Genomic DNA, 113,598 nt, shown 5'->3' with positions numbered 1-113,598 from the left:
TTTTCGGTGGAGAGCTGACCCCCGACCGCCTTGGCGCGTTCTCGCATACCGATGAGCCCGTAGCCCGATGGCCGGTCCGACCTCGTGAAGCTCGGCCTTTTCGCTGCTCGCGAATCGGGTCCGTCGTCGGCGACGGTGATGCCGAGCAGGTCGTGGCTCCAGGACAGGCGGATTCGAGCGTGGCCGGTTCCGGCGTGTTTGCCTACGTTGGTCAGGGCCTCCTGGATGATCCGGAAGGCAGTGAGATCCACGCCTGGCGGTAGCGGTTTGGGCATGCCGTCGTTGTCCGTCGTCACTCGCAGCCCCGCACGGTCGAACGATTCGAGCAGCCGGGGGAGTTGGGCCAGGCCGGGTGACGGTTCGGCGGGAGTGTTCGCGTCCCCGGCCTGGCGCAGCAGTCCGACCGTGGCGCGCAGGTCGTCGAGGGCGTTTCTCGTGGTCTCGATGATGTTGTTCAGGTTGGAGCGGGTCTGTTCCGGCTGGGAGTCGAACACGTGCGCGGCAACAACAGCCTGGGCATTGGCGAGGGTGATCTGGTGTGCGACGACATCGTGGAGCTCGCGGGCGATGCGCACCCGTTCCTCGGCGACGCTGCGCCGCGCCTCGCTCTCCCGGCTCTCCTCGGCGCGCAGTGCCCGCTCTTCCATGGCGGCCAGGTAGGCGCGCCTGCTCTGCGTCGCAGTGCCGAGCGCCCCGGCGATCAGCGGGAGCGCCGCCACCGACAGCAGCCTGCCGGCGTCCTGCCAGGACAGCCCGTCGAGAAGCGGGGTAGCCGCGACCAGCAATGCCACGGCGGGAAGCAGGACCGCGATCGTCACCCTCAGCTCGGTGTGCAGCCCCAGCGCGTAGGCGGCGATCGCGACGGGCACCACGATCAGCGGGGTCGACAGCAGGCCCAACGGGGCGACCAGCATCCCGCACGCGGTGGTTACCGCGACCACGGCTACCGGCGCCCGATGCCGCACGACCAGCGCCGCGCACGACACAACCGCGACGACATAGGTGGCGATCGGCGGCCATCCGAAGGTGTTGTCGGGGTGAAAGATCCCGCCGGACAGGCACAGCAGGAACGCCGTCGCGAGGACGAGCGCCTCGCGCCACCACACCGGTCGTCGTGCCACCTGCTGGGTGGCCATCACCGGATCGGGGGACGCTGCTGGTTCGGCAACACCTCGCCCAAGATACGCGTGGCGAGCGTCCAACGACCGCAAGGCGCTCGACCCGGTTCCTACGCACCAGGGAGTGCGCGGTCGTCTGGTGCGACAGCACCAGCGGCAATCGGTGACGAGGGACGATGCCCGCCGACGGCTCCGCTGGAACGGTTGTAACCAGAAGGCCCCTGGCCGGCACGAATCCCGCCGAGTCGGGGAATCACAGTCTGGTGAGGAGCCGAAGTCGATGCAGCAGAACACAACCGACGGTGCGAACGTCGGTCTACACACGAGGTGGAGTCGGCGACTACTCGGCCTCGTGGCAATCCTGGCCCTGGTGAACTTCGTGGTGGATTCGGCGATCGGCGCACCGCTGATCGTCCTGCCCGAGATGCTCGATCATTTCGGCACCGACCAGGCGGCGTGGCTCAATGCCACCGCGATGCTGGCGGGCGTGATGTGGGCTCCACTGCTCGGTAAGAGCGCGGACATATACGGAAAACGCCGAGTCCTCGTGCTGACTTTGCTCATCAGTTGTGTCGGTGCGCTGATCTGCGCGGTTGCCCCGACGATGTGGCTATTCGTGACCGGTCGCATGCTGCAGGGAGCCGCGTTGGCCGCCATGTTCCTTTCGGTCGCGATCGTGCGAACCGTCTGCACGCCACGCCTGGCCATGATCATCGTCGGCATCGTGACCACCGGCACCGCGATCCTCAATGTCGCCTCCCGTTTTCTCGTCGAGAAGCTGGCGACGGAGTTCGGCTTTCAGATCCTGTTTCTCATCTCGGCCGCTGTCGCGGTGGCGATGGCTGTCTGCGTGCGTTTCCTGGTTCCCGAATCGCTCGTGAAGACCCCGGGCAGGCTCGACATCTCGGGTGCGTTGCTGCTCGGCGGCGGTCTGCTCGGAGTGCTCGGTTACATCAGCATGGGTCCCGATCTCGGGTGGTCCGCTGTCGGACCGCTTGCCCTACTCCTCGGCGGGGTAGTGGCGTTGGTCAGATGGTCCACGGTCTCCAGTCGAAAGGCTGATCCGCTGATCGACGTCGGAAACCTCGGCAAGCCACTGCTTCTCACACTTCTGGTGGTCTTCCTCGGTGCGGGTTCCTACCAGAGCATGCTGCAACTCATCCCGCTCATCAGTGATATCTCGGCGGACCAGAACTTGGGCTACGGACTCGGCGGTCGCGGGTCGGTGGCGTTGCTTCTCGCGGCACCCGCTGTCGGCGTCATGCTCGGCGGGCCGGTGGCCGGCTGGTTGGGTACGCGAATCGGGCCTGCCCGAACTCTGGCCGGGGCGGTCATGCTCGGAACCGTTGCCACCATCGGAATGTTCCTCGGTGCGTCCCAGTTGGTGGCGGCGCTGTGCTTCGCATTCCTGCTCGGGGTCACGGTCGCGGCGTTGGGTGCGTCGGGCTTCAACATGGCGGGCGACTTGGCATCGGCGCAACGGCAGGGCGTCGTGTCCAGCCTGGTCATGGTGATGGTCTCGACCGGGGCCGTGGTGTTCGACTTCGTCGGCGCGGCCGTTCTCGCATCGACCACTGTCGTCGCGGACGGTGAGACGGTGAACTCGGCGACCGGCGTATTCAGCTATATCGCGATTGCCACCGCGGCCTTCGCGATCGCCGCCGTCGTGGTCGTCCTTCTTGTTCGAACCACGCGCCCGCAGCGTCGGATGCCCGCGCCGAAACCCGAGCGCCAGGCTGTCGAAACGCACGCGTGAGCCTTCCATCGGAAACAGAGGAGTCGACATGAAATCCAGAGGAACTGTGCTGATTTCCGGCGCGAGTATCGCGGGTCCCGCGTTGGCGTTCTGGTTGAACAGGTATGGATTCGAGGTGACGGTGGTCGAGAAGTCCGCCGGTGTGCGCGGCGGCGGTTACCCGATCGACCTGCGTGGCACCGCCGTCGAGGTCGCGCACCGGATGGGCATTCTGCCGCAGCTCCAGCGAGCCCATATCGACACACAGCGGGTCACTTTCCTCGAAGCCGACGGCAGTCGGGCCGCTGTCGTTCATCCGCAGGCGGTGGTCGGGGGAGTCGACGGACATGACCTCGAAGTCCCCAGGGAGACGCTGACGAACGTCCTGTACACGGCAGTCCGTGACGACGTGGAGTTCGTCTTCGACGATTCCGTCGACGCGCTCGCCGAACACGAGCACGGTGTGGACATCACCTTCCACAGCGGCGCCCAACGCGGTTTCGGTCTTGTCGTCGGCGCCGACGGATTGCACTCACGCACCAGGACTCTCGCCTTCGGCCCCGAACAGAACTACCTGCGCTACCTCGGCTATTGCTTCTCGATCTGCACCATGCCCAATACATTCGGGCTCTCACACGAAGCGTTCATCTGGAACACCCCCGGACGAGCCGCCGCTCTCTACGCCGTGGGAAACAGCAACGACGTACACGCCCTCCTGACCTTCGCGCACCCCGAACCATCCCACGAAACCCTCCGCGACAGCGAGACTCGACGTGCACTGATATCCACACTCTTCGGCGACGACGGATGGAAGGTGCCGGAAATCGTCGAGGCCATGTGCGATTCCCCAGATCCCTTCTTCGACACGGTAAGTCAGGTCCACATGCCGCAATGGTCCACCGGGCGCGTGGCACTCGTCGGCGACGCCGCCTACGCACCGTCGTTCCTGACCGGGCAGGGGTCGAGCCTCGCGCTCGTCGGCGCCTACATGCTCGCCGAATCCCTGGCCGCGCACGACGACCACACCACCGCCTTCACCGCCTACGAACGCGCCAGCCGCCCATTCATCGAACTCAACCAATCGCAGATCTCCACCGGCGAAGCGTCACTCTTTCCCACCACGGCCGAAGCGCTGCAAGCCCGCAACCATCGACTCCGCGACCTCACCATGACACCCCCGACCACCGGTCGACCGGCCCACACCGCCCTCACACTGCCTGAGCCCGGACGGATTGCCTCGTGATGCCTGCGGCATGCTCGGCACTACGAGTGTGCTCTGAGAACTAATCGGACCGCCCGCTCGTTGGTGATTTCGCTGGTGCGTTTCCAGCGGGTCGCCGTGCGGCCGTGGTCAACTGGAGGTCGCTGTGCACACAAGGTCGATCGCACCTACGGATCACGAATCCGGGCGAGCGGGCCGCATCTTGCGGTCGCCGATCGTGTGGATGTCGGTCGGGACAGTCGGTGTCGGTGGGGTGTCTGCGCTGTCCTCGGGTGGGTCGCCGGTGCCTGCGGTCGTGGGCGCGGTTGCCGCGGTTGCCGTCTACTGGGCGGTCATGCGCTACGTCGCGCGGCGAAGCACGCCGGAGATGGCGAGGGCACGGGCCGGGATCCGGGTGTTGCTCGGCGCCGGGCTCGGCTTCACGTTCATCGCCGTGTCGATGCTCATGGTGATCACCGAGTTCTCGTTCACTCGAGTGTCCGGTAGCGCCGTCGCGACGGTCGTGAGCATCGTTGCCGTGCAACTCGGTGCGGCGGTGACCGAAGAACTACTCTTCCGCGGCTTGTTGTTGCAAGGACTGGAACGGCTGTGTGGCAGTTGGGCGGCGCTGGCGATCACCGCCGCGCTGTTCGGTGCCATCCACATGGCCAACCCTGGAGCCACGCTGTGGACCGGGTTCGCGATCGCCGTCGAGGCCGGCGTCCTGTTGGGCGCCGCTTTCCTGTGGCTGCGCAGTATCTGGGTGGCGGTTGGCCTGCACTTCGCCTGGAACACCACCGTCGGGCTGCTCGGCATCCCGGTATCGGGGCATGCGTCCCCGGGTTTGCTGATTGCCGAACCGACCGGCCCGGAGTTGCTGACCGGCGGCCAGTTCGGCATCGAGGGATCGATCGTTCCCGTCGTCGTGAGCCTGCTACTCGCCGTGCCCATGCTCATCGCTGCTCACAAGCGCGGCAACCTCGTGCGCCTGCAGCGGCGCTGAGCCCGTAACAGCGCCGCCCCACCGACGCCTCCCGTCCGGCACGAGACACCGTCGTGCGGCACTGTCCATCGTCATGCTCCAGAGACGTCTGTGATCGGGGCGGGTGACGGCGACGCGGAGGTGAAGGGGAAGCGCGTGCCGGTGAGGTGTTCGGAGACACGCCAGAGCCGCGCGGCGGTGTCCGGATCCTTGGCCACGGGGGATATTTCGCCCACTGTTGCCGGACCGCGAACACCGCCGAAGCGGCTCGGGCCGACGAAACTGCCGCCTGGGATGTCACCGACAGCCGCCAGCAGGGTGGGAAGCGCACCGGCGTCGGGACCCTGGGCGAGCATGGGCGTGAAGATGGCCGACAGAGCGTCGATGAGCCGGTTGCCACTGGTGATCCGGAAGCCGGTGGAAGCCCAGCCGGGGTGCGCGGTGGTCGCGACGACCGGCGATCCGGCCGCACTCAGGCGGCGTTGTAGTTCGGCGGTGAACAGCAGGACCGACAACTTCGACGCACCGTAGGCGCCGAACGGCTTGTAGGGGCGTTGTGCCCACTGCAAATCGTCGAAATCGAGCTGTGCGGAGCGGTAGGCGGTCGACGAGGTGGACACGACGCGGTCGGTGATCCGGTCGAGCAACAGGTTCGTCAACGCGAAGGGCGCCAGGTGGTTGACCCCGAACTGGAGTTCGAAACCGTCGGCGGTGTGCTGTAGCGAGTCGGTCATCGTTCCGGCGTTGTTGATGAGCACGTCCACTGTGTCGATGCCGTCCGCGAACTGCCGGACTGAAGTCAGCGAGGTGAAGTCGAGCGGACGAACTTCGACCGTGCCACTCATCTCGGCGGCGACGGCACGGCCCTTTTCCTGGTCGCGGACAGCGAGTACGAGCCGTGCGCCCTTGGCGGCAAGGACAGCCGCCGCGGCACGGCCGATCCCGCTGGTGGCGCCGGTGACTACGACAGTGCGGCCGGTCTGATCCGCAATCTGGGAAGGAGAGGAAAGTGTGATCATGAAGTGAATGTATCCACTGGAAACAATCTAGTCAACGGAAACATTCTTGGTAGGCTGCCCGAATGACGCCCGACCGCCCCTACCACCACGGCAACCTGCGCCAGGCCGTACTGGAACAAGCCACGCCGGTGGTGCGTGATCGGGGAGCCTCGGAGCTGTCGCTGCGCGAGCTCGCCACCGCCGTCGGCGTTTCGCACGCCGCTGTGCGCCGGCACTTCCCCGACCGCCGGCAGCTTCACGACGCCCTGGCCGTCGAAGGGTTCGCACTGCTCGGCACACGACTGCGGGACGCGGTCGATGCCGCGCCCGACTACCGCGCGCAGATCCACTCGCTCGCCCGGGCCTACCTCGACTTCGTGACGTCCGAGGCGAACCTGGCCGAGCTGATGTTCGCCCACAAACACGGCGAAGGTGGCGAGGCCGTAAGTGCGGCTGCGGAGGCGGCCTTCGCGCCGATGTTGCTGGTTTTCGAACGCGGCCTGGCCGACGAACTGGAGGACACGAGCCCGCAGCGGACCGCACTGATCTTCTTCGCCACCCTGCAAGGGCTGGCGGGGCTGGTCAACTGCGGCATGATCACGGCCGACCAGCTCGGCGGGTTGATCGAAGATGCTGTCGCACAATTCCCGCAGGGGCGCGACGAACGGTAACGCGCGCAATGCCTTTGCGCCGCCGGAGTCGTTGAAGATTCCGCTCAGCGGTCGGTGGTATTGCCGGGGTCGGGTCGCGCTGGAAACGTCGCGGCGACCGCGATGTCGAACGATGATCTCGCGGCCGAACCGAAGGAGCCGCGGTGACCACGCTGCCACCCGAGAAGGCGAATCCGTCTGCGCCACAGGCGTTCGCCCCGACCGACGCGAGGGCTCGCCGCCGTGCGGCGTTGTCGAGCCTGCTCGGTACGACGATCGAGTACTACGACTTCTTGCTGTACGGGACGATGGCCGCGGTGGTGTTCGGACCGCTGTTCTTTCCCGGCTCGAATCCGGCGTTGAGCACGATCGCCTCGTTCGGCACCCTCGCCGCCGGGTATGTCGCACGTCCGCTCGGTGGCGTGATCTTCGGCCATTTCGGTGACCGTGTCGGCCGCAAGTCGATGTTGCTGATCACCATGCTGATGATGGGTATCGCCAGCGCGGCGATCGGCCTGCTGCCGACCTATCACACCATCGGCGTCGCGGCACCGATCCTGCTGGTGCTGCTGCGCGTGGTGCAAGGGGTGGCCGTCGGCGGGGAATGGGGTGGCGCCGCGCTGATGGTCGTCGAGCATGCCGACGCGGGCAATCGCGGTCGCTGGGCCGGAATCATGCAGCTGGGAACACCTCTCGGTTTCCTCCTGTCCACCGGGGCGGTCGCTGCGGTGACCCAGCTCCCCGAACCACAGTTCTCGACCTGGGGATGGCGGGTGCCGTTCCTGCTGAGCGCGGCCCTGCTCGTGCTCGGGATGTATGTGCGGCTGCGGGTCGCCGAGAGTCCGGTTTTCGCCGCCGCCGCGCCACTGCGGGACTCGATTCCCGCGGCGCAGGTGCTGCGCCGCCCACGCCTGCTCGTCCCCGCCGTGTTCGCCGGTCTCGCGCCGTTCGCGCTGACCGCCCTGACGAGTTCGCACATCATCGCCTACGCGACCGGCATCGGTTACGCGGTCGGCGAGGTGATGCGATCGCTGCTGCTCGTAGTCGTCGTCTCGATCGTCGCCATTCCCGCGAGTGCGGCCCTGTCGGATCGGTTGGGCAGGCGGCGAACGATGATGACGGGCGCGATCGGCGCCATCATCTACGCCTTCCCCCTGTACAGCCTGATCAACAGCGATTCGTGGTGGATCATGACGGGCGCACTGATGTTCGCGCAGCTGCTGCAGAACCTGATGTACGCGCCGCTGACCCCGATGCTGTCGGAAATGTTCCCCACCGGTGTGCGATACACCGGTGTGTCCATCGCCTATCAGACCGCGGCGCTGGTCGGCGCGGGCTTCACCCCGCTGATCGCGAGCAGCCTGCTGGTCGCCTTCGACGGGTCGAGCGTCGCGCTGAGCGGGATTATCGTGGTCACCGCCGCCCTCAGTCTGGCCGCCCTGGTCGCTACGGTGGAGGTCACGGGCCGGGATCTGCGTGTCGACGCCGATGACCGCCCACAGCCGTAGGACAGGAGGTCATCGCCATGCGGGGAATCAACCACATCGTCTTGTTCGTCGCGCAGCTGGAACGCAGCATCGCCTTCTACGAAGACGTCCTCGGCTTCGAGCGACTCGCCGAGGGATTTCCGGGCGGCGCCTTCCTGCGTCACCCCGGCTCGGCCAACGATCACGACCTCGGGCTGTTCCAGGCCCGGCGGCCCGCGGCGGGACCGCCGGGATCGGTCGGGCTCTACCACGTCGCCTGGGAAGTCGACACGTTGCGCGAGCTCGCCGATATCCGCGGTCGCCTGCTCGCGGCGAACGCACTGACCGGCGCGAGCGACCACGGGTCGACCAAAGCGCTCTACGCGCGCGACCCCGACGGCATCGAGTTCGAGGTGTGCTGGCTGGTCCCCGACGAACACGTCGAGGACGCCCTCGCCCCCGGAACCTCGCTGACCGCACCCTTGGACCTCGACGCCCAAATCGCGCGGTACGGCGCCGACACACCGGGCGGTCGCCGCACCGACCCGCAGGTATGGGCCCGCATCGCGGCACGGCGATGAATATCTCTGGTGAACGCGCCCCGGCGGTCGAAGCGATCAGTTCGCGGCGGTTCGTCGAATCGCTTGCAGCCGTTGCCTGATCGGCGGATGCGTGTCGAGCCATCGGGCGCGGGCCGCGAGCAGTGCGGATGTGTGAGCTGTCTCGTGCGGAAGCCACCTGCGTAGCGCGCCGTGGAGATCGCGGCCGTACCCGAGGTGAACAGCCATTCGGTCCGCGGCGAACTCTCCGCGCCGTGCGCGCGCCGCTACGGTCAGGGGTTCCAGGACGAGTAGTGCGATCAAGACCGCGACAGCGGGCTCGCCGATTCGTGGTGTCAGGAAGAACGCCACGGCCACCAGGAGTGCGGCCGCGATCGCCGCTCGCACGAGACATCGGAGAATGCCGGGACCACGTGCCAGGCGGGCCGGGACCTTGCCGATACCCCGGACCATGCGGGCCGGGATCGAGAACCAGGCGTCGAGCAATCGCACACGCGGATCGAGCATGAGGTGGTGGCCGAGTTCGTGGGCGAGCACCGCGGCCAGCTGCCGTGGGCGCAGCGATTCGATCGCCCAGCTCGTCACCGCGACCATACGGGCGGGCGCCGCGAACGCGTTGAGCGCGGCCGACTGCTGCACCCACAGCGAGTAGGGCCAACCATCCACCCCCGCCGTCCGGGTGACGTCGGCCCAGGCGGTCGCGAGCAGATCGGGTTCCGCTCCGACGGGCTTGCGGAATCCATAGGCCGCCGCCGCTTGGCCCCGATTCGGATGGAACCACAACGCACTGGCCAGGCCGCACCCGATCCCGGCCCACAACACGAGCACGATGATCGCCGCCCAAAGGTCGAAGCCGACGATCACGACGTAGACCAGGGCAACGTTGAGCCCCACGCTCGGCAGCGTCAGCGCAAGCCCACCGGCCGTTTCCCGAAACCTCCCCACCTGCCGAACTTTACGGCTACCCACCGACATCATTGCTGGTGAGGCGAACCACCATCGATTGCCGGCCGATAGCCGGCGTGCCATGGTGGAAGTGAGTCCGGCGATCGGGCTTCCGGACGAGGGGTGCCGTACCCGGAGTGCGACAAGACGGCCCGAGGAGGGCTGCGATGTCGTGGATTCTGCTTGTCGTGTCGGGATTCCTGGAAGCTGTGTGGGCGACCGCACTGGGCAAATCCGAAGGCTTCACCCGGCTCGTGCCGTCGCTACTGTTCTTCACCGCCCTGCTGGCGAGTATGGCCGGCTTGGCGATCGCGATGCGCGAACTTCCGGTAGGTACCGCCTACGCGGTGTGGGTGGGTATCGGTGCCGTTCTCACTGTCGCCTTCGCCATGGCTACCGAGGAGGAACCGGTGACGATATTCAAGCTCGTCTTCCTCACGATGATCGTCACCGGCGTCGTCGGGCTCAAACTCGCCCACTGAATCGGAAAGCCTGTCCGATGCGTCGATCCGCCTGCTGCCTACCGTCGAGAAGCGTTGCGGGCTCAGCGACGACGCGGTTCAACTGATCTTCCGTGCGTGGCTACGCTGCCCTGATGCCGGTGCGTTTGCCGAAACTTGGCCCGTCGGGCTGGGCCGACGTCGGCTGGGGCCGGTTCTGAGTGGACATGTCAGCTAGCGGAAGTACGGATAGTTCTGCACCCAGTGGAACCCGCGACTGCGCAAGGTGAAGCTGTCGAGGTCCAGGCGTTCCAAGGTGACGACGAGCGGGCGATCGTGCAGTTCCCCGCGCAATATCAGCAGGTCGGGGGTGGGTCTCTGGGTGGATACAGTCGCGAGTGGTCCTGTCGGTCGGGCGAGTTCGAGCTGGCCGCCGGGGGAGAGCTCGGCCTCCACCGGAACGAATTCACCATCCATCCGCTGAATGGTTGCCGACCCGGGACGTTCGAAAATCAGTCGTTGCCAACGGGTTCCGTCGGTGGTGAGCGGCAGCGCGACCTGGCCGTCGACGGTGAATTCCCGCACGTCCCAGATCCCGTACAGCTCGGACTTGGGGCTACCCGCCCCGTGCTGTTCCTGCCACACCACCCACCGGTCGTACCCGCCGGCCAGCGCGACCCAGAGTCCCAGGCCCGCCACCACCCACTTCGCGATGCGGTTCTTCCGTTCTTCGGCGAAGAGCGACGGTAGCGACAGCGGCGCGCAACCACCCTGCAGTACGAAGACATCGAACAGCCGCCGCAGATAGGGTGCGAGCAGCACCACGCTGATCAACAGCAAATGCGCGGCGAGCAACTTCTCCGGGATGTCGAACGTCATGTTCAGCAGCAGGATTTGAGCCGTGCTGAGCAAGCACAACAGGGCACCGAGCACCATCGTTCGGGAGAAGAACAGCAGCAGACCCGCCACCACTTCCACAGCACCGAGCGACATCTCGTATGCGGGGGAACTGCCCACCTGCAACCACAGCACCGAGGCCGGACTGAGATCGCCGTACGGCTGCAGCAGCTGTGCCAACGACGGCCCGGGCATTTGGGTCGGGATCAGCTTCGCGAACCCGAACCCCACCATCTGCGCACCCAGGCACAACCTCAGGAACAGGGAAAACCAGGCGGTGAGCCGGGGGTAGGCCGTGCGGCGATCGAATGCCGTCCACACTGCGGCGACAACCACCGCGAGGACCAGAAGACACAGCACCAGCACCCACACCGCCGCCTGATCACCGGCACCGGAATCCTTGTGCTGCACCGCATCGACGCCGAAGAACGTCCGGCCCACCCACCCGGTGACGGGGTCGGTCAACGACATATCCCACGGGCTCACATAACGGCGCACCCATCGCCCGAGTAGGCCGAGCAACGCGAACGGGATATAGGTGTTCAGTAAGCAGAACAGAACGAAATAGACCACGCAGAACCGAAACGCCACGAGCGTGGCGGCGCGGGTCACCGCTGCATCCTCGGGTCCTCGGTGGGATCGGCAAACCGTGCCGGGCACCCGTTTTCCGCGGCGTCGCGGCGCAGTTCGTAGTGCCAGGGCTCGTTGTCGTAGATCTGGCACAGCCCGTAGGCGGCGCCGTGGGCGGACAACCACGCCGTCGCCGCACTGTGTCCGATGTCGACCGCGTCACCCGATACGTGCGCGGAGGTTTCCGCGGTAGCCACCCATCGGGCGGCCTCGGCCTCGGACCCGTACTTGCCGACCGCCTCGTGCAGCAGCCGTGTCTGGTGTTCCGCGGACCGCCAGCCGCTGGTGACCACGAATTCCACCCCCGCGCTACCCGCGTCGACGGCGGCCTGACGGAGCGCATCGAGCAATTCGGGATCGAGATTGGCCACGGAGGGGGACTGGTCGTCGAAGACCCCGGCGCCGGGCGAACCAGGGTCGCCACGTGGAATATCGATCGACAACGCGACGGCGGAGAACCGCTCCGGCGATTGGTGGACAAAGAACGCCACAGCGCCTGCCGCGACAAGAGCGGCGACAGCAGTCGCTAGAATTCCCCGCATATTTCTCTGATTCATGCAGTCAGTCAAGACAATGCGGCGTTGCACGCACGTATGCGGTTTTCGATACGCCGACGATATGTTCCCGCTGGAAGAATCGAGAGCGATGCGTGTACTGATCGTCGAGGACGAACCCTATCTGGCCGAGGCCATCCGCGACGGCCTGCGCCTGGAAGCCATCGCCGCCGACATCGCGGGCGACGGCGACACGGCACTGATGCTGCTCGATCTCAACACCTACGACATCGCCGTCCTCGACCGTGACATCCCCGGCCCGTCCGGCGACGAGGTCGCCGAACACATCGTCGCCGCCGGCAGCGGGCTGCCGATCCTGATGCTCACCGCCGCCGATCGCCTCGACGACAAGGCAACCGGTTTCGAGCTCGGCGCCGACGACTACCTCACCAAACCGTTCGATCTGCGCGAACTGATCCTGCGCCTGCGCGCCCTCGACCGCCGGCGCGCCCACAGCCGGCCACCCGTCCGCGAAATCGCCGGCCTGCGTCTCGACCCGTTCCGTCGCGAGGTCTATCGCGACGGCCGCTACGTCGCGCTGACGCGCAAACAGTTCGCGGTGCTCGAGGTGCTCGTCGCGGCCGACGGCGGTGTCGTGAGCGCCGAGGAGCTCCTGGAGCGCGCCTGGGACGAGAACGCGGACCCGTTCACCAATGCCGTCCGCATCACCGTCTCGGCTCTGCGCAAACGTCTCGGCGAACCATGGATCATCGCGACCGTTCCCGGCGTCGGCTACCGCATCAGTACGGGGGGTGACGGTGGATAGGGCACCCGGGCTGAGTGTCCGCCTCAAGCTCACCCTCAGTTACGCGGGTTTCGTCATGCTCGCGGGCACTTTGTTACTCGTCGCCGTCCTGGTCTTCTATCTGTACTACCTGCCTGCCGGATGGATCGACACCTCCGGCAACTTCTGGATCAACCGGGGGCTGCTGCTCCGCTCGTTCGCGCCGTTCATGGCCGCCGTCTTGCTTTTCCTGATGGTCTTCGGCCTCGTCGGCGGCTGGTTCCTGGCCGGACGAATGCTCGCCCCACTCACCCGGATCACCGCCGCTGCCCGCCTGGCCGCCAACGGCTCCCTGTCGCACCGCATCCAGCTCGCCGGCACCGCCGACGAATTCCGTGAACTGGCCGACACTTTCGACGCCATGCTCGCCCGGCTGGAAGCCCACGTCACCGAGAACCAGCGGTTCGCCGCCAACGCATCCCACGAACTACGCACCCCCTTGGCGATCACCCGAACCATGCTCGAGGTGGCTCGTGACGATCCCCCCGACGACCCGGGTGATCTGATCGAACGCCTCCACACCGTCAACAGCCGGGCCATCGATCTCACCGAAGCCCTGCTCGTGCTCAGTCGAGCCGACCAGCGGTCGTTCACACCCGAGCCCGTCGACCTGTCCCTGCTCGCCGAAGAAGCCACCGAGACGCTGATCCCCTTCGCCGAAAAGCACGGCGTCACCCTCGAAACCGCAGGCGAGCCGACCCCCACCGTCGGCTCGCACGCCCTGCTCCTGCAGCTGACGACGAACCTCGTTCACAACGCGATAGTCCACAATCTGCCCGGCGGCACCGCGTGGACAACCACTCGGCACCAGCCTGATTCGGTGCTCCTCACCGTCGAGAACACGGGCGAAAACCTCACTCCACGAACGGTTTCCACACTCGTCGAACCGTTCCAGCGTGGGTCCGAACGCATTCGCACCCACGATTCCGGCGTCGGCCTGGGACTGGCCATCGTCGACAGCATCACCCGAGCCCACGCGGGCACTCTCACTCTCACCCCGCGCCCGGGCGGTGGGTTGCGCGTGTCGGTGCAGCTGCCTGCTCGTTAGATCGTCGGGCAGGTGCAGCGGGCGGCGGTCACGCTGCTGGAGCCCGAAATGCGCGCAGCGTGACATCGACAAGGGAATCGGCGTATTCGGCGGTGAGCGGCCCGGACCTGTGGAGCCACCGTTGGAACAACGGGGCGTAGAGCACCTCCAGGACCAGGTCGAGATCAGCGCCGGGGTCGAGTTGGCCGGCCCGCTGTGCGCTGCGCAAGCGGGCCTTCTTCGCTTCGTCCACCGGACGCGCGAGCTTCTCGCGGAACTGGGCAGCGAGCTCGGGGTCGTTGACGATCTCGACCTCGAGGGCGCGAATCGGACGCTCGAAATCCGGGTCTGCGAACTCCGCGGCGGTGGCACGCATGACCAGCTTCAGGTCGGCCTCGATGTCCCCGGTGTCGGGTAGCTCCATCTGTGGCCCGTCCCCTGTTGTGCTCAGATCCAGGAACGAGTCGAAGATGACAGCTCCCTTGGACGGCCACCACCGGTAGATCGTCTGCTTGCCCACCCCGGCGCGTGCCGCGATCGCTTCGATGGAGACCTTCGTGTAGCCGACCTCGGAGATCAATGCGCGGGTGGCCGCGAGGATGGCTTGGCGCGAACGCTCGCTGCGCCGCGAACTTCTCTGAACATCGGACATGGGGGCAGCTTATCAATCAACCGAGACGAGACGGTTCGGTTGACAAGGAAGGCGACCCGGGTCAAGATAATCGAACCGAGACGGTCCGTCTCATGTGAGGAAAGGGGTCGACATGACCACCGGCAAGGTTTGGTTCATCACTGGTGCATCCCGGGGTCTGGGCCGCGCATTCGCTGAGGCGGCACTGAGTGCGGGGGATCGTGTGGTTGCCGTCGCCCGCAACATCGACCCCCTCGACGATCTGGCTGCCGGCTATCCGCAAACGCTGGTGCGATTCCCACTCGATGTCGCCGACCGTGCGGCGGTATTCGACGGCGCGCGCCAGGCGTTCGATGCCTTCGGAAGGCTAGACGTGGTGGTCAACAACGCGGGCGGGATGCTTTACGGCATGGTCGAGGAAGCGACAGAAGAGCAGATCAGAGCTCATCTCGACGTGAATTTCTTCGGCGCCGTCTGGGTGTCCCAGGCGTTTCTTCCTTATCTGCGCGCGCAGGGTGGCGGCCGCATCTTGCAGGTCACGTCGATGGGTAGCGCCGGTGGCATGGCAACGGTCGGCTTCTACGGTGCGGGCAAGGTGGCATTGGACTCGCTGAGCGAAGCGCTGGCCATGGAGGTCGACCGGCACGGCATCAAGGTCACCATCGTCGAAATGGGTGGTTACGCAACCGATTTGTTCAGCACAGGCATGACTCTGACCGAACCTCTGCCGCACTATGGTGACCTGCGTACCGAACTCGAAGAGATGTGGGGCGAGGAATCAGGTCCGGATCCGAGCACCGCCGCCCCGGTGATCCTGGAATTGGCAGCACTGCCGGACCCGCCCCGACGTCTGATCGTCGGCAGCCGCTCCTTCGACCAGGTCCGAGAACTGGACCGAACCCGGGCCGGTTTGTACCAGGAGTGGGAACATCTGAGCCGAATGGCGCCGGGCTGATCGAGCGCACGACGCCGACCCGAACTATTGCGCTCGGGTCGGTCGGCGCATGTCTCAGGCGGTGAAGGATTCGGGGCCGAAGCGACCCCAGGCCACGAACGCGGCCGCCGCGAGGTAGACGAAATTCAGGGCGACGTATTTGTATTGCCCGTAGCGGGCGTGGGTGATCATCGCCCCGATCATCAACAGCACCCAGCATGCGGCGGTGACGGGAACCATCACCGGTGCGATATCGAGCACGGCGGGCAGAATCAGTCCGGCCGCTGCGAGGATCTCGAGGACTCCGAGGGTCCTGACGAAACTGGTGCCTGCGAGCTGCCCGAGCCGCTGCTGACCGCGCCGGACGCGGCTGCCGACGTCGAACTCGCCGAGAGTTTGTCGATGGCGACGATGCTCATCCTCGAAACGCTGTCACCGAACGCGCGGTCTTCGTGCTTCGTGGGCAAAACGCCCACCGCCGTCCGCCAGATCGCGCACCGCGCCCGCAGACACGTCGATGCCCGCCGCCCCCGAATGACGGTCTCTGCCGCCGAAACCCGGGCCGCACTCGAGTCGTTCCGCCGTGCCCTCAACTCCGGTGACCCGCAAGCCATGCTGGACGTTCTCGCCCCCGAGGTCGTCCTCGTCAGCGACGGCGGTGGGGTCGAGCGCGCGGCATTGCGGCCCGTCGCAGGCGCGGAGAACGTGGTCCGCTACATCCTCGGCGGAATCGGCAGGACCCAGGCCTCGATCGTCATCGATCCCACTCTGCTCAACGGCAGCCCGGCCCTGGTCTTCCGATTGGACGGCGAGATCGATGGAGTCATGGCGTTCCGGGTCGACAACGACCGCATCACCGGCCTCTATTTCGTCCGCAACCCACACAAACTGACCCGGATCGAATCGGAGACTGCCTTGACCCTGCGCTGACCCAGACCCACGCAGCAGCGCGATTCGCGAGTCATGTGCGCGCGGTAGCTGCCGTCGATACCGGTATTCCTCGACTCCGCCCACGGCAGACGGGATCGTGTCGCGCCCGAACGGAGACCGCAGGCTGCCCTGGCCGAGACAGGAATCAGGTTGTCGGCCAGGCCACTTCGTCGATCGCGAGCCACGGAGCCTTCGCGACCACGGCGGGGGTCATGTCGGTGATCGCCTTGGTGCGACGATGAAAATGCGATTGGTCGACATAGCCTGCCTCGACGGCGGCGTCCGCGGGCGAGCACCCTGCCACCAGGAGATGAGCGGCATGGTCGAAGCGGACCAGGTCGGATGCGTGCTTGGGTGAGACCCCGATACAGGTCCGGAAGCGGGACCAGAGTCGCTGGCGGGTCCAGCCGGTCTCCGCGGCAAGGGTCTCGACGCGGATCCGGCCTCGGCTGCGGACGGTCCGGTCCCAGGCATACGTGATCTCGGGTGCTACACCGAATCCGCGACGCACCCGGCTTCGCAGGAATGCGGCCACGATGGCGAACCGCTCGTGCCACGATGGCGTCGCACGGAGTCGCTCGGTCAAAATGGCAGTTTCGTTGCCCCACAGGTCCGGCAGCGGTGTCACAGTGCCGCCGATGATGCCGGTGTCGTGAAGAATCGCTGCGGCGACGACGGGGGACATGCGGATCTGCAGGACGTCACCGAAGCCTGTGCTGGTGATGCGTAGCGGGCCTGCGTGGAGGCCGATGATCACGTTCCCGACGACCCGGCGTTCGAGAACGTCGTACCCGACTCCGTGTTCGCTGAGGTCGAGCAGGAGCGTGATCGAGGGATGCGGGATCATGGTGATTTCCACGGCGGCATCCCCGTGGTACCGGAATCCCGCCATCTGGATTCCCGGCATCGGCACTCGGCCCGGCACAGCGACATCGACCCGACTCCAGTCCCATCGGCTCGCTGCGCTCATGCATCCCAGGCTAACCGGGGTGAAATGGTCTGACATTTGTCCAATACGGCGTAACAGGTCGACGGCAAAGCTGGTGGTATGAGCGAATCGAGTCCCACCAAGCCACGCGAGGACACGACAATCCGCGGGTTGCACGTCGTCGTCGACGGGAGCCCGGCCGCACCGCCCCTGCTGCTCGTTCACGGCTCGGGCGCAACCGGTTCGCTGTGGGCACCGGTGGTGCCGTCGCTCGCCACGAAGTATCGGGTGATCACGATCGACCTGCCGGGATGTGGCCGGTCCGAAGCGGCGTTGACGTACGCCGTTGCGCAACAAGCGGATCGGGTGGCGAAGGTCTTGGACGAGCTCGGCGTCCGAAATCTGAGGGTGGTCGGTCACTCCAGTGGCGGGTATGTCGCGACTGCCCTCGTCGAGAGTCGTCCCGATCTGGTCGGCGAGCTGGTCCTGGTCAGCACGGGGCCGAATCCGGCAGCGCTGCTCCCTGAGCCCGCGATCATCCGGGCGCTCACCTCGCCGCCGTTCGGTCCGCTCGTGTGGGCGGTGCGCACCGATTCGATGATCCGTCGCGGACTGGAAGCGACTGCGGCGACGACGATCACGGTGCCCGACGGGGCCGTGGCCGACTTGCGCGCGATGTCGTATCGAACTTTCCGTGCGATTCTCTCCGCCAACGTCGACTACCTCGCGGCGCGGCCCGTGCCCCAGCGCCTCATCGACGCCGGAAAGCCCCTCCTCGTGATCTTCGGGGATTCCGATCCTCGCTGGGACCCGGCGTCGGCGCACCACTACGAAGCAGTGCCGGGTGCCGAGCTGAAATACCTTCGCGGAGTCGGGCATCTCGCGATGCTCGAAGACCCCGACGCCCTCGCCCGCTCGATCCTCGACAGCGCGGTGTCCTAGCAGGTTTCCCAGCGCACCGACGAGATGTTGCTGCCGATGGGGAGCTCGGTCTCCGTGTCGCCGATGAATTGGTGTCCGGCTACGCCTACGGAGTCCCCGGTGAAGTCTGGGTCGGTGTAGAAGCAGACGTTCTCATCGGTGTTGTTGAACAGACTGTTGACGTTCTGGAAGTACGGCTGCTCCAGCCCGGCGATGTTCTGCCCCGCACCCAGAGTCAGCGCTCGGCCTCCGGCGTCAGGATCGACCCACAGGCAGAGCTTGCCCTCCGGACAAGGTTGAGCGGCGGCCGGTGCCGCGTAAAGAACCGTACCGGTGGTGGCGGCCGCCGCGGCGACTGTGAGGGCGGCGAGGATTCTCCGGACAGACATCATGGGCTGCTCCTGTCGATACGAGGGGTGGTGTAGGTGGGGGTCGCACTTCGACGAGAGTTATGCGATCAGTCTATGACCGGCCGCCGGGTGGGTCCTTATGCTCGCTCGGGTCCGCGAGCCGCGAGCCGGGCCACGGGCATTGATCAGCGCTGCCTGGCAGAAACCCAACGGGCATCGCGGATTCCGGGCCCGTCTCGGCGTCGCGTGTCGTGTTCTGGTTTCACGGTCACTCGGTTAGGTTCGCCCTGCTCGCGTGTCTCGAATGCGCATTGACCCTGTCGGCAGCGGGATGCGATAGCACAGCCACAGGTAGCCGACGACGTCCTGATCGCCTCGAAAAGAACCTGAAGGAGACGACCGTGCGATTCGCCCGTGTTCTCGCTGTGCCGACAGCCGGACTTGTTCTCGGTACCGCCCTCACACTCGTTGCCGCGTCGTCTGCTCTCGCGGAGGACACCGGATTCGAGATCGCCGCCTTCAGCTGCCCCGAACCCGACGGGCTCTTCCCTTATCCCGGAGACGTGACGAAGTACGTGGATTGCTCGAACAACGTTCCGACCGTGCACAGCTGTCCGAGTGGCCTGAACTGGAACCAGAAGGGGCAGTACTGCGATTGGCCTGCCGATGCCGGCGCGGTAGCCGATCACGGAGAGACTGTCATCGGCGCTCAGCGGGCGCGGGCGCTCCAGCGTCCGTCGTAGCGGACTTCGATCGGGTGGGCGAAGGCCGTCGAGACGTGGTCGGTGGTGATGACATCGGTGGCCGGGCCTGCGGCGACGGTGTGGCCGTCGGCGATGAGCAGGGCGTGGGTGGTGGTGCTCGGCAGTTCCTCTAGGTGATGGGTGACCAGGATCGAGGCGACTTCGGGGTGGGTTCGATCGAGGCTGTCCAGGGTGGTGAGCAGTTGTTCACGGGCGGCCAGGTCGAGGCCGGTGGACGGTTCGTCCAGGAGCAGGACCCGAGGGTCGCTGATCAGGGCCCGGGCGATGAGAGTGCGGCCGCGCTCACCCTGGGAAAGGGTGGGCCAGAGGTCGTCGGCCTGGCCGGACAGACCGAGAGTGTCGATGATCTGCTCGGCTCGGGCCAGGTCGCCGGAACTCGGTGACCAACGCATCGGGGTGTCGATCGTGCCCGTGATGCCGGTGAGTACAACCTCACGCACCGAGAGGGCGTGCGGCAGCCGATGCCGCGGGTTCACATGCCCGATCGAGCGCCGCAGCCGAGCCAACTCGACCCGCCCGAACTGCTCCCCGAGCACCCGCACGATCCCCGTCGTCGGAAAGGTGACAGCCCCGCAGAATCCCAGCAGCGTGCTCTTGCCCGCACCGTTGGGCCCCAGGAGCGCCCAGTGCTGTCCGGCGCGCACCGTCAGCGAGATCCCGTTGATGATCTTCTTGCCGTCCCGGCGGAAGGTCACATCGTCCAGTTCGATCACTGGGCTGGCGGTCATGTGAAGGCCTCCTTCAGGGCGGAAAGGTGCGTGCGGCTGAATTCCGCTGCGGCAGTTGGTGTTCGATCCGCGATCGCCTGCGCGAGTTGCTCGTGTGCGTGCTGGTCGTCCTGCTCGGAGCGGACCGGGCGAAGCTCGAGCATGTCGATCATGGCCAGACGCAGACGCGGAAGAAGGCTGTCGAAAAGCTGTGTGAGGACATCGTTGTGCGCGGCGACGACGACCGCACGGTGGAAGGCCATGTCGGCATCGACGTGATCGGCGACGGGCCGACCTTCGACGCGGCGTTGCGCCAGGGCTCGCCGGATTGCTCGCAGGTCGGCTGGTGTCCGTCGTTGGGCGGCGAGGGCCGCGGCCTCCGCCTCGATGGCGATGCGGGCCTCGATCACCGCGACGATGGTGGCGCTACGCAGCACCACATCCCAGTCCTCGGTGACGTCGAGCGCGGTGACGAACACACCGGCGCCCTGCCTGCTGTCGAGCACGCCTTTGCCCGCGAGTTCCCGGATCGCCTCACGCACGGTCGACCGGCCGACCCCCAATTGCGCGGCGAGCAAGGTCTCGCCCGGTAATCGATGCCCCAAGGGCCACTCGCCCGCCCGGATCCGCGCGAGCAGCAGTTCGGCCGCTTGTGCCGCCAGCGGCTGGCGCCTTACCTGCGGTATCACCCGAGGACCTCTCTACTTGTCTGAGGAGTTGTGGTAGAAGTGTACCCATCATGACCTACACCGCGCTCCTCCTCGGCCGCCACGGCGGGGCCTGACGACCGGCCGCCCCGCCGTGGGGCTCCGTCGTGGCCGGTCTCCGTCGTCTTCGGCCCGTGATGGCCGGGAAGTAGAGCAAGTCATGACCGAATTCCCCACCCTGACAACCCCTTCGGGATCTCTCGCCGATGGTGCGCCCGCCTGGAACCGGCAACGTCACTCCGCGATGCCGTCGTATCGATATCGAGATGTCCACCGTCGCGTGAAGGTGCCTGCCGGACACCGTGACTGGCCGAGCGCACGGATCACCACCGCGCCACTCTGGGTCCCGGTCGACCTGCGCGACGGCAACCAGGCACTGGCCGAACCGATGGATCCGGCGCGTAAGCGCCGGTTCTTCGAACTCCTGGTCACCATGGGCTACAAGGAGATCGAGGTCGGCTATCCGTCCGCGTCGCAAACCGACTTCGACTTCGTTCGCCTGCTGGCCGAGTGCCCCATCGCGCCGCCGGATGTGGCCTTGGTCGTGTTCACCCCGGCGCGTCGCGACCTGATCGCACGGACCGTGGAGTCGGTCCGCGGCATCACCAACGACGTGATCATCCACCTGTACACGGCCACGGCGCCGGTCTGGCGCGAGGTGGTTCTCGGCAAGGACAGGAAGCAGCTGCGCGAGCTGATCGTCACCGGCGCCCGCGATGTCCTGGAACTGGCCGGCGAGCTGCCGAATGTCCGGTTTCAGTTCTCGCCGGAAGTGTTCAACCTGACCGAACCGGATTTCGCACTCGAGATCTGCGACGCCGTCACCGAGTTGTGGGAGGCGACCCCACAGCGCCCCGTCACGCTGAATCTGCCTGCGACCGTGGAGGTGGCCACGCCGAACGTCTACGCCGACCAGATCGAATACATGCACCGCAATCTCGCCCGGCGGGACGCGGTGATCCTGTCGGTGCACCCGCACAACGATCGGGGGACCGGCGTCGCCTGCGCCGAACTGGCCGTACTGGCCGGTGCCCAACGGGTGGAGGGCTGCGTCTTCGGCAATGGTGAGCGCACCGGGAATGTCGATATCGCCACCCTGGCGCTGAACCTGCACGCCCAAGGGGTCGACCCGATGATCGACTTCTCCGATATCGACGAGATCCGCCGCACCGTCGAGTACTGCACGCGTCTGCCCGTCCACGAACGGCACCCGTACGTGGGCGATCTTGTACACACGGCGTTTTCCGGTACCCATCAGGATGCGATCGGCAAAGGCATGGCCGAGCATCGTGAGCGGGCAGCGTCCCTCGGCGTGCACGAGCGCGAAGCGGAATGGCGGGTGCCGTATCTGCCGATCGACCCCACCGACCTGGGCCGCTCCTACGATGCCGTGATCCGGGTCAACTCACAGTCGGGCAAGGGCGGTATCGCCTACCTGTTGCACACCGAATACGGTCTCGAGCTGCCGCGCCGCCTGCAGATCGACTTCGCGCAGCGGGTGCAGGAATACGCCGACGACACCGGCGCGGAGATCAGCGCCGAAGAACTCCGCGCCCTGTTCGAGCAGAGCTACACCGCCGTCGAGCGTCGAATCACGTTGGTACAGTGGGAGTTCGTCGACGGAACCACCGAAATCGTCCTGGGCGCACACGGCACCGAGCACCACTCGACCCACGAGGCGAGCCCGGTCGATGCCCTGACCACTGCCCTCGGCGAGACCGCCGACTCCATCGAGATCCTCGGCCTCACCCAGCACGCCGCGGCTGACGGCACCGCTGTGAGCTACGTCGAATATCGAGCCGGGGGCAGGACCGGATGGGCATTCGGCCTCGGCGCCTCGCCCGTCGCAGCGTCGCTCGAGGCGGTGATGAACGCCGCGAACGCGGTGCCATAGGAAGAGGCGCGGCCAGGTTCACCGACCGGCAATGCGCGCGGCGACCGCTATTCATCACCGGTTATCCGGCCTCGATAGCGTGGTGGTACTCGGAAGGAGCCGGCGTCATGGAATTCCGACATCTCGTTTCGTTTATCGCCATCGCCGAAGAGTTGCATTTCGGTCGCGCAGCGCAGCGCCTCCATCTGACCCAACCAAGTCTCAGTGCCCAGCTGCAGAAGCTGGAGAAATCCCTCGGCGTCCAGCTCGTCGCCCGGAACTCCCACGAGGTCCGGCTGACCCCCGCTGGGCGCGAGTTCGAAAGCCAGGCCCGCCTGATCGTCGCTCAGCTCGACCGCGCCGCTCAGGCGGCCAAGGCCACCGCCGAGGGCAGGGCGGGCAGCCTCAGCATCGGCTACAACCTGCCCGCCAGCAGGCATGTGCTGCCGGAGGCACTCACCAGGATGACCGAACGGCACCCCGACATCGTGGTGTCGCTGTGGGAGAAGCGGACCGGCCCCCAGCTGGCCGCCCTCGCCGACGGTTCTCTCGATGTGGCCCTGGTCTACGGGCATCCCAGTACCGCCGATTTCCGCTATCGCCGCCTGCTGCACCGGGTTCCGCTCGTCGCGGTAGTCGGCCGCCGACATAGGTGGGCCGACCGGCCCGGTGTCCCGTTCGCGGAACTACAGAGTCAGGATTGCGTGCTGTTCGCCCGCGAACAGTGTCCGGCGATGTACGACACCATCCTTCGGTCGGCGGCCGAAACCCGGATCTCGCTCAATGTCACGCATTCGGCCGACGACCCCGGCGCGACCGCGCACATGGTCTCGGTGCGACCACTCGTCGGGTTCGCCTCGCTGCCGCGCGCGATTTCGATGGGAATGGGGGTGCCGGGCAGTAGTTCGGTGGCGGTGAAATTGTTCGATCCGGTACCGACCCTGGATTTGCACGCCGTCTGGCGGGCCGACGAACCGAATCCCGCGGTCGCGTTGTTCCTGGAATGCGTCGAATCGGCACAACTCGATGATGTCCGCGCATTGTCGGCCTGAACCCGTCGATAGGACATGACTTTCGCGCGGTAGGAACAGCGAGTGCGGCAGCGACGGGAATGGTCGGCGCCGTGAAGAATTCGATTCGTGAATACAGTGTCTGCCACCGCGAACGGATTCGTTCCGGCTGATTCGTCCAGTCTGTACGCGATTGTTTCCGACGCGGCACGGCGTGATCCGGCCCGTCTTTCGCTGGGTGCCGCCGACGGCACCCAGCTGACCACCGGCGAACTCGACACCCGGGTCCGCGGGCTCGCCTCGGCCCTGCTCGACCGGGGGGTCGTGGCGGGGGACCGGGTGGCCGTGCTCGGCCGCACGAGCCTGGAATGGGCGCTGCTCGACTGCGCGGCCATGGCTGTCGGCGCGGTGATCGTGCCGGTGTATCCGACCTCTTCGCCGGCGCAGATCGCACACATCCTGAGCGACAGCGGAAGCCGGTTCCACGCGGCCGAGACCGCCGACGACGCAACCCGTCTGACCGACGCCGGCGCGGGCGGCGCGGTGTGGTCGTTCGCCGAGATCGGGTCATGGACCGAGTCCGCCGAGCACGCCGACCTCGACTCGCGGGTCGCCGCGGTGGGCGCCGCCGATCTCGCGATGATCGTTTACACCAGCGGCACTACCGGCCTGGCCAAGGGCTGCATGATCAGCCACCGCAACATGTATGTCACCGCCGCGAACACCGCGCGCCAGACCGAGGGCATCTTCGACGGCACGACGGTGCTTGCGCTGCCGCTCTCCCACGTCTTCGGCCAGACGATCCTGTTCGCCTGCCTGTACGGCGGCAGCCGGACCCATCTGCTGCCCGGCGTGCCCGACCTGGTCCCGGCGCTGGCGACGCTGCGCCCGACCTTCCTCGCCCTGATTCCGTACGCGCTGGAGAAGATTCGCAAACACGTCCGCGGGCTGCTCACCGAAGGGCAGGAGGCCGAGGCTGTCGAGCGTGGTCTGAGGCTCCTGGCCGAGGGCGCCGCGCCCACCGCCACCGACGACGCCGTCACGGCCGCGTTCGGCGGGCGGCTGCGCTATGTGATCTCCGGCGGCGCCTCCCTCGACGACACCACCGTCGGCTTCTACGCCGGGTTCGGTGTGGTGATCCTGAACTGCTACGGCCTCACCGAGGCGGCCACCGCGGTCACCGTGAGCGCACCGTCCACCAACCGGCTCGGCACCGTTGGCCGTCCCATCCCGGGCACCGAAGTCGGCATCGGTGCCGACGGCGAAGTCCTCGTCCGCGGCCCGCACGTCTCGCCCGGCTACTGGGGCGCGGCCGCCGACCAGCGGCCCGTCGACGCCGACGGCTGGCTGCACACCGGCGACATCGGCGAACTCGACGACGGGCACCTGCGGATCACCGGGCGCAAGAAGGAGATCCTGGTGACCTCCGGCGGCAAGAACGTGGCGCCGACCCCGCTCGAGGACCGGGTGCGGCTGCACCCGCTGGTGAGCAACTGCATGGTCGTCGGTGACGGGCGCCCGTTCGTGACGGCGCTGATCACCCTCGACGCCGAGCGGTACGCGAAGTGGCGTGCCGAGCATCCCGACGGCGATCCCGCCGAGACGATCCAGGCCGCCGTGGACGAGGCGAATTCCCTGGTGTCGCGACCGGAATCCATTCGCGCATTCCGCATCATCGACGGCGATTTCACCGTCGACGCCGGCCTGCTCACCTCGTCGTTGAAATTGCGCCGGGCCGCGATCGCCGAAACCTGTTCCGCCGAAATAGATCAGCTCTACGTGTCACGCGGGTAACGCGACACGAAATTCTCCCACCTGTCCCGCCGACGATAGCCGGGACCGATCGGCCGATGAATTGCGGTGCCCCCAGTGGTTTCCGTATTCCACCGGCGACAGACTCGAAATCGGAATTCGACCACCGAAAGTGATCACATCATGTATGACGTCATCGTCGTCGGAACCCGGGTCGCGGGTTCGCCCCTGGCCATGTTGCTGGCCCGTCAGGGCCACCGCGTGCTCGCCGTGGATCGCGCGAGTTTTCCCAGCGACACCCCGTCCACGCACTACATCCACCAGGCCGGTCTCGGCTTTCTGAAGTCCTGGGGTCTGCTCGACGCCGTGGTGGCCACCGGCTGCCCGCCGATCCGGCACCTGAACTTCACCTACACCGACATCGAGATCCCGGGCATGGCCGATCCGTCGGCCGACGGCATCGACGCCGTGTACTGCCCGCGCCGCACCGTGCTCGACAAGATCCTGGTCGACGCGGCGGGGGAGTCCGGCGCCGAGGTGATCGAGGGCTTCACCGTCACCGGTCTGCTGCGCGACGGTGACCGGGTCGCCGGTATCCGCGGCCGCGTCGGCGAGGGTCCCGAGCAGGAGTTCCGCGCGAAACTGGTCGTCGGCGCTGATGGTTCGAACTCCCTTGTCGCCAAAGAGGTCGGTGCGGCCACCTACGAGGGTTCGCCCGCGGCCTGCTTCGTCTACTACTCGTACTACGAGGGCGTGGACTGGGGCATGCACCATCGCACCGGGTTCGGTGAGCAGCAGTTCGCATCCTGGCCGACCAACGACGGCCTGGCCCTGGTGGCGGTCATGCGCAAGCGCGACCGGTTCCGAGACTTCCGCGCCGATCCCGATGCCGGGGTGCAGGAGATCGTCGAGCAGATCGACCCGGAGATCGGCGCGCGGTTGCGCGAGACCGGCAAGCGCGTCGAGCCGTTCCGGCCGATGCTCTACCCCGACAACTACCGTCGCCAGTCCTTCGGTCCCGGCTGGGCGCTGGTCGGCGACGCGGGCTACCACAAGGACCCGTTCACCGGCTGGGGCATCACCGACGCCTTCAAGTACGGCCAGCTGCTGGCCGACCTGGTGCACGAAAGCCTCTCGGGTGCACGGTCCTTCGAGGAGACGCTGCCGGAGTACCAGCGTGAGCGCGACGCCCAGAGCGCCAGCACCTACGAGCTCACCCAGTCGATCTCCGAGCTCACCCTCACCCCCTACTACGACTCGGTGTTCCGCGCGGCCAGCCGCAGCGAGCACTACTCCAAGAAGTTCTTCGGGCTGATCGCCGGGCTGTACCCGCCGGACAAGTTCTTCGGTGAGGCCGAGCTCACCGCACTCTACGAGGAAGTGGACTTCCCGGTCGCCGACCGGCACGTGGTGAATACCGGGGTGTCGGCGTGATCGCGGCCGGCCTGACGGCGCTCGGAGACAGCTTCGTGGAGGGCCGTGGCGACCCCGCCGCGACGGGTGGCTATCGGGGCTGGGTCGCCCGCCTCGGCGGTCAGCTCGGATTGCGGCCAACCACGATTCGCAACTTCGGCACGCACGGCGCCACCACCGGCGATGTCGTCGCGAGCCAGCTCGCACCGGCGACCTCGGCGGCGCGGGCCGGCCTCTACGGCGTGGTTGTCGGCGTGAACGACCTGGTCAGCGCATACGACGAGGCTCGTTTCGCCGACAACCTGCACACCATCTTCACCACCTTGCGGGCCGAAGATGCCACCGTGTTCACCGCGAGTTACCCCGACATCCCCGCCCGCCTGCCCGTGCCGGACGGTTTCCGCGCCCTGCTGCGCGAGCGTTTCACCGCCGCCAACGATGTCCTCGCCCGGGTCACCGACGACACCGGCACCCTGCTTCTCGACATCGCCGCCAGGCCCGAATGGGCCCGGCCCGAGGTGTGGACCGCCGACGGTCTGCACCCGAGTCCGGTGGGCCACCGCCTGTTCGCCGCCGCCGCGGCCGAACTGATCGCCTCGGCCACCGCCACCACCGTCGCCGCCTGAGAGGAACCCTTTCGTGACCGTCGAACGACGCCTGGCACGCGACCCGATCGCCATTGTCGGGATGTCGGGTCTGCTGCCCAAGGCACACACCCACCGCGAGTACTGGCAGAACATCATCGACGGCGTCGACTGCACCTCCGAGGTGCCCGCGTCGCGCTGGAGCTTGGACGACTACTACGACGCCGACCGTTCGGCGCCGGACAAGACCTATTCGCGCCGTGGCGCTTTCCTGCCCGATGTCGCGTTCGATCCGCTCGAGTTCGGGCTGCCGCCGAACCAGCTCGAGGTCACCAGCACCATGCAGACCCTGAGCCTCGGGGTGGCCCGTGACCTGCTGGCCGATGCCGGCGCGACCGGTTCGCAGTGGTACGACCCCGCGCGCACCGGCGTGGTGCTCGGCACCACCGGCCCGGTGCCGCTGATGCATCCGCTCGCCGCGCGCCTGTCGACGCCCGTGCTTGCGGAGGCGGGGCGGTCGATGGGACTGTCCGAGAGCGACGTCGGCGAGATCTCACGCCGGTTCGTCGCCGCGTTCGCGCCCTGGGAGGAGAACTCCTTCCCCGGCCTGCTCGCCAATGTGGTGGCGGGCCGGGTGGCCAACCGGCTCGGGCTCGGTGGCATGAACTGCACCGTCGACGCGGCCTGCGCGGCCTCGCTGGCCGCTATCCGGACCGCGATCGCCGAACTGCAGGACGGGCGCGCCGACATGATGATCACCGGCGGCGTCGACACCGAGAACTCGATCTTCATCTACCTGTGCTTCAGCAAGGTCGGCGCGCTCTCGCCGACCGGCCGGATCAGCCCGTTCTCCGCCGAGGCCGACGGCACCCTGCTCGGCGAGGGCATCACCATGCTCGCCCTGCGCCGCCTCGCCGACGCGCGCCGCGACGGCAACCGGATCTACGCGGTGATCCGCGGCCTCGGCTCCTCCAGCGACGGCCGCTCCAAGAGCATCTACGCACCGCGTGCGGAGGGGCAGCGGGTCGCGCTGGACCGCGCCTACGCCGACGCGGAATGCTCACCCGCCGATGTCGAGCTGATCGAGGCGCACGCGACCGGCACCGCCGTCGGCGACAAGACCGAGCTGACCGCGCTGAAAGGGCTGCTCGCCGAGGCCAGTTCGGAGACCGGTTTCGCGGCGCTCGGCAGCGTGAAGTCCCAGATCGGGCACACCAAGGGCGCCGCGGGCACGGCCGGGGTGATGAAGCTGGCACTGGCCCTGCACCAGAAGGTGCTGCCCTCGACGATCAATGTCGACGCGCCCAACAGCGAGATCGACGCCACCCGGACGCCCTTCTACGTCAACACCAGGACCCGCCCCTGGGTGCGTGACCCGCAGCGCCCGGTGCGCCGGGCGGCCGCCTCCGCGATGGGCTTCGGCGGCACCAACTTCCACATCGTCCTCGAGGAAGCCGACCAGACGCGCGGGCAGGTCTTGCACCAGGTGCCGCGTGCGCACCTGTGGCACGCCCCCGATGTCGCCGCGCTGATCGACGTCGTGCGCAGTACCCCCGGCTCCGACGGTGGTGACATTCCGGCCGGGCACGCCAGGATCGGCTTCGTCTCGGTCGACGAGGACACCGCCGCCGATCTTCGGACGCTGGCGGTCGATGAAATGGTGCGCAATCCCGATGCCGCGCAGTGGGATCACCCCGAAGGCGTGTACTTCCGTGCAGCCGCCGTACCGGACCCGAAGGTCGGCGTGCTGTTCGCGGGGCAGGGCAGCCAGTACGTGGACATGGGCCTGGACACCGTGCTGAACAATCCGCCCGTCGGGGCGGCGTTCGACGAGGCCAACGCCGCGTTCGTCGGTGCCGAGCAGCGGCTCGGCGCGGTGGTGTTCCCGCCGCCCGCGTTCACCGAGCAGACCCGGACCGAGCAGGAATCCGCTCTGCGCCGTACCGAATTCGCGCAGCCCGCCATCGGCGCGCTCGCGGCCGGGCAGTTCCGGGTGCTCACCGAATTCGGGCTCAGGGCTCACGGTTATCTCGGCCACAGCTTCGGTGAGCTGACCGCGCTGTGGGCCTCCGGCGCGCTGAGTACCGAGGACTTCTTCGGTCTGGCCAGGGCGCGTGGCGCGGCGATGACGGTCGCCGACGACGCGGAGGCAGGCACGATGGTGGCCGTCAACGCCGCCCGTGACGAGGTCGCCGAGGTGATCGCCGATCTCGACGACGTGTGGATCTGCAATCACAACGCACCCGACCAGATCGTGGTCGGAGGTGGACCCGACGGCATCGCCGCCTTCACCGCGCGCAGCGCCGAGAAGGGCTGGGCTACCCGGGATCTGCCGGTGGCGGCTGCCTTCCATACCCCGTATGTGGCGCACGCGGTCACCGAATTCGGTGCCGCCGTCGAGGAAGTCGACATCGTCGAGCCCGACGCGCGGGTCTACGCCGACACCGCGGGCGCGTCCTACGGCGCCGATGTCGCCGCCAACCGGGCGACACTGACCGCGCAGCTGAGCCGGCCGGTCGAGTTCGTCGATGCGCTGCGGGCCATGCACGCCGACGGCTGCACGATCTTCGTCGAGTGCGGTCCGAAACAGGTGCTGACCTCGCTGGTCCGGCGCACCCTCGGCGAGGACGTGATCGCCTTCGCCACCGATTCCGGACCCATCGGCAACGGAGACGTGGCGCTCAAGCGGGCGGCCGTCCGGCTGGCCGTCCTCGGTGTAGAGATGTCGGGCATCAACCGCTACGCCGCCCCCGCCACCGAGCCGACCACCCCGGCGGCCGACCGGATGACGGTGACCCTTTCAGCCCCCGAATACGTTCCCGCCGCCCGCCGCGCCGCCTACGCCGAAGCGTTGTCGGGCGACTACCGCGTCCAGCTCGCGGCCGATACGGCAGCACACTCCCACGCCGACCCTGAACCGGTGTCCGCACTCGTTGATTCACCCACCGCGTCCCCGCGTCGCGGCCCGACCCTGTCCGATCTGCCGGCGACTGTTCCGGCTTCGGTCGCGGCGGATTCGCACGCCGTGGTCGGCGCCCGGACCGGCGCGCCGTCGTACCCGATCTCCGAATCACCTGCCGTATCCGAACTTTCGCGCCGTCCCTCGGTGCCCCCGCTTGTGGAGGAACAGCTCGTGACCATCCCCGTCGATCCGCTCGATACCGCACTCGTCCAGCATCTGGACACGCACCGGCAGTACCTCGACGGCCAGCTCGACCTGGCCCGCGGGCTGGCGGGCGTGCTGAGCACCGGTGCCATCGACGACCGCCTGCTGCGCGCCATCGAGGCCGTGAAGGATCACGGCGTCGCCATCAGCGAAAGTCACTCGCGGGCAAGCGAAGTGCTCGCCCAGCTGGCCGAGATCGAAAGGGGAGCCGTCGGCTCGCACTCGGTGACCAGTTACCGGACCACCCCGCACGCGGTGAACGCCCCCGCGCCTACTCAGGCCTTGACCGCTGCGTCCACTCAGCCCCCGGCGAACGGCCACCTGCCCGAGCCGGCCCCGCTGTCCAGCGGTACCGCCACCACGGACACCGTGCCTGGGGCGGTGACTCCCGCCGAAAGCGGCACCGCCTACCCGACGGGTCCTCGGGCCGGTCAGGGCGTCACCGGTGCGAGCAACACCGCACCGCAGGCAGCCGGAACAGCACCGGTGGCCCCGGAGGAGCACGCGGCGACGCCATCGGTAACCGCGCAGACAGCCGCTCGCACAGCGGGTTCCGACGCTCAGCACTCCACCGTCGATCCTGAGCAGGGTGCGGGGGCGGAGGCGCTCAATGGCGAAGCGATCCGCGCGGCACTGCGGGAAGTCGTCGCGGACAAGACCGGCTATCCGGTCGAGATGGTCGATCCGGCAATGGATCTGGAAGCCGATCTCGGTGTCGATTCGATCAAGCGGGTGCAGGTGATCGGCGCGCTCCAAGAGCGGTTCCCGTCGCTGCCGAGCCTCGGCCCCGAGCAGCTCGGTACGTTACGCACCCTCGACCAGATCGCCGATCTGCTCGCCACCGACTCGGCGACCACGGCGACCGACACTTCCGCCGCGACGGGTGACCCGGCCGCGCCGACCGGTGGTTCGGCTGTGGCCACCGACGAGGTCGCCTCGTCCGACGCGGATCCCACGCACTCCGCCGAGACCCTGCGGCAGGCGCTGCGGGAAGTGGTCGCCGACAAAACCGGATACCCGGTGGAGATGGTCGATCCGGCAATGGATTTGGAGGCGGATCTCGGGGTCGATTCGATCAAGCGGGTGCAGGTGATCGGCGCCCTGCAGGAACGATTCCCGTCGCTGCCGAGCCTGGGCCCCGAGCAGTTGGGCACCTTGCGCACCCTCGACCAGATCGCCGATCTGCTCGCCGACGACGGCCCGACCGCGGCGGGCGCTGCGAGCGGTTCCGCCGCCCCGGCCGCCGCCTCGGACGCCGACGAGGTCGCCTCGGTGGACGCGGATCTCGCGCCCACAGCCGATACCCTGCGGCAGGTGCTGCGGGAAGTGGTTGCCGACAAAACCGGATACCCGGTCGAGATGGTCGATCCGGCAATGGATCTGGAGGCGGATCTCGGTGTCGATTCGATCAAGCGGGTGCAGGTGATCGGCGCATTGCAGGAACGGTTCCCGACCCTGCCCAGTCTCGGGCCCGAGCAACTCGGCACGTTGCGCTCGCTGGATCAGATCGTGGCCGAGCTGGCCGGGGGTGATGTCCACCCAAAAGGTGAGGCCGCGGCCGAAACGCCGCGGCATGTCGTCGAACTCGTCGAGCTCGCCCCGGTCGACCTCGCGGTCGAGCCGTATCGGCCCGCAGGCCGGGCGCTGGTGGTGTGCCTGGACGAGTCCGCCGAAACCGACGGTGAGGCGATCGAGGAAGCGCTGCGCGCGCTCAGTTGGACGGTGCGGCGGGTCGAGCCCGGCGCCGACACCGGCGCCGCCGACCTGTGCGTGGTCGTCGCGGGTGTCGCCACGGAGTGGGCGCAGGCGGAGCGGATCCTGACCGACACGATCCTGGTCACCGGCCGCGTGGTGCCCGCCCTGCGCGGCGCGACCGGACGCGCCGGGTTCGTCACGGTCACCCGGCTCGACGGCCATCTAGGTATGCGCGGGGACGCCGACCCGGTCCACGCCCTGCTCGGCGGGCTCGGCGGCGTCGTGAAAACCCTTGCCGCCGAGGAACCCACACTGTTCTGCCGCGCGCTCGACATCGCACCGGCGGCGACTCCGGCGCGGGTGGCGCAGATCGTGCTCGAGGAGCTGTGCGACGCCGCGATCGACACCATCGAGGTCGGGGTCGACGCCTCGGGCCTGCGCCGCACGCCGGTGCCGAGCAGACACAAGCCCGCCGTCGTCACCGAGACCGTCAGCACCGCAACGGGATTCGGGCCGACGCTGCTCACCGAGGACGATCTGCTGCTGGTGACCGGCGGAGCCAGGGGAGTGACGGCCACCTGCGTCCTCGCGCTCGCCCGGCACAGCGCGGCGCGCTTCCTGTTGCTCGGCCGCACCACGCTCGGTGAGGAGCCCGCCTGGGCGACCGGTGTCCCCGACACCGACCTCAAGCCCGCCGCGGTGCGCGCGCTGGCGGGAACCGGTTTGCGGCCCAAAGACATCGAGCGGGCCTGCGGCGACATTCGCGCCGTCCGCGAGATCCGCTCGACCCTGGCGACGCTCGGCGACCGCGCCGACTACCTCGCCGTCGACGCCACCGACGCGACGGCACTCGCCGAGGCCGTCGCGCCGTGGCGTGACCGGATCACCGGTGTCGTCCACGGCGCCGGGGTCCTGGCCGACTCGATGATTCCCGACAAGACCGCCGACTCGCTCGCTCGCGTGTTGCGTCCGAAGCTCGGTGCTCTGGCCGCCGTCCTTGCCGCGGTGGGGGAACCGAAGGACCTGGTCCTGTTCACCTCGGTGGCCGGTCTGTTCGGCAATGCAGGCCAAGCGGATTACGCCGCTGCCAACGAGGCACTGTGCCGGTTCGCGGTGAGCTGGCAGCGCAGGCACCCCGGGCACCGCGTCACCGCGATCGACTGGGGCGCCTGGGACGGCGGCATGGTTACCGCCGACCTGCGCGAGCACTTCCGGGCGCGCGGCATCCCGCTGCTGGCCCCGGCCGCGGGCGCGGCCGCCTTCACCACCCAGTTCACCGCGGACCGCCGGTCCGAGCCGATCCTGCTGGTCGGCGCCGCCACCGCCTTGTCGACCGGCGAACACGTGGCCGCCACGGTGCGGGCCCGTCGCGACATCGCGGGCCTGATCGACGAACCCGTGATCGAGGCACACCGCATCGGTGACCACCTCGTGCTGCCCGCCACCTTCGGCCTCGGCGCGATGATCCACCTCGCCGAACGAACCAGGCCGGGCCGCACCGTGATCGGCGTCCGTGACTACCAGGTGCTCAAGGGACTCGTCTTCGATCATCCGGTCACGGCGCTGGAGATCGAGCTCGTCCCGATCGACGACCTCGACGGCCGTACGGCGGTGCGCGCCACCGTCTTCGACGGCAAGCTCGCCCACTTCCGGGCGACCCTACTGCTGGCCGCGAACCCGGACGGCGGTGCCAGGCAAACGATTCCCGCCGGACCGGGCATCCCTGCAGACCGGATCTACCGGGACGCCATCCAGTTCCACGGTCCGGCGCTCCAGGGCCTGCGCGCGATCCGGGCCGAGAGTGACAGCGCGATCGTCCTGGACTGCCACCTGCCCACCGATCCCGTCGCCGTCGGCGCCTACGCGGGCCACCTGCACGACCCGGTCGCCGCCGACCTGATCCTGCAGGGCCCGCCCGTCCTCGGCCACCGGCTGCTCGGTACGGCCTGCCTGCCCCTGGGCGTCGGTCGCATCGACTACCACCACCCGCTCCCGACCGCCGAACCTTTCGTCCTGGTGGTCGACAACCCACGCGCGGGCAGCCTCGAAGCCCGCATCGACGCCACCGCACTGTCCACCGATGGCACGGTGCTGCAACGCTTCTCGGACGTCACCGTCCTCACGACGCCCGACCTGACGGACAAGTTCCAGACCTCGGTGAGGAAGTGGACCCGATGACAGCCCTCGACTTCGACGGCATCGCCTTCGACCCGATCGGCGCGCCCCCCGCCCAACCCGCCCTGACGGCGCCGCAGCACACCGCACCACCCGCCCGACCAGCGCCCGACTCCGCACCCGCGCGGTCGGTGCCTGAGGTGCCTGACTCCGTACCCGCGCGGTCGGTGCCTGACTCCGTACCCGCGCGGTCGGTGCCTGACTCCGTACCCGCGCGGTGGGTGCCCGACTCCGCACCTGCCCGGCCGGCGCCCTACTCCGCACCCCACCGGCCCGCCCCCGAATCCGCGAGCCGGACGACTGACCCCGCCTCGGCAGTGGAGCCCGCCGGGCACGCGATTGTGCCCGATGGGCGCGCAGTGGAATTCACTCGGCAGACGCCGGATGACGCCCAGTCCGCAGGGGACCGTGCCACACATGTGGGAGCGCCCGCGATCGCCGAGACGAGTGAGGCGAGCGCCGCCGCACCTGGAGCCGCCATCGCCGAGCTCCGCACCGGCGTCGTCACCGCCCACCGCGCCGCCCTCGCCGCGCAAGTCGCCCTACAGCGTGCGCTGTGGACGCGGGCTGTGGGAACACCCCTGCCCAGCAACAGCGTTGGCGTCCGTGCGACGGACTCCATCGCCGTTCGGGGTCAACAGCGTGCGGCGGATTCCGCTGTGTTTCCCGCCGGTGAGGGGACATCGTTCGCGCTCCACGGTGTACCCGGTGGCGCAGCCGACGACGCAAGAATCGCCACCGCCGTTCTCGGCGGGCATCAGGCTCGGGCATTCGGTGCCGCTGTCGAGTCACCCGCGAACCGCGAGGTGTCCGCAGGCGAAACCAGCGCCGAACTACCCGACACCGGGATCGCGGCCCCGCGCGCGGGCGCACAACGGGCCGTGGCAGGTCCCGGCGCGGCAGTGCCCGGCCACCGTGGCACGGCACCGGTCGGCGTCACAGCACCGGTCGGCGATCGAGCATCCCGTGCGTCCGTTGCCGCCAGGGAGGGCGCGTTCAAGCCACTGGCTCGCACCACGCGCACCGAGTTGGACCGCGCGGCCCTCGAGGCGCTGGCCGCGGGCGCGATCGCGGAGGTGTTCGGGCCGGGCTACCGGCGCGACGGAGTCGAGGTCGCGGCGCGCCTGGCCGCTGGAGAACCGTTGGTACTCGACGCGATCGAGGCGATCGAGCTGTACGGCGGTACCGGTGACGGCCGGGTCGTCGCCCGGTACGACGGCGCGCCCGACGTCGCCGCCCGCCAGGCCGCCGAGGTGTTCGCGCTGTTCACCGGCATGCACCTGTGCCTGTCGGGGAGCACATCGACCACGGCGACCGTGCCACTTCGACCGCCGAGCTTCCCTGCGCCTCCCGTGGGCCAGGGTTATTCGACCGGTTCTGCTGTCGCCGGACGCGTCACGGCCCACCGCACCTTGGAGCTCATCGTGAGCGCCTTGGATCTCGTACCCCGTCCGCACGTCACGGGCACGGCGAGCTTCTCCGCAGGGGAGCCCGGTCTGTCCGTCGAGGTCACCGTCACCGAGGCGCCGGGCGCGGGCGTCGGACCCGGCCAGGCCGTACCGAGCCTGCTGCTCAACGAATTCCACATGACCCACCTCGCTCGCGGCGACCAGGCGATCGCCATGGGCCACGAGTTCGCGGAGTACACCGGCGTCCGCGCGACCCGACTGCCCACCGGCGGCCTGCTCCTGGTCGACCGGGTACGCGAATTCGACGGTGCGCGAGGCACTCTCGACCACGCCGCGTACACCACCGAATACGACTCGCCCGCCGACTCCTGGTACTACGCCGACACCGCCAACGAATCCATGCCGCATTTCGTGTACATGGAGACCTCGCTGCAGGCGGCCCTGCTCATGGGCTACTACGCGGGACCTACGCTGACCCAGCCAGGTACAACTCTCAGCCTGCGCAATCTCGGCGGCACGGCGACGGTCCTGCGCCAGGTCGACCTGCGCGACCGCACCATAGAACAGTCCTCGCGGCTGCTGTCGACGACGATCCTGCCCGGCTCCTCCCTGCAGACCTTCGACTACACGCTCAGCGTCGACGGCGCGCCCTTCTACACCGGCGAGACCATGTTCGGCTACTTCAGCGACGAGGCCCTCGCCAACCAGACCGGGCTCGACGCCGGGCGCCCCGCACCGTCCTGGCTGGCCGAGAACCCGACGGCCGAAGTCCGGACGATCGACGTGGCCGCCCGCCGCGCCGACCCGCACGCACCCCTGTGCGCGCGCCGCACACTGGCCCTCATCGACCAGGTCGACGTGGTCGACGGCGGCGGCAAACACGGTGCGGGATACCTGCATTCGCTGCGGCCCATCGACCCCGCCGACTGGTTCTTCGACCGCCACTTCCACCTCGACCCGGTCATCCCCGGCTCACTCGGCGTCGAATCGGTGATCCACGCCGTCCAGGAATGGCTGCTGGACGCCGGTCACGCCGCGAGCATGGCCGACCCGGTGTTCCGCATCCCGGCCGATATTCCCTTCAGCTGGCGCTACCGCGGTCAGTTCCTGCCCACCGACGGCACCGTGGAACTCGAAGCCCACGTCAAGGCGCTGCATCGCGGACCACACGGGGTGACAGCGGTGGTGGACGGCTCGCTGTGGAAGCCGGGCCTGCGCATCTACGAAGTGACCGACCTGGCCGTCGAACTCGTCGATCGGAGAGCGTGATGACCACGATGCGCACCGTGGCGGTCGCCACCACCACCGAGGCCATCACGGCCCTGCTGCTCGATCTGGACTCGCCGGTCTGGATCGTCCGCGCCGACGGACAGGTCGGTGCCACCGCGGACCAGACCGCCGCCGCGCGTGCCGAGGTGCTCGCCGCGGTCGGGCCGCTTCCGCCGGAACGGCTCGGCGACAGTGCGTTCCGCACAGCCCACGGCGTCCGCGCGGCCTACGCCGCGGGCGCGATGGCCAACGGCATCGCCTCACCCGCTCTGGTGAAAGCCATGGCGCGGCACGGCTACCTGGCCGCCTACGGCGCCGCGGGCGTCGCGCCGGCCACGGTCGACGCGGCACTGGGCGAGCTCGCCGCCGACCTGAGCGCAAAGCCGTTCGCCTGCAACCTCATCCACAGTCCGAGCGAACCCGCCTTGGAACGTGCGATCGTCGACTCGTGCCTGCGGCACGGTGTCCGCTGCGTGGAGGCGTCCGCGTTCATGGACCTGACCGCCGAGGTCGTGCGCTATCGAGCCCTCGGCCTTCGCGTCGACCAGCGGGGCGATATCGAGATCGGGCACCGGGTGGTCGCCAAGGTCTCCCGGGTCGAGGTGGCCGAACTGTTCCTGCGTCCGGCACCGGCCCGGCTGCTGCGCGAGCTCGTGGCGGCGGGCCGGATCACCGCCGCGCAGGCCCGCCTCGCCGAACAGGTGCCGATGGCCGACGACATCACCGCCGAAGCCGACTCCGGCGGCCACACCGACCGCAGGCCGCTGACGGTGCTGCTGCCGGAACTGGTCGCGGCCCGGGATCGCCTGGCCGCCACGGTGCCCGGCGCCGACCGCGTCCGGATCGGCGCCGCCGGTGGGCTCGGCACACCCGACGCCGTCGCGGCCGCCTTCGGACTCGGCGCGGCCTACGTGGTGACCGGGTCGGTCAACCAGTCGACCGTCGAGGCGGCGCAGTGCGGTGCCACCAAGACTCTGCTGGCGCGCGCCGAGTTCGCCGACTGTGCCATGTCGCCCTCCTCGGACATGTTCGAACTCGGAGTGCAGGTGCAGGTGCTGCGCCGGGGCACGATGTTCGCGGCCCGCGCGCAGAAGCTCTACGACACCTACCGCGCCTACCCGGGGCTCGACGCGCTGCCGACCGCGCTGCGCGCCGAACTGGAAGCCACCCTGTTCCGCAGGCCGCTCGACGAGGTGTGGCAGGAGTGCGTCCGGTACTTCACCGAGCGCGACCCCGCCCAGCTGACCGGCGCGGAGCGGGACCCGAAAGCCAGGATGGCGTTGGTGTTCCGCTGGTACCTCGGCCTGTCCTCGGGCTGGAGCATCCGCGGCGACGCCGACCGGGTCACCGACTACCAGATCTGGTGCGGCCCCGCGATGGGCGCCTTCAACACCTGGACGGCCGGGACCCATCTCGCCGCCCCGGAGAACCGCGCCGTCGCCGAGATCGCCGCCCAGCTCCTGTTCGGCGCTGCCTATCTCACCCGGGTCGCCCAGCTGCGCACCGCGGGTGTGCGGCTGCCCGCCGCCTGCGCCCGTTACGTCCCACGTCCGCTGGAGGACCGATGACCGTCGTCGACACCACCGCGACCACCGGAACGGCCTGGATGCTGTGCCCGGCCTGCGACACGATGATCTACCGTAAACGCTACGAGCGGGCGAGCCGGGTGTGCCCCGAATGCGACGGCCACGGCATGCTCACCGCCGACCAGCGCGTCGACCAGCTTCTCGACGCGGACTCGGCCGAGCCGATCGCCACCGCGGCCACCGTCACCGACCCGCTCGGCTTCACCGACACCCGCGCCTACCCCGAACGGATCAGCCAGGCGCGCGAGAGCACCGAGCTGCCCGACGCGATCCGCTGCGTGCGCGGCACCGTCGACGGCACACCGATCGTGCTGGCGGTCATGGACTTCCGCTTCCTCGGCGGGAGTCTCGGCAGTGCCGTCGGCGAGGCGGTGACCGCGGCGGCGGAAGCGGCGCTGGCGGACCGGGCGCCGCTGGTGCTCGTGACCGCATCCGGTGGGGCGCGGATGCAGGAGGGCATCGTCGCGCTCATGCAGATGGCCAAGACCAGCCGGGCGCTGCGCCGCCTCGACGACGCGGGCGTGCTGACCCTCTCGATCATCACCGACCCCACCTACGGCGGTGTCGCGGCGTCGTTCGCCACCGCCACCGACATCATCGTCGCCGAACCCGGTGCGCGACTGGGCTTCGCGGGCCCGCGGGTGATCCAGCAGACCATCGGCCAGACCCTGCCCGAGGGCTTCCAGACCGCGGAATTCCTGCTCGAGCACGGCATCGTCGACATGATCTGCCATCGCTGGGCGCTGAGTACCCGGCTCGCCCGCCTGGTCGCGATGACCACCCCACCACCGCACCGCACCGAGCCCGGCGAGGCCGACGCCGTGATCACCGACCCCGCCGCCCTCACCGTTGGCGAATCCTGGGATCGCGTGCGCGCGGCCCGCAGGCTCGGCAGGCCCACCACCCTGGACTATCTCGCCGGTGCCTTCGACGATTTCGTCGAACTGCACGGCGACCGCATGTCGGCCGACTGCCCCGCCATGATCGCGGGCCTGGCCCGCCTCGACGGCCTGCCGGTCGTGGTGCTCGGCACCCAGAAGGGCCACACCGGACCCGAACTCACCGAACGCAACTACGGGATGCCCACCCCCGCGGGTTATCGCAAGGCTGCCCGGGTGCTGCGCCTGGCCGCCAAGCTCGGCAGGCCCGTCGTCACGCTGGTGGACACGGCGGGCGCCTATCCCGGCATCGAGGCCGAGGAACAGGGCCAGGCGGTGGCCATCGCCGAATCGCTGAAGCTGCTGGCCGGACTGCCCGTGCCGGTGGTCACCGTGATCACCGGGGAAGGCGGCAGCGGCGGCGCGCTCGCGCTGGCACTGGCCGATCGGGTCCTGGTGTGCGAGAACGCGATCTACTCGGTGATCAGCCCCGAGGGCTGTGCGGCCATCCTGTGGAAGGACCCGGCCGCCGCGCCCCGTGCTGCCGCCGCCCTGCGGGTGGACGCGGCCGCGCTGCTCGAGCTCGGCATCGCCGACGCCGTCGTCCCCGAACCGGCCGGTGGCGCCGACCGCGATCCCGTCGGCGCGGCGGCCCTGCTGCGGCGGGCGGTGCGCCGAGCCGTCAATGAGCTGGCGGCGTGCCCGAGTGCCGATTTGATCGCCCAGCGGCACAACCGTTTCCGCGGCTACGGCCTGGCCCGCGACCTCCCGGAGACCTCGTGGTCGGCTTCCTGATCCGCCATCCGTTGACCGCTTTGCGACAGAGCTTGTGTAGTACCGACCAATCCGCACACCAAGATTCAGGAGCAGAACCGATGACCGAGTCCGTGACCAACGACCCTCCCGTGCGGGCCGTGAGCCCGACCGAAGCGGACCACAGCCTCGCGGTGCTCAGCCGCCACGCCATGACGGTGGGCGCCACCGGGTCCGCCCCGACCTCGGTGACGGTCGCCAACGGCCCGGTGTCGCTGCGCATCACCTGGGGCGAGCGCCCCGCGGCGGCCGCCGGCGAGGGTGAGCCGGCGGGACATCTGGTTCTCGTCCCGACCGAACCCACCGAGGGGGGCGCAGCCAGGGCGGGCAGGCCCGCCGACAACGGCGCCGCATCGACCTTCCCGCTCACCGCCGAGACCGTCGGCGTGTTCTATCGAGCGCCCGAACCCGGTGCCGCACCGTTCGTCGCGGTTGGTGACCCCGTGCGCGCCGGCCAACAGGTGGGCATCATCGAGGCGATGAAGCTGATGATCCCGGTCACCGCGGCGCGAGAGGGCGTGGTGGCGGAGATCCTCGTCGACAACGGTGACGCCGTGGAGCACGGCCAGGCCCTGATCGTGTTCGAGGCGCTGCGATGACGCGCCCCTTCGGCAAGGTCCTGATCGCCAACCGCGGGGAGATCGCGGTACGGGTCATCCGTACGTGCCGCGAACTGGGCATCGCCACCGTGGCGGTGCACTCCGCCGCGGACCGTGACTCCGCGGCGGTGCGCCTGGCCGACGAACACGTCCAGATCGGTCCGGCCCCGGCCAAACGCAGCTACCTGTCGATCCCCGCGATCATCGAGGCGGCCCGCGCCACCGGCGCCGACGCGATCCACCCCGGCTACGGATTCCTTTCGGAGGATCCGGATTTCGCCGAGGTGTGCCAGGCGGAGGGCTTCGTGTTCGTCGGCGCACCGTCGGCGGTCATGGCCCGGCTCGGTGACAAGTCGACCGCCCGTGCGCTGATGGCCGACGCGGGCCTGCCCCTGCTGCCGGGCAGCCGCGACGCCGTCGACGACCCCGACGCCGCGCGCGCCCTGGCCGACGAGATCGGCTACCCGGTGATCATCAAAGCCGTCGCCGGCGGTGGTGGCCGCGGGATGCGGGTCGTGCGCGACGGCGACGAGTTCGCCACGGCCTGGCAGCACACCAGGGCCGCGGCCGCCGCCGTTTTCGGTGACGGCAGGCTCTATGTCGAGCGCTACCTGGAATCGGCCAGGCACGTGGAAGTGCAGATCCTCGCCGACACCCATGGCACCGTCCGGCACCTGGGTCTGCGTGACTGTTCGCTGCAGCGCAGGCATCAGAAGCTGGTCGAGGAATCGCCCGCCCCCGGCCTGGCGCCGGACCTCGCCGACCGCATCGGCGCCGCGGCCGTCCGCGGCTGTGCGGCAGCGGGTTACGTCGGGGCGGGCACCGTGGAGTTCCTGCTGGCCCCGGACGGCCGGTTCTACTTCATGGAGGTCAACTGCCGCCTGCAGGTCGAGCATCCGGTTACCGAGATGGTCACCGGGGTCGACCTGGTCGCCGAACAACTGCGCATCGCCGCGGGCGAACCACTGACCCTCGGCGCCGATCGCAGGCCCGAGGGTGTCGCCATCGAATGCCGCCTCAATGCCGAAGACCCCGAACGCGGGTTCGCCCCCGCCCCGGGCACCCTCACCCGGTGTGAGCTCCCTGCCGGCCCTTTCGTTCGTGTGGACACCCATGTCGCACCGGGCTATGCGGTTCCGCCACACTACGATTCGCTGCTGGCCAAGGTCATCGTGTGGGGACCGGATCGGCCGACAGCGATTGCCCGGATGCGTCGCGCCCTCGCCGAAACCACCATCGCCGGACCGGGCGTGGCTACCACCACCGATTTCCTGCACGACATCCTCGATCACCCGCGCTTCCGGGCCGCCACCCATGACACCGCCCTCATCGGCGAACTGAACACCCCGGCCGCAGTGACGTCGTAGACGGCGAGGAACATCCGGGTGCTCACTTGAGACCCGAGCGGACGAAGGCGTTCACGATGTGGCGCTGTAACACCAGGTAGAGCAACAGGACCGGTAGGCAGGCGAGGCTGGCCAGGGCCATCATGGGACCCCACTGGTCGCCTTCGGTGCCCATGAAGCTGCGCAGGCCCAGCTGAAGGACGTCGTTGGACTGGCGCAGCACCACGGCGGGCCAGAAGTATTCGTTCCAGGCGTTGATGAACAGCAGGATGCCGAGGGCGGCCAGCGCGGGGCGCAGGTTGGGGACGACCACGGTCCACAGGATGGCCCAGGAGGAGCGGCCGTCCATTTTCGCGGCCGCGATGAGCTCCTTCGGGAATGCCGACATGTGCTGGCGCAACAGCAGCACGCCCAGCGCCGAGCACAGGGTCGGCAGCACGCAGCCGATGAGCGTGTTGATCAGGCCCAGCTCGTTGAGCAGGATGTAGTTGGGCAGCATGGTCACCTGGAACGGCACCAGCCAGACGCCGACGAACGCCAGGTACATCAGCCGCTGGAGCGGAAAGGTGTACATGGCGAACGCGTACGAGGCGAGCAGCGCGATGAGCAGCTGCCCGGCCGCGGACAGGATCGCCACGAAGAACGTGTTGGCGATCAGGCCCGCGACATCCACCTTCTGCGCCGCGTCGAGGTAGTTGTCGATCGACAGCGGCCACGGCAACGGCGCGAGCGAGGTGACGTCCTCGGGCCGGCGCAGTGCCGTGGCGAACAGCCAGTAGATGGGGAATACACAAAGCAGCGCCGTGCCGGCGAGCAGCAGGTGGCTGCCCGCCGCGCGCAGACGGTCAATCATCATGGACGGCAACCTTTTCCGATATCCAGACCAGCACCGCGGCCAGCGCGCCGAAGCCGACGAACAACAGCACACCCGCCGCGGCGCTGAGCCCGGCGTCGAAGCTGTGGAACGCGTAGTCCCAGAGCAGGTAGTAGATGTTGGTCGTGGCCTGCGACGGACCGCCCTGGGTCATCGAGTCGATCAGCGGGAAGGACAGGGTGGGGCTGAGCAGCACGGTGGTGAGCACCAGGAACAACAGGGTGGGGGAGAGCAGGGGCAGCGTGATCCAGCGCCGGATCTGCCCCGGTGTCGCCCCGTCGACCCGCGCGGCTTCGCTGTAGTCGCCGCTGATCCCGGCCAGTCCGGCCCAGACCACCAGCGTCGCGAAACCGAGCAGCTGCCAACCGGTGATCGCGATGATCACCGCCTGTGCGGTCGAGGCGTCGTAGACCCAGTTGTGGCCGGTGCCGAGCAGCTGGTCGACGAATCCGGTGCCCGGATGCAGCAGCCACCGCCACACCGCCGCGGCGGCGACCGGCGCGACGAGGAACGGCGCGAACACCAGCGCCTGATAGACGGTCCGGGCCCGGCCGTGCACGCGCCGGCTCGCCAGGGCGATGAGCACCGGCAACAGCACCGTGAACGGCAGCAACCCGAGGATCAGGGTCGCGGTGCGGCCGAGGGATCCCCAGAATGCCGGAAGGTCCAGCAGCCGTTCGTAATTGGCGGTGCCGACCGGTTTCATCGGGGCCGTAGGCAGCAGGTTCCACGAATACGTGGATAGCTCGACCGCCTGGGCCAGCGGCTGATAGGTCCACACGACCAACAGGACGAGCGCGGGCGCCAGATACAGGTAGGGCGCGACGAGACGGGTCAGCGCGCGGCGGGTGAACCGGCGCGGACCCGCCGCGGCGGTGCTCGGCACCGCCTGCGCCGGGTCCTGCCGATCGTCGATGACGAACATCACCGCGTCCGCGTGGCGATCGCCGCGAGTTGCTCGAGCACCTCGGCCTCGGGCCGGTCGTAGACCGAGACCGCCGGAGTCGCCTCGACAGCCGTCGCGAGCATCGTCTCGCCGATGAGATCGATGCGGCTGTAGCCGAATCCGGCCAGCCCACGGTGCCTGCCCACCGGAGCCATCGGATCGATCCGATACGACAGCGCCGGACCGATCCACACCGGGATCCCCGCCACCGCCGCCGCGGCGGTCAGATGATTGTGCCCGCACAGGATCATCCGCACATCGGAGCCCGCGAGCACGTCGGCCAGCCGTTCGGCGTCCTCGAGCTTGAGGAAGTCGGCGGTGGCCACCGGCGAGGGAATCGGCGGATGGTGCAGCACGAGCAGGGTGCCGCGCGGCGCGGGCACGCGCAGCCGTTCGGTCAGCCAGGCCAGCTGCTCGAGTTCGAGCCTGCCCTCGTGCCGCAGTGGTGTCGTGCTGTCGAGCACGATGACTCGCAGGCCCGCGATCTCGACGCACGAATCGTGCGGCAGGGCCGCATCAACCGAACCGGGGGCGCGATCGAGCAGCTCCTCGCCGAAGGCCACTCGCTCGTCGTGATTGCCCATCACGTAGACGATCTCGGCGCCGAGCTCGGCCGCGACCGGCTCCACGGCCGCCCGCAGCCGCCGGTACGCCTCGGGTGACCCGTTGTCGGACAGGTCACCCGAGAGCACCAGGGCATCCACGTGCTGCCCGGCCGCGCGCAGCTGGGTGAGCACCCGCGCGAGGTTGGCGTCGGTGTCGACGACACCGTGGACGAGCTCACCGGCCGGACGCAGGTGGGTGTCGGTGAGCTGGACGATGGTCAGATCACTCATCATGCCGCCGGGATGAGCTTGGCGCCCTCGGCCTGCGCCGCGGTCAGGGTCGCTTGCGGATCCTTGCCCTGGAAGACGATCGCCTCGACCGCGTCCATCATGCCGTCACGCATCTGCAGATAGTTGTTGCCGGGCATGGAGACCCACGGCTCCATGGTGGCGAGCTGGGCGACGTTCGGCTTCAGCAGCGGGTTCTTCGCGGCCCAGTCCTGCAGGCCGTCGGGCTGGTCGAGCAGGCCGGTGCGCAGCGGCAGGTAGCCGATGTTCTGCGCGATCTTGATGTAGGACTCCTCGCTGGTGAGGAACTTGATCAGCTCCCACGAGGCCCGCTGCTCGGCCGGATCGTTGGACAGGATGTGCAGGCCCGCACCGGAATTGGTCGGCACGGTCGGCTTGTCACCGAACGCGGGCATCGCCGCCGAACGCAGATCCCACTTGTCCTTGGCACCGGTGACGAAGGTGCCCTGGATCGCGCTGGTCTCGAGGATCATGCCGATCTCACCGCGCGCGAACGCCTCGTAGCCCTGCTTCTGGTTGAGCTTGGGCATGCTGCCCGAGTTCACCAGGTTCTGCGCCATCTGCGTCACCTCGACGACGGGCGCGTCGGCATAGGTGAGGGTGCGCCGGTCCTCCGAGATGACCCGGCCGCCGTTGGAACGCACCAGCGACTGGAAGCACCAGTCCTTGGCGGTCTTGGTCAGGCAGTCGATGTACACACCGCCCTTACCGGTGCGGTCGGCGATCTGCTGTGCGGTGGTGGTGACCTCGGCCCAGGTGGCCGGGGGCTCTGCCGGATCGAGCCCGGCCTCGGTGAACAGCGAGGCGTTGAAGTACAGCACCGGGGTGGAGAACACGAACGGCACGCCGTAGGTGTGGCCGTTCCAGTCGTCGAGGACGCGGGCGCGAGGGGCGTAGGCATGGCGACCGTCGAAATTGCGGGCCACCTCCTGCGTGCCGACGAGCGTGTCGATCGGCTTGGCCTGCAGCTGGTTGATGGTGAAGTCCAGATCGGAGAAACCGAGCTGCGCGACATCGGGCGGGGTGCCCGCGACCATCTGGTTCTGGATGCTGGAGATGGTGTCGGTGGCCGGGTTCGGGCTGTTGCCCTGCGGCTTCTGCGCCGTCACCTTGATATTGGGGTACTTCTTGCCGAAGTCGGCGATCAGCGCGTTGAACGTATCGGTCCAGGCACCGGCGAGACCGTAGTTGTAGGACTCGAAGGTGATCGAGACCTGCTGGTCGGGCTTCAGCTCCGGAATCTGCGCGGTGGAAGTGGTGTCCGAGGACACGGTGCCGCCCAGACCGCAGCCGCTCAGGGCGACGGCGGTGGTGAACACCACGCCCAGGACGGGCAGGGTGCGTTTCATGGTGGTTCTCCTCATCGAGTGGTGCGGGAAATCAGGGGACGGGCACGGCCGCCGCGTCCACGGCCTTCGGCGAATCCGGTTGCGGCGCACGCCAGGTCAGCCGCAAGCCGGTGTCGGGGTCGAACAGGTGGATGTCGGCGGGATCCACGCGCAGGGTGATGTTCTCGCCCGCGGCGACCCCGGCCGGGCGCGCGGCACGCACGCACAGGCTGGTCGCGCCCGCGTCGAGATGCACCAGCTCCTCGCTGCCGAGGTTCTCGACCATGCGCACCGTCCCGCGGACGTCGTTGGCCGCGGGATCGATGCGCAGGCGCTCGGGGCGAATGCCCGCGATCACCGGGGTGGCGGTGTCGAGATCGTCGGTGATGGCGAGGGCGGCGTCGACCCCGTCGGCGGTCACCCGCAGCGTGCCCTCGGCCGCGGTGACGACGGCGGGGAACAGATTCATCGGTGGCGCGCCGAGGAATCCGGCGACGAAGGTCGAGCGGGGCTGGTCGTAGAGCTCGGCGGGTGTGCCGCACTGTTCGACCCGGCCCTCGTTGAGCAGCGCGATGCGCGAGGCCATCGTCATCGCTTCGACCTGGTCGTGGGTCACGTAGAGGAACGTCGCCCCCAACCGTTGGTGCAGGGCGATCAGTTCGGCGCGCGTCGCGCTGCGCAGTTTGGCGTCGAGGTTGGACAGCGGCTCGTCCATCAGGAACGCGCCGGGATCGCGAACCATGGCCCGCGCCAACGCGACTCGCTGCCGCTGTCCACCCGAGAGCGCCACCGGCCGACGGTCCAGCAGCGCCGACAGCTCCAAGGTGGCCGACACCTCCGCCACCCGCTTGTCGATCTCCGCGCGCGGCCTGCGCCGGGCCCGCAGCGGGAAGCCGATGTTCTTGGCCACGGACAGGTGCGGGTAGAGCGCATAGCTCTGGAACACCATCGCCAGGTCGCGTCGTTGCGGCGCGGCGTCGGTGACGTCGGTGCCGCCCACCAGGATCCGGCCCTCGGTCGGTTCCTCCAGTCCGGCGATCATCCGCAGCAGGGTCGATTTGCCGCAGCCGCTGGGGCCGAGCAATACCATGAATTCGCCGTCGGCGATGTCGAGGCTCACCTCGCGCACCGCGTAGTCGGTGTCGAACTTCTTCGACACCGCCTGGATCTGCAGTCGTGCCACGTCTCTCCTCAGGCCGGCGCGGAGCCGGTGGTGATCCAGCGCGACACCTGGGTCGCGATCGCGGGCGAATCCTTCAACCAGGCGAAGTGATCGCGGTGCTCGACGGCGGAGTCCGCGTCGATGTGCCACTGGGTGACCTGTGCGGCGGGCATGCGCGACACCAGGAAGTCGACATTGGACTTCGGGCCGAGCACGTCATCGGACAGCGAGATCGTGAGCACCGGCAGCGTCATCTCCGCCAGCAGCGAGTTGTAGCGACGGTGGGTACCGCGCGGACGGTAGTAGCTGGTCAGCGAGTGGATCGACCAGTCGACCATCACCCCGCCCGGCATCGGCGCCGGGATCAGCACCCCACCCGGCCAGTAACCTTTGACGCGGGCGACCAGGCCGATCCACTGGATCTGGCTCAGCGCCTCGAACCAGCGGCGCGGACCGAACGCCCACCAGAACACGGTGCCGGTGCCGATCACGGTCACCCCCGCGACCCGCTCGGGTTCGGCGGCGGCGAACAGCAGGGCCAGCTGGCCACCCAGGCTGTGCCCGAACAGGTGCAGCGGCGCCTGCGGGAAGCGCTCCTCGATCGCGGAAACGATGGCGGGCAGGTCGATTTCGAGCATCTCGCGGTACCCGAAGTCGGTGTGCTCGCCCAACGCGGGCTCCGCCTCGCCGTGCGCGCGCAGATCGACGGTGGCCACCGACAGCCCGGTGGCGTGCAGCGCCTTGGCCAGCGACTGGTAGTTGCGGGCCTTCATCGCCATCGCGGGCAGGATCAGCACCACGGGGGCGGTGGGGTCGGCGGCGGCCAGCCGGCGCAGGGTGAACCGCACTCCGTCGACGGTCTCGACTGTGCTGGTGTCAGGCGTGGTCGCGGGCCCGTCCGCCACCCGTCCGCCCCCGGTCGCGGAATCGCTGGGCGTTGCGGAATTCATTGGTCGTCCGTTCCGGCGATGCGCACATCGCACACGTAGTCGAAGGTGAACTCGGCGGTGAGCACGTCGTTGTCGTCGAGCAGTTCGGCGCGTCCGGACAGGCCGTAACGCGCGTTCGCGGTGGCGGCCAGGATCATGGCCAGCTCGACGGCTTCGACGCCGGCGACCGCACGGATGCGGCCACGCGCCGGCTTCCGGTAGGCGGCGGTGCCGCCGCGCAGGATCAGCCGGTCGATGGTGTGCAGGCGGTGCGCGGCCGCGCCGACGAACGCCGCGGCGCCCGCGATGTCGGCGGCGGTGAACAGCGCGCCCGCGTGGACGGTGCCCATGTGGTTGCACATCACCGGTTCGGCGGGGATCTCCACCACCGAACGCGTGGCCGAGATCTCGGTGATCAGAGTGCCGACGTGCGCGCCGAACGGTACAAGCGCCTGCGAGGCGTCGCGCAGATAGCCGAAGTCGACGGCGTCGGGGTCGAGGGCGGGGTAAGCGGCGCCGAATCCGGCGATGCTGCGGGTCATCTCGTCGTCCTCTCAGCGCGGCCCGCGCAGGACGCGCCGCGCGATCGACCAGCGCAACACCTCCGACGGACCCTCGTAGATGCGGAAAGCCCTGGCCTCCACCAGGAATCGGGCCACCAGGTAGTCCTCGCAGACGCCGAGCCCGCCGTGCAGTTGCACCGCGCGGTCGAGCACCCGCCACACCGCCTCGGAGACGAAGGTCTTGGTGATCGATGCCTCGTGCCTGGCCTGCCCGGAGGTGGCGCCGTGCTCGTCGATCGTGGCGGCGGTGGCCCGGACCAGGCTGCGCGCGGCGGCGATGTCGATCTCGTTGTCGGCGATCAAGCCCTGTGCCATACCGTGGTCGGCGATCGGGACCCCGAACGACTGCCTGCCGGTGATGTGCTCGGCGGCCAGCTGCTGGGCGCGCACCGCCAGTCCCAGCCAGTTCATGCAGAACACCAGCCGCGACGGTGCCAGCCGCGCCTGCGCCAGGTCGAGGCCGCCGCCGACGGTGCCGAGGATCGCGGACTCGTCGACTTCGCAGTCCACGAACTCGACCTCGCAGTGTCCGCCCGGGGCACTGGTGTGATCCAGCGTCGGCATCCGACGCCCCACCCGCAGACCGGGATTGTCCTGGTCCACCAGGAACATCGTCGGACCGTCCGTGGTCGCGGCGACACAGATGGTGAACGCGGCGCCCTGCGCGCCGGTGGTGAAGTGTTTGCGGCCGTTGATGACCCAGCCGGTGTCGGTCTCCTCGGCCACGGTCGCCAGCATCCGCGGATCCGAGCCCGCACCCGGGGCAGGCTCGGTCATGGCGATGGCCGAGCGCACCTCGCCGGAGGCCAGCGGGGCCAGATACCGCTGCTGCTGTTCGGGGTTCGCCACCGCGGCCAGCAGGTGGATGTTGCCGTCGTCGGGAGCCCAGGCGTTGACCGCCAGTGGGCCGAGCAGGCTGGCGCCCGCCGCCTCGAGCACCTCGGCCTGCGCCCTGGTGTCGAGACCGAGGCCGCCGTAGGCGGGATCGGACAGGGGGCCGAAGACACCGGCTTCCTTGGCCTTCTTCTGCAAATCGAGGCGCAGGGCGTCGTCGGTGACCCGGCCACCGACCACGACCTCGCGTTCCACCGGAATGACGTGATCTCGAACGAACTGCCTGGTCCTGTCGACCAGTTCCGACACGGGAGTCATGCCGCCAGTTTCGGGCGGCGGGCAGGTCGGCGGCCGGGGCGATAGTGAACGTCGATCGGTCCAATCGTCTCGCCATGCCACGGCGGCGAACCGGGCGCCGCTGCACCACGGTGATCTCGACAACGATTCCGCCGAGGGGATGGGCATGACCGAAGTGAGGGTGCGGGTGATCGACCGCACCGAGGAAGCCGACGCGGTGTTCGCCCTGGTGCTCGCCGCGGTCGACGGCGGGCAACTGCCCGCCTGGACGCCGGGCGCGCACATCGACGTGGCGGTGGGTGCCGCCGAGGTGCGCCAGTACTCGCTGTGCGGTGACCCCGCCGACCGGGACCACTGGCGGATCGCGGTGCTGCACGAACCCCGGGGCCGGGGCGGTTCGGCCGTACTGTTCCGGACAGCGTTGCCCGGCACCACACTGTCGGTCTCATTGCCCCGCAACAACTTCGAGCTGACTCCTGCCGCGCGATACACCTTCGTGGCAGGCGGGATCGGGATCACCCCGATCCTGCCGATGATCGCCGCCGCCGACCGGGCGGGCGCGGACTGGACGCTGCACTACGGCGCCCGGAGCCGCGCGCACATGGCCTTCGCCGACGTCCTCGCCGCGGACTCCCGGGTGCGGCTGGTGCCGCAGGACGAGGCCGGGTTGCTGCCGATCGCGGAGATTTTGGCCGACCGGCCGGGCGCGACCGTGTACTGCTGCGGTCCCGAACCGCTGCTGGCGGCGGTCGAGGCAGCGGGCGCGCTGGGCGGTGTCACCGTGCGCACCGAACGCTTCGTGCCACGGCCGGTCGTGCCCGCGGGGGCCGACACGGCCTTCGAGATCCGCTTGGCGCAGACCGGCCGCACGCTGCGGGTGGCGGCCGACCGGTCCATCGTCGACGTCCTCGAATCGGCGGGCATCGCGGTGCTCACCTCGTGCCGCGAAGGCACCTGCGGCAGTTGCGAGACCCCGGTGCTCGACGGCGAGGTGGATCATCGCGACTCCCTGCTCACCCCTGCGGAACGCGACAGCGGCGCCACGATGATGCTCTGCGTCTCGCGTGCCCGCTCCGGCGTCCTGGTGCTCGACCTGTGAGCACGCGCGGAATCGGTTGTCCCCCAGAACGTGCGCGTAACGGACGCGCCCGATTCCCGTCCGGGAATGTGAGAGGAAGAAATATACGATGAGGAAATCTGCTGCGGCCGCGGCGCTGCTCGCCGCCGCTATCGGCGTCACGGCCGGTATCACCGGCTCGGCGTCGGCCCAGGCCCCCGCCCCGATCGAGTTCACTGCGCAGGAAGTGGCCGGTAAGTCCGTCATCACCACAGGTGCCGGCTCCATGGTCGTCGAGGACGGCGCGTTCAAGGTGAAGGCGCCCGACGGCACCACCGTCGCCGCCACCCCGCTGACCTTCCGGCTGGACGAGTTCGAGTTGCCCATCGTGGCCGAGATCGCGGGCAACACGGCGACCCTGAGCCCGCAGCTGGATGCCTCGCAGGCCGTCTACAAGCCGGTCGCCCTGCCCTTCGAGGACAAGGCACCGTGGAAGAGCGAATACGAGCGTGAGGTGGCGGCCTGGACCAGGCTGACCACCACCATCTCCACCGGCGCCGCCATCGGCACCCTGGTCGGTGGGATCGGCGGCGCCGCGGTGGGTTGCGTGCTCGGCGGCATCGTCGGCGCCACCGTCGCCGCGGCAACCATCGTCGGCCTGTTCGGCCCGTTCCTGCCCGCCGCCGCGGTCGGCTGCATCGGCGGCATCCTCGCCGTCGGCGCGCTCGGCACCCTGGCCGGGCAGATCTTCATCACCGCGCCCGTGGCCATCGGCGCGGCGATCCAGTACTTCACCACCATCAACCAGCCGTTCAACGCACCGGCGAAGTAACGGTGGTCGAAGACCCGGTATAGAGCGACCGGGGGACACCCGACCCCGCCCGATCCTGCGATCGGGCGGGGTCTTTCGCCGTCCGGCTTCGATGCGGTCAGCGTGTCAGCACAGGCAATGCGAGCAGACCGCGGATGAGCGTGCTGGTCTGCCAGCGTGGCGTCAGGGCGGCCGGGGCCAGCCGCAGGTCGGGGTAACGGCGCTGGAGGGCGGTGACGGCGATCGTGGCCTCGAGCCGGGCCAGCGGAGCGCCGACACAGAAATGGATGCCGTGGCCGAACGCCAGGTGCCCGGTGGTATGCCCATCGGTGGCGAGAGTGTCCGGATCGGCGAACCGTGCCGGATCGCGATTGGCGGCTGCCACCGACACGTAGACGAGTTCACCCTGCGGGATCTCGGTGCCGCCGAGGGTGACCGGCTCGGCGGTGTAGCGCACCGTGGCCATGTCGACCGGCCCGTCGAACCGCAGGAACTCCTCGATCGCGCGGGGCACCGCCGCCGGGTCGGCGCACAGCGCCTGCCACTGTGCCCGGTCGCGCAGCAGCGCGTTCATGCCGTTGCCGATCAGATTGACGGTGGTCTCGTGTCCGGCGACCAGCAGCAGGAACGCCATCGACACCAGCTCCTTGTCCGTGAGCCGGTCGCCGTCGTCGTCGGCCAGCACCAGTTCCGAGAGCAGATCGTCGGCCGGATCGGCCTGCTTGGCCCGCACCAGATCGGCCAGATAGCCGACCATGGCGGCGCCTGCTGCCGGGCGCTCTTCGTCCTCGCCCTCGCCGACGACGGTGACCAGTGCGCGGGTCCAAGCCTGGAAATCGTCACGGTCGGCGAACGGCACCCCGAGCAGCTCGCAGATCACGGTCACCGGTAGGGGATTGGCGAACTCTTCCATCAGATCGAACTCGTCGCGGTCGGCGGTCGCGTCCAGCAGGTCCTCGGTGATCTGCTCGATGCGGGGACGCAGCCCGGCGACCTGCTTGGCGGTGAACGCCTTGTTCACCAGCTTGCGCAGGCGCGTGTGCGCCGGCGGGTCGGTGCCGAGCATGTGGCTCAGCAGCGCGCTCACATTCGGGTCCGACCGCGTAACGCGGCGCTTCTCGTGCAGGATCGCCTCGACCTGTCCGACATCCTTGGCCAGGCGCGGATCGGCCAGTGCCGCACGGGCTTCGGCGTAGCCGATGATCACCCAGCGGACCACGTCGTCGGGAAAGCGGACCCGATGGACCGGGCCCGCGGCGCGCCAGCGCCGGTAGTGGGCGTGCGGATCGTCGAAGAAGTCGGCGCCGATGGACTCGACGCGGGGAGCAGCGGTGGTGTCGGCCATCTGACCGACGGTACCGGCGTCCGGCGAACGATTCGCCGGGTGCGCGCGATCCCGATCAGGCAATCGGAGTTCGGCATGGAATGGGCTGCGGCAAACCGCAATTCACTCGAGGCTGCTCGAATGGGAGGCAAATCGTCCGCAGGGAGGAAAATCATGACAAGTACCGACATGGACGTCGACGTGATCGCGCAGCGGCGGGTCGACGAATTGACCGCGGTATTCGAACGCGGACTGCGAGAAAAACTGGGTGTCGGTGATTCACTCGGAATTCGCTTGGAAAGCGCGTCGAAAGGGCGCGCACGCTACTTTCTCGACCCGAATCCGGCGACCATCAACGCGATGTTCACGGTGCACGGTGGTGTCCTGGCGACCCTCCTGGACACCGCCATGGGCAGCGCGGTGTTCACCGAGCTCGGCGACGGCATCGCCTACACCACGCTGGAGCTGAAGGTGAACTTCATCCGGGCCGTGACCCTGGACGGCAGCAGGCTCACCTGCGACGCCACCGCCGTGCACGTCGGGCGGCGCACCGCTACCGCGGAGGGGCGCATCACCGATGCGGCGGGCAAGCTCATCGCCCACGGCTCCACGACGATTCTCGTACTGGCACAGGGCAACTGACCGCACGGCACCGGCCCCGCGCCCGAGCCGATCGGGGGCGGGGCCGGTGCCGTCGGCTCAGGCCAGCGAACGGCAGCTCTCGACGAACGCGACGAGCTCGTCGATCGGCTCGGTTCGCGTGTCGACCGCGCGGTCGATCACCTTCACGAGGTGTTCGTAAGCGGCGGTGTGGTCGTAGTCGGCGACCTCGGCGATGCGCAGCGCCCACCGCCAGTAGCCGCGCAGCGTGTCCGACAGCGGCATCCGGAAATGGGCGATCACGTCGCGGATGGGCGCCACCACCGCGTCACCGTCGTGGCGCAGGTACCGGGTCACCACCTCGGCCATGAAGCTGAAATGTCGTGCCTCGTCACGGGACAGCCGGGTGAGGACCGCGGCGAGCACCGGATCGGCGACGACGTCGCGCAGCTGCTGGTAGTACATCTGCGTCGCCTTCTCCTGCACCAGCGCGTAGGCGAAGAACTGCACGGGATGGTCGTAGGGCAGGTCGAACGGTTTGTGCCCTTCGATCGCCAATTCCGTACGCAGCGTGGACCGTTCGGCCATGCCCGCTGCCTCCTGGTAGCGGGCCAGTGCCCTGGCGTGGGTGTCCTCCTCGAGCGCCCACCGCACGGTGAAGTGGTAGAGCTCCCGATTGTGTTCGAAGGTCGGCAGATCCACGCTGCCGTCGACCGGGAAATGCCGGTGGTAGACATCGAAATAGCCGGGCAGGTGGTCTTCGATGAGGGTGACGAACTGGACCGCGGATCGTTGTCCCTCGGTGAGCCTGCCCGCGTCGGCGGCCGTCCAGTCGAAGGCGGTCTCCACGTCCCAGGCGCGCGCAGCGGGGGAGGCGGCGAGGAAGCCGTCGACCGCGGCGGTCAGCTCGGTCACGGGCAGCAGCCCCGGTGTGCTGATCATGTCCTACCTGGCATTCCGGCAGACCAGCGCGTAGTGCTTGGTGGTGTAACCCCAGCCCGCGTTGGCGATCTCGAGATAGTGGCGCAGCTTGGCCGCCAGGCCGGCGCCGTGCGCGTCGATGCGGTCGGCGGCGGCGTCGACATTGGCGATCCAGTCCTCGATCGTGCGCCGGTAGTTCGCGGTGAGGTCGTCCACCGAGATCACCGAGAAGCCTGCGTTCTCGGCGGCCGCGACCAGTTCCGAGAGTGGGCGCAGTTCACCGAAACCGAAGATGTCCTCGCGGACGAACCCGGTGCCGACGCGATCGTCGAACGCGGTGCGGGTGGCCGCGTTGCGGAAGCAGCTCTCCGACACGTAGAGGGTGCCGCCGCGGCGCAGCACCGCCTTGGCACGGCGGAACACCTCGTCGGGCTCGGGCATGTGCACGATCGAGCCGAGCAGGGTGACGGCGTCGAAGCCGCGCGCGGGCAGGTCGAGGTGCTCGAAATGCCCGACGCGGGTGCGCACCAGATCGCTCACCCCGCGTGCGGCGGCCTGCGCGGCGATGTAGTCGTGCTGCCGGGGTGCCGGGCTGATTCCCAGTGTGCGGCAACCCAGCTCGCTCGCCATGTAGAGGATCAGCGAACCCCAGCCGCAGCCCACGTCGAGCAGCTGTTCCCCGCCGCGCAGCCCGAGCCGCTCGGCGACGAAACGCAGCTTGTTGCGCTGTGCGGTCTCCAGGGTGTCGTCGGCGGATTCGTACAGGGCCGCACTGTATTTGCGCAGCGGATCGAGGAACTCGCCGAAGATGTCGGGATCGAGATCGTAGTGCTGATTGGTATCGGCGACGACCGTCATGCCGACCGCCCCTCGCGGACAGAGCGCTCCACCACGGCGGTGACCTCGGCCAGGGTGGACATGCCGAAGACGTCTTCGTCCTCGAGCTCGATGTCGAAGGTGCGCTCGATGCGCGCGATCATCCGTAGCACCCGCACCGAATCGACACCGGCCATGGCGCGCAGGTCGGCGTCGGGGGCCAGCTCGGCGGCGGGTAAGCCGGTTTCGGAGATCGCGATCTCGGTGACCGTGCGCAGGATGGTGTCGGCGGAAGTGGTGGTCATGGCCGGGCTCCGTTCGGGGAGAAGGTTTTCGCCGTGGACAGGGCGTGGTCGAGCAGGGCGACTTCGTCGTCGTCGAGGGTGAGCTGGTCGCGGACCGCGTGCAGATCGAAGGGCTGGTAGGTGGCCGTCGACGACGCGCACACCGCGCCATCGGCGTCGAGGATCTCCGCGTGCGCGGCGATCGGTCCCGGCCCGCGCTCGGGCGGAAGCATTGCCACGCAGCGGTATTCGCGATCGATCAACAGGGGTGTGAGGAAACGGGTGCGCTGGGAGACGGTGAAGGCGGGTACGTTGCGCGCGAGCACGATGAGGTTGCCCATCACCTCGTCGCACACCACGCCGATCAGACCACCGTGTACGACACCGGGATAGGACTCGAAGGCCCGCCCGAGCCGGAACGTGGCCTCCAGCGCGCCGTCGGGGCGCGGGGTGAAACTCAGGCGCAGCCCGGCGGCATTGTGTGGGGAGCAGCCGAAGCAGTGGTAGTCGGGGATCACCGACCACGGCACCACGACGGCGTCGGCGGCAGTCATCAGGCGATGGCGTCGGCCAGCGCGCGACGCACCTTCGCGTTACTGGACAGGTCGAGCCCGGTGATGGAGGCGAAGGTGCGGCGCACCTTGTCGTGCAGCACCTCCAGCTCGCCTTCGGCGGCGACCTGCTCGAGGAACAACTCGAAGCCGGTGTCGATGGTCTCGTGGTCGCCGAGTTCGGCGATGCCTGCCTTGAAGGTGCTCACCGGGTGCTTGATCTTGGCCTCGGAGCTGTAGACGTACAAGGTTTCGAGCACCGAGGGCAGTTCCTCGGGGCGCTTCTTCAATCGCTCGTTGGTGTAGTGGATGAATTCGCGCGCGTGCCCGGCTTCGTCGCGACTGGCGTTGAGCAGCAACTGCTTCAGCACCGGTTCGGCCACCCAGCTCGACACCGCGCGGTACACGTGGTTGACGGTGAGCTCGGAGATGATGTTGGTGGCCAGGGTCGCCGAGGGCGTGCTGCCCGGTGCGTAGGGCTCGCGCATGGCGTCGACGGCACGGTCCTCGACGTCCTCACCGATCGCGCCGAGCCAGGAGCGGAACGCGTAGTGGTGCTGCACTTCCTGATAGCCCCACACCACCGCGAAGGTGGAGAAGTCGTAGTCGTCGACGAATTCGTTGAGGAAGCCGTGTACCGCGGCGATCACATTGGACTCACCCATGGCCGCGCTCTTGGCGAGGGTGATGTATTCGGGGCGGACCAGCGTCGGGTCGACGGCGGGCAGGTCGAGATCGCTCAGTTTCCAGTGCAGGCGTTCGTAATGGCGGAACACGTCAAAGCTGTGCACGAGGCACTCCGTTCGATCGAGGGGGAGCCGGGCGCGGCGTCATCGCCGGCCGATCAGATCGCGGGCGGCGAGGCGTTGGAGCTTGCCGCTGCTGGTGCGGGGGATGCTGCGCGGTGCGACCAGGTGCACCTGGACCGCGCCGAGCCCGAGCTGGGCGGTGACGGCGGCGCGGATGGCGTCGGCGAGCGTGTCGGCCGCGGCGCCGGTGCGTTCGGTTTCGGCGATGAGAGCGATCACGTCGTCACCGTCGGGATCGACGGCGGCGGTGCAGCGGCCCTTGTGGACGCCGTCGAGGTCACGGACGGCGGCCTCGACGTCCTGGGCGTAGTAGTTCACGCCGCGCACGGTGATCATGTCCTTGCAGCGGCCGGTGACGAACAGTTCGCCACCGCGCCGGTAGCCGAGGTCGCCGGTGCGCAGCCAGCCGTCGACGAACCGGTCGGCCGCGGCCTCCGGGTCGGCGGTGAGATAACCGTCGGTGACGGGGGCGCCCTGGATCAGGATCTCGCCGACCCGGCCGTCGGGTAGGTCGGCGCCGGTGTCGGGGTGCACGATCCGCACGGCGATCCCGTCGACGGGCGCGCCGACCGAGGCGACCGCCCGCGCCCCGTCGGCGTCCCGCGCGACCACGTCGGCGACCGCGGCGTCCGCGAGCAGGGCACGGTCGACCCACTCGAACACCGGCTCGCGCAGCAGCGGTGGGAACGCGACGGCGAGGGTGGCCTCGGCCATGCCGTACACGCCGAACATCGTCGACGGCGCGAAACCGGCGGGCGCGAACCGCTCGCGGAACGCGCTGACCACCGATTCGGCGATCGGTTCGGCACCGTTGAACGCGATCCGCCAGTGCCCCAGGTCGTAGTCGGTGACCCGCTCCGGCGGGATCGCCGCCAGCAGCGCCTCGTAGCCGAAGTTCGGCATCGCGGTGATCGTGGTCTCGGTCGCGGCGAACTCGGCGAGCCAGCGCGCCGGATCCTTCACGAACGCGAGCGGCGACCACACGTGCGCCGGGATGCCGCGCAGCACCGCCGACAGGGTGCCGAACAGTCCCATGTCGTGGAACAGCGGTAACCAGAACCCGCCCTGATCATCGAGCCCGAGATCGATACCGGTGCGGATGGCGGCCAGTCCGCTCACCACATTCGCGTGGGTGAGCCGCACACCCTTGGGCAGCGCGGTGCTGCCGGAGGTGAATTGCACGATGGCCAAATCATCGGGGTCCGGCGTCGGCAGGATGTCTTCGTCGGCGGTGACATCCTCGACGAGCGCGCCGGTGTCGACGAATTCGACGCCGATGTCCCCGATCAGCGGAACCATCGAGGCGAATCGGGGTGAGACCAGAACCGTCCGCATGCCCGCGGCGGCGGTGATCGCCGCCAGCTTCGTCGGATAGGCGGCCGTCGCCCTCGCGCCCGCGGGCAGCGGAAGGGGAGTGGCGGCAGCGCCCGCGGCGGCGATGCCGAACAGGGAGGTCAGGAACTCCGGCGCGTTGGGGCTGAGCACGCCGACGGGTTCGCCACGGCCGATCCCGCGTCGCACCAAGGCGGTCGCCGTCGTCCGGGCGCGTGCCTGTATCTCGGCGTTGTCCAGCTGCTCCGACACCGACCAGAACGTCGCCGTGACGCGCGGCCGTTCGGCGGCGACCCCGGCCAGCAGGGTGGTGAGCGTGTCGCTCGAACGCGAGGAATTCATGCCGGAAACGACAACAGTGCCATATGACATCGCGTTGAACGACTAACGAAATACGCGCGCCGATAATCACCGTCGATCGTCCAATTGCTCTGCCTGATAAAGATATTCGACTATCGCCCGATCGGAGCAGACAATACTTCGCGAATTCACGGACACCGCGCGGCGACGATGAGCGGCGAAATCCCCGCACCGAAATCGCCTCTAGGAGCTGCCGGTGACTTCCGATCATGTCGCGGTCGAGGACCCGACCCCGGTGCAGATCGCGGTGCTGGAGAGCGTCGCGCCGCACTGCCGCCACGACCCGTATCCCAGCTACGAAACCCTGCGCGCCGCAGGGCCGTTCGTGCCGGGCCCGCGCGAGACCCACCTGGTGCCGCGGCACGCGCAGGCCCAGGCGATCCTGAGCGATCCGCGCTGGAGCCATGCCGAGGAGCCGGACCTGCTGCACGGCGACAGTGACGTGGAGTTGCCCGGTTCCTTCCTGTGGATGGAACCGCCGGACCACACCCGCCTGCGCGGCCTGGTCGGCAAGGCGTTCACCGCCCGAACCGTCGCAGGGCTGCACGAGCGCGCCGACCGGCTCGTCGACGGGCTGCTCACGGCGATGCTGGCCGATGCCGAGACCGATGTGCTCGAGGCGCTGGCCTACCCCGTGCCGCTGACCCTGATCTGCGAACTGCTCGGTGTTCCCGCCGAAGCCCACGCCCACGTGCGGGAGATCTCCGCCCACATCGCTCGTGGCCTCGACCCCGACACTCTGCTGAGCCCCGCCGAGCTGGCCGCGCGCACCGAGGCGGTGCACGCGTTCGACGCGTTCTTCGGCGATCTGATCGCCCAGCGCCGCACCGACCCGCGCGACGATCTGATCACCGCGCTGGTGCACGCCGAGGAGGCCGGCGTCCGGCTGACCAGGACCGAACTGATCGGCACCCTGCTCATCCTGGTGGTGGCCGGGCACGAGACCACGGTCAACCTCATCGGCAACGGGCTGCTCGCCCTGATCCGCCATCCCGACCAGTTCCAGCGACTGCGCGAGGACCCCGCGCTGTGCGCGCCCGCCGTCGACGAAGTGCTGCGCTACGACCCACCCGTGCATCTGACCACCCGCACGGCGCGGCACGAGATCGAGCTCGCCGGAAAGACTTTCGTCCCCGGCGACGCGGTGATCGTGCTGATCGGCTCGGCCGCCCGCGATCCGGAGGCCTTCCCCGAGGCCGACCGCTTCGACATCGGCCGCTACCTGCCGGGCAGGCGACCCGAACGGCACCTGTCGTTCGGTCTCGGCCTGCACTACTGCCTGGGCGCACCACTGGCACGCCTCGAGATGCAGGCCGTGCTGCGCGCCGTAGCCACCCGGGTCGAGCGGATGCACCTGCTCGCCGAACCGCCGTATCGCCCGAATGTGGTCGTGCGCGGCATGTCCGAACTGCGAATCAGCCTGGAGGGCCGATGAGTACCGCTGTCCCCGCCGACCTCACCTTCGACGCCTTCGCGCCCGACCACCGCGCCGACCCGTACCCCGCCTACGCGCGGGTCCGCACCGCCACCCCGCTGTTCCCGTACGCGCTCGGCGAGGTGCCGGTGCGTCTGGTGACCCGCTACGAGGAGTGCGCGGCGGTGCTCACCGGCGCCGACTGGGGTCACGGTTACGCGGCGGGCATCAGTCCCTTCCGCGACACCAGCGCCGCCATCCCCGGCTCGTTCGTCCGCATGGACCCGCCCGAGCACGGCCGCTACCGCAAGCTGGTGGCCAAGGCGTTCACCCCGAAGATGATCGGTGAGATGGTGCCGGTGGCCGGCACGGTGGTCGACGGGTTGGTCGACGCGGCCCTCGAACGCGGCGAACTCGACGTACTCGAGGATCTGGCGGTTCCGCTGGCCGTCGCCATGGTCGCGGTCCGGCTGCTCGGCGCAGACGCCGCCGACGGCCTCAGCTTCCGCGCCTGGCAGTTGGCCATCGCCCGCGGCAGCGACCCCGACTCGCTGCTCGGTCCCGACGACATCAGCGCCCGCACCGACGCGGCCATCGCCTGCATGGGCCATTTCGCCAGGCTGATCGCCGAGAAGAAGCAGCGGCCGGGCACCGACCTGCTCAGCGAACTGGTGGCGGCCAGCGTGGACGGCGACTTCCTCACCGAGCCCGAGGTGATCGGGATGTCACTGCTGCTGCTCGTGGCGGGCATGGAGACCTCGATCAACCTGATCGGCAACGGGATGCTCGCCCTGCTGCGGCATCCCGATCAGCTCGCGCTGTTGCGCGCGCATCCCGAGCTGATCGGCCCCGCCATCGACGAGATGCTGCGCTACGACGCGCCCACCCAGTTCACGATCCGCGTCGCGCTGGCCGACACGCGTGTCGGCGAGCACAGCTTCCGCCGCGGCGACGGCGTCGTCGTGCTCACCGGCTCGGCCAATCGCGACGAACGGGTCTACCACGACCCCGACACCTTCGACATCACCCGCTTCACCGGAAACCGCCCGCCCCGTAAGCATCTCGGCTTCAGCCTCGGCATCCACTACTGCGTCGGCGCGCCGCTGGCCCGCATCGAAGCAGAGGCCGCGATCCGCACCCTGCTCGACCGGGCGCCCGAGCTGGCCCTGGCCGAGCGGTCGATCGAATACCGGCCCAGCCTGATCCACCGCGGCGTCCGCCACCTCCCGGTGACCCTGTGACCGCGCCGCGGCAGCACGCGCTCGTCATCGGCGCCGGGGTCGCCGGGCTGTTGGCGGCGCGGGTGCTCGCCGAGCGTTTCGACCGGGTCACCGTGGTGGAACGCGACGAGCCGGACGCGAAAGCGGCTGTGCGCCGCGGTGTTCCGCAGGCCTGGCATCTGCACGGCCTGCTCGACCGGGGCCGCCGGATCATGGAGGAGCTGTATCCGGGCTTCACCGAGGAGGCCGTCTCCGACGGTGCGACCGTGGCCGAGGTGCTCGTCGGCACCCGCTGGTATGTCGGGGGTTCCCGGCTGGCGGCGGGCGCGACCGGACTCACCTCGCTGATCGCGACCCGGTCGCTGCTCGAAACCGTCCTGCGCAGGCGCACCCTGCGGATGCCGGGTATCGACCTGCTGACCAGGACGACCGTGCAGGGCCTGATCGGCGACGCCCAGCGGGTGCGCGCCGTCCGGGTGACCGGCCCGGCGGGGGAGCAGACCCTGGTGGCCGATCTGATCGTCGACGCCAGCGGCCGCGGCTCACGAATCACCCTGTGGCTCAACGAGATCGGTGCGAACGTGCCCGACGAGGAACGCCTGGAGGTCGACCTCGGCTACGCGTCGCGGTTCTTCCGGCACCGGCCGGGCCAGCTCGACGGCCAGGCCTCGGTGATCGTGTCGACCGGTGCCGACGGGCGCGGTGGCGGCGCGGTGCGGGTGGAGGGTGACCGCTGGCACGTCACCCTCGCCGGGATGCTCGGCGATCATCCACCGACCGACGATCAGGGGTTCCGCGCGTACGCCGCGTCGCTGTCGGCGCCCGATATCCACACCATCGTGGTCGGCTCCGACGCGCTCGGCGAGCCGGTCCCGTACCGCTTCCGCACGGCGGTGCGCAGGCGCTTCGATCGCCAGAGCGCCCGGCCCGCGGGACTCGTTGTGCTCGGCGACGCCCAGTGTGCGTTCAACCCGCTCTACGCCCAGGGCATGACCGTGGCCGCACTGCAAGCCGCGGCTCTGCGCGAGTGCCTCGACGCCGACGACCTGCCCGCCCGCTTCTACGCGGCCGCCGCCGACGCCGTCGCGGTGGCCTGGCAGCTGGCCGCCGGCTCGGATCTGCGCAATCCGGGCGTCGAGGGCAGGCGCACCCTGCGCACCTGGCTCACCGACGTCTTCGTGACCAGAGTGCAGCGCGTGGCCCACCACGATCCGCGCGTGGCCAGGACCTTCCTGCGAGTCGCCCACCTGGTCGACCCACCCGCCGCGCTGACCGCGCCGGGCACGCTGCGCCGCATCCTCCTGCCCTGACCACCACCCACGAGGAGACCCACCCATGACCTCCACGATCGACACCGACGCCGTCCAGACCGCCCTGATCCAGCTGTTCGGCCCCGACGGCCGCGCCGACCCCTACCGCCCCGCCCGCGTACTGCGCGAAGCGGGCCCGATCCACCAGACTCCACTCGGCCATCACGTGCTCACCCGCTACGAGGACTGCGCGGCGGTGCTGTCGACCACCGCGTGGAGCCACGCCGAGGAGGCGGCGATGATGCACCCGACGGTGTCGCCGGAGAACGCCCCCGAGGAACTGCCCACGTCGTTCCTGTGGATGGAGCCGCCGGACCACACCCGCCTGCGCAACCTCGTGACCAAGGGATTCACCCCGCGCATGGTGACCCGATTGCGGCCCCGGATCGAGCAGTTGTGCGAACAGCTCGTCGACGACGCCGTGGCCGCGGGCGAATTCGACCTCGTCGAACTGATCGCCTACCCGCTGCCGTTGATCATCGCCTGCGAGCTGATCGGCGTGCCGAAGGAGGCCTACGACCAGGTGCACCGCTGGTCGCAGGACCTGGCCCGCGGCTTCGATCACGACTACACGCTGCCCGAGGAATGCCTGCGGGCGCGCAGTGCGGCCTCGCGCGGATTCATGGGCTACTTCCGTGAGCTGCTCAACGAACGCCGCGTCAGCCCGCGCGACGACCTGCTCAGCGCGCTGTCCCAGGTCGAGGATCGCGGTGACGTGCTCTCCGAACAGGAACTGCTCGCCACCTGCATCACCACCTTCGTCGCCGGGCACGAGACCACCGCCAATCTCATCGGCACCGGCATGCTGCGCCTGCTGCGCGACCCCGACCAGATCCAGGTGCTGCGTGAACGTCCCGAGATGCTCGCCCACGCACCCGACGAACTGCTGCGCCTCGACCCGTCGGTGCAGATCACCACGCGCGCCGCGACCCGGCCGATCACCGTCGCCGGGCACCGGTTCGAGCAAGGCGAAGGTGTTGTGGTGCTGATCAATTCGAGCAACCACGACCCCGCCGCCTTCCCCGACCCGGAGCGGCTGGACGTGACCCGCTACTCCGACCCGAAGAACCCGGCCAAGAAGCACCTGGGCTTCAGCCTCGGCATCCACTACTGCCTCGGCGCCCCGCTGGCACTGCTCGAGATGGAGATCCTGCTCGACGTACTGTTGCGCAAGGTCGGCTCGCTGGAACTGCGCAGCGAGAATCCGCCGTTCAAGCCGAATGTCGTCATCCGCGGCCTGGAATCGCTACCGGTGGCCGTCACCCCGGCCTGAGCGACGGGTTGGTCGGCGGCTACCGGGAGCCGTCACCGTTGCCCAGTGCGCGGCCGAGGAGGGGGAGCAGCCGGTCCCAATGACGTCGCAGTGCGGCGGGATCGAAGTCGTCGGTGTCGGACATGGTGAAGCCGTGCATGGTGCCGGGGTAGATCTCGGAGGTGTATTCGACGCCTGCGGCAGCCAATGCCTGGTTGAGCAGGCGCAGACCCTCGGGCGTCAGATCGGTTTCGGCGTGGCCGAAATGGACTTCGGCGGCGAGTTCGGAGAGATTGTCGAGTCCGTCGGCACCTACCGGGGCGTGGAATGCGGCGAGGGCAGTCACCCGGCCGGGGTCGGCTACAGCGGTGCGCACCGCCAGTAGCCCGCCTATGCAATAACCCGTCACTGCAACGGGTCCGGCGCTGACCTCGGGTCGGGTGGTGAGGAACTCGAGGTAGGCGTCGGCGTCGCGCAGGACGAGTTCGGCGGTGTGTGCCTCGATCAAGGGCATCAGCTGGGCGAACAAAGCAGGGCGGGCGTCTGCTCCGATGTGTTCGGGCAGTTCGATCACCGGTGCCGGGCCGTGCCGGTAGAAGACGTTGGGGACGAGCACGTAATACCCGTGCCCGGCCAGTTCCTCGGCCATCTCCCGCAGCACGGGCCGCACACCGAAACCGTCCGGGTACATCAGTACCCCCGGGAATTGCTCGCCGGAGTCGGGGAAGGCGGCGAACGCGTCCGCGTGGCCGTCGAGGGTGGGGATCTGCAGCGTCTCGGTATGCATGGATTCTCCTGTCGTGGTTGATGTTTGGAGCTTGGATCAACACGAAAGGAGGCGGAGCCCGCGCAGCGGCGCTGGATCTTCGATCGGACGTCGGGCTCTCGGCCCGTGCGGTGCTCAGAAGAGCACCGGGTCACCGATCCGTGTGTGGCGCAAGGCCGTCCCGGTGGTCATCGACACCCACCATAGCCCCCACGGGAAACAGTCGCCGCCGCTCACCGACAGGAGCCGCTCGATCAGCGGCGTAGGAGGTCGACGACGCCGGTGGTCGACTCGTTCCCGCCGCCCTCGGCGACCCGACGTTCCATCAGTGTCATGAAGGGCTCGAGAAGTTCCGGGCTGACGCCCTGTTCCCGGGCGGTACGTCGCAGTGTGTTGTTCGTCGTGGCCATCATCGCCAGGTTCGACTCCACGTCCTGCGTGTAGTCCCCGCTCGCCAGCTGCACGGCGGTGCCGAAGGCGTACCCGGCCATCGCCTGCTGGTAGGCCACCATGAGCGGCGCGAATTCGACCGGTGAGATGTCCTCGCCACCGATGAGTGCGAACGCGTGTGCGGCGCCCGCGAACATGCCCCACATCGCACTGAGCAGCGCGATGTCGTACAGCGCTGCGAAACCGGCGTCGGCGCCGACGTAGGTGACACCGGCAGGCACCGCCAAGGCCTCGGCGTGAGTCTCGTGCAGCCGCGCCGAACCGCTGTAGAAGACGTACGCACCCGAGTCGGCTGCGCCGATCATGGAGGGGACGGCCATGATCCCGCCGTCCAGGAAATTCCCGCCGCGCGCGGTGATCCACTCGGCGAGCGCACGGGCCTCGGCGGGTGTGCTCGTGGTCAGGTTGACGATGTCGCGGCCGGTCAGATCGACGCCGTCGAGGGTCGCGCGCACCGACGCGTCGTCGAGGAGACACACCACCACGAGCGTGTTCGCGCTGACGGCTTCGGCAACGGTCGCGGCGACCGCCGCCCCCACCGGCGCCCGCCTGGGACTGCGGTTCCACACGGTGACGGTGTATCCCGCCGCGAGCCACGAACGGGTGAGGGCCGAGCCCATGTCGCCGAGCCCGAGGACGGTGAGCGCTTTATTTTTGTTGTCGGACATGCGGTTTAGTGTTGGCGTGGCATCCGGGCCGAACAAGTACGCACACTGAAGTGGGTACGCACTTCCGGGATAGCGAACAGGTAGAGGGAAGGAACCATCGTGCCGATCACACGCAGGCCGGGCGCGTACCGATGCGGACTCGACGCCACCATGTCGGTACTCAACGGCAAGTGGAAGATGATGATCCTCTGGCCGCTGAGCGAACGCCCCCACCGCTTCGGTGAGTTGCGCCGTGAGGTGAACGGCGTCACCGAGAAGGTCCTCACCACGCAACTGCGCGAGCTGGAGGCCGACGGGATCGTCCATCGCACGGTGTACAACGAGGTACCACCCCGCGTCGAGTACTCCCTGACCCCACTCGGCGAACTCCTCAACAACGCACTGCTCCCCTTGGAGGCGTGGGGTCGCGAACACCTCATGGGTGAAGAGGTCGTCCGGTCGGGTTCCTGAACCGGTTCAGGTGGTCGACGTCGGCCACTTGCGCGATATTCCCAGAATGGCGCCGACGCTGCGGATCGCCGACATCACCGCCCGAATATCGTCGGGTCCTTGCCCGAAAGCCTCGGTGCGGTCATCGATGCGGAAGGGGCACAGGTAGGTGTGCGGGCGATTCGGATCCCGGCGCGGCCGCGCGATGGTGACGACTACCGGGCCCGAGGGAGTTTGGACTGCGCGGGCTCCCAGCGGCGGACCGAAAGCGCGGGGGTCGGCCGCACCCGCGCCTGAAGCGTTGGGCAGTAGCCGAGGTAGCGCAGGTGTTCTCGGCTGACCGGCCGCTGCTCTGTTGGGCAAGTCGACTCGGGTCGCGGTGTTTTCAACCTCCACAAGTGCGGCGTAGACGGCGGCCAACCTGTTCGGGCCCCGGACCTTGTGTTCACGGCTACCGCCGACCCGATATGTGCACATCCAGTCGTGCGTCGATGCGTCGTGTCGTGGCTCGCCGATCTCTATGCGCACCTCCCGTTCGCCGTCCCTGACGGTAGTCACGACGATCACTTCGCCCCGTTCGTTGTTCACTGATCCTCCTGAATACGGAATGACTCCGCGTGTGGACGGCGATGCCATGGCCGGACCGCTGCCCGGACAGATCCGTATCGGGGTGGAGGTTCAGCGACTGTGCTGCTCCGGATTTCCGCGACACGGTGAAAGCGGCTCAGGGTGTCCGGCTCCCGATCGATTGCGCCAGGAACGGCCAGGAAGTACGCAGATCGTCTTCCCAGTAGCCCCACGAATGCGTACCCACCGGCCGCTCGTCCAGAGTCACCGGGATGTCCAACTCGCGCAATCGATGTGCGAGGTTCATCGTGCAGAAGTGCACTGCGGCCTCGATCGGCCCACCGAAGGCGATCTGGATCGGCAGCGGAATTCTGCCGTCCCGCACGCGCGGATCGTTCGGCGTGTCGTGGGGTGCGGCGGGGATTCCGCTCCCGGTGCTCAGGTAGATCGCGGTGCCGCGCAGCCCCTCCGCGTTGACCAGCGGATCGTTGGCGCGCCACAACGGCCCGGTACGCGGGCCCCACATGTTCTCGACGCTCTGCGCGCCGCCCCAGTTCTCCACCGTGATCCGCACGAATTCCTGCCCGATGGGGTCCGAGGTCTGCGCGCAGCCGCTGTAGGAGGCCACGCTGCGCCAGAACCCTGGTTTGGCGATCGCCAGATTCAGCACCGAGGTTCCGCTCATCGAAACCCCGACCAGGGTTCGATTGCCGTCGGCGCGCAGGAAGTCCTCGATCACCGGTGGCAGCTCCTCGTTGAGGAAGGTCTGCCACATGTTGCGCCCCAGCGCCGCATCGTCGCGCACCCAGTCGGTGTAGTAGGAGCTCGCGCCGTCGACCGGGGTGACGACGTTGACGTCCTTGTCGCGCAGGAAGCTGACGGCATCGGTTTGCGCGTCCCAGCCGCTGCCACCGGGGCCGCCTTGTGAGCCGTTGAGAAGGTACATCGTGGGCCGCGGATTCGAGGTGTCGGCAGCACGGATGACCTGCAGCGGAATCGGCCTGTTCATGGCGGGGGAGTACACCGTCACGTTCAGCTGCCGGTCGTCGACCGCGTCGGCGGACAACACCCTGGCCGGCTCTGGTGCCGCGGTCGCGGAGGTGACCGAGCCGCCGAGTGCGCCGGCGATCAGGAGGCCCACAAGGGTCGATCGCAGGGTTGCTGTGCGGGTGGGACGATGTTGTCGCACTGTCGAGAACCTCTCGTGCCGGTCGCGTCCTCCGGATGAGGACATCACAGGGTGTGCCAGGGACGGATCGGCTATGCGAAACGGCCCTGGCGGAAGTTCGCGCTGCCCCCGTCCGCGGTTTGGTCTTTCGGACAACTGGCGCAAGCACGCCGGGTCATCGCCTCGGTGCCACTGTTCGTCGCGTTGATTCCAGGTCGGTGTCCTCAGCTGTAAACCTTTGTGTGCGAACGACTTCGGCGCATCGGTGCGGCGTGCGACACTGGCACGGAGGTAGAGATCGGTGCGCGAGACCGGCCTGACGAACCCGCGAGGCCGGTCGATCGGGGAGGTCGTTGTGCTGCTGTTGGTCGACCCGGATTCGGAGTTGTCGTCCGCCGAGGAGCGTTTCGCCGACTGGGTCGAGTGGAGCCCGGCCCAGTCCGGTGTGGTGTTGCTCGACGTCAACGTTCCGTACCGCGGTCACAGCCGTCAGCTCGACGCGCTGCTCTTCACCCGTCAGCGCTGTATCGCGGTCGAGGTCAAGGGATTCCGCAGCGTGCAGCACGGGACATTGATCATTCCGCCGAACGGGCCGTGGGTGCTGGACGACGGTGAGGTCGCCGACATCTACGGCAACGACTACGACCACGACCCCGTCAGCCAGGTCCGCGCGAACTCCTCGGCGGTGAAGAACTGGGCCACCAGCGCGACCCGGCGGCCCTGCTTCGTCTGGGGCCTGGTCGTGGTGATGCTGCTCCCCGGCCAGGATGTTCCGTCGCTGCAGGTCGACGCCCATCCGGAGAAGACCGACATCATCGTCGAAGACTTCGACGTGTTCCGGTATTACCTGCACCGGTTGGACGACCAGAAGGTGCAGTGGGACGCGGACCGGGTGCATACCCTGCTGACGCGCCTCGGTGTCGCGCATCGCTACGGCGGCCGTCGGGAGGCGATCGCTGCCGCGCTCGGCGAACCTGTGTACCTCGACGACGGTGTTCCCGGTGCGACTCCACTGCGCCGCTACTGAAACGGCAGACCAAGCCTGCTCTGCTCGCCGCGGTGTCCGACGAAACCTGTGTAATCGTCCTCGGTGAGCATCGGGTGCCGTGAGATCAGCGGAGGCTCGGGAGCTGCCGCCCCCTCACCTCTGCGGATGCAGAACCAGCACGGTGATCTCGCTGGGCGCGAACACTCGCATCGGCGGCCCCCAGTACCCGGTACCGCGGCTGGTGTAGAGCTGGGTGGCGTTCGCGTGGCTGCTCAATCCGGAGACGACCGGCTGGTCGAGGCGGACCAGGTAGTGGAACGGCCAGATCTGACCGCCGTGGGTGTGTCCGGAGATCTGCAGTTCCACTCCCGCCGCCGAACTGTCGGTGACCTGGCTGGGCTGATGGGCGAACAGAACCACCGGCAACCGCGGGTCGGTGCCCGCGAGCGCGCCCGCGAGGTCAGGGCCGTGGCCTGGCACATCGGCGCCCGTGGGGTCGTCGATCCCGGCTACGGTCAACCTGTCCCCGTCGCGTTCGACGGTGCGGTGCGCGTTGTGCAGCGGCTGCCATCCGATCGAGGCCATGTAGTCCAGCCACGACTGGGCATCGTCGAGGTACTCGTGATTGCCGGTGATATAGAACCGACCCAGCGGCGCCCGCACCCCGGCGAGCGGAGCAACCTGATCGCGCCGGTCGTCCACCGAGCCGTCGACGAGGTCACCCGCCAGTCCAACGATGTCGGGTCGCTGCGCGTTGACTTCCTCGACCACCCGTTGCGACCAGCCCTCCCGATCCAGCGCGGCGAAGTGGGTGTCGGTGAGCACCACCACCCGCAATCCGTCGAGTCCCGGCGCCAGCCCCGGTATCGCGACGTCGACGGTGCGCACCTGCGGCACCCGCCGTGCCTCGTAGACGCCGTACCCGGTCAGCGCGACCGACACCACCACCACGGCGAGCGCGACAACTCGACTCGTACGAACTCCCCGTGCGCCGACCATCCGCAGCCCACCACGGACGACCAGCCCGATCACCGACCAGCTGAACAGCACCCACACCACCCCGAGCAGGACGTCCCCGACGATCGCTGCCGAGTCGATCCGCGGCGGCCCGTGCCCGAGGATCAGCGCGACCGGCAGGCAGATGTACCCGGCGACGAACGCCGCGGTGCCGACCCGGTAGAGCGGACCACTGCGTTCGGTGGGGGCGGCGATCAGCGCCCACCACGGCACAGCGAGCATCACCGCCGGAATCAACACGATCAGTACCAGTAAGACAGCGGAGCTCACGAAATCCCGTTCTTCACAAGGCGCCCCGGGGGCGGGACGCGGTTTCGTCGTGACGCGGCTATTGTGCGTCAGCGCGAGATGTCGGTGACGACCGGTGGACTTCGGTGGCGCGGCGTTCGTCCATCGCCCTGTAGCCCTCGCATGTCAGATTGAACCGCACCACCTGGGGTAACCGCGTCGCGGCGACACGAGAGATTCCGAGCGCGACCGACTTGGAGGCACGATCATGTCCCTTCCTGCCCAGCAGCAAACCCCTCCCGGTGTCACCGGCGAGATGAACCCGAAACCCGATCACGGCGAACACTCCTATCGCGGCTCCGGCCGGTTGAACGGAAAGGTCGCGGTCGTCACCGGCGGCGACAGCGGCATCGGACGGGCGGTGGCCATCGCCTACGCGCGCGAAGGGGCCGACGTTCTGATCGCCTATCTCGACGAACACGAAGACGCGGCCGAGACCGAGCGGTGGGTGGTCGCCGCCGGCCGCAAGTGTGTGCTGGTGTCGGGCGATCTGGCGGATCCGCAGCATTGCCGGGAGGTCGTCGACAAGGCCGTGCAGGAATTTGGCCGGATCGACGTGCTGGTGAGCAATGCCGCCTTCCAGATGACGCGCGATTCGATCACCGACATTCCCGATGCGGAATGGGACCACACCTTGGCGGTGAACCTGAGCGCCTTCTTCCATCTGACGAAGGCGGCGGTGCCGCATATGCGGTCCGGTTCGTCGATCATCGGGTCCTCGTCGGTGAATTCCGATGTGCCACCGCCGACGTTGTTGCCCTACAACGCCACCAAGGCGGGCATCGCCAATATGGTCGCCTCGCTGGCGCAGATGCTCGGCGAAAAAGGCATCCGCGCCAATAGTGTGGCGCCCGGCCCGATCTGGACGCCGCTGATTCCGGCGACGATGCCGACCGAGCAGGTGGAGAGCTTCGGTTCCCAGGTGCCGCTAGGGCGACCGGGGCAGCCCGCCGAACTGGCGCCGGTCTATGTCCTGCTCGCCTCCGATGAGGGCAGCTATATTTCCGGTGCCCGGGTCGCGGTGACCGGCGGCCAGCCGATCCTATGACCGGCGGCGGGCCCGCGCTGTACCCGCTGCGGCTCAGTGTCACCGCCAAACCATTGGTGTTCGGTGGACACGCGATCAGCCAACGCCTCGGCAAAACCGGTATCCCGGACTGGAGCATCGCCGAGACGTGGGAATGCAGCGACGTCGACGGCGAAGGCGCGCAGGTGACCAATGGGCCCCTGGTCGGCCGGTCGCTGCGCCGCTTGGTCAGCGAGTATCCCGAAGAGCTGATGGGTGCCGGTTGGACGGGCGACTACTTTCCGGTGCTGAGCAAGTTCATCGATGCGGCAGGCACCCTGCCGGTCCACCTACATGCCGACGACGAGACCGCCCAACGGGTGGAAGGTCAGCGCAATGGCAAAACGGAGGCCTGGCACATTCTGGCCGCCGCCCCGGGTGCCACGGCACTCTGTGGCGTCAAGGACGGCATCAGCCACGAACAATTGCGCGCCGCCCTGCGCGATCAGGACTTCGACGCGGTCCTACGGCGGCTACCGGTGATCGCCGGGCAGACGATCTACGTGCCCGGCGGCACCCCGCACAGTTTCGGGCCGGGCACCTTGATCTATGAAATCGAGCAGACCTCCGATATCCAGCAGCACGCCATGCACTGGAACATGGAGGACGGCTCACCGGTGAGCGACGAGCAGTTCGACACCAATATCGATCTGCTCATGCAAGAAGTCCGCCTCGATCACCGGCCTGATTTCGAACCCGGCTTGAAGATCGCCGTCGACGACGGGGTCCAGCGGGTATTTCTCTGTGCTGGACCGTATTTCGCGCTCGAACGGTGGCAGGTCGGCACTGTGCGACCGGCGCGGCGCACCTTCGCCACCGCGCAGATCCTGACCAATGTCGGTGCACCGGTGAGGGTGCGCGTCGGAGATTTCGACGAGGAACTCGCGAGTGCGCAATCACTGTTGGTGCCCGCGATATGCGAACAGGTCGAGATCGTCGGGCCCGCCGACGTCCTGTTCGGCTACCTGCCCGATCTCGAACGCGACGTCGACACCCCGTTGCGCGACGCTGGCTATTCGCAGGCCCTCATTACCTCCCTCGGTGCGGGCCGCCCCGAACCCCATGAGTGGAGGCAGGTATGAGTTCGATGCCGTTCGACTATTCGGTTAACCAATTCACCACCACCCCATGGTCCTTCGAACAAGACGTCGCGCACTACACCGAGGCCGGGATCGGGGTGATAGAGGTTTGCCAGGACAAATTGGACGCCGACCGTAGCAAGGAACAATTGGTGGCGGCCGTGGCTGCGGGGCTGGCGATCCAGTCGGTGCAGCCCTCGGTGCGCACCATGATTCCCAGTGCGGGACAGCCGGAACCGAAACAGCTGCCGCAACGGCTTGCGGCGTTTCGGAGCTGCGTGGAACTGGTGGCTCCCTTCGCCCCGGGCGCGGTGTTCGTCACCAATACCGGGCCCGCGCCGGGCGGTGACATGGTCGAAGCCATTGCCCAGACCGTGTCCGGGCATCGCGAACTGGCTGCCATCGCCGCCGATCACGGGGTGCGGATTGCGCTGGAGCCGCTCAATCCGATCTCGCTGAACCAGGAGAGCGCGATCTGGACACTGCGACAGGGCCTCGACATCGTCGACGAGATCGACCGCGACAACGTCGGAATCTGTTTCGACACCTGGAATCTCTGGCAGGACGGCAACGTACTCGACAGCCTGCGTGCCGCGGGCGACCGGATCTTTTTGTTGCAGGTCAGTGATTGGCGCACGCCCCGCTCGGGCGCGGACCGCCGCAGTGTCGGCACCGGCGCCATCCCGACCGGGCAACTGCTGCACGCGGTCTACGACATCGGCTACCGGGGACCCTGTGTGCTCGAGATCCTGTCCCAGGGTGTGCCCGACTCCGTCTACGACACCGACCTCGACGAACTCCTCCACACCAACCGCGCCGCTCTGGACAAGAGCTGGCACAACGATTGAGAGCCGCGATGGGATACGTGCGAGCCAGTGACGGAACCCGGTTGCACTACGAGGAATCCGGCTCGGGCCCACCGCTGGTCATGATCCACGGGTGGACCTTCAGCGGCCGGTTCTTCGACCGCAACATCCCCACACTGTCCGAACACGCCCGGGTGATCACCCTGGATTTGCGGGGTCACGGCGACTCGGACAAACCCGGATACGGGTACCGCATCGCCCGCCTGGCCAAGGACCTGCACGACCTGCTGACCGCTCTGCAGCTGGAGCGGCCGACGGTGCTCGGCTGGTCGCTGGGCTGCCCGGTGATCTGGAGCTACCTGGAATTGTTCGGTACCGACCGGCTGGCGGGTGCGGTGTTCGTCGAACAGACCCCACGTCAGTACTACGCGGTCGACTGGAAATACGCCCATAACGCTTGCTTCGACGACGCCGCCCTGGCCGCGTTGCAAGCCCAGGTCAGCGCCGACCCGGCCGGCCAAGATCGTCAGCAGCTGGCTACCATCATGCTCACCGAACCCACCGCCGAAGAACGCGTGACGTTCCTGGGGGAGATGGCCAAGTGCCCACCCCCGGTCCGTAACGCCGTCATGGCCGACCACACTCGCGCCGACTGGCGCGACCTACTGCCCACCCTCGACTTGCCTACCCTTGTCCTGGTCGCCCGCCAGGACAAGGTGTTCGACTGGCGGGGCCCGGCCTGGGTCGGCGAGCACGTACCGCACGCGCGAACGGTGTTCTTCGACAACAGCAGCCACGCACTCTTCTTGGACGAACCGGAAAGGTTCGATCAGGTCGTCGCCGACTTCGTTGCCCATCCGCGCGGGTAGCCCGGCATCAGGGCGTCCATCGCTCGGCGCAGCCGTTCAGTCTGCAGGGTGGGCGCCGTGGTGGTCGAGTCGGCGTTGGAGGTCGGTGTTGATGCGTTGGGCTTCGGCGAGCTGATCTTCGAGGATCACGATCCGGCACGACGCCTCGAGCGCATTACCCGCGTCGACGAGTTCGCGCACCCGCGCGGCGATGCGCAGCTGGTAGCGCGAGTAGCGGCGGTGTCCGCCCTCGGAGCGTTGCGGGGTGAGCAGCCGGGCCGCGTCGAGGCCGCGCAAGAACGCCGGCGTGACGCCGAGGATCTCCGCGGCGCGGCCCATGCTGTAGGCGGGGTAGGTGTCGTCGTCGAGTTTGTCCGCGGCGCTGGTGTTGCCGGCGGATTGGGTGTTCGGGTGTTGCACGAGGCCTCTCGGTTCAATGCCGGAAGGCCCCGGCGCGCTGGGCGCCGGGGCCTTGATTTTGGACTGAGGGATTGATTTCAACTGCATTCACCGGCCGTGGAGGCCCGGTCTGAGACACCGCATCCGACACTTCCCGGGACGCGGAACTGGTAAGGGACTACTCAGTGGCCACCACCTCCTGGATCGTCGGTTCTTTCTGCGGTACTGCACTGGTCCTGCTCTTCATCGTTCCCTCCGGCGGTCCGGCCGATTGCACCGGATTCTCTTCTCCGCCAGAGGGAACGGTCGAACTTCTTCCGGGCAGTTCACCTGCCCGGCCATCTGATCTCTCAACCGGAACGACAGCGACTGTATACCCCAGCGCAAACAATGTCTACACCCGCCACAGTAGTTATTGTGGATCGGATGGGCGCACATCAGCCGGGCCTCGGTAGAGTTCGGCGTCGGGAGCGGGAAGCGTCCACAGCGGTGCCGCGAACCGGGCTCCGACTCGTTCGGTGCGGTCACGATGAGCCTGTTCAGGCCTACCATCGCGAGTAGTCGAGGTTGCCGACACGTCGATGATCGGAGGGAGCTATGCCCAGCCACGCAACCCTCTCGGGGGAGCAGCTTCAGCGGGTCGCCCGCGAGACCGCGGCGGCGCTCGCTGACGTCGACCACGGGCGGCCTTTCACCCCGCATCTCGGGCCGGGCCGGGGCGTGACGAAACGGCTCGTCGAGGATCTGGTGCACCACTCCTGCGACCTGGTCGCCGAGCACGGGAAGAAATCGTGAGCGAAGAGCCGCCGTCGCTGTTCGAGGCCGACGACGCTTCCCGCCCGCTGGCGGACCGGTTGCGGCCCCGGACCCTGACCGATGTCGTCGGTCAGGACCATCTACTGGCCGAGGACGCCCCGATCGGCCGGATGGTCGCCGCGCACCGGTTGGCGTCGATGATCCTGTGGGGCCCGCCCGGCTGTGGGAAGACCACCATCGCCCGGCTCCTCGCCGAACGGACCGACCTCACCTTCGAACCGTTGTCGGCGACCTTCTCCGGTGTCGCGGACCTGCGGAAGGTGTTCCACGCGGCGCAGCGACGCAAAGAGATCGGACAGGGCACGCTGCTGTTCGTCGACGAGATCCACCGCTTCAACCGTGCGCAGCAGGACTCGTTTCTGCCCTATGTCGAGGACGGGACGATCGTCCTCGTCGGCGCGACCACGGAGAACCCCAGCTTCGAACTCAACGGCGCATTGCTGTCGCGCTGTCAGGTGTTCGTCCTGAGACGCCTCGACGCCACCGCCCTGCGCGCGCTCATCGGTCGGGCCGAAACTCTTCTCGGCCCGCTGCCACTCGACGAGGACGCCCGGCAGGCGCTCGTCGCGATGGCAGACGGGGACGGCCGGTACTTGCTGAACATGATCGAGCAGGTGCAGGCGTTGCCCGCACCCGTCGACCCGCTCGCCCTCGCCGCGGCGGTGCAGAAACGGGCACCGCTCTACGACAAGTCGCGGGAAGGCCACTACAACCTCATCTCCGCACTCCACAAATCGATGCGCGGCTCCGACCCCGATGCGGCTCTGTACTGGTTGGCGCGGATGCTCGACGGTGGCGAGGACCCGTTGTTCATCGCCCGCCGCATCACCCGATTCGCCACCGAAGACGTCGGCCTTGCCGATCCCGCCGCGGTGCAGCAGGCCCTCGCCGCATGGGATGTGTACGAACGGCTCGGTTCACCCGAAGGCGAACTCGCGATCGCGCAGGCGGTGCTCTATCTGGCGACGGCGCCGAAGTCGATCGGGGTGTACCGCGGCTTCGGCAAAGCCCGCGCCGCGGCGAAACGCACCGGCTCCCTGATGCCACCGGCGCACATTCTCAACGCCCCGACCCGGCTCATGAAGGACCTGGGTTACGGGGCGAACTACCAGTACGACCCCGATACCGAGACCGGCTTCTCCGGGGCGAACTACTTCCCCGACGGCATGCCACGGCAGACTTTCTACGAGCCGACCACCGGCGGATACGAGGCCGAGATCACCGAACGACTCCGCCACTGGGCGCGACTCCGCAAGGGCAGCGCCCCCAGCTCCGACACCGACTGATGACGCGAATCGTGGGTTTCAGTGGTGGAGTGGGAAGTTGGCTCGGATGGTGTTGTGGGGATCGCGGGTGGTTTTGATCTGTCGCAGGCGCGCAAGGGTTTCCGGGTCGAAGGCGGCTGAAGCCGTCTCGCCGGGGGCGAGGAAGGTGTAGGGCTTGGAGCCGGTGATGTGGGGGCCGAGGGCGTCGAGGATATCGGTGAACCTGGTCTGGATGTCGTCGAGCAGGTGCGGAAGGCCGAGGCCGAGCAGGTAGAGCGCATACGGCTCGGTGACGGGCCCGCGGGCGCCACCGTCGGGCCGGGTTTCGGCGAGGGCGCCGCCGAGGCCGCGGAGCTGGATGTTGAGCAGCGGCGCGACCGGCGCCTCGATGAGGGTTTTGACGACCGCGTCGTCCAGGTCGGTGAGCAGTTCGCCGCGCGACAGCGAGGGGCTGGGGTCGGTCGGTTCGGCGGTGATCCGGCCGATCTGGGCGGGGGTCAACGCGCCTCGGGTGTCGGTGAGGATTCCTTCGATGCTGTCGAGCCGAGTGGTCAGCGCGCGGCCTTCGTCCGGTTCGCCGAGGTAGGCGAAGTCGATGGCGACGGTCGGTGCGGCGCCGGGGATCTGGTAGCGCTGCAACCAGACCGACAGTTCGGATGGTGCGTCGGTGGTGAGTTCGGTGAAGAGGTCGAACACCGCGCGGGTGCGGTCGGCGGGCCACATCACGCGGCCGCCGTAGAGGCGCGGCAGCGGGAACAGGTCGAACTCGATCTCGGTGACGATCGCGAAATCGCCACCGCCGCCGCGCAGCGCCCAGAACAGCTGCGGGTCGGAGTCGGCGGTGATCCGAGCGCATCGGCCGTCGGCGTCGACGATCTCGAAGGCGCGCACCGCGTCCGCGGCCCAGCCGTATTTGCGTGCGAACCAGCCGAATCCGCCGCCGAGGGTGTAGCCGGTGACGCCGACGACCGGATTGCTACCGGCTAGCCCGGTCAGCCCGTGCGTAGCCGCGGCGGCTTGGACGGCACCCCATTGCACGCCGGTACCGACCCGGGCCGTGCGGCGCTCGGCGTCGATCTCTAGACGGTCAAGGGCGGCGGTGCGGAGGAGGATCGCGTCCTCGATGCCGCCGGTCGCGCCGTGGCCGGTTGTCTGCGTGACCACTTGCCGGTTCGTGCTGCGCGCGAATTTCACCACGTCGGCGGCGTCCTGGGCGTCGGCGACCGCCACGACACCCGAAACCGGTTGCGCCACAGCAAGATTCCACGGCTGCACCGCCTGGTCGAATCCCGCGTCACCGGGCAGCAGCACACGTCCACGGACCGCACTACGCAATTCCTCGATACCCATTGCCATGTCCTCGCTCGCTGTTGTTGCTGTGTTTCGGGTTGCTGCCTGGTTGACGATGTAAGGCAGGAAAGTGTGACATGGGGTGGGTGAACCGGACTTTCGTCGTGAACAAGAACGCCGGTCACCGCCTGACGGCCCCGATATCCGGGTGCGCTGTGACCAGCGGCCGCTCGCCACGACCCGGTCGGCGGGCCCAGCAGTTCTTCCATCGCGCTCAGTGCGCAAGCCGTAAGGGGCGCCGAACAGCCACTACCCGGCTACTTCGACCGATCCCTCAATCCGGCAGGGTCGGATGACCCGATGCCCGACACCGTGAACCCTGTGCCGTTCAGTGGTTGTTCATCGAGCAGGTTGCGGGTGTCCACGATGACGGGGTGTTCGACGGCGCCGGCGATCTTCTTCCAGTCGAGGGTTCGGAACTCGGGCCACTCGGTGAGGATCAAGATCGCGTTGGCGTCCTTCGCGGCGAGATACGGGTCGTCGACGACCTGGATTCCATCGGGGCCCGCCGCGAGGTCGTGTGCGCCGGATTGCGGCACGCAGGGATCGTATGCCGTCACGACGGCGTCGTGGTGGGAGAGCTGACGAGCGATGGCGACGGCGGGGGAGTCGCGTAGGTCGCCCGTCCCGGCTTTGAACGCGAGTCCGAATACCCCGATCCGCATACCCGCGAGGGAGCCGTCGACCGTCCCGGTGACCGCCCGACGGACCTTGCGCAAGACCATCGCGCGCTGGTGATCGTTGGCACGCACAGCGTCGCGGACGATGGCGAAGTCCACACCGGAGGCCTCTGCTACCGCCAAGAGGGCGCGGGTGTCCTTGGGCAGGCACGAACCGCCCCAACCGGGCCCGGGGTGCAAGGAACGACGGCCCGATACGCGCGTCCTTGCCCATCGCGTCGGTGACCTTCGAAATGTCGGCGTCCACGTGTTCGCACAGTTCGGCCACCGTGTTGACGAAGGAGAGTTTGACCGCGAGAAACGCATTGCTGGCGTACTTGGCGAGTTCGGCGCTTGCCGTGTCGGATCGCAGGACCGGCGCATCCGTTCCCTCGTAGAGGCCTGCGACGTGCTCGGCCGCTTCGTGATCCGGCTCATCCGCACCGACGACCACGCGGTCGGGGTGCAGGAAGTCGTGCACCGCGTAACCCTCGCGCAGGAATTCCGGATTGCTGACGACCGGATGTCGGTGACCGGTCAGCGCGGAGATACGCGTCGCGGTGCCGACGGGCACGGTGGACTTGGTGACGAGCACGCAACCCGGAGACAGGATCGGACCCAGAGTTGCCAGCGCGTCCTCGAGGATGCTGAGATCCGCTGTGCCGTCCGGGCCCATGGGGGTGGGAAGGCACAGCAGTACTACTTCGGACTCGGCCAGTGACTGCGGGTCGGAAGTGAAGGTCAAGCGTTCCTCGGCGAGTCCTTCGCAGACCAGCTCCGGTAGGCCCGGCTCGACTATCGTGACGGTGCCCGCGCGTAGGGCTTCGACCTTGGATTCGTCGTTGTCCAGACAGGTCACATGGTGGCCCAGATGTGCCAGGCACGCGGCACTGGTGAGGCCGACATAGCCCGCACCGACCACACCCACGCGGTTACCCATGGCGCGCCTCCTGTCCGATCAGTGTCGCCGCGGTCGAAAGCACTTGTTGCGGTGTGATGGAGAGCAGTCCGGGATCAGGTCGGTCGGCATGTGGATCGCCGACTACACCAGCCCAGAGCGTGATGTGACTGCGCGCGTCGGGGGGCGGCCCCCACACACGCGGTGGGGTCGGTCCGAACAGCAGGACCGAGGGTGTGCCGAAGGCGGTGGCGAGATGACCGACACCGGTGTCGCCGCAGACCACCAGAGCCGCGTCGGCGACGATCGCGGCGAGTTCGGCCAAGTCGGTACGGCCGGCGTACACCGCGGAGGGCGGTAGCCCCGCATCGCGTGCGACCGCGGTTGCCAACGGAATCTCAGCCGCCGAACCGGTGACCACTACCCGATGACCATCGGCGCTGAGCTCCCGGGCCACCGTCGCGAAATGTTCAGCGGGCCAACGTCGCGCGTTCGACGCCGCGCCGGGATGGATCACGATCACGTTCGACTCCGCCGCGGCGATATCCGGCTTGGGCAGCGCCAGCGCGCGCGGATCGGTGTCGATACGCGCGTATGCCAGCAGCCGACACCACCGCTGCACCTCGTGCAGTTCCGCAGACCACCGGGGCCCGGGGATCTCGGGAAAATCCGGGTGCCGATGAGTCAGCATCGTGGCGGGGCGCACCGCCGCCAGGTCCCGAATGCTCTGCGGCCCACTGCCGTGCAGGTTCACCGCCATCCTGGGCGATGCGCCGCTCCACCGCAGGGCGCCCAAGCCTGGAGTCGGCAGCAACTCGTCGACCGCGTCGATCAGGTTCACCAAGGGGCGCAGCGGCTCCGGCGCGGCGAGCACCAGGCGATCATCGGGGTACGCGGTCCGCAGCCCCCGCAGGGCGGGCACGATCGTCAGCAGGTCGCCGAGACCGAGCGCGCGGAGCACGAGAATCGTGCTGGTCAAGGCAACGACCTCGCTTCGGTCGTGCGCCGTGGGTGCGACTGCGAGCTCGCGCCGACCACGGTCCTCATGTCGGGATTCCCAGCGCCTCGTCGAGCGACTCGCACAACGCGTGCACCATGACCAGATGAACTTCCTGCACGGTGGCCGTGCTGGGCGCGTCGACCGGCAGCGCGTCATCGCAGAGCGCGGCGAGGGGATTGGGCGCGGGCCCGGTCATCGCCCAGGTGGTGACACCTATCTCCTGCGCGGCCTTGGCCGCCGCGACCACATTCTGGCTGGTTCCGCTGGTGGACAACAGCACGAGCACGTCTCCGGTCCTGCCGTGTGCCCGGACCTGACGCGCGAACAGTTCGGACTCGCCGTAATCGTTCACGATCGCGGTGCCCGCGGAGGTGTCGGCGTGCAGCGCGATCGCCGAGAGCGGCCGTCGTTCGTTGCGGAAGCGCCCGACCAGTTCCGCGGTCAGATGCTGGGCTTCGGCGGCGCTGCCGCCGTTGCCGCAGGCCAGCAATCTGCCACCGTTGTCGAATACCGTGGCCAGTTCACGGCCCCACCTGCGAAGTCCCGGTGCCAAGGAACGGTTCCGCTCCAGCGCACTGGACAAGACGGCGAAATGATCCTCGTTCAAGACCTACCTCCTGTTCGCGGACTCGCTTCCGGTGGTGAATTCTTCCGCCGCCGAAACCATCGACGGATCGGCGAGGTCGGGAACGTCCCTTATGACGGTGTCGTCCCGGTCGAACAGCAGGGTCGGCGGTGAGCTGGGCGTCGCGTGGCGATGCCGTATCTCGCCGCGGAACCGATACCAGCATGCGGCAGGCGGGATCAGCGCACTGGTCACCACCATTCGCCCGATCTCACCTGCGGTTCGAGGGCCCTGCACGATCCGGCGCGCGGCGAATTCGGTCGTCAGCGCCGCCCATGCCACCGCTTAAACCGAGCGCCGAGCGCCGACGACCCGCCATGCCTGAACTCACGGCGGCAGCGCCCAGTGCGGTGGTGAACGCGTGGCGGCCGAGCATGCCGGGTCTTTCGCCGATCCGCTGCCGCCACCGAGGGCCGAACTTTCGCCGCATCAGCGCGTTGTCGTAGTTGCCCCGTTGGGCTCGAACACTGGCCATCGGCCCCGACCTACGCGTCGGATGGGTGGTGACCCGATCACCCTCGGCGATCCGGTAGCCGGCCAGGCATACCCGCATCGCCAGATCGGCGTCTTCGCGAAAGGCACGGGGAAAGCGTTCGTCGAAACCGTCGACCGCGAGGAGCGCCGCTCTGCGGTAGGCCATGTCGGCGGTGATCCAGCGCGCGACGGCCAAGCCCGCCGTTCCCCGTTCCTCATCGGTCGGTTTGCGATCGGTCGGCAGCGGCACCTCGATGTGCGCGGTGGAAGCGGCCGTCGTCTCATCGAGACCCGCGAGGTCCTCGGCCAAACGGTTGGGCCAATCCGGTGTGGTGACGACATCGTCGTCGAGGAAGGCCACCCAGGTTCCCGACGCGTGCCGCCAGCCGACATTTCTCGCGGCGGCCGGTCCGCGACCACCGGAGTGCAGCACCCGCACCTGCGGCGAGGTGTCCACCAGCGGAAGTTCGCCGCCGTCGGGGCGATCGTCGACGACGATGATCTCCCTGGGCAGCGGGCCGGTGGCGGCAGCGAGCGCGCGCAGCAATACCCGCAGGCTCTCGCGGCCTGTGGTCGGTATGACGATGCTGTAGTCGATGGGCGGATTCATCGGCGCCACACCAGGAACGGGCCCATAGCGAGCAGGTCGATCGGCGCGGAACCGAAGCATTCGAGTGCGTCGCGGGGGGAATCGACCATCGGTCTGCCCGCGGTATTGAGGCTCGTATTGACCACGACAGGCAGACCGGTGCGCCTGTCGAATTCCGAGAGCATCCGGGCCAATAGCGCATTGTCGGCAGGGTCGACCGTCTGCACCCGCGCGGTGCCGTCGACGTGGGTGACCGCCGGAATCCGGTCGCGCCAGTCGGCGGCGACATCGTGGACGAACAACATGTAGGGACTGGGCAGCGGCCCGCGCGAGAAGATCTCCGGTGCCCGGTCCGCGAGCACCATCGGGGCCACCGGCCGGAACTGCTCGCGGCCCTTCACATCGTTGAGGCGCTCGAGGTTCGCTGCCCGACCGGGGTGGGCCAGCAGCGATCGGTGTCCGAGTGCACGAGGGCCGAATTCGGCACGGCCCTGGAACCAGGCGACGATGCCGTCGTCGGCCAGGGCTTGCGCCACATCGGCCGCCACATCGTCCGAGCGGGTGTATCGGACCTTCGCCGCACGGAGAATGGATTCGAGTTCGGAGTCGCTCCACTCACGGCCCAGGTCGGCACCCCGCATCGGGGCGACGGGTTCACCGAACTCCGCGGCCAATTGCAATGCCGCGCCGAGTGCGGTGCCTGCGTCGCCCGCGGCCGGCTGGACCCAGACGTTGTCGAACGGGCCTTCGTCGTGCAGACGCGTATTGGCCACGCAATTCAATGCGATACCGCCTGCCAGCGTGAGGTTGCGTTGACCCGTTTGCCGATGCAGCCACGTGATCAGCTCGAGCAGCACGTCCTCCAACCGGCGCTGAACGGTCGCGGTCAGGTCGGCGTGCTCGCTGCCGAATTCACCGCCGTGCCCGGCCGGCGCGAAACTCTCCCACGGCACCGGCTCGGTGCGAAATCCACCGTCACCGGTGGTGTACAGCAGTTCCCGGAACTGGTCGAGAAATCGCGGCTTGCCATAGGAGGCCAGGGCCATGACCTTGTACTCGTCGCTGGAACGCTCGAATCCGAGGTGCTGGGTGAGATCCTCGTACATCAACCCCAGCGAATGCGGCAGCCGCTGGGACGCCAGTTCCACGAATTTGCCGTCCCGGTATTCCCCGGCCAGATAGGACGTGCTCTCCCCGCGTCCGTCGGCGACCAACACCGCCGAATCACCCAGCGGCGCCGCCAGCGCCGTCGACGCCGCGTGCGCGACGTGGTGGCGGACGAAGCGGACGATCGCTGGATCCAGACCGGGCAATGCGGCGCGCAGAAAGGCGGGCGCGCGGCGGGCGTAATCCGTTCGAGTCTGCTCGCTCTGCTGGTCGAGACCGCCGAGCGAATGATCGACCAGGCCCGGATCGTAGGAGTAGCCCACCGCGTCGAGCTGATCGGGGCGTATGCCTGCCTGCGCCAAGCACCACGCGGCCGACTGCTCGGGCAGCTCCCACGTCGAGAACGGCACCGGTCTCTTACCGTGCTTGCGGCGGCTGAATCGTTCCTCTTCCGCCGCCGCGACGATTTCGCCGTCGACGATCAGCGCCGCGGCGGGATCGTGGAACACTGCGTTGATTCCGAGAATGCGCAACGGCTCGCCTTTCTCATCGAGGCGACGGGAGGTTGCGCCTCCCGCCGCTACCTGCGTACGCGCTACCCGGCTGAGTCGGGGCTAAACCGTCCGTGCCACGCCGCATCGCTGCCGGGCGAACCACTCGATCGTGCGGCGCAGCCCCTCGGTCCGGGTGATCATCGGCTGCCAGCCCAATTCGCTTTGTGCCAGCGAGATGTCGGGGCAACGCCGCTTCGGATCATCGACCGCCTCCTCGATGTATTCCAACGTCGACGTACTGTCGGTGGCGATGCGGATCTCTTCGGCGAGCGCCCGCACCGACAACTCGTGCGGATTACCGATGTTGATCGGTCCGGGATGACCTGACCTGGCCAATGCGCGCAATCCGAGCACGGTGTCCTCGACGTAACACAGCGAACGGGTCTGCTCACCGGTGCCCGCGACGGTCAGCGGTGCGTTCGCCAACGCCCGCGCGATGAACGTCGGCACCACGCGGCCGTCGTCGGCGCGCATGCGTGGCCCGTAGGTGTTGAAGATCCGGGCGATGCCGGTGTCGACTCCGCGTTCGCGGCGGTACGCCATCGTCAACGCTTCGGCGTACCGCTTGGCTTCGTCGTACACGCTGCGCGGGCCGATGGAATTGACGTTGCCCCAATAACTCTCGGGCTGAGGATGCACCGCGGGATCGCCGTAGACCTCGCTCGTGGACGCGAGGACGAAACGCGCGTGATCTCGCTCGGCCAGTTCCAGGGCGTTGGTCGTGCCCAGCGATCCGGCTCGCAGCGTCTCGATCGGTAGCCGCAGATAGTCCGGCGGCGAGGCGGCCGACGCGAGATGGTAGACGACGTCGAAGGATCCGATGTCGGGAAACGGCTCGGTGACGTCGTGCTGGAGCAGTTCGAAGCCCGGCCGATTCAGTAGCCCTGCCACATTCTCGGGAGTGGAGGTGGCGAAGTTGTCGACGGCGACGACGTCGGTGCCCGCCGCGAGTAGTTGCTCGCACAGATGGGACCCGACGAAACCACAACCGCCGGTGACCAACGCGCGCTTCGCGGCGGTACTCACTGTGCTTGCCTTCGCTCGTCGGCGACACGTCCGCCGGCGGTCCGGCGATAGGCACGCAGCGTCTCCACCGCGACCCGATCCCACGAATAGCGCGTATGGACGCGCTCGTGTCCGGCCGCACCGTACCGGCGCCGAAGAGCGGGTGCGTCGATCAATTCGCGGATCGCCGCTGCCGATCCGGCGGGATCACGCGGGGGAACCAGTGTGCCGGTGCCGCCGTCGACGACAGTGTCGACGAGACCGCCGACCGCGGCGGCCACGACAGGAATACCGCACGCCATGGCCTCGAGTGGGGTGATGCCGAACGGCTCGTACCACGGTGTGCACACCGCGACGTCGGCTGAACGCCACAGGGGAGCCATCTGTGTTCGGGGCACCTGGCCCAGCATGTGCAGCCGGTCGCCGACGCCGAGGTCGTCGGCCAACCTCAGCAGCCGCTGCGCTTCCGGGTCGTCGGCCAGTCGGCCGTCCGGTCCGCCGACCAGTACCAGTTCGGTCTCGGCCAGCTCCGCGAGGGCGGTGACGGCGATGTCGAAACCCTTTCGCGGCACGAGTCTCCCCACATCGATGAGGCGGTGTTCAGCTGTCCTCGCGGCTTTGGGCCCCTCGGGGGAGAACTGGTCGAGGTCGACGCCGCACGGAACCACCGATGTCCGGTGGCGCGGAACACCCATTCGAGCGAGTTCGAATACTTCGTCAGTGCAGGTGGCGATGATCCGGTCTGCTTGCTCGGCCACCTGCTGTTCCAGACGCAGCCGCTCGGGCGGGCTGGTGTCGGCGTTGCCCTGATACCGACGTTTCACGACACCCAGTGCGTGAAATGTCTGTACCACCGGGATATCGGTGTCGCGAACGGCGGCCAGGGCGGCCAGACCCGACATCCAGAAATGGGCGTGCACCACGTCGGGGCGGTCTTCGCGCCACCGGGCGCGCAGGAAATTCCCGAATTCCGGCATATAAGGCAACAGTTCGTCCTTCGGCACGGGATGCGCGGGTCCCGCCGGGACGTGCACCACGCGATAACCCGGTGCGGTGGTGACAGTCTCGGGCACCCACGCGCTCTCGCGCCGTGTATACACCGTGACGTCGTGACCCTGCCGGCACAGGGCTGCGGACAACTCCGCGACGTGCACGTTCTGTCCGCCGGCATCGACGCCACCCAAGGTGGCGAGCGGGCCGGCGTGTTCGGACACCATCGCGATCTTCATGTCTCCGCCTTTCTGACCTGGATGCCGCCTTATCCGGTGATCTCGGCCAGTAGGCGATCCCAGCGATGCAGGAAGCTTTCGAGGCCGTAGTGCTCCAGCGCGAACTGCCGTCCCGATTTCCCCGCGAGCACCGCCAGATCGGGTTCGTGGAGCAATTCGCGAAACTTCGCCGTGAGGGTGGTGACGTCCGTGGAGAGAGCACCTGCCTCGGGCGGTACCGCGCTGACCGCCTCGGTGGTCGCCAGCGCCACCACCGGCATCCCGAGGTGCATGGCTTCCAGCAGCGACAGTCCGAGCGAAGTCCACCGCGCGGTGTGCAGGTACACGCGCCTCTTGGCCATCTCGGGGTGCAATGCCGACTGCCGCAGATCCGCTATCCCGTTGATCGGATGCTTGGTCGGCTCGTGCGGCCGGAAGTCTTGCGCGCCGATCCCGTAGAGATCGACCGGACCTTCGCGCGCGAAGCGGGTCAGCAGATCGCTGCCGGTGATCCGCCCGCGCCGCATCGGCTCGTTGATCAGCGCGACACCGTGCGGTAGTTCGCCGGTGTAGAGCTCGCCGGGATCCACGATGCCGTGGGGGATGACACAGGTGGGCGCTGTGCCGTTGTCCCACATCACCTCGTTGAAATGGGTGACGTGCACGACCGGTACATCGGTTCGATCCGCCATCGGATGCGCGGTGAGCGCCGCGCTGGGACGCGGAGTGTTGTGCTCTACATAGACGGCGGGGATGTCGACGCCGGGTCGGCGCCCGAGCCATCGATGCGCGAGGTCGATCTCCTCGGGACGCTGCAGCACGATCACATCCACCTCGATGTCGCGCAACGCGCCGACGGTGACCTCGTCGGCATTCGGCCAATCGCGTCCGCAACGGCCAAGGCCCCAGGGCCCGCGCTCGTCGGTCACCGGTAACAGATAGCGATGCGGCCCTTGGACGAAGGCGGTAGTCCACGAGCCGTGCACATGCCACAGAAGAATTCTGCGCGGGCTGATCATGTCGTGGTTCTTGCCGTTCGCCGCGTGATCAAACCGCACGGTGCCCCGCTGATTGGCGCGGCGGACACCGGGTATGTGTCGAGGCATGTGCGTATTCGTCATCGGATGGGCAAATTTCTGCACGATGGACGCATTGATTTCGGAGTCGCTCGAGGAGCTGCTGCCGGGGCGCGCGTCATGAGTACGAGCAAGATCACGGTCGTCATCGCCACCCGAAATCGCGCGACGGAATTGGCGAGAACGCTCGCCGAGTTGTGCACGCTGCGTCCACGCCCGGCGATCGTCGTACTCGACAACGCATCCGACGACAACACCGCCGACACGGCCGAAACATTCCCAGACGTACACGTAGTCCGGTTGGCCGACAATCGTGGAGCGGCCGCCCGCAATCTCGGCGTGGCGATCGCCCGAACACCGTACGTCGCCTTCAGCGACGACGACTCCTGGTGGGCAAGCGACGCGCTCGCCGAAGCCGAACGGATATTGGACTCCTATCCACAGGTTGGCCTGATCGCCGGACGCACCCTCGTCGGCTCGGAACATCGAGACGATCCCGTCAACGAACTGATGGCCGAAAGCCCGCTCGGACACGATCCGGACCTGCCCGGTCCGTCGGTTCTCGGCTTCCTGGCGTGTGCGGCGATCGTGCGGAAAGAGGCGTATGCGCAGGCCGCCGGATTCAGCCCGCTGCTGCATTTCGGTGCCGAGGAACGATTGCTCTCGCTCGACCTGGCCGCCCGCGGTTGGCATCTGTGTTACGTGCCGAGGGTGCGGGCCCACCATCACCCCTCCACCCACCGACCCCCGCCGGCGTGGCGGCGGCGGGCCGAACAGCGCAACAACGCCTTGATCACCTGGATGCGGCGACCACTACGGCAGTGCGCCGCGGAGTCGCTCGACCTGGTTCGCCGGATCGTGCGCGAGCCGCAGACGCTGTTGACCGTCGCCGAGATCGTCCAACGGCTGCCGAAAGCGTTGGCACAGCGGCATCGTCTGCCCCCGGAGATCGAAACCCGAGCCAGGACACTCGAACTCGCCCACACAAGGAGCTGACCGATGTCGACACACCGGATGACGGTTGTCATCATCACCCGTGACCGGCGTGACCAGCTGCTGCAGACCCTCGCGCATATGACCGCGCTGCCCGACGCGGCCCCGATCATCCTCGTCGACAACGGTTCCGCCGACGGCACGGCCGACGCGGTCGCGGCGAACTACCCGCAGGTGCACTTGATCCGCTCCGCTGAAAACCTGGGTGCTCTCGGTCGAAACCTCGCCGTCGAACGGGTGCGAACGCCCTACGTGGCATTCTGCGATGACGACACCCGTTGGCAGCCCGGTGCGCTGACTCGCGCGGCGGATCTGCTCGACGAGTATCCCGGCCTGGGATCGGTGACGGGACGCTGTCTCGTAGCACCCGACCTGCGTGAAGACCCGATCACTCCCGAATTCCGCGATTCGCCGATCTCCGGCCCCGACTGGCTGCCCGGGCCCGCGGTCCTGGGCGTGATGGCCGGCCTGTCCGCCTTCCGCGTGCGCGCGTTCGAGGAGGTGGGTGGCTTTTCCCGGCGCCTGTGGTTCGCGGGCGAGGAGGAGTTGCTCGCGTTGGATCTCGCGGCACACGGGTGGTGGATGTGCTGGGTGGAAGACATGATCATCCACCACGAGCCTTCCCGCACCCGCGATGCCACCCACCGTCGCGGGCTCGGAATTCGCAACACTCTGTGGACCCTGTGGTTGCGCCGACCGGCCCGCAGCGCGGCCCGCCGTACCGCCGACATCCTCAGATCGGCCCCCGCCGACCGAACGACGGCCGCCGCCGTATTTGCGGCCCTACGCGGGCTGCCATGGGTATTGCGCGAACGACAGGTACTGCCCGCCCATGTCGAGGCGGGCCTCGTCCTGCTGGAAGCCTCGCAACGCAACTCGACCGCCCGACGCTACGTCGGCTAGTCGGCGTGCCTCACGAACCATCGACCTCTTCGCACCTGCTTAGAAACCGAGCGCGGTGGTAAGCCCCCCACGTTGTCCGCTATCCAACCGAAGGGAGCACAGCATGAGCCAGATCAACCCGATCCAGGTCCAGAAGTACCTGTCCGGCATCGACTACCCCTGCGATCGCGACGGCATCGTGAACACAGCCCGCAGCAACGGTGCGGACTCCGACATCCTCGACGCTTTGCAGGACCTGCCCGACCGCACGTTCGACGGGCCCAATGCAGTAAGCCAAGCGATTTCCTGACCACGCGATCACGCCCGCGAACCGGCCGGACCGACCCGGTCGGTTCGCCAACAAACGACAATGGATGCCCTCGGCCGCCTTATCACGGCGATCACGCAGTCACCGAGCGCTACGCCCCGGCGCCGTCTCGCGCCTTCGGCAGGCGACGGAGTTCAAAAACGTGGCATTCTTTGGATTTTGACCGACGTCGAATCTCCTGAAAGCGAAACCTCTCCAACCGAGGTCAGAGGGGTTTATCACTGTCGGGCTGACAGGAATTTAACCTGCGACCACCTGGCGACGGTTCACGTAGACCCGAACTTTGGCGCGCCGCATCCTGGTTGCTTCCCATCGTTTCCCGCTGTTTCCGGCTATTTCTGTGTGATTAATGTGTGTTGGGTCGAGTACCGCGGACGCGGCTTTGCTGCGCTTTCGAGAAGTCGTCAACTGCACCGGTGCTCGGTCGGTGTCGTGACGATGGACCTGCAGGCCGCTCGATGGACGGCTAGGGTGCGGTGACGCTGCGGTATTACGGTGGCTGCTGAGGGCGCGTGATGAGGTGGTGTGTATGTGGAACCGGATGCTGGTCTGCCGTGTTGGCGATATCGGCCTCGGAGCGGTCGAAAGTGAATGAAATTTGGCTGGCTGGTCTGCAAACGCGCAGGTCAATTAGTGTGCTCCCCGCGCGAGCGGGGATGAGCATTGAGGGCCTTGTGCGGCCCGTAGTTCTTGACTTGTTCCCCGCGAGCGGACCCCTTCGACGCCCGACAAGCCAAGGGCTGGTGGTGCTCCCCGCAGCCCTCGCGACCACCACCGCCGCGACCGGGTTCCCGGCCTTGGAGCCGTGTTCCTCGGCGCTCTGACCACCATCACTACCGCTGTCGACCTTGCGGCGGGGAAATTCGCGTTGATCGGCAGCGGGGCGGGAGCGTTTCGGTCGCCCGACAAGGCAGGCGCGTCGGAAGGGGCCGACTCGCGGTCGGCCCCAGGCAGCGAGACTAGTCGAACGACAGGTAGACCAACTCGAATCCCCGCTGACGAATTCCGGTGATGCCGATGTCGTCGCTGCCGTCGTCGAGTGCAGGATCGTGGAACCGCAGATGGGACGGAAGCCCGCGTTTGGTGGTGGGAAAGGTCGCGTACCACTGAGGTTCGCCAACGGGCCCGGTCCATGCGAACCCGTCAGCGGGGAACCCGACCCAGGCCATGATCAGTCCGCCGCTGAGGCGTTGGCAGTGCGGGCACGAGCAGGTTTCCCTGTCAAGTTCACCTGTTCAAAGGTCGAACCGGGTACAGGGGTTCCCTGGTGGTAGTACATCCTCCAGCTTGTGTCGGCAAAACCCTTGCGCCACAACGAAGATCGAAGTACTCGCCGCCCATCGTGGTTGGTCTGATAGGTCAGATGTACCAAACCTGGTGCCAGTAGAACACCGCGAACATCGGAGACCTCGATCCGCTGGTCGTCCGCCGAGCCCGACATCGTGGGCAACTCCGCGAGCATTTGGTGCCGATCCCATCGCCGACCAGATGCGCCAACCTCCACGAACTCTGGATGCAGCAACACTTCGGCAAGTTCGCGTGATCGTCGAACGGCCGGGTCGAGTAGCCGCATCTCCGCAGCGACAGCTTCCCGTACTTGTTCGTCGGCATCGCGTGCGGTTGGCGGAATTTGCGGTTCGTTCATCGGCTTCGCCTCTTCAAATGTTCGTCATTTGGTCGGCTATGTGCTTGTGTCCAAGTCGACCGGGGTCGGGGCATCGTGAAGCCTGTTCGTGATGAATCGCGCGATGGCGTCCAGGCCTGGTCGGTATCCGTTGGTGGTGTCTACGGTCATTTCCGCCACGTCCATCTTTACTGGTACGAAGGAGTCGGCAGTGCGGGTTCCGGCGGCGATCTCGGCGATAAGGTCGGCGTCGTTGTGGGCGCGGCGGTGAGGGTCGTACTCGGCGCGGTGGGTGATGCGGTCGTGCAGGACGTGTTGTGGCGCGGTGCAGTGGATGATGCGGATTTCGGCGAACTTGCTCAGCCTGAGCAAGTTCGGGCGCCAGAGTCGGTCCTGGAAGGCCGCTTCGGCGACAACGCTGACCTCGGCGCGGGCGAGCACGGTGAGGGTGTCGAAGAAGGCATGCAGGACCGGGATGTTGAGGTCTTCAAAGTCGGCGTCGCGGGGCCCGGCGGCCAAGACCATGCCCTGCTTGATCTCGTCGCGGATGATCGCCGGGACACCGATCAGATTGGCCAGCGCGTGGGCTAGCGTGGACTTCCCCGCCCCCGACGGTCCCGAAACGATGACGAGCACGGGTGCGGCATGTGGAGGGGCCATGGGGCATTTTCGCATGTCAGGCATCGTCGGCCCCCGTCGGGGCTGACCGCGAGGGCTGCCCAAAACTGCTGGTAGACCAGGACTTTGGCGCGCGCAGCATCTTGGTTGCATCCCATCGTATTTCGCTGCTTCCGGCTGTGTATGTGGAACCGGATGCTGGTCTGCCGTGCGATGCTGCCTGCTACGGTCGAGGCTATTCCTTGTGCTCGGCAGCAATCGCACGGCGAGACCAAGTCTCCCCTTGGCTTAGCTCACCGCGCCTTTTGAGAAGGTTTCCGAGAGAGTGCATGGCTTTGGCATTGCCGACGTCCGCAGCGCTGCGGTACCACGTTTCAGCTTCGTCCCACTCGCCCAGCAATTCAAGCGCAACACCGAGGCTGGTCATTGCGCCGATATCCTCTAACGCAGCAGCACGGCGGTACCAGGATTCAGCTTCGCCTATGTCCCCTCGCCTCTTGGGAACGTCGCCAAGATGGCGCATCGCGTTGGCATCGCCGGTATCTGCTGCGCGGCGGTACCAAGACTCCGCTTTGCCGAACTCGCCAACATCCTTGAATAGATTGCCGCGCTTGACAATTGTGTAGGCCGTGCCTGATTCAGCGGCTGGGGGTGAGAACTCCTCGGCTGAATTGCGTGGGACGGCTACCCCATGCGCGAAGGTCGTGGCGGTGACGGCGCGGAGCAGGTTTTCGGCCAACTCACCACATGATGAGTAACGCTCTGAGGGGTCTTTGGCTAACGCAGTGCCGATGACCGAATCTATGTAGGGAGGCAGTTCAGGTCGCAGGTTGCGAGGTGAGGGCGGAACGTCGGACAGGTGCGCGGCGATAGCTGAGGCCAGGTCAGTGGTCCGGAACGGGGTCTGTCCGGTCAGGAGATGAAACAAGGTGCACCCCAACGAATATACGTCGGCGCGATGGTCGATGGCTCGGCCCGCGAAGCGTTCCGGCGCAGCATAGGCCAGGGTCAATGCCACGCCAGTCGCAGTCACAGTCGCATCGAGAGCGCGGGCGATCCCAAAATCAGTGAGAATCGCCCGCTCCCCCTCAGGGTAGATCTAGACCCTGCGGCTCGGCATTGATCGACACGTTGAGATCACCGCCGATGACGGGACGCATCGACAACCACAAGTGCTCGTCGTCGGGATCGTTACGGTCATAAACGGAAACGATATTGGGATGATCCAGGCCTGCGACCAGGGTGGCTTCACGGTCGAACGCAATGCGAACCTTCGGATCCGCTGCGTATCCCGGATACAATACCTTTAGCGCGACACTACGTTCCAGGCGTGGATGCTTTGCCAGATATACGGCGCCATAGCCACCGGCGCCGAGCACTCCAGTGAGCCGATACCCACCCACTACCGCGCCCGGTTGCAACCTCATCGTTCCCCAGCTTGACATGGTCGGCTGTGCCGAACCGATCACGGGTTGCGCTGGTCGGACATCGACTTGAACGCCAAGACACTCACCATCTCGAACAATCGTGTGATGGCCGGGACGGGTGTGGTGGTGGACAACGAGCCGAAGACGCGATCGTCTCGACGCACTCTGCCGTTGACCGATCAGCTGGCTATCGAGTTGAAAGCCGCGAAGGCGCGCACCACCGCCGAACGCTTGGCACTCGGGAAGGTGTGGGAGGGGTCGGGCTATGTCGTCGTTGACGAACTCGGACGCGCTGTGTCCCCGGACAAACTCACTCGCGCTTGGAATCGCGCAGTCACCAAGGCGGGGGTGTCGCGAATCCGACTGCATGACGCTCGTCATACATGCGGAACCCTGATGCACCTCAATCGCGTGCCGTTGGCGGTGATCAGTGCTTGGCTCGGGCATACCGACGCGGCATTCACCCTGAAGACTTACGCACACTCGCAATGCGCGGCGCTGGATGATGCGGCAGCGACCGACGGCGCGCTTGTGACAGATCGTGACAACGAGGCAGGCTGAACAGCAAAAAAGCCAGGCAGGAAACATGCTCCTACCTGGCCTTATGCCTGTCGGGCTGACAGGATTTGAACCTGCGACCACCTGACCCCCAGTCAGGTGCGCTACCAAGCTGCGCCACAGCCCGTTCCTTGCCCCCGTCGCCGGGTGCTCGGAAAGATTACCGCAACAGTCCGCGTGAGTACTAATCGGCTGGTAGATGGCCGTTTCGGGATGCGGTCAAGACTGGTTCGGGGGGTGTGTCGGTGGGGTTGGTGATGAGGGTGGGGATTTTGGGGAGGGCGTGGGGGTGGTGGTCGGAGAGCCAGGTGAGGAGTTCTTCGCGGACGGCGCAGCGCAGGGTCCAGGCGTCGTCGGCGTCGGCGGCGGACATGGCGGCGCGGACGACGATGTTGGTTGGGGTGCTGTCGGTGACGAGCAGGCTCCAGGTGCGGCCGTCCCAGTCAGGGCGTTGGCGCAGGTAGGTGTGCAGGTGTTCGCGGAGGGCGGGGATGGGGGTGGAGTGGTCGAGGTGGAGGGCGACGGTGCCGGTGACTTCGGAGCCGCCGCGTGACCAGTTCTCGTAGGGCTTGCTGTTGAAGTAGGACACCGGCATGGTCAGGCGGCGGTCGTCCCAGATGCGGACGGTGAGGAAGGCGAGGGTGATGTCCTCGACCACGCCCCATTCGCCTTCGACGACCACCGTGTCGCCGATCTTGACCGAGTCGCCGAAGGCGATCTGCAACCCGGCCATCAGATTGCTCAGGGTGGATTGGGCGGCCACGCCCGCGATGATGCCGATGACGCCCGCAGAGGCCAGCATCGAGGTGCCGAGGGTGCGCAGGCTGGGGAACAGCAGCAGGATGACGACCGCCGCAGTGGTGACGACGAGTACCGAGGTGATGATGCGGCGCACCAGTCCGAGCTGGGTGCGCAGCTGCCGCACCCGCGAAACCTCGGTTGTGCGTTGGGCATAGCGGCGCAGCAGGTTCTCGGCGACGGCGTCGGTGGCGCGAATCACCAACCACGCCGCCGCGATCAGCGCGGCGGTGGCGAGGAAATTCTGGACCACCGTGTCGCGGCGTGGATCCACGTCGGCCAAAGGATAGAGGGCACGCAAAAGCAGTGTGCCCAGCAGTAATTGGAGGGGCACCCGTACCCGGCGTACCGAATTCAGGTGGACACCGGGACGGCGGCGGGCGCTGTAGCGCAGCAGCCGGTCGATCGCCAGGCCGGCGGCCACGGTGATCGCGATCGTGCCGAACACCACGAGCATCGGCCGCAACAGGTCTTCCACGAGATCGAACTCCTCTCGTTCTCGACTCGCCTCAGCCGGTCGCTTACCCGGGACTGGCGGCCTCAGACATGACGTTCTGATGGCAGCGGATCACCGCCGGGCCAGTTCGCCCAGTAGGGCAATGGTGCGGCGGTGGTCGGGCTGGCCGGTGAGGTCGGTCGCGGTGAGGACGACTTCGGTGGCGCCCGCGTCGAAGTAGCGGCGGATGCCCGCGGCGACGATGTCCTCGTCACCGATCAGTGCGAGATCTGCCGCCCTGGCGACGCCTTCTAGGTCGAGGACGCGGCGATAGGACGGGATCTGCTCGTAGAAGGCCAAGTGCCGCAACGCTTCGGAACGGGCCGTCTCGACATCGGCGGTGACGACGGCAGGCACGAAGGCGACGATCCGCGGGGGAGTGGTTGCGGCCCTGGTTATTTCGGGAACGATGTGTTCGCTCAGCGTCTTGGGCCCGGCGAGGTAGGGCAGGGTGCCGTCGGCGAGTTCGCCGGTGACTCGCAGCGCCTGCGGGCCCATAGCGGCCACCAGCACCGGAAGCCGCTCGCCGCCGGGAACCGAGGTAGGTAGCGCCGGGGTGGTGGTGAACAGTTCACCGTGGATGTCGGCGGTGCCGGTGTCGAGAAGCTGCCGCAACGCGGTGAGGAACTCGCGCAACCGGGCGATGGGCCGATCGAACGGCTGACCGAAGGCACTCGCCGACAAGGTGGAGCCGACCGCGAGACCGAGATGGTAGCGGCCGTGCGTGGCGGCCTGGGCGGTCTGTGCCTGCGACGAGATCAGCAGCGGATGCCGCCCCGTCACCGGAATGGCGGAGGTACCGACCTGCAAGGCGGGTATCTCACGCCCGACGATCGCGGCGAGGGTGGGGGAGTCGTAGTCCATCCGCTGCCCGAACCACACTGCTGGCACACCCTGTTCGGCGACATAGCGGGCCTGCTCGACGATGTCGTCGACGTAATTGGTGGCGTTTTCGACGGCGAGCGCGATTCCGAGAGTCATGCCCGGTCCAACCGGGCCCTCAGGCGGCTTTGTTCCGAAATACCGCTATCCGATCACCATGATCGAAAGGGTCGCCGGGCTCAGAAAGCCGCCACCAGGCACACCGCGAGAGTCACACCGAGCACACCCGCGCCCAGCAGGCAGAACAACCATTCCGAACCGCCGCTATAGCCCTCTATGACCATCTTCGCCGGGCGGTCCGGATCGTAATGAACGAGCACCGGGGTACCGGGCCGGAAATTCACAATCCACGACTTACCCATGACGGCGCGTTCCTCCACGGTGCGCCCATCGGCCGTCACCCACCGGACCACCGGGTGATACAGGGTGCCGTTCTGTCCCGAACTCGTCGCCAATCGGACTACTGTGCCAACCGCTTTCGCGCCGGAGCGCTTCAATTTTCGAGTACGGCGAATCAAGACCAGGCCGATGACGAAGAAGACCGACCCCACGCAACCCGGGATCAGCGCGAACAACCATTCCGTCGACACAGGTTTCCCTCCCCACAACATTCACGCGCATTCTCTCGTTGCTCGGTCACCCACAACCGCCCCCGCCACCACCGCAGCCGCCACCACCACCACCACTGCAGCTCGTTCCGCCCCGACCGCCGGAACCGCCCGACCCGCCGGTTCCGCCCGATTTTCCCGACATTCGCGCCGCGCGCCAGAGACGCTCGCGCCGGGACAGCGAAGGCGAAATCCGACCGATCTCTCGAAGCGTCCACAGGTATTCGCGAAGCTCGTGAATCGCGATCACCGCCGCGAGGGCGAGCAGTGGAACGCCCGCCATCGGCGCCGACCCGACCGTGGACGCGCCGATGATCGTCAGCAACAGCGCCGGGACGAAGTGCATGATGTTTCTCCCTCAGCCGCCGGTCCGGCACCGATCAGCCGACGCCCACAGATCGCAACAGATCCGGCAGCGCCCAGGACATCGCCGACGACCAGGCCGGCCAGTCATGTCCGGCTCCTGCGTCATAGCGTTCCCTGACGTCCACGCCGGATGTGTTCTCCAGTTTGGCGACAAAACGCGAGTTCTGCTCGTAGACAGCGGATTCCACGAGCCCGTTCTTGCCATAGCTGACGAACAGGGGGATACCGGTCAGCTTGCCTGCCTGGGTGTAGGGGTTGTTCTGCTCCCAGATGTGGCGCTGGGCCGTGTAGTCACCCCAGACGCGTTTCCAGTCCGCTGCGCATCCCTGACCCGGCTTGTCCGGTTCGCCAGGAGCGCCCGAGTCGTGCAGCGGGTCGACGTTGCCGCTGAAACTGGCCGCCGAACGGAACCAGCCCTGGTACTTCGCGGCGAATTTCATCGCGCCGAGACCGCCCATCGAGTTGCCCGCGATGGCGCGGGTGGTGTTCGCGCGGTAGGTCGATTCCAGTAGGGTCCGCACGTCGCCCATGAGGTACTTCTCCCAGGCGGGTGCGCCGTAGGAACCGTAGTTCCACCAGTCGGAATACGCACTGCACCAACTGGTTTCGGGGAGCACGTAGATGGCGTCGGTGTTCGCGGTGAGTGCCTCGAGATTGCCCTTGTCGGTCCAGGACTTGTGATCGTCGAACCCGCCGTGCAGAACCCAGATCGTGGGCCAGGTGCGGGCGGCGTCCTTCGACCAGCCGGGTGGCAGCAGCAACCGCACCACCTTCGCCGCCCAGTCGGGACCCTCGAGGTTCGGCGAGGAGATCCCGATATCGAGGATGCGGTCACTGACCCGCGCTTCCCACCGCACCGTGGCCGCAGCCTGTGCGGGAGCAGGGATGAACGAGGGTGTCAGGGCGACAAGAACGGTGACAAGGGTCAGGATCACGAGCCGGAGTCTGGACAACGGGGGTTCCTCTCGATCGCCGAACCGGTGATCGAGAGCGATCACGGGTGCTCGGACAGGTGCCCACGCTCGCTGTCCGCCCGGTGAGGCTCCGCGCCGCGACAGTGCACCCTTATCGAAGAACGATCCCGTTCGTAGGAAAGCCCGGCCAGACCCCAGAAATGGGGGCACCCCGCGTTCGCTACGGTCCTCAGCCGGCGCGTGAGCCCCGATCCGGGGAGATATCGCTCGACGCCGTTCCTCGATGCGCGCGGATGAGCAGGGCCGCCCGTAGGTAACACAATCCGGTGACGTCGTTGAGGTCGAATCCGGTCATCTGGCTGATCCGCTTGAGCCGGTAGTCGACGGTATTGGTGTGGATGAACATCTTCCGGGCCGTGCGTGAGCGCTGCATATTGGTGGACATGTAGACCTCGAGGGTCTGCATGAGCTCCGGATGCGCTTCGAGGGAATCGACGACCGAACTCAGGTAGTCGCGGGCGGGCCCCGGTCGGGTGAGCTGGTATTCGAAGGCCAGTTCGTGCGGGCGGTAGACCTTGCTCGGGCCGCCGAGACGGTGCACGATTTCGACGAGTTCGTGGACTTGTTCCGCGGCGCGCGGGATCTCGCTCGGCGCGGCCGACATCACCACGGCGCGCACCGGTACCTGGGCGGCGGTGGACAGGTGCACGATCAGCTCGTCGAGTTCGGGCTCGGTGAACTCGGTGGCGGGCAGCAGCAGGGTGCCGCCGTCGACGCTGAGCAGCGACAGCACCTTGCCGTCGCAGCGGTTGGCGAGTTCGGCCTGCACGCGCCGCAACTTGCGCCGCGCAACGACTTTCGCGTTCAGGCCGGGTTCGGATTCCTCCGGGTGTGGCGGCAGCTCCAGGGCCATCACGTGGTATTCGGCGGCGACCTCGATGCCGCATTCGCGGGCCATCGTCGAGGTGTTCTGGCCGCCGAGCAGCGCGGAGGTGAGGGTGTGCACGGCGGTGTGGTGCTCGCTGACCACGGCGCGAAGCTCGCGCACGTAGGCCGCGGAGACAGCGGAGGTGATCATGTCCTGGGCGTCCATCAGGCGCCGGGCCACGCCGACCACGGTGTCGTAGTCGTGATTGGTGACATTGGTGATCACCAGGTCGAAGCCGAGTTTGAAGCCTTCGTGGACGGCGTGGTGGATGGTGTCGATCGGGATGCCCTCGCGCGCCCAGTCGGCGGCGGCGGCCTGCACGCGCTCCACCCGGCCGGGGAGGTCGCGACCGTCGAGCATGCTTCGGGTGAGCTCGAGACAGACCCTGGTGACGGTGGTGACGTCGCCGTCGAGCGCTTCGCCCGGCAGCGTCGCGCAGGGGACGACGTTTTCGATGAAATGCACCACCATCTGGCGCGAGATTGTGCGCACGTCTTTCAACGGGGTTGACACCGGGCGGCCCGAAGCGGTCAAGAACGGTTCGATGGAAGTTGTGACAGCCATGATGAATCCTTCCCACCCAGATCGCTGGGCAAGTGACCAAACTACCGCGTAGGCCATTGTCACGTCCGGGCTTCGCTTGTGACAAAGGTCAAGAGAATAGAGGAATGATTAGGGTTACGACGAGTACCGGATACACGCCGGTGTGGGCGGCCCCGACGCCCGCCCACACCAGCTCACCGCACCGATCTAGCCGGTCAGAGGCACAGGCTCAGCTCGAGCGGGCCCAGCGGGAGGGGCGCGCACACCTCGACCGACCCGGCGACGGGTGCGGCCGCGGCCGCGGTGCCGGTGCTGAGCGCGGCAGCCGAGAGGGCAAGGGCGGCAACGGCAATCGGGCGGGCAATTCTGGAGTTCATACGTACTTCCTCGCGTTCGGTGAACATCCCGTGCTCGGGACATCTCGATCAGATCACGACGGCAATCCCGAATTCGTGTGCCTGCGGCGGCTTTTGACGTTTCCATTTGGTTCGCCGCGCCATTCTCGGAGAAATCCACAACAATTCGACGCGGTCGTCATATCGCCTTGTGCCGCGCGATCAGGTATGGACCGGAGGTTCGGCGCGGACCACAACGAGGTTGTCGGAACCACGGGGGATCGCCACCGATCACTGTGACCTGTCCACATACCGCACACAGGCGTCGTGTGCGCGCGCGATTGGGCCTAGGTTCGCCCGGAGTACTACAGGTGGTTGGAAGGTGGCAGCGAGCGTGGCGACTACGCAGGCGAAGCTCGACGAGTTGGTCAAGATCCTGGCGATCGCCGCGGAACCCGCGGGTGCGGCCGGCGTCGCGAAGCGGGCGAAGAAGGGCGTGCCGAGCGTGCGGGAGCGGCTGAACATGCTGCTCGATCCCGGGACGTTCATCGAGGTGGGCGCCTTGGCGCGCCAGCCCGACCAGCCCGACGCGCTCTACGGCGACGGCCTGGTCACCGGGCGGGGCCTGATCGACGGGCGGCCGGTGGTGGTGATCGCGCACGACCAGACGGTGTACGGCGGATCGGTGGGTGTGGTGTCGGCGCGCAAGTTCATGCGGGCGCTGAAGCTGGCGTTCGATTCCGGCTGCCCCGTGGTGACGATCAACGACTCCGGCGGTGCGCGGATTCAGGACGCGGTGGGGTCGATCGCGTCGTTCGGTGACATCTCCCGTGTACTGGAGAAGCTGTCGGGGTATGTGCCGCAGGTGTCGATCATTCTCGGCAAGTGCGCGGCGGGGTCGGTGTACGGGCCGATCAATACCGATGTGCTGATCGGGACCGAGGATTCGTACATGTTCGTCACCGGGCCGGAGGTGATCAAAGCCGTCAACGGCGAGGACATCAGCGCCGAAGACCTCGGTGGGGCCGCGGTGCAGGCCGAGCGCGGCACGCTGCATCACGTGGCGAAGACCGAGGCGGATGCCTACGCCTGGGCGCGGGCCTACCTCAGCTACATGCCGTCGAGTTGTCTCGAGCAGCCACCGATTGTGAATCCCGGTCTGGAGCCGGAGATCACGGGCTCGGACCGCGAGCTCGACACCATCATTCCCGACTCCGATCGCACCGGCTACGACATGCACGAGATCCTGCTGCGGATCTTCGACGACGGCGAATTCCATGAGATCCGTGCGGCTTTCGCCCCCAACCTCATCACCGGCTTCGCGCGGGTGGACGGGTATCCGGTCGGCGTGATCGCCAATCAGCCGCTCGTGCTGGGTGGTTCGATCGACGCGGCGTGCTCGGACAAGTCGACCTACTTCATCCGGCTCTGCGATGCCTTCAATATCCCGCTGGTGTTCGTCGTCGACACACCCGGTGTGCTGCCGGGGCTCGATCAGGAAGCGGCGGGCGTGATCATCCGTGGTGGGCGGGTGCCGAGGGCGATCATCGAGGCCACCGTGCCGATCATCAATCTCGTGGTGCGCAAGTCCTACGGCGGTGCCTACGGGATGATGGCGGCGCGTCAGGTGGGCGCCGACGTGAGTTTCGCGTGGCCGACGGCGCGGATCGCGGTGATCGGCGCCGAGAGCGCGGTCGACCTGATCGGTAAGCGGCAGCTGGCGGCGGTCCCCGAGGAACATCGGGCCGCCGCACGGGAATTCATGATCAACCAGTACAACGAGACGGTCGCCACGCCCTGGATCGCGGCCGAACGCGGCTATATCGATGCCGTCATCGAACCGGCGCGTACCCGGCTCGAGATCCGCCACGCACTCCGCCTGTTGCGCGACAAACCCCCGGTGGCACGGGAGTTCAACCCACGCAAGCACTCGGTGTATCCGATGTGAGTGCCGCGGTGCCCGGATCTCATACGACCGATCCGGGCACCGCTCGGCGTGCGCTTACAGCGCGGAGGGTGCCCCGTCGGTGGCGGCGACGGCCGCTTCGAGGGTGCTGTACACGGCGAGGAGCTTGTCCAGGCCGGTCAGTTCGATGGGGCGGGCGACCTCACGGGACGCGACCACCCGCAGCTGGCCCGGTGCCGCTTTCGACACGACGAGCAGTGCGCTGAGTCCGGCCGACCCGAGGAAACCCACCTGGGTCATGTCGACGACGAGCGTGTTTCCACCCTGCTGTGCCTTTTCCAGCGCGGCCTGCAACTGGGGCGCCGATGCCATGTCGACTTCGCCGCGAACGGTGAGGATTTCGAATCCGTCTTCGGCGCGTACCTGCACATCGAGGTCGGGGATTCCGTTCTGGTCGCGATTCGCCACTTTCCACCTCTTGCCTCGGTGCCGCCGGGTCGGCGAACACATCTTACTCAACTTACCCGATGAAATAGGACCTTACAGAAGAGGTCTCACGTCTCCGCGCTACCCTCGCGGGACGTATGCATCACACTCGCGCCCTGCTTAGCAGTGGATCGGATGGGGTAAATGCCAGAAGCGAGACCGACAGCACACCGCTCGGTGCCGAGGCGCCCGTCTGGTCAGGAGAACACCCTGAAACCTTTCTATCTGGAATTTTCTGCGACGGCTGATCGTTTGGTCGAGGTCCGTCGTGCGCTGCGTGCCTGGCTGAGCGACATTCCGGTGCGACAAACACTGGTCGACGATGTGATCCTGGCCGCGGGTGAGGCGTGTACCAATGCTGTGGAGCACGGTCATCGCGGTGATGGTGGACCGGTCGAAATCGGCGCATCGGTCACCGACGGTCACATTCGCGTGGTCGTCAGCGACCACGGCAGCTGGCAGGCGAGTGCCTCGGTCGCCGACGAATCGCGCGGCCGGGGGCTGACCATCATGCGCGCGGTGAGCAGCGAATTCGACGTCGAGACAACCGAATCCGGCACTATCGTCACCATGCTCATCGCCTGCTCGTGAAGTCCGTCAGCGCACCCTCGGCAGCCGGACGACCTGCACGAAGAATTCATCGATCTGCCGGATGGCGGCGATGAACTGGTCGAGGTCGACCGGTTTGGTCACATAGGCATTGGCATGCAACTTGTAACTGCGCAGAATGTCCTCCTCGGCGGCGGATGTGGTCAGCACGACCACCGGAATCGGTGACAACTCGGGGTCGGCCTTGATCTTCTCCAATACCTGTCTGCCGTCGTATCTCGGGAGATTCAGATCGAGCAGGATCAAGTCGGGTGTCGGCGCATCGGCGTAGTCGCCGTTACGGTAGAGAAAGTCGAGGGCCTCCTCACCGTCTCTTACCACATGCAGGGTATTGCCGATTTTGTTGTCCTCGAACGCCTCTCTCGTCATCAATTCGTCGCCGGGGTCGTCTTCGACGAGCAGAATATCGATGGGCTGGCCGGGATCGGTCACGCGATAGCCTCTTTCCGGGCGTCGGATGCGGTGGTGGATTCGTCGAGAGTGGGCAGAGTGAAACACAGGCGGGTGCCGTCGTGATAGTCGGTGTCGATCCAGATCCGGCCGCCGTGGAATTCCACGATCTTCTTGCACACGGCCAGCCCGATACCGGTTCCGCTGTAGGCGTCGCGGGAGTGCAGGCGCTGGAAGATGACGAAAACCTTGTCCGCGAATTCGGCGTCGACGCCGATGCCGTTGTCGGAGACGCTGAACTGCCAACCTGAGCCGGTGTCCTCCGGTGTGCAGGTGATCCGGATCAGCGGCGTGGATCCCGGGGTGCGGAACTTGATCGCGTTGCCGATGATGTTCTGCCACAGCATGACCAGTAGCGTCGGTTCGCCCTCGACTCGTGGCAGCTGCTCCGGTCGCTCGATCACCGCGCCGGTCTCCTCGATGCTCGACGACAGCGCCGTGAGCCCGGCGTCGAGACTGTGGTCGAGCTCGACGGGCTCGGTGCCGTCGGATACGCGCCCGACTCGCGAGAAGGTGAGCAGATCGTTGATGAGCACCTGCATGCGCTTGGCGCCGTCGACGGCGAAGTCGATGTACTGCTTGCCGCGTTCGTCGAGCTGGTCGCCGTAGCGTTTGTCGAGCAGCTGGCAGAACGAGGCGACCTTGCGCAGCGGCTCCTGCAGGTCGTGGGAGGCGACATAAGCGAACTGCTCGAGTTCGGTATTGGAACGCCGCAGTTCCTCCGCCTGATCGGCCAGTTCCTGTTTCTGCTGGTGCAGCACCGATTCCTGCACCCGCGAGGAGGCGAGCTCGGCGACGATATGGTCGCGCATGTTCTCCACGGCGGCGCAGACGAGCGCGATGTCGGAGGGGCCGACGGGATCGATGCGGGAGTCGAATTCGCCTGCCGCGACGCGCCGGGAGGACTCCGTGAGATAGCCGAGCGGCCGGACGACGAGGCGACGCACCAGGACGGTGAGCGCCGCTCCCGTCACCAGGAACGCGACCACGATGCCCGACAGCACCAGGTTACGAGTGGTGCGGGCGGAGTCGAGCCGGCTGTTGTCGCGGTCGACGGCGGCGGTGAGATTGTCGTTCTGGGTGGCGAACCGTGATTGCAACTCGCCGAAATAGGTGATGCCCATATCTGTTCGGTTCGCTGCGCCGCCCTGGGCGATCACCGGCTCGGCATACTCGGTGCGCCACAGGTCGGCGGCGGTCAGCAGAGCGGACAGGTCGGCCTGGAGTTCGGGACGGCCCTCGATCAACTGCTCGAGCCGTTCGACGGCTTTCGCCTCGTCCTGCCTGGCGCTGGTGTATTGCGAGACGAACAGGGGATCACGGGTGAGCACGTAACCCCGGATGCCCGCCTCTTCGTTCACCAGCGCCCCCTGCAGTCGCGCGGCCTCGGCGGCGGCCGGAAGCGTTTGGGCCACCAGCCGGTCGGTGACCCGGTTGGTGTGGGCGATGACCTGGGCGCCCGCCACGGCACCGACGATCACGGCGACGATCATCGAGGCGAAGACGAGCTGGAACCAGCCCTGAGCCGTCATCCGGCTGATCAACCGTTTCCGGTCGGGGGCTGTGGTCGTCACTGCGCAAGCCTTTCGTTGTCGCGCCATCGCACATAGAGGATGGCCACATCGTCGTCCAGGCCGCCCGCTGCGGCGGCCTGGTCTTCTACTCGTTCGATCAGCGCGTCGACGAACTCGTCCGGGTGTGCGGTGGGCAGGGTGTTGGCGAGCGCGAGCAGGCCGTCCTCGCCCAGTCGCCTGCTGCCGTCGCCGACGTGGCCTTCGAACAGTCCGTCGGTGAACAACATCAGCCCGGCGTTCTCGGCAAGACTCAGCTCGTGCACGGGCCACTGCCCGTGGCCCGGGACGAATCCGAGCGCCGGGCCACCGTCGACCTCCAACCAGCGCGAGATGCCGGCCGCGCGCCGCAGCATTCCCGGATGGCCCGCTCGGCGGACCTGAACCAGCCTGGTCACCGGGTCGAGCCGTAACACGGTCGCCGTCGCGAAGGTCTGCTCGTCGCGGCGTTCGGCCACGAGCAGTTCCTCGAGCAAAGAGAGCTGACGGGCGCCGGTGACGCCGCTGAGAACCAGTGTGCGCCAGGCCAGTCGGAGTGCGACACCCGTTGCGGCGGCGTCGGGGCCGTGACCCGCGACATCACCGATCACCACGTGCACCACGCCGTCGGCGTCCTGGACCGCGTCGTAGAAGTCACCGCCGAGCAGGGAGTGGTCGGCGCCGGGTCGGTACCGGGCGAGCACCTCGACGCCGCGGTCGGCACCGAGCAGGGGAGTGGGCAGCAGACCGCGTTCCAGACGCGCGTTCTCCTGCGCCCGCATCTGGCTGGCCCGCAGGGCGGCGGTCGTGCGCTCGGCGTGCTTACGCTGGATGGCGTAACGCACCGCGCGACCGAACAATTCGGGCTCCACCCGGCCCTTCACGAGGTAGTCCTGCGCTCCTGCGGCCAGGGCGTTGAGCCCGGTCTGCTCCTCGTCGAGCCCGGTCATCACCACGACGGCGATCTGGTCGTCGATCTGGTGCAGTCGCGCCAGTGCCTCGAGCCCGTTGGCGTCGGGCAGGTGTAGATCGAGCAGGACGCAATCGGGGGTGTCGGTGCGCAGCCGTTCGCCCGCCTCGGCCAGGGTGCGCACCCACTCCAGGCGCGGTCCGGCGCCGAGATCGGCCACCAGCTCCTCTACCAGCAGCGCGTCACCCGGGTCGTCCTCGACGAGCAGGATGCGGGCTGCCGGGCCCGGCAGGGCTGCGGCCTCGGTGACCAGGAGATCGGCGGCGGTTGTGTCACTGCGCGGCACGACGACCCGTGGGAATGCCGGTCCTGACACTCGCACGGTTTCGGCGAGTGGGTCTTCTCCCGCAGGTGGACAGCCGAAATCCAGCGGTGTGCACGAATGTCTCCGATCCCGAGCGCCCGCAGCGCAAACTGGCTCCTTCAGCCGCTGGCTGGACCGAAAGAGCTCTGCGATCTTATCCGATCACCGGACGGCTCGACGCCCACCTGATTCGGGGTGCCCGGCCGCTCGGTGAATCACCAGGTCGGCGCCGCCTCGCGAAGGCGGGTGCGGACGAGGGCGACGTGGGGGCGTTCGGTGCGGGTGGAACGGCCGACCAGGTAGGCGGTGTTGATCGGCGGGTCTTCCGGATCGAGAAGCGCGACAACGGTTCCAGCGGCCAAGGCGGACGCGCACAGATAGCGGGGCAACACGCTGACGCCGCCGCCTGCTGTCACCACGGCGAGGACCGCGCGCAGGTCGGGGACGACGACGGCGGGCCGGCGTTCGAGGCGGCGCCCGAAGACGTGGCGCCAATAGCGGCGCAGGATAGGCAGATCGGCGGCATAGCTCACCAGGGGAACATGGGCCAGTGCGGTGGCGTCGCCGCGTTCGAGACGTCCGGTGTCGATACGAGCGGCGGTGGCCGGGTTCGAGACGAGAACGAATTCCTCATCCGCCAGGGGTTCGGCGAGGACGGCCCGGCCGCGCGGACGGATGGCGGAGATGACCAGATCCAGAGCACCCGTTCGTAATTCGGCGAGCAGGTCGTCGGCCAGGCCGGTGACCACCTGCAATCGCACGCCCTCGGTGACCAGCGGTGCCAGGGCGGGCAAGGCCAGGGTGGCCAGGATCTCGGCGGGCCCGCCGAGCAGCACGGGTGGTTCGGGCAGCGGGTGACCGGTGGTTGCGCCGGTGACCTCGGCGAGGGCATCGAGCGGGTCCGCGATCCGGGCGGCCAGTTCGTGGGCTGCTGCCGTGGGTGAGACGCCACGGGGCAGGCGGTCGAAAAGTGGTCGGCCCACGGCCTTTTCGAGGGTTTGCAGCTGGCTGGTGACGGTGGGCTGGGACAGGTCGACCTGGGCGGCGCCCGCGGTGAGCGAGCCGGAACGGTAGACGGCCAGGAAAGTTCGCAACTGAACCAGGTCGAGACTGCCATCACCGTGCCGATGCTTCATTCGTCCAGTGTATTGGTGGACGAATAGCGCCTGGTCAGGGCGCGGCCGGAAGAAATTCGCGGACGAGCGACACGACCGGATCAGGTGGGAGCAGATCTTCGATGTTGGCGAGGACCGTCTCCACCGGCAGTGTGCGGTCGGTGTTGTGAGTGGGGTTCTCGAGCTCGGCGGTGGCGTCGGCGATGCCCTGGTCGATGGCGGCGGGGAGATCGGTGGCAAGCGTCGCGGTCTTCTGCGGGTTGAGCGGCTGGTCGAACCGCAACGGGGTCGGCTCGGAGTAGTCGGTGCGGTCGTAACCGGTTTCGACGAGTACGCGCAGGGCGGGCTCGGCAAGTGCGGCGGCCGGTTCGGTGAGATCGGTGCGGTTCGTGTGCTTGCCGATCGCGCGCAGCGGATACAGCAGCGGGAGCGCGCCCTCGGGGTTCGGAATGGTGACATATGTTGTGTCGCCGTGGTTTTGGCAGTGCTGTGGAAGCTCGTCGCAGTTCTGTTGCGCGATGAACTCGGACCGGTCCGGGTATCCGTAGATCGCGGCGCCCGCCTTCGGCTCACCTCCCGCGCCGTTGCCCTTGGGCTGCAGGTAGGACGGGTGGATGAGCAGTGTGCCGAGCAGCGCGTTGGCATCAGCGAGCACATTGAGCGGGTAGGCCGGGAAATCGGAGATGCCGTCGTACTGCATGGCGATGTCGGTGGTCGTGATGCCGGTGTCGGTGGGCGTGGGTGGCCCGAAGGTGATGTCGGCGACCGGTATCCCACCGAACAGCACCGGGCGTTCGATGATTCCGCCGTTGGGCCGGTTCGGATTCGCGATCAGCACGAACGACAACCGCGCTTTGTCCTCGGGCGAGAGCCCGGCCAACGCTGCCTTCTCCGCGCCGGCGACCGTGGAACCCTGCGAGTAGCCGAACACGGTCACGGTACCCGGCGCGCCGAGCTGCCGGCGGGTGAGCTGATCGAGCGTGGCGACCCCACCCGCGACCGAGGTGTCCCATTTCGCGGACGACGCCCTCGGCCCCTTGGACGAGATCACCGGCCACAGCGAGGCGTCGTAGGGGACCGGAACGAAATCGACACCGGGGCAGGCGTTGTCGGTGCAGCCCTGCGCCCCGGGGGCGATGAAGTTCTGGTAGGCGTTGCTCTCGAAATCGTGTGCCACAGACGGGTCGCTGGTCCCGGTGCCCGGCACGATCAGCGCCGACGTCGCCGCCAAAGCCACCGCACACAGACTCTGCACCTCGAGCCAGCCGACGCCGAGCGCCGTCACGAATGCCGCGGAAGCGCCGACCCGTGCCGCCGAACGCTTCCGATGCCGACCACGCTTCTTCGGCAGATCGGCAAATCTCGCATTCGGCCACATGAACTACCCCTTCGGTATCAGGGAGAAACCTCGGCAACCGCTGAGCAATTGTGGCAGCCGGGGCCACCGGGGTACAAGCATGTGTCCGGATTGTCTGGACTACCGCTGCGGTTCGGGGTGGTCGGTGGGCGTGAGGGTAACCTTTCCGCTGATGGCTCATATCGCGTCGGTCGACGTAGCGTCGAGCGTAGCCATCGTGGGTGGTCAGGGGCGTGAACTCGACCGGCGAGCCTGTCCACCGGGGCCGGAGCAGGTCGGCTCGCCGATGTATCGGATGCTCGGCAGAGGAGGCTTCACGTGATCACCTCGATCCGTATGGCTGTGCTGGCGCTCGCCGGTACGGCGGTGCTGTCCACCGCGTGCTCGACCGACTCGCCCACCGAGTCCGGGGCGCCGTCGACCACACAGACGACCACCACACCGGCTGCCCCGGGCACGACCGGCGCGCCGACGTCGGCACCGTCGGATCCCGCGCTCGCCGGACCGCTGCACGAGGCCGCGGCCGCCGACGACGGGGTTCGCGTGCGAGAACTGCTCGACCGCGGCGCACCCCTGGAAGCGCGCGACGACCAAGGCCGCACGCCGCTGGTGACGGCCGTGAAGAACCAGGCCACCGCCGCGGCACGAGTCCTGATCGACGCGGGTGCCGACGTCGACGCCAAGGACGACATGCAGGATTCGGCCTACCTGTACGCGGGCGCCGAAGGCTACGACGAGATCCTGACGATGACGCTCGCACACGGCGCCGACGTGCGCAGCCTGAACCGATACGGCGGCACCGCGCTGATCCCGGCCGCCGAGCACGGATTCGTCTCGACCGTGCGGATCCTGATCGATGCGGGGGTCGACGTCGACCACGTGAACACGCCCCGCTGGACGGCCCTGCAGGAAGCCGTGATCTACGGCGACGGCTCCCAGAAATACCAGGACACGGTCACCGTTCTCCTCGATGCGGGGGCCGACCCGAACATCCGCGACGCCGAGGGCCGCACGGTGCTCGAGAACGCGGAGCGGCTCGGCCAGACCGCCATCGTCGAGATCCTGCGCAACCATTCCTGACCTGGCGCACCAGGTAGCACTTTCCACCACGAGAAGGGGCTCACGTTGTCGACTCACACTTTCGCCACCGCCGCGGCGGTCGGAGTTCTCACCGTCCTGCTGACAGGCGGTGCGGCCGGCGCCGATCCTGTCCAACCCGTTCAGCCCCCGGTCGTGTCCGCCCAGGACGAGGGGACCGTCGTCGAGGAGGAGAAGGACCCCGGCGGTAAAGGTGAGGGCAAGGGGAAAGGTAAAGGTAAAGGCAAAGGCAAGGGAAAAGGTAAGGGCGGCAAGGGAACCGAGTAAGGTCAGGGCGCGTCGAGCACGCTGACCGGAACCCCGTAGGGCAGAAATCGCACGCGACGATGCTCATCGGTGTTGTCGCGATGCGCCCGCAAAGCCTCGAGCTCACTCGGGAACACCTGATCCACCCGTGCCTGCCCGTCCTCGTCGATGGTGTAGATCGCCCACACCCCGCCTCCGGTATCCCCGGTGGTCTCGGGCTCGGACGCTTGCTGGGGCCCGGTGAACTGCCCGAACAGCGAATTCAGCACCGACTGATCCAGAAATCCTCCCGCCTTCCCGATCAATCCGCGGATCTCATCGCTCGCCCCACGCAGCACCCGTTCGAAATCGTCGGCATCGAATGGCCTGTCATCCGCCATAACCAGTCCTCCTCGACAGCATCGGCGCGTTTGTCCCAAGTGTCCTCGCCGAACGCGCCACGCGCCATGAACCCCGTCGGCGGCCACTGTCTCGATAGGCTCTGCGCATGCTGACTGCGCTGCTCTACGGGCTGGGGACCGTGGTTCCGCTGATGATCGGGGTGGCGATCGGGGTTCGGTGGACGCTGCCTCGGCCGGTGCTGGCGACCCTGATGGCGTTCGGGGCGGGAACGATGATCGCGGCGGTGTCGGAGGAGTTGTTCGCGCCCGCGTTCCGGCGCGACGGGGCGGTGATCGCGGGAATCGCGCTGTTCGCGGGCGCCGGGATGTATGTGGTCGCCGACCATCTGATCGAGAACAAGCTGGGCGGGGCCGCGATCGGGTGGGCGCTGTTGCTCGGCACGGTGCTCGACGGAATTCCCGAGAACATGGCGCTCGGGGTGTCGTTGGTCGGGGGCGGGGGACTGGTGCTGCTGGTCGCCATCGCGGTGGGCAACGTGCCCGAAGCGGTGAGCGCGGTCGCGTTCCTGCGTGACCAGCACGGATTCTCACCGGGCCGCACGTTCGGTCTGTGGGCGGTCACCTCGGCCGTCCTCGTCGGGGTCACCGTGCTCGGCAACGCGCTGGCCGACACCATCTCCGGCACCGCCATCAGCGCGGTGCAGGCTTTCGCGGGCGGTGCGACAATCGCGATGCTCACGGATTCCCTTGTGCCGGAGGCCTATCGGGAGGGCGGCTGGTGGGTCGGGATGGCGACAGCGGCCGGATTCTTCGTCGCCTTCGCCATCGGATGAGTGCTCACTCCCGCACCACGGTGGCCGGGTCGAGGTCGATGCGCCGCAACAGCTGAGCGTTCAGCGCGACCACGATCGTGGACGCCGACATGAGCAGCGCCCCGACCTCCATCGGCATGGTGATGCCCCACGGCGCGAGCACACCGGCGGCCAGCGGCACGGCGATGATGTTGTACCCCGCCGCCCACACCAGATTCTGGATCATCTTGCGGTAGGTGGCCTGCGACAGCTCGATCACCGAGACCACCGCGCGCGGGTCGTCGGAGGCCAGGACCACACCCGCGGAGGCGATGGCCACGTCGGTGCCCGCGCCGATCGCGATACCGACATCGGCCTGCGCGAGGGCGGGCGCGTCGTTGACACCGTCACCGACCATGGCCACGGTGTGGCCGGTCTCCTGCAGCGAACGCACCTTGTCGCCCTTGTCCTTCGGCAGGACCCCGGCGAACACCTGGTCGATATCGAGCTGCTCGGCGACAGCGCGCGCCACCGGTTCGGCGTCACCGGTGATCATGGCGACGTGGATGCCCCGGCGATGCAGCGCCTGGATCGCCTGCGCGGATTCGGGGCGCACCTCGTCGGCCAGGGCGAGCGCGCCGATCAGCTCGCCGTCGCGCAGTACGTGCAGCACCGTTGACCCCTGCGCGGACCAGCGGGCGGTGGTCTCGGCGGGCTCGAGGTGGTGGCGGTGCAGCAGGGCGGGACCGCCGACCTCGATCGTCGAACCGTCGACCGTCGCACGCACACCCACACCGTTGTGGGCGGTGAACTCCGTAGCGGTTGGCACGTGGATGCCGCGTTCGGTCGCGGTGTCGACGATGGCGCGTCCGAGCGGATGCTCACTCTCGGATTCGGCGGCCGCGGCCAGGGCGAGAACTTCGTCGTCCGCGAGACCCGACCGGGTGGCGGTGGCACCGACGACGGCAGGCGCGCCACGCGTGAGGGTGCCGGTCTTGTCGAACAGGATCGCATCGACGGTGCGCATCGCTTCGAGCGCACGGCGATCGGTGATGAGCACGCCGGCTTTCGCGGCGCGTTCGGTGGCGATCGACACCACGAGCGGAATCGCCAGGCCGAGGGCGTGCGGGCAGGCGATGACCAGCACGGTGATGGTCCGGGTGACGGCATCCTCGGGCCGACCGAGGGAGAGCCAGACGACGGCCGTGATCGCGGCGGACCCGGCGGCGAACCAGAAGAGCCAGCCCGCCGCCCGGTCGGCGAGTACCTGGGCGCGTGAGGAGGAATTCTGGGCTTCGGCGACCAGCCGCTGGATGCCGGCGAGGGCGGTATCGGCACCGACGGCGGTGACACGTACCCGCAGTGCCGAATCGGTGGTGACCGTACCCGCGACGACCTTGTCGCCCGGTTCACGGCGCACGGGCCGGGATTCGCCGGTGATCATGGACTCGTCGACATCGGCGCTGCCCGACTCGACGAGCCCGTCGGCGGGCACCCGGCTGCCCGGTCGCACGACGACGCGGTCACCGGTGCGCAGTTCATCGACCCGGACGGTGTCGGTCGACCCGTCGTCGGCGACGCGTTCGGCCTCGTCGGGCAGCAGTGCCGCCAGCGATTCCAGCGCGCTCGAGGCCTGACCGAGCGAGCGCATCTCGATCCAGTGACCGAGCAGCATGATCACGATCAGCAGCGCCAGTTCCCACCAGTAGTCGAGCTCGTGGTGCAGCACGCCGAGCGTCGAGCCCCAGGACGCGAGGAAGGCCACGGTGATGGCCAGCGAGATCAGCAGCATCATGGCGGGTTTGCGCGCCCGGATCTCGTCCACGGCGCCGGTGAGGAACGGCCGACCGCCCCAGAAATACATGACGGTGCCGAGCACCGGCGACACCCACCGCAACCCCCTCGGCACGGTGTAACCGACGAGTTCGGCGAACATCATGTCGGCGGCGACCACCGGCACGGCCAAGGCCAGCATCACCCAGAACAACCGCCGGAACATGGCCACGTGGTCGCCGTGATGATGCCCCGAAGACATGTCGTGGTGCTCGTCGTGGATCGTGTCCGAACCGCTGCCCATCTGGTGGTCGTCGGCCATGACGCCGACGCTACCCCCGAGCGTCGCGGGGGCCGCACAGGAAAACGCCCCCGACCTGACCCAGGCCGGAGGCGTCGAGCGCGGCTCGGCTAGTGACCGCGTTGATCGGTGAGATTCAGGCCTTCCTTGGACTTCACGCGTCGGTGTTCCAGCAGCAACCAGGCGACACCGGCGACGGCCAGCGTCGCGGCGGCCACGGCGGCGATGGCACCCCAGCCCGCGAAGCCGTAGCCGGCGGCCGTCAGGCACAGGCCGAGAGCGATCACGGCCATCGCGCACAGGATGATGCCGGGGAAGTTGTACCCGTCCTCCAGGCCTTCACCGGCGTGGCTGCGGGTGGTTCGGGCGTGGTCGGGGAATTCGCGCCCGGTGCGGCGCGACATGGGGGAACGTTGGTGGGCGGGGTACGCCATGGTCGATCCTTCCCTCCGATGGACTGCGTGTGGACGGCAATACCCACTGTGTCGCGGTCCAATCGGGCCGGACGAACCGGCGCCCGCGCCGTAGCATGGGCGACCACTGCCCACACGGGTGCGGCGA

General features: G+C 67.9%; 108 protein-coding genes, 1 tRNA gene, 2 pseudogenes and 1 riboswitch (1 of these 112 cut by a window edge). Of the genes and pseudogenes, 48 read left to right on the top strand and 63 right to left on the bottom strand.

Going from position 1 to position 113,598, the window contains the following annotated elements; translation table 11 throughout:
- Positions 1 to 1,136, bottom strand: partial view of a sensor histidine kinase gene (locus AB0F86_RS10900; protein WP_356983528.1) — the 5' portion only. The gene continues 91 nt to the left of window position 1, outside the view; only the first 1,136 of its 1,227 coding nucleotides appear in the window; its start codon is at positions 1,134 to 1,136; its stop codon lies off the left edge, out of view.
- 262 nt (positions 1,137 to 1,398) lie between these two features.
- Here AB0F86_RS10900 and AB0F86_RS10895 point away from each other — a divergent pair, with 262 nt between their 5' ends.
- The 3 genes from AB0F86_RS10895 (at position 1,399) to AB0F86_RS10885 (ending at position 5,057) form a co-directional block, all read left to right on the top strand.
- Positions 1,399 to 2,874, top strand: a complete 1,476-nt coding sequence (locus AB0F86_RS10895; protein ID WP_356983526.1) for an MFS transporter — start codon at positions 1,399 to 1,401, stop codon at positions 2,872 to 2,874.
- Between the two features lie 28 nt (positions 2,875 to 2,902).
- The gene (locus tag AB0F86_RS10890; protein ID WP_356983524.1) at positions 2,903 to 4,096 is read left to right on the top strand and encodes an FAD-dependent monooxygenase; all 1,194 of its coding nucleotides are present in this window, start codon (positions 2,903 to 2,905) and stop codon (positions 4,094 to 4,096) included.
- 274 nt (positions 4,097 to 4,370) lie between these two features.
- On the top strand, positions 4,371 to 5,057 hold the full coding sequence (locus tag AB0F86_RS10885) for a CPBP family intramembrane glutamic endopeptidase (protein WP_357171648.1): 687 nt from the start codon (positions 4,371 to 4,373) through the stop codon (positions 5,055 to 5,057).
- Between the two features lie 71 nt (positions 5,058 to 5,128).
- Here the strand turns inward: AB0F86_RS10885 and AB0F86_RS10880 are convergent, their stop codons facing one another.
- Entirely contained in the window at positions 5,129 to 6,055 is a 927-nt protein-coding gene (locus AB0F86_RS10880) for an oxidoreductase (protein ID WP_356983521.1), read from the bottom strand.
- A 62-nt stretch (positions 6,056 to 6,117) separates the two neighbouring features.
- On the opposite strand from AB0F86_RS10880, the gene AB0F86_RS10875 reads away from it, so the two are divergent.
- From AB0F86_RS10875 to AB0F86_RS10865, 3 genes are all read left to right on the top strand, one after another.
- A complete protein-coding gene (locus tag AB0F86_RS10875) occupies positions 6,118 to 6,705 on the top strand; it encodes a TetR/AcrR family transcriptional regulator (protein WP_356983520.1) in 588 nt (195 codons plus the stop codon).
- A gap of 230 nt (positions 6,706 to 6,935) precedes the next feature.
- On the top strand, positions 6,936 to 8,192 hold the full coding sequence (locus AB0F86_RS10870) for an MFS transporter (RefSeq protein ID WP_356983780.1): 1,257 nt from the start codon (positions 6,936 to 6,938) through the stop codon (positions 8,190 to 8,192).
- Between the two features lie 17 nt (positions 8,193 to 8,209).
- A complete protein-coding gene (locus tag AB0F86_RS10865; protein ID WP_356983519.1) occupies positions 8,210 to 8,731 on the top strand; it encodes a VOC family protein in 522 nt (173 codons plus the stop codon).
- Positions 8,732 to 8,767: 36 nt separating this feature from the next.
- Here the strand turns inward: AB0F86_RS10865 and AB0F86_RS10860 are convergent, their stop codons facing one another.
- Positions 8,768 to 9,655, bottom strand: coding sequence for a M48 family metalloprotease (locus AB0F86_RS10860; RefSeq protein WP_356983518.1), 888 nt, complete (start codon positions 9,653 to 9,655; stop codon positions 8,768 to 8,770).
- Positions 9,656 to 9,745: 90 nt separating this feature from the next.
- Positions 9,746 to 9,812: riboswitch (guanidine-III (ykkC-III) riboswitch) on the top strand.
- Between the two features lie 10 nt (positions 9,813 to 9,822).
- On the opposite strand from AB0F86_RS10860, the gene AB0F86_RS10855 reads away from it, so the two are divergent.
- Positions 9,823 to 10,137: a multidrug efflux SMR transporter gene (locus AB0F86_RS10855; protein WP_356983517.1), complete on the top strand. Its 315-nt coding sequence runs from the start codon at positions 9,823 to 9,825 to the stop codon at positions 10,135 to 10,137.
- Between the two features lie 192 nt (positions 10,138 to 10,329).
- On the opposite strand, the gene AB0F86_RS10850 is transcribed toward AB0F86_RS10855, so the two are convergent.
- Both AB0F86_RS10850 and AB0F86_RS10845 read right to left on the bottom strand, forming a co-directional pair.
- A complete protein-coding gene (locus AB0F86_RS10850; RefSeq protein WP_356983515.1) occupies positions 10,330 to 11,604 on the bottom strand; it encodes a DoxX family protein in 1,275 nt (424 codons plus the stop codon).
- Entirely contained in the window at positions 11,601 to 12,179 is a 579-nt protein-coding gene (locus AB0F86_RS10845) for a M15 family metallopeptidase (RefSeq protein WP_356983514.1), read from the bottom strand. Before AB0F86_RS10845 ends, AB0F86_RS10850 begins: the two co-directional genes overlap by 4 nt.
- An 88-nt stretch (positions 12,180 to 12,267) precedes the next feature.
- Here AB0F86_RS10845 and AB0F86_RS10840 point away from each other — a divergent pair, with 88 nt between their 5' ends.
- Together AB0F86_RS10840 and AB0F86_RS10835 are read left to right on the top strand one after the other, a co-directional pair.
- Entirely contained in the window at positions 12,268 to 12,942 is a 675-nt protein-coding gene (locus AB0F86_RS10840; RefSeq protein ID WP_356983512.1) for a response regulator transcription factor, read from the top strand.
- Positions 12,935 to 14,008, top strand: coding sequence for a HAMP domain-containing sensor histidine kinase (locus tag AB0F86_RS10835; protein ID WP_181698302.1), 1,074 nt, complete (start codon positions 12,935 to 12,937; stop codon positions 14,006 to 14,008). The genes AB0F86_RS10840 and AB0F86_RS10835 overlap by 8 nt, the downstream gene beginning before the upstream one ends.
- A gap of 28 nt (positions 14,009 to 14,036) precedes the next feature.
- Here the strand turns inward: AB0F86_RS10835 and AB0F86_RS10830 are convergent, their stop codons facing one another.
- Positions 14,037 to 14,639 carry a TetR/AcrR family transcriptional regulator gene (locus tag AB0F86_RS10830; protein WP_356983510.1) on the bottom strand — a complete coding sequence of 201 codons (603 nt, stop codon included), beginning with the start codon at positions 14,637 to 14,639 and terminating at the stop codon, positions 14,037 to 14,039.
- 112 nt (positions 14,640 to 14,751) lie between these two features.
- Here AB0F86_RS10830 and AB0F86_RS10825 point away from each other — a divergent pair, with 112 nt between their 5' ends.
- Positions 14,752 to 15,573 carry an SDR family NAD(P)-dependent oxidoreductase gene (locus AB0F86_RS10825; RefSeq protein WP_356983508.1) on the top strand — a complete coding sequence of 274 codons (822 nt, stop codon included), beginning with the start codon at positions 14,752 to 14,754 and terminating at the stop codon, positions 15,571 to 15,573.
- A gap of 54 nt (positions 15,574 to 15,627) precedes the next feature.
- On the opposite strand, the pseudogene AB0F86_RS10820 reads toward AB0F86_RS10825, so the two are convergent.
- Positions 15,628 to 15,867 (bottom strand): annotated as a pseudogene (locus AB0F86_RS10820) (DoxX family protein); the annotation flags it as partial.
- An 87-nt stretch (positions 15,868 to 15,954) separates the two neighbouring features.
- On the opposite strand from AB0F86_RS10820, the gene AB0F86_RS10815 reads away from it, so the two are divergent.
- Positions 15,955 to 16,482 (top strand): hypothetical protein, encoded by a 528-nt coding sequence (locus AB0F86_RS10815; RefSeq protein WP_356983506.1) that lies wholly within the window; start codon positions 15,955 to 15,957, stop codon positions 16,480 to 16,482.
- 145 nt (positions 16,483 to 16,627) lie between these two features.
- Here AB0F86_RS10815 and AB0F86_RS10810 read toward each other — a convergent pair whose 3' ends face one another.
- Positions 16,628 to 17,452 carry a helix-turn-helix domain-containing protein gene (locus tag AB0F86_RS10810; protein ID WP_356983504.1) on the bottom strand — a complete coding sequence of 275 codons (825 nt, stop codon included), beginning with the start codon at positions 17,450 to 17,452 and terminating at the stop codon, positions 16,628 to 16,630.
- Positions 17,453 to 17,530: 78 nt separating this feature from the next.
- Here AB0F86_RS10810 and AB0F86_RS10805 point away from each other — a divergent pair, with 78 nt between their 5' ends.
- Positions 17,531 to 18,352 carry an alpha/beta hydrolase gene (locus tag AB0F86_RS10805; RefSeq protein WP_356983502.1) on the top strand — a complete coding sequence of 274 codons (822 nt, stop codon included), beginning with the start codon at positions 17,531 to 17,533 and terminating at the stop codon, positions 18,350 to 18,352.
- On the opposite strand, the gene AB0F86_RS10800 is transcribed toward AB0F86_RS10805, so the two are convergent.
- On the bottom strand, positions 18,349 to 18,723 hold the full coding sequence (locus AB0F86_RS10800; protein WP_225279397.1) for a peptidase inhibitor family I36 protein: 375 nt from the start codon (positions 18,721 to 18,723) through the stop codon (positions 18,349 to 18,351). The genes AB0F86_RS10805 and AB0F86_RS10800 overlap by 4 nt on opposite strands.
- 359 nt (positions 18,724 to 19,082) lie before the next feature.
- Here AB0F86_RS10800 and AB0F86_RS10795 point away from each other — a divergent pair, with 359 nt between their 5' ends.
- Positions 19,083 to 19,424 (top strand): carbohydrate-binding module family 14 protein, encoded by a 342-nt coding sequence (locus tag AB0F86_RS10795; protein WP_356983500.1) that lies wholly within the window; start codon positions 19,083 to 19,085, stop codon positions 19,422 to 19,424.
- Here AB0F86_RS10795 and AB0F86_RS10790 read toward each other — a convergent pair.
- Both AB0F86_RS10790 and AB0F86_RS10785 read right to left on the bottom strand, forming a co-directional pair.
- Positions 19,391 to 20,173 carry an ATP-binding cassette domain-containing protein gene (locus AB0F86_RS10790; RefSeq protein ID WP_356983499.1) on the bottom strand — a complete coding sequence of 261 codons (783 nt, stop codon included), beginning with the start codon at positions 20,171 to 20,173 and terminating at the stop codon, positions 19,391 to 19,393. The two genes, AB0F86_RS10795 and AB0F86_RS10790, sit on opposite strands and share 34 nt — an antisense overlap.
- Positions 20,170 to 20,841, bottom strand: coding sequence for an FCD domain-containing protein (locus AB0F86_RS10785; RefSeq protein ID WP_225279400.1), 672 nt, complete (start codon positions 20,839 to 20,841; stop codon positions 20,170 to 20,172). Before AB0F86_RS10785 ends, AB0F86_RS10790 begins: the two co-directional genes overlap by 4 nt.
- A 178-nt stretch (positions 20,842 to 21,019) precedes the next feature.
- On the opposite strand from AB0F86_RS10785, the gene AB0F86_RS10780 reads away from it, so the two are divergent.
- From AB0F86_RS10780 to AB0F86_RS10730, 11 genes are all read left to right on the top strand, one after another.
- Positions 21,020 to 22,753 (top strand): 2-isopropylmalate synthase, encoded by a 1,734-nt coding sequence (locus AB0F86_RS10780; protein WP_356983498.1) that lies wholly within the window; start codon positions 21,020 to 21,022, stop codon positions 22,751 to 22,753.
- Between the two features lie 107 nt (positions 22,754 to 22,860).
- On the top strand, positions 22,861 to 23,784 hold the full coding sequence (locus tag AB0F86_RS10775; RefSeq protein ID WP_356983496.1) for a LysR substrate-binding domain-containing protein: 924 nt from the start codon (positions 22,861 to 22,863) through the stop codon (positions 23,782 to 23,784).
- An 87-nt stretch (positions 23,785 to 23,871) separates the two neighbouring features.
- Entirely contained in the window at positions 23,872 to 25,536 is a 1,665-nt protein-coding gene (locus tag AB0F86_RS10770; RefSeq protein ID WP_356983494.1) for an AMP-dependent synthetase/ligase, read from the top strand.
- Between the two features lie 141 nt (positions 25,537 to 25,677).
- Complete coding sequence (locus tag AB0F86_RS10765) at positions 25,678 to 26,928, top strand: NAD(P)/FAD-dependent oxidoreductase (RefSeq protein WP_356983492.1); 1,251 nt, start codon at positions 25,678 to 25,680, stop codon at positions 26,926 to 26,928.
- A complete protein-coding gene (locus tag AB0F86_RS10760) occupies positions 26,925 to 27,533 on the top strand; it encodes an SGNH/GDSL hydrolase family protein (RefSeq protein WP_356983491.1) in 609 nt (202 codons plus the stop codon). Before AB0F86_RS10765 ends, AB0F86_RS10760 begins: the two co-directional genes overlap by 4 nt.
- Before the next feature lie 13 nt (positions 27,534 to 27,546).
- Complete coding sequence (locus AB0F86_RS10755) at positions 27,547 to 34,530, top strand: beta-ketoacyl synthase N-terminal-like domain-containing protein (protein ID WP_356983489.1); 6,984 nt, start codon at positions 27,547 to 27,549, stop codon at positions 34,528 to 34,530.
- A 416-nt stretch (positions 34,531 to 34,946) separates the two neighbouring features.
- A complete protein-coding gene (locus tag AB0F86_RS10750; RefSeq protein ID WP_356983487.1) occupies positions 34,947 to 37,205 on the top strand; it encodes a beta-ketoacyl synthase in 2,259 nt (752 codons plus the stop codon).
- Positions 37,205 to 38,773 carry a PfaD family polyunsaturated fatty acid/polyketide biosynthesis protein gene (locus AB0F86_RS10745; RefSeq protein ID WP_356983485.1) on the top strand — a complete coding sequence of 523 codons (1,569 nt, stop codon included), beginning with the start codon at positions 37,205 to 37,207 and terminating at the stop codon, positions 38,771 to 38,773. The genes AB0F86_RS10750 and AB0F86_RS10745 overlap by 1 nt, the downstream gene beginning before the upstream one ends.
- Positions 38,770 to 40,464: an acetyl-CoA carboxylase, carboxyltransferase subunit beta gene (gene accD / locus AB0F86_RS10740; RefSeq protein WP_356983483.1), complete on the top strand. Its 1,695-nt coding sequence runs from the start codon at positions 38,770 to 38,772 to the stop codon at positions 40,462 to 40,464. The genes AB0F86_RS10745 and accD overlap by 4 nt, the downstream gene beginning before the upstream one ends.
- An 80-nt stretch (positions 40,465 to 40,544) precedes the next feature.
- The gene (locus tag AB0F86_RS10735; protein WP_356983481.1) at positions 40,545 to 41,081 is read left to right on the top strand and encodes an acetyl-CoA carboxylase biotin carboxyl carrier protein subunit; all 537 of its coding nucleotides are present in this window, start codon (positions 40,545 to 40,547) and stop codon (positions 41,079 to 41,081) included.
- Positions 41,078 to 42,448, top strand: coding sequence for an acetyl-CoA carboxylase biotin carboxylase subunit (locus AB0F86_RS10730; RefSeq protein WP_356983479.1), 1,371 nt, complete (start codon positions 41,078 to 41,080; stop codon positions 42,446 to 42,448). The genes AB0F86_RS10735 and AB0F86_RS10730 overlap by 4 nt, the downstream gene beginning before the upstream one ends.
- 22 nt (positions 42,449 to 42,470) lie before the next feature.
- Here the strand turns inward: AB0F86_RS10730 and AB0F86_RS10725 are convergent, their stop codons facing one another.
- Genes AB0F86_RS10725 through AB0F86_RS10690 form a run of 8 tightly spaced genes read right to left on the bottom strand, consistent with a single transcriptional unit; the run spans position 42,471 to position 50,235 of the window.
- A complete protein-coding gene (locus tag AB0F86_RS10725; RefSeq protein ID WP_181700054.1) occupies positions 42,471 to 43,283 on the bottom strand; it encodes a carbohydrate ABC transporter permease in 813 nt (270 codons plus the stop codon).
- A complete protein-coding gene (locus AB0F86_RS10720) occupies positions 43,273 to 44,226 on the bottom strand; it encodes a sugar ABC transporter permease (RefSeq protein ID WP_225279408.1) in 954 nt (317 codons plus the stop codon). The genes AB0F86_RS10725 and AB0F86_RS10720 overlap by 11 nt, the downstream gene beginning before the upstream one ends.
- Positions 44,226 to 45,083 carry a metallophosphoesterase gene (locus AB0F86_RS10715; RefSeq protein ID WP_225280310.1) on the bottom strand — a complete coding sequence of 286 codons (858 nt, stop codon included), beginning with the start codon at positions 45,081 to 45,083 and terminating at the stop codon, positions 44,226 to 44,228. The genes AB0F86_RS10720 and AB0F86_RS10715 overlap by 1 nt, the downstream gene beginning before the upstream one ends.
- A complete protein-coding gene (locus AB0F86_RS10710) occupies positions 45,083 to 46,450 on the bottom strand; it encodes an ABC transporter substrate-binding protein (protein WP_356983478.1) in 1,368 nt (455 codons plus the stop codon). Before AB0F86_RS10710 ends, AB0F86_RS10715 begins: the two co-directional genes overlap by 1 nt.
- Before the next feature lie 31 nt (positions 46,451 to 46,481).
- Entirely contained in the window at positions 46,482 to 47,612 is a 1,131-nt protein-coding gene (locus AB0F86_RS10705) for an ABC transporter ATP-binding protein (protein ID WP_356983477.1), read from the bottom strand.
- Between the two features lie 8 nt (positions 47,613 to 47,620).
- Positions 47,621 to 48,541, bottom strand: coding sequence for an alpha/beta fold hydrolase (locus AB0F86_RS10700; protein WP_356983476.1), 921 nt, complete (start codon positions 48,539 to 48,541; stop codon positions 47,621 to 47,623).
- Entirely contained in the window at positions 48,538 to 49,062 is a 525-nt protein-coding gene (locus AB0F86_RS10695) for a DUF4442 domain-containing protein (RefSeq protein ID WP_356983475.1), read from the bottom strand. The genes AB0F86_RS10700 and AB0F86_RS10695 overlap by 4 nt, the downstream gene beginning before the upstream one ends.
- 12 nt (positions 49,063 to 49,074) lie before the next feature.
- Positions 49,075 to 50,235, bottom strand: a complete 1,161-nt coding sequence (locus AB0F86_RS10690) for an acyl-CoA dehydrogenase family protein (RefSeq protein ID WP_356983474.1) — start codon at positions 50,233 to 50,235, stop codon at positions 49,075 to 49,077.
- A 145-nt stretch (positions 50,236 to 50,380) separates the two neighbouring features.
- Between AB0F86_RS10690 and AB0F86_RS10685 the strand changes: the two genes are divergently transcribed.
- Both AB0F86_RS10685 and AB0F86_RS10680 read left to right on the top strand, forming a co-directional pair.
- On the top strand, positions 50,381 to 51,313 hold the full coding sequence (locus tag AB0F86_RS10685) for a PDR/VanB family oxidoreductase (RefSeq protein WP_356983473.1): 933 nt from the start codon (positions 50,381 to 50,383) through the stop codon (positions 51,311 to 51,313).
- A gap of 88 nt (positions 51,314 to 51,401) precedes the next feature.
- Positions 51,402 to 52,103 (top strand): hypothetical protein, encoded by a 702-nt coding sequence (locus AB0F86_RS10680; RefSeq protein ID WP_067639477.1) that lies wholly within the window; start codon positions 51,402 to 51,404, stop codon positions 52,101 to 52,103.
- A 97-nt stretch (positions 52,104 to 52,200) separates the two neighbouring features.
- On the opposite strand, the gene AB0F86_RS10675 is transcribed toward AB0F86_RS10680, so the two are convergent.
- Complete coding sequence (locus AB0F86_RS10675; RefSeq protein ID WP_356983472.1) at positions 52,201 to 53,427, bottom strand: cytochrome P450; 1,227 nt, start codon at positions 53,425 to 53,427, stop codon at positions 52,201 to 52,203.
- 153 nt (positions 53,428 to 53,580) lie between these two features.
- On the opposite strand from AB0F86_RS10675, the gene AB0F86_RS10670 reads away from it, so the two are divergent.
- Entirely contained in the window at positions 53,581 to 54,048 is a 468-nt protein-coding gene (locus AB0F86_RS10670) for a PaaI family thioesterase (RefSeq protein WP_225279415.1), read from the top strand.
- Positions 54,049 to 54,105: 57 nt separating this feature from the next.
- Here AB0F86_RS10670 and AB0F86_RS10665 read toward each other — a convergent pair whose 3' ends face one another.
- From AB0F86_RS10665 to AB0F86_RS10640, 6 genes are read right to left on the bottom strand one after another with little or no spacing between them, the layout of a single operon-like run.
- A complete protein-coding gene (locus AB0F86_RS10665; RefSeq protein ID WP_356983471.1) occupies positions 54,106 to 54,948 on the bottom strand; it encodes an acyl-ACP desaturase in 843 nt (280 codons plus the stop codon).
- A 3-nt stretch (positions 54,949 to 54,951) separates the two neighbouring features.
- Positions 54,952 to 55,785, bottom strand: a complete 834-nt coding sequence (locus AB0F86_RS10660) for a class I SAM-dependent methyltransferase (RefSeq protein ID WP_356983470.1) — start codon at positions 55,783 to 55,785, stop codon at positions 54,952 to 54,954.
- Entirely contained in the window at positions 55,782 to 56,048 is a 267-nt protein-coding gene (locus AB0F86_RS10655; protein ID WP_356983468.1) for an acyl carrier protein, read from the bottom strand. The genes AB0F86_RS10660 and AB0F86_RS10655 overlap by 4 nt, the downstream gene beginning before the upstream one ends.
- The gene (locus tag AB0F86_RS10650; RefSeq protein ID WP_356983467.1) at positions 56,045 to 56,581 is read right to left on the bottom strand and encodes a PaaI family thioesterase; all 537 of its coding nucleotides are present in this window, start codon (positions 56,579 to 56,581) and stop codon (positions 56,045 to 56,047) included. The genes AB0F86_RS10655 and AB0F86_RS10650 overlap by 4 nt, the downstream gene beginning before the upstream one ends.
- On the bottom strand, positions 56,581 to 57,369 hold the full coding sequence (locus tag AB0F86_RS10645; protein ID WP_225279419.1) for a ferritin-like domain-containing protein: 789 nt from the start codon (positions 57,367 to 57,369) through the stop codon (positions 56,581 to 56,583). Before AB0F86_RS10645 ends, AB0F86_RS10650 begins: the two co-directional genes overlap by 1 nt.
- 39 nt (positions 57,370 to 57,408) lie before the next feature.
- Positions 57,409 to 59,061, bottom strand: coding sequence for an AMP-binding protein (locus AB0F86_RS10640; protein WP_356983465.1), 1,653 nt, complete (start codon positions 59,059 to 59,061; stop codon positions 57,409 to 57,411).
- A 214-nt stretch (positions 59,062 to 59,275) separates the two neighbouring features.
- On the opposite strand from AB0F86_RS10640, the gene AB0F86_RS10635 reads away from it, so the two are divergent.
- Genes AB0F86_RS10635 through AB0F86_RS10620 form a run of 4 tightly spaced genes read left to right on the top strand, consistent with a single transcriptional unit; the run spans position 59,276 to position 64,296 of the window.
- Positions 59,276 to 60,514, top strand: coding sequence for a cytochrome P450 (locus tag AB0F86_RS10635; protein WP_356983463.1), 1,239 nt, complete (start codon positions 59,276 to 59,278; stop codon positions 60,512 to 60,514).
- The gene (locus tag AB0F86_RS10630; protein WP_356983462.1) at positions 60,511 to 61,734 is read left to right on the top strand and encodes a cytochrome P450; all 1,224 of its coding nucleotides are present in this window, start codon (positions 60,511 to 60,513) and stop codon (positions 61,732 to 61,734) included. The genes AB0F86_RS10635 and AB0F86_RS10630 overlap by 4 nt, the downstream gene beginning before the upstream one ends.
- On the top strand, positions 61,731 to 63,023 hold the full coding sequence (locus AB0F86_RS10625) for an FAD-dependent monooxygenase (protein WP_356983460.1): 1,293 nt from the start codon (positions 61,731 to 61,733) through the stop codon (positions 63,021 to 63,023). Before AB0F86_RS10630 ends, AB0F86_RS10625 begins: the two co-directional genes overlap by 4 nt.
- Positions 63,024 to 63,048: 25 nt before the next feature.
- Positions 63,049 to 64,296 (top strand): cytochrome P450, encoded by a 1,248-nt coding sequence (locus tag AB0F86_RS10620; RefSeq protein WP_356983458.1) that lies wholly within the window; start codon positions 63,049 to 63,051, stop codon positions 64,294 to 64,296.
- A gap of 19 nt (positions 64,297 to 64,315) precedes the next feature.
- Here the strand turns inward: AB0F86_RS10620 and AB0F86_RS10615 are convergent, their stop codons facing one another.
- On the bottom strand, positions 64,316 to 65,062 hold the full coding sequence (locus tag AB0F86_RS10615; RefSeq protein ID WP_356983455.1) for a dienelactone hydrolase family protein: 747 nt from the start codon (positions 65,060 to 65,062) through the stop codon (positions 64,316 to 64,318).
- A 233-nt stretch (positions 65,063 to 65,295) separates the two neighbouring features.
- Positions 65,296 to 66,159, bottom strand: coding sequence for an NAD(P)-binding domain-containing protein (locus AB0F86_RS10610; RefSeq protein WP_356983453.1), 864 nt, complete (start codon positions 66,157 to 66,159; stop codon positions 65,296 to 65,298).
- A 150-nt stretch (positions 66,160 to 66,309) separates the two neighbouring features.
- On the opposite strand from AB0F86_RS10610, the gene AB0F86_RS10605 reads away from it, so the two are divergent.
- On the top strand, positions 66,310 to 66,609 hold the full coding sequence (locus tag AB0F86_RS10605) for a helix-turn-helix domain-containing protein (RefSeq protein WP_220139646.1): 300 nt from the start codon (positions 66,310 to 66,312) through the stop codon (positions 66,607 to 66,609).
- Positions 66,610 to 67,312: 703 nt separating this feature from the next.
- Here AB0F86_RS10605 and AB0F86_RS10600 read toward each other — a convergent pair.
- Positions 67,313 to 68,344, bottom strand: a complete 1,032-nt coding sequence (locus tag AB0F86_RS10600; RefSeq protein WP_356983452.1) for an alpha/beta hydrolase family protein — start codon at positions 68,342 to 68,344, stop codon at positions 67,313 to 67,315.
- A 280-nt stretch (positions 68,345 to 68,624) separates the two neighbouring features.
- Between AB0F86_RS10600 and AB0F86_RS10595 the strand changes: the two genes are divergently transcribed.
- On the top strand, positions 68,625 to 69,350 hold the full coding sequence (locus tag AB0F86_RS10595) for a nuclease-related domain-containing protein (RefSeq protein ID WP_356983450.1): 726 nt from the start codon (positions 68,625 to 68,627) through the stop codon (positions 69,348 to 69,350).
- A 114-nt stretch (positions 69,351 to 69,464) separates the two neighbouring features.
- Here the strand turns inward: AB0F86_RS10595 and AB0F86_RS10590 are convergent, their stop codons facing one another.
- Positions 69,465 to 70,598 carry a metallophosphoesterase gene (locus tag AB0F86_RS10590; RefSeq protein ID WP_356983449.1) on the bottom strand — a complete coding sequence of 378 codons (1,134 nt, stop codon included), beginning with the start codon at positions 70,596 to 70,598 and terminating at the stop codon, positions 69,465 to 69,467.
- 226 nt (positions 70,599 to 70,824) lie between these two features.
- On the opposite strand from AB0F86_RS10590, the gene AB0F86_RS10585 reads away from it, so the two are divergent.
- Genes AB0F86_RS10585 through AB0F86_RS10570 form a run of 4 tightly spaced genes read left to right on the top strand, consistent with a single transcriptional unit; the run spans position 70,825 to position 74,436 of the window.
- Positions 70,825 to 71,664, top strand: coding sequence for an SDR family oxidoreductase (locus AB0F86_RS10585; protein ID WP_356983447.1), 840 nt, complete (start codon positions 70,825 to 70,827; stop codon positions 71,662 to 71,664).
- Positions 71,661 to 72,764, top strand: a complete 1,104-nt coding sequence (locus AB0F86_RS10580) for a hypothetical protein (protein WP_356983445.1) — start codon at positions 71,661 to 71,663, stop codon at positions 72,762 to 72,764. Before AB0F86_RS10585 ends, AB0F86_RS10580 begins: the two co-directional genes overlap by 4 nt.
- A complete protein-coding gene (locus AB0F86_RS10575; protein WP_356983443.1) occupies positions 72,761 to 73,609 on the top strand; it encodes a sugar phosphate isomerase/epimerase family protein in 849 nt (282 codons plus the stop codon). The genes AB0F86_RS10580 and AB0F86_RS10575 overlap by 4 nt, the downstream gene beginning before the upstream one ends.
- 8 nt (positions 73,610 to 73,617) lie before the next feature.
- Positions 73,618 to 74,436, top strand: a complete 819-nt coding sequence (locus tag AB0F86_RS10570) for an alpha/beta hydrolase (protein ID WP_356983441.1) — start codon at positions 73,618 to 73,620, stop codon at positions 74,434 to 74,436.
- A gap of 36 nt (positions 74,437 to 74,472) precedes the next feature.
- Here AB0F86_RS10570 and AB0F86_RS10565 read toward each other — a convergent pair whose 3' ends face one another.
- Positions 74,473 to 74,835, bottom strand: coding sequence for a MerR family transcriptional regulator (locus tag AB0F86_RS10565; protein WP_356983439.1), 363 nt, complete (start codon positions 74,833 to 74,835; stop codon positions 74,473 to 74,475).
- 576 nt (positions 74,836 to 75,411) lie between these two features.
- On the opposite strand from AB0F86_RS10565, the gene AB0F86_RS10560 reads away from it, so the two are divergent.
- Both AB0F86_RS10560 and AB0F86_RS10555 read left to right on the top strand, forming a co-directional pair.
- On the top strand, positions 75,412 to 75,609 hold the full coding sequence (locus AB0F86_RS10560) for a hypothetical protein (protein WP_181699982.1): 198 nt from the start codon (positions 75,412 to 75,414) through the stop codon (positions 75,607 to 75,609).
- Positions 75,606 to 76,916, top strand: coding sequence for a replication-associated recombination protein A (locus tag AB0F86_RS10555; protein WP_356983437.1), 1,311 nt, complete (start codon positions 75,606 to 75,608; stop codon positions 76,914 to 76,916). Before AB0F86_RS10560 ends, AB0F86_RS10555 begins: the two co-directional genes overlap by 4 nt.
- 18 nt (positions 76,917 to 76,934) lie before the next feature.
- On the opposite strand, the gene AB0F86_RS10550 is transcribed toward AB0F86_RS10555, so the two are convergent.
- The 10 genes and pseudogenes from AB0F86_RS10550 to AB0F86_RS10505 all read right to left on the bottom strand — a co-directional run bounded on the left by AB0F86_RS10550 (position 76,935) and on the right by AB0F86_RS10505 (position 87,383).
- A complete protein-coding gene (locus AB0F86_RS10550) occupies positions 76,935 to 78,245 on the bottom strand; it encodes an FAD-binding oxidoreductase (RefSeq protein ID WP_356983436.1) in 1,311 nt (436 codons plus the stop codon).
- Between the two features lie 257 nt (positions 78,246 to 78,502).
- A complete protein-coding gene (locus AB0F86_RS10545) occupies positions 78,503 to 79,231 on the bottom strand; it encodes a UDP binding domain-containing protein (protein WP_356983434.1) in 729 nt (242 codons plus the stop codon).
- Positions 79,158 to 79,844 (bottom strand): annotated as a pseudogene (locus AB0F86_RS10540) (nucleotide sugar dehydrogenase); the annotation flags it as partial. The gene AB0F86_RS10545 and the pseudogene AB0F86_RS10540, both read right to left, overlap by 74 nt.
- Positions 79,837 to 80,781 (bottom strand): glycosyltransferase family 9 protein, encoded by a 945-nt coding sequence (locus AB0F86_RS10535; RefSeq protein ID WP_356983432.1) that lies wholly within the window; start codon positions 80,779 to 80,781, stop codon positions 79,837 to 79,839. The gene AB0F86_RS10535 and the pseudogene AB0F86_RS10540, both read right to left, overlap by 8 nt.
- Positions 80,782 to 80,845: 64 nt before the next feature.
- On the bottom strand, positions 80,846 to 81,409 hold the full coding sequence (locus AB0F86_RS10530; RefSeq protein WP_356983431.1) for an SIS domain-containing protein: 564 nt from the start codon (positions 81,407 to 81,409) through the stop codon (positions 80,846 to 80,848).
- 229 nt (positions 81,410 to 81,638) lie between these two features.
- Positions 81,639 to 82,511, bottom strand: coding sequence for a glycosyltransferase (locus tag AB0F86_RS10525; RefSeq protein ID WP_356983429.1), 873 nt, complete (start codon positions 82,509 to 82,511; stop codon positions 81,639 to 81,641).
- Complete coding sequence (locus tag AB0F86_RS10520) at positions 82,508 to 84,130, bottom strand: carbamoyltransferase C-terminal domain-containing protein (RefSeq protein ID WP_356983427.1); 1,623 nt, start codon at positions 84,128 to 84,130, stop codon at positions 82,508 to 82,510. Before AB0F86_RS10520 ends, AB0F86_RS10525 begins: the two co-directional genes overlap by 4 nt.
- Positions 84,131 to 84,211: 81 nt before the next feature.
- A complete protein-coding gene (locus tag AB0F86_RS10515; RefSeq protein WP_356983425.1) occupies positions 84,212 to 85,177 on the bottom strand; it encodes a UDP-glucuronic acid decarboxylase family protein in 966 nt (321 codons plus the stop codon).
- Positions 85,174 to 86,385, bottom strand: a complete 1,212-nt coding sequence (locus AB0F86_RS10510) for a glycosyltransferase (protein ID WP_356983424.1) — start codon at positions 86,383 to 86,385, stop codon at positions 85,174 to 85,176. Before AB0F86_RS10510 ends, AB0F86_RS10515 begins: the two co-directional genes overlap by 4 nt.
- A gap of 29 nt (positions 86,386 to 86,414) precedes the next feature.
- On the bottom strand, positions 86,415 to 87,383 hold the full coding sequence (locus AB0F86_RS10505; protein ID WP_356983778.1) for a glycosyltransferase: 969 nt from the start codon (positions 87,381 to 87,383) through the stop codon (positions 86,415 to 86,417).
- Between the two features lie 177 nt (positions 87,384 to 87,560).
- Here AB0F86_RS10505 and AB0F86_RS10500 point away from each other — a divergent pair, with 177 nt between their 5' ends.
- From AB0F86_RS10500 to AB0F86_RS10490, 3 genes are all read left to right on the top strand, one after another.
- Positions 87,561 to 88,436: a glycosyltransferase gene (locus tag AB0F86_RS10500; protein ID WP_356983422.1), complete on the top strand. Its 876-nt coding sequence runs from the start codon at positions 87,561 to 87,563 to the stop codon at positions 88,434 to 88,436.
- Between the two features lie 3 nt (positions 88,437 to 88,439).
- Positions 88,440 to 89,336 (top strand): glycosyltransferase, encoded by an 897-nt coding sequence (locus AB0F86_RS10495; RefSeq protein ID WP_356983421.1) that lies wholly within the window; start codon positions 88,440 to 88,442, stop codon positions 89,334 to 89,336.
- A gap of 103 nt (positions 89,337 to 89,439) precedes the next feature.
- A complete protein-coding gene (locus AB0F86_RS10490; protein WP_067489007.1) occupies positions 89,440 to 89,625 on the top strand; it encodes a DUF2795 domain-containing protein in 186 nt (61 codons plus the stop codon).
- Positions 89,626 to 90,602: 977 nt separating this feature from the next.
- Here AB0F86_RS10490 and AB0F86_RS10485 read toward each other — a convergent pair.
- From AB0F86_RS10485 to AB0F86_RS10465, 5 genes are all read right to left on the bottom strand, one after another.
- Positions 90,603 to 90,812 carry a hypothetical protein gene (locus tag AB0F86_RS10485; protein WP_356983419.1) on the bottom strand — a complete coding sequence of 70 codons (210 nt, stop codon included), beginning with the start codon at positions 90,810 to 90,812 and terminating at the stop codon, positions 90,603 to 90,605.
- Positions 90,813 to 90,814: 2 nt separating this feature from the next.
- Positions 90,815 to 91,288 carry a DUF4440 domain-containing protein gene (locus AB0F86_RS10480; RefSeq protein WP_225279447.1) on the bottom strand — a complete coding sequence of 158 codons (474 nt, stop codon included), beginning with the start codon at positions 91,286 to 91,288 and terminating at the stop codon, positions 90,815 to 90,817.
- A gap of 36 nt (positions 91,289 to 91,324) precedes the next feature.
- The gene (locus AB0F86_RS10475; RefSeq protein WP_225279448.1) at positions 91,325 to 91,927 is read right to left on the bottom strand and encodes an AAA family ATPase; all 603 of its coding nucleotides are present in this window, start codon (positions 91,925 to 91,927) and stop codon (positions 91,325 to 91,327) included.
- A 193-nt stretch (positions 91,928 to 92,120) separates the two neighbouring features.
- Complete coding sequence (locus tag AB0F86_RS10470) at positions 92,121 to 92,960, bottom strand: tetratricopeptide repeat protein (RefSeq protein WP_356983776.1); 840 nt, start codon at positions 92,958 to 92,960, stop codon at positions 92,121 to 92,123.
- 13 nt (positions 92,961 to 92,973) lie between these two features.
- Entirely contained in the window at positions 92,974 to 93,312 is a 339-nt protein-coding gene (locus AB0F86_RS10465; RefSeq protein WP_181697280.1) for a protein kinase, read from the bottom strand.
- Positions 93,313 to 93,357: 45 nt separating this feature from the next.
- Here AB0F86_RS10465 and AB0F86_RS10460 point away from each other — a divergent pair, with 45 nt between their 5' ends.
- Entirely contained in the window at positions 93,358 to 93,873 is a 516-nt protein-coding gene (locus tag AB0F86_RS10460; RefSeq protein WP_356983416.1) for a site-specific integrase, read from the top strand.
- A 50-nt stretch (positions 93,874 to 93,923) separates the two neighbouring features.
- On the opposite strand, the gene AB0F86_RS10455 is transcribed toward AB0F86_RS10460, so the two are convergent.
- The 8 genes from AB0F86_RS10455 to AB0F86_RS10420 form a co-directional block, all read right to left on the bottom strand.
- Positions 93,924 to 93,997, bottom strand: a tRNA-Pro gene (locus tag AB0F86_RS10455).
- A gap of 57 nt (positions 93,998 to 94,054) precedes the next feature.
- On the bottom strand, positions 94,055 to 95,146 hold the full coding sequence (locus tag AB0F86_RS10450; RefSeq protein ID WP_356983414.1) for a mechanosensitive ion channel domain-containing protein: 1,092 nt from the start codon (positions 95,144 to 95,146) through the stop codon (positions 94,055 to 94,057).
- Between the two features lie 90 nt (positions 95,147 to 95,236).
- Positions 95,237 to 96,145, bottom strand: coding sequence for a TIGR03564 family F420-dependent LLM class oxidoreductase (locus AB0F86_RS10445; protein ID WP_356983412.1), 909 nt, complete (start codon positions 96,143 to 96,145; stop codon positions 95,237 to 95,239).
- 80 nt (positions 96,146 to 96,225) lie between these two features.
- Positions 96,226 to 96,621: a DUF3592 domain-containing protein gene (locus AB0F86_RS10440; protein WP_225279453.1), complete on the bottom strand. Its 396-nt coding sequence runs from the start codon at positions 96,619 to 96,621 to the stop codon at positions 96,226 to 96,228.
- A 61-nt stretch (positions 96,622 to 96,682) separates the two neighbouring features.
- Positions 96,683 to 97,000: a hypothetical protein gene (locus AB0F86_RS10435; protein ID WP_356983410.1), complete on the bottom strand. Its 318-nt coding sequence runs from the start codon at positions 96,998 to 97,000 to the stop codon at positions 96,683 to 96,685.
- Positions 97,001 to 97,034: 34 nt separating this feature from the next.
- Entirely contained in the window at positions 97,035 to 97,973 is a 939-nt protein-coding gene (locus AB0F86_RS10430) for an alpha/beta hydrolase-fold protein (protein WP_357171645.1), read from the bottom strand.
- 190 nt (positions 97,974 to 98,163) lie between these two features.
- Positions 98,164 to 99,426, bottom strand: a complete 1,263-nt coding sequence (locus AB0F86_RS10425) for a helix-turn-helix domain-containing protein (protein WP_181697286.1) — start codon at positions 99,424 to 99,426, stop codon at positions 98,164 to 98,166.
- Positions 99,427 to 99,620: 194 nt separating this feature from the next.
- A complete protein-coding gene (locus AB0F86_RS10420; RefSeq protein WP_181697287.1) occupies positions 99,621 to 99,782 on the bottom strand; it encodes a hypothetical protein in 162 nt (53 codons plus the stop codon).
- A gap of 352 nt (positions 99,783 to 100,134) precedes the next feature.
- Between AB0F86_RS10420 and AB0F86_RS10415 the strand changes: the two genes are divergently transcribed.
- Complete coding sequence (locus tag AB0F86_RS10415) at positions 100,135 to 101,688, top strand: acyl-CoA carboxylase subunit beta (RefSeq protein ID WP_181697288.1); 1,554 nt, start codon at positions 100,135 to 100,137, stop codon at positions 101,686 to 101,688.
- Between the two features lie 54 nt (positions 101,689 to 101,742).
- Here the strand turns inward: AB0F86_RS10415 and AB0F86_RS10410 are convergent, their stop codons facing one another.
- Positions 101,743 to 102,114: an STAS domain-containing protein gene (locus tag AB0F86_RS10410; protein ID WP_067488991.1), complete on the bottom strand. Its 372-nt coding sequence runs from the start codon at positions 102,112 to 102,114 to the stop codon at positions 101,743 to 101,745.
- 162 nt (positions 102,115 to 102,276) lie between these two features.
- On the opposite strand from AB0F86_RS10410, the gene AB0F86_RS10405 reads away from it, so the two are divergent.
- Positions 102,277 to 102,723, top strand: coding sequence for an ATP-binding protein (locus AB0F86_RS10405; RefSeq protein WP_356983406.1), 447 nt, complete (start codon positions 102,277 to 102,279; stop codon positions 102,721 to 102,723).
- A gap of 6 nt (positions 102,724 to 102,729) precedes the next feature.
- Here the strand turns inward: AB0F86_RS10405 and AB0F86_RS10400 are convergent, their stop codons facing one another.
- The 5 genes from AB0F86_RS10400 to AB0F86_RS10380 form a co-directional block, all read right to left on the bottom strand.
- Positions 102,730 to 103,173, bottom strand: a complete 444-nt coding sequence (locus AB0F86_RS10400; RefSeq protein WP_181697291.1) for a response regulator — start codon at positions 103,171 to 103,173, stop codon at positions 102,730 to 102,732.
- On the bottom strand, positions 103,170 to 104,765 hold the full coding sequence (locus AB0F86_RS10395) for an ATP-binding protein (RefSeq protein WP_356983404.1): 1,596 nt from the start codon (positions 104,763 to 104,765) through the stop codon (positions 103,170 to 103,172). The genes AB0F86_RS10400 and AB0F86_RS10395 overlap by 4 nt, the downstream gene beginning before the upstream one ends.
- Positions 104,762 to 105,964, bottom strand: coding sequence for a SpoIIE family protein phosphatase (locus AB0F86_RS10390; RefSeq protein WP_356983774.1), 1,203 nt, complete (start codon positions 105,962 to 105,964; stop codon positions 104,762 to 104,764). Before AB0F86_RS10390 ends, AB0F86_RS10395 begins: the two co-directional genes overlap by 4 nt.
- 266 nt (positions 105,965 to 106,230) lie before the next feature.
- Entirely contained in the window at positions 106,231 to 107,151 is a 921-nt protein-coding gene (locus AB0F86_RS10385) for a LysR family transcriptional regulator (protein ID WP_356983402.1), read from the bottom strand.
- Between the two features lie 34 nt (positions 107,152 to 107,185).
- Positions 107,186 to 108,508: a PE-PPE domain-containing protein gene (locus AB0F86_RS10380; RefSeq protein ID WP_356983400.1), complete on the bottom strand. Its 1,323-nt coding sequence runs from the start codon at positions 108,506 to 108,508 to the stop codon at positions 107,186 to 107,188.
- Positions 108,509 to 108,805: 297 nt separating this feature from the next.
- On the opposite strand from AB0F86_RS10380, the gene AB0F86_RS10375 reads away from it, so the two are divergent.
- Positions 108,806 to 109,567, top strand: a complete 762-nt coding sequence (locus tag AB0F86_RS10375) for an ankyrin repeat domain-containing protein (protein ID WP_356983399.1) — start codon at positions 108,806 to 108,808, stop codon at positions 109,565 to 109,567.
- Between the two features lie 45 nt (positions 109,568 to 109,612).
- Entirely contained in the window at positions 109,613 to 109,852 is a 240-nt protein-coding gene (locus tag AB0F86_RS10370; RefSeq protein ID WP_181697296.1) for a hypothetical protein, read from the top strand.
- Between the two features lie 2 nt (positions 109,853 to 109,854).
- Here the strand turns inward: AB0F86_RS10370 and AB0F86_RS10365 are convergent, their stop codons facing one another.
- Positions 109,855 to 110,211, bottom strand: a complete 357-nt coding sequence (locus tag AB0F86_RS10365; protein ID WP_225279459.1) for a hypothetical protein — start codon at positions 110,209 to 110,211, stop codon at positions 109,855 to 109,857.
- A 107-nt stretch (positions 110,212 to 110,318) separates the two neighbouring features.
- On the opposite strand from AB0F86_RS10365, the gene AB0F86_RS10360 reads away from it, so the two are divergent.
- On the top strand, positions 110,319 to 111,005 hold the full coding sequence (locus AB0F86_RS10360; protein WP_356983397.1) for a ZIP family metal transporter: 687 nt from the start codon (positions 110,319 to 110,321) through the stop codon (positions 111,003 to 111,005).
- Positions 111,006 to 111,009: 4 nt separating this feature from the next.
- Here the strand turns inward: AB0F86_RS10360 and AB0F86_RS10355 are convergent, their stop codons facing one another.
- Positions 111,010 to 112,998, bottom strand: a complete 1,989-nt coding sequence (locus AB0F86_RS10355) for a heavy metal translocating P-type ATPase (RefSeq protein ID WP_356983772.1) — start codon at positions 112,996 to 112,998, stop codon at positions 111,010 to 111,012.
- A 149-nt stretch (positions 112,999 to 113,147) separates the two neighbouring features.
- Positions 113,148 to 113,471, bottom strand: a complete 324-nt coding sequence (locus AB0F86_RS10350; RefSeq protein WP_225279460.1) for a hypothetical protein — start codon at positions 113,469 to 113,471, stop codon at positions 113,148 to 113,150.
- Between the last annotated feature and the right edge of the window lie 127 nt (positions 113,472 to 113,598).

It is taken from the genome of Nocardia sp. NPDC023733, from assembly GCF_040639775.1.
GTDB classification, from domain to species: Bacteria; Actinomycetota; Actinomycetes; order Mycobacteriales; family Mycobacteriaceae; genus Nocardia; species Nocardia rosealba.
The sequence above is the reverse complement of the archived record's forward strand: the minus strand, read 5'-3'. Positions and strand labels throughout refer to the sequence as shown.

Coding starts and splice junctions, on each gene's coding strand:
- AB0F86_RS10895 (WP_356983526.1), top strand. CDS start 1,399: ATGCAGCAGAACACAACCGACGGTGCGAACGTCGGTCTACACACGAGG.
- AB0F86_RS10890 (WP_356983524.1), top strand. CDS start 2,903: ATGAAATCCAGAGGAACTGTGCTGATTTCCGGCGCGAGTATCGCGGGT.
- AB0F86_RS10880 (WP_356983521.1), bottom strand. CDS start 6,055: ATGATCACACTTTCCTCTCCTTCCCAGATTGCGGATCAGACCGGCCGC.
- AB0F86_RS10875 (WP_356983520.1), top strand. CDS start 6,118: ATGACGCCCGACCGCCCCTACCACCACGGCAACCTGCGCCAGGCCGTA.
- AB0F86_RS10865 (WP_356983519.1), top strand. CDS start 8,210: ATGCGGGGAATCAACCACATCGTCTTGTTCGTCGCGCAGCTGGAACGC.
- AB0F86_RS10855 (WP_356983517.1), top strand. CDS start 9,823: ATGTCGTGGATTCTGCTTGTCGTGTCGGGATTCCTGGAAGCTGTGTGG.
- AB0F86_RS10845 (WP_356983514.1), bottom strand. CDS start 12,179: ATGAATCAGAGAAATATGCGGGGAATTCTAGCGACTGCTGTCGCCGCT.
- AB0F86_RS10840 (WP_356983512.1), top strand. CDS start 12,268: ATGCGTGTACTGATCGTCGAGGACGAACCCTATCTGGCCGAGGCCATC.
- AB0F86_RS10830 (WP_356983510.1), bottom strand. CDS start 14,639: ATGTCCGATGTTCAGAGAAGTTCGCGGCGCAGCGAGCGTTCGCGCCAA.
- AB0F86_RS10825 (WP_356983508.1), top strand. CDS start 14,752: ATGACCACCGGCAAGGTTTGGTTCATCACTGGTGCATCCCGGGGTCTG.
- AB0F86_RS10815 (WP_356983506.1), top strand. CDS start 15,955: ATGGCGACGATGCTCATCCTCGAAACGCTGTCACCGAACGCGCGGTCT.
- AB0F86_RS10810 (WP_356983504.1), bottom strand. CDS start 17,452: ATGAGCGCAGCGAGCCGATGGGACTGGAGTCGGGTCGATGTCGCTGTG.
- AB0F86_RS10805 (WP_356983502.1), top strand. CDS start 17,531: ATGAGCGAATCGAGTCCCACCAAGCCACGCGAGGACACGACAATCCGC.
- AB0F86_RS10800 (WP_225279397.1), bottom strand. CDS start 18,723: ATGATGTCTGTCCGGAGAATCCTCGCCGCCCTCACAGTCGCCGCGGCG.
- AB0F86_RS10790 (WP_356983499.1), bottom strand. CDS start 20,173: ATGACCGCCAGCCCAGTGATCGAACTGGACGATGTGACCTTCCGCCGG.
- AB0F86_RS10780 (WP_356983498.1), top strand. CDS start 21,020: ATGACCGAATTCCCCACCCTGACAACCCCTTCGGGATCTCTCGCCGAT.
- AB0F86_RS10775 (WP_356983496.1), top strand. CDS start 22,861: ATGGAATTCCGACATCTCGTTTCGTTTATCGCCATCGCCGAAGAGTTG.
- AB0F86_RS10765 (WP_356983492.1), top strand. CDS start 25,678: ATGTATGACGTCATCGTCGTCGGAACCCGGGTCGCGGGTTCGCCCCTG.
- AB0F86_RS10745 (WP_356983485.1), top strand. CDS start 37,205: ATGACCACGATGCGCACCGTGGCGGTCGCCACCACCACCGAGGCCATC.
- accD (WP_356983483.1), top strand. CDS start 38,770: ATGACCGTCGTCGACACCACCGCGACCACCGGAACGGCCTGGATGCTG.
- AB0F86_RS10735 (WP_356983481.1), top strand. CDS start 40,545: ATGACCGAGTCCGTGACCAACGACCCTCCCGTGCGGGCCGTGAGCCCG.
- AB0F86_RS10730 (WP_356983479.1), top strand. CDS start 41,078: ATGACGCGCCCCTTCGGCAAGGTCCTGATCGCCAACCGCGGGGAGATC.
- AB0F86_RS10725 (WP_181700054.1), bottom strand. CDS start 43,283: ATGATGATTGACCGTCTGCGCGCGGCGGGCAGCCACCTGCTGCTCGCC.
- AB0F86_RS10720 (WP_225279408.1), bottom strand. CDS start 44,226: ATGTTCGTCATCGACGATCGGCAGGACCCGGCGCAGGCGGTGCCGAGC.
- AB0F86_RS10715 (WP_225280310.1), bottom strand. CDS start 45,083: ATGAGTGATCTGACCATCGTCCAGCTCACCGACACCCACCTGCGTCCG.
- AB0F86_RS10710 (WP_356983478.1), bottom strand. CDS start 46,450: ATGAAACGCACCCTGCCCGTCCTGGGCGTGGTGTTCACCACCGCCGTC.
- AB0F86_RS10700 (WP_356983476.1), bottom strand. CDS start 48,541: ATGAATTCCGCAACGCCCAGCGATTCCGCGACCGGGGGCGGACGGGTG.
- AB0F86_RS10695 (WP_356983475.1), bottom strand. CDS start 49,062: ATGACCCGCAGCATCGCCGGATTCGGCGCCGCTTACCCCGCCCTCGAC.
- AB0F86_RS10690 (WP_356983474.1), bottom strand. CDS start 50,235: ATGACTCCCGTGTCGGAACTGGTCGACAGGACCAGGCAGTTCGTTCGA.
- AB0F86_RS10685 (WP_356983473.1), top strand. CDS start 50,381: ATGACCGAAGTGAGGGTGCGGGTGATCGACCGCACCGAGGAAGCCGAC.
- AB0F86_RS10680 (WP_067639477.1), top strand. CDS start 51,402: ATGAGGAAATCTGCTGCGGCCGCGGCGCTGCTCGCCGCCGCTATCGGC.
- AB0F86_RS10675 (WP_356983472.1), bottom strand. CDS start 53,427: ATGGCCGACACCACCGCTGCTCCCCGCGTCGAGTCCATCGGCGCCGAC.
- AB0F86_RS10670 (WP_225279415.1), top strand. CDS start 53,581: ATGACAAGTACCGACATGGACGTCGACGTGATCGCGCAGCGGCGGGTC.
- AB0F86_RS10665 (WP_356983471.1), bottom strand. CDS start 54,948: ATGATCAGCACACCGGGGCTGCTGCCCGTGACCGAGCTGACCGCCGCG.
- AB0F86_RS10660 (WP_356983470.1), bottom strand. CDS start 55,785: ATGACGGTCGTCGCCGATACCAATCAGCACTACGATCTCGATCCCGAC.
- AB0F86_RS10655 (WP_356983468.1), bottom strand. CDS start 56,048: ATGACCACCACTTCCGCCGACACCATCCTGCGCACGGTCACCGAGATC.
- AB0F86_RS10650 (WP_356983467.1), bottom strand. CDS start 56,581: ATGACTGCCGCCGACGCCGTCGTGGTGCCGTGGTCGGTGATCCCCGAC.
- AB0F86_RS10640 (WP_356983465.1), bottom strand. CDS start 59,061: ATGAATTCCTCGCGTTCGAGCGACACGCTCACCACCCTGCTGGCCGGG.
- AB0F86_RS10630 (WP_356983462.1), top strand. CDS start 60,511: ATGAGTACCGCTGTCCCCGCCGACCTCACCTTCGACGCCTTCGCGCCC.
- AB0F86_RS10620 (WP_356983458.1), top strand. CDS start 63,049: ATGACCTCCACGATCGACACCGACGCCGTCCAGACCGCCCTGATCCAG.
- AB0F86_RS10615 (WP_356983455.1), bottom strand. CDS start 65,062: ATGCATACCGAGACGCTGCAGATCCCCACCCTCGACGGCCACGCGGAC.
- AB0F86_RS10610 (WP_356983453.1), bottom strand. CDS start 66,159: ATGTCCGACAACAAAAATAAAGCGCTCACCGTCCTCGGGCTCGGCGAC.
- AB0F86_RS10605 (WP_220139646.1), top strand. CDS start 66,310: ATGTCGGTACTCAACGGCAAGTGGAAGATGATGATCCTCTGGCCGCTG.
- AB0F86_RS10585 (WP_356983447.1), top strand. CDS start 70,825: ATGTCCCTTCCTGCCCAGCAGCAAACCCCTCCCGGTGTCACCGGCGAG.
- AB0F86_RS10580 (WP_356983445.1), top strand. CDS start 71,661: ATGACCGGCGGCGGGCCCGCGCTGTACCCGCTGCGGCTCAGTGTCACC.
- AB0F86_RS10575 (WP_356983443.1), top strand. CDS start 72,761: ATGAGTTCGATGCCGTTCGACTATTCGGTTAACCAATTCACCACCACC.
- AB0F86_RS10570 (WP_356983441.1), top strand. CDS start 73,618: ATGGGATACGTGCGAGCCAGTGACGGAACCCGGTTGCACTACGAGGAA.
- AB0F86_RS10560 (WP_181699982.1), top strand. CDS start 75,412: ATGCCCAGCCACGCAACCCTCTCGGGGGAGCAGCTTCAGCGGGTCGCC.
- AB0F86_RS10550 (WP_356983436.1), bottom strand. CDS start 78,245: ATGGGTATCGAGGAATTGCGTAGTGCGGTCCGTGGACGTGTGCTGCTG.
- AB0F86_RS10545 (WP_356983434.1), bottom strand. CDS start 79,231: ATGCGTTTCTCGCGGTCAAACTCTCCTTCGTCAACACGGTGGCCGAAC.
- AB0F86_RS10525 (WP_356983429.1), bottom strand. CDS start 82,511: ATGAATCCGCCCATCGACTACAGCATCGTCATACCGACCACAGGCCGC.
- AB0F86_RS10510 (WP_356983424.1), bottom strand. CDS start 86,385: ATGAAGATCGCGATGGTGTCCGAACACGCCGGCCCGCTCGCCACCTTG.
- AB0F86_RS10505 (WP_356983778.1), bottom strand. CDS start 87,383: ATGATCAGCCCGCGCAGAATTCTTCTGTGGCATGTGCACGGCTCGTGG.
- AB0F86_RS10500 (WP_356983422.1), top strand. CDS start 87,561: ATGAGTACGAGCAAGATCACGGTCGTCATCGCCACCCGAAATCGCGCG.
- AB0F86_RS10495 (WP_356983421.1), top strand. CDS start 88,440: ATGTCGACACACCGGATGACGGTTGTCATCATCACCCGTGACCGGCGT.
- AB0F86_RS10490 (WP_067489007.1), top strand. CDS start 89,440: ATGAGCCAGATCAACCCGATCCAGGTCCAGAAGTACCTGTCCGGCATC.
- AB0F86_RS10485 (WP_356983419.1), bottom strand. CDS start 90,812: ATGGCCTGGGTCGGGTTCCCCGCTGACGGGTTCGCATGGACCGGGCCC.
- AB0F86_RS10480 (WP_225279447.1), bottom strand. CDS start 91,288: ATGAACGAACCGCAAATTCCGCCAACCGCACGCGATGCCGACGAACAA.
- AB0F86_RS10475 (WP_225279448.1), bottom strand. CDS start 91,927: ATGGCCCCTCCACATGCCGCACCCGTGCTCGTCATCGTTTCGGGACCG.
- AB0F86_RS10465 (WP_181697280.1), bottom strand. CDS start 93,312: ATGAGGTTGCAACCGGGCGCGGTAGTGGGTGGGTATCGGCTCACTGGA.
- AB0F86_RS10445 (WP_356983412.1), bottom strand. CDS start 96,145: ATGACTCTCGGAATCGCGCTCGCCGTCGAAAACGCCACCAATTACGTC.
- AB0F86_RS10435 (WP_356983410.1), bottom strand. CDS start 97,000: ATGCACTTCGTCCCGGCGCTGTTGCTGACGATCATCGGCGCGTCCACG.
- AB0F86_RS10425 (WP_181697286.1), bottom strand. CDS start 99,426: ATGGCTGTCACAACTTCCATCGAACCGTTCTTGACCGCTTCGGGCCGC.
- AB0F86_RS10420 (WP_181697287.1), bottom strand. CDS start 99,782: ATGAACTCCAGAATTGCCCGCCCGATTGCCGTTGCCGCCCTTGCCCTC.
- AB0F86_RS10405 (WP_356983406.1), top strand. CDS start 102,277: ATGCCAGAAGCGAGACCGACAGCACACCGCTCGGTGCCGAGGCGCCCG.
- AB0F86_RS10385 (WP_356983402.1), bottom strand. CDS start 107,151: ATGAAGCATCGGCACGGTGATGGCAGTCTCGACCTGGTTCAGTTGCGA.
- AB0F86_RS10380 (WP_356983400.1), bottom strand. CDS start 108,508: ATGTGGCCGAATGCGAGATTTGCCGATCTGCCGAAGAAGCGTGGTCGG.
- AB0F86_RS10365 (WP_225279459.1), bottom strand. CDS start 110,211: ATGGCGGATGACAGGCCATTCGATGCCGACGATTTCGAACGGGTGCTG.
- AB0F86_RS10360 (WP_356983397.1), top strand. CDS start 110,319: ATGCTGACTGCGCTGCTCTACGGGCTGGGGACCGTGGTTCCGCTGATG.
- AB0F86_RS10355 (WP_356983772.1), bottom strand. CDS start 112,998: ATGTCTTCGGGGCATCATCACGGCGACCACGTGGCCATGTTCCGGCGG.
- AB0F86_RS10350 (WP_225279460.1), bottom strand. CDS start 113,471: ATGGCGTACCCCGCCCACCAACGTTCCCCCATGTCGCGCCGCACCGGG.